Raw genomic sequence first — 110,618 nt, forward strand, 5'->3', positions numbered from 1 at the left:
GACGGATCGATCACCCCGTCCAATTGCTCGCGCATGGCCAGCACGGCGGCGAGCGCCTCCCTGTTCAGCACCGCCTCGAAGCGGTTCTCGTCGGCGGTGACGGATAGGGATGCCTGCAGGTTGCCGCGGCTGAAGCTTTCGCCGGCGAGGCGGCGGACCTCCGCCTCCATGCGTTCGAGGCCGGGCGGCAGGCGCAGGCGCAGATCAAGGCCCTTGCCGTTGACCGAGCGCAGTTCCCATGCCCAGCGCCAGCGGCCGCTCGTTCCCTCGCGCCGCGCAAAACCGGTCATGGACTGCAAAGCCATGCGAACCTCCCGAAGGTATCAGTTGATCTTCTTTTTCTTCGGCGGCACGACGGTCGCGCCACTGTCCGCCGGCTGCTCTTCCGGCTGGCCGTCGACTGCGATGTTCGGATCCGAACCCTTGTCGGCTTCGAGCTTGCGCCAGCGCTTGACGTTGGCGTTGTGCTCCTCGAGCGTGGCGGCAAAGACATGGCCGCCGGTGCCGTCGGCAACGAAATAGAGATCCTGCGTCTTCCAGGGATTGGCGACGGCTTCGAGCGCATCCTTGCCGGGATTGGCGATCGGCGTCGGCGGCAGACCCTTGATGACATAGGTATTGTATGGCGTGTCCCGCTTCAGATCTGACTGGTAGATCGGCCGGTCGGCCGGTTTACCCTCGCCGCCGAAGAGACCGTAGATGATCGTCGGATCGGATTGCAGGCGCATGCCCTTGCCGAGCCGGTTCAGGAAAACGGAGGCGACATGCGCACGCTCGTCGGGAACGCCGGTTTCCTTTTCGACGATCGAGGCGAGCGTCACGAACTCCTCCTTGGATCGCAGCGGCAGCGAGGAGTCGCGCTTGTCCCAGATCTGATCGACGAGCTTCTGCTGCGCAGCCGCCATCTGGTCGATGATTTCCGAGCGTTTGGTGCCGCGCGAGAATTTGTAGGTATCCGGACGCAGGCTGCCCTCGGTCGGCAGGGCGGCCGGCAAGTCGCCTTCCAGCACAGTATCCTGCAGCATGCGGTCAAACATCTGGCGGACCGTCAGGCCCTCCGGGAAGGAAACGGAATAGAGAATGGACTTGCCCGATTTCAGAAGCTCCATGATATCGCTCATGGAAGCCCTCGCCTTGATCTCGTATTCACCCGCTTTCAGGCTCTCACCGGCAGAAAGATGCGTTGCCGTGAGATAGCGGAAGATGCGGGCATCGCTGATGATCGCATTGCGCTCGAGGTTCGAGGCGATTTCGGCCAGACCAGCGCCGTTGCGGACGATGAAATTGGTGTTGGTCTGCAGCGGACCGGGGTTTCGATAGGTCGATGTGGCATAGTAGAAGCCGATGACGGCGACGACGCAGACCAGAACCGCCATGGTCATGATGAAGTTCAGGAAAAGAACCACCTGTCCGCGGGCTTTCTTGGACCGCTTCGGCGGCTCCGGAACGCGCTCCGGACGCAGGGCTTCGCTCGGCGACTTCGGGATGATCGGTCCCTTCTGTGCCTGCCGGTCGTTCTCGCCCTGCGGGGTATCGTTGCTCTGGTTCGTCGTATCGCTCACCGGCAATCCTCTAAAACTTGACCCTCACTTCGCTATTTCGCGAAGCAATGCGGCAAAAGCAGGTTCTGCCGCCGTTCAACGGCGCCGCTGCCGGTCGTTATGCTCCCGCACGTCCCGCTACGCAACGTAGGGAACGGCCGCCCTGCGGCGCAAGGGACACCCGTTACGCCGCGTAGAGGCCCTTATTGTGCGTAGCGGCGCAGCACGAGCGACGCGTTCGTGCCACCGAATCCGAACGAATTGGACAGCGCCACATTGATTTCTCGCTCGCGCGCCTTGTGCGGCACAAGATCGATCGCCGTCTCACGTTCGGGATTGTCGAGATTGAGCGTCGGCGGCGCGATATTGTCGCGGATGGCGAGCGTGGTGAAGATCGCCTCGATGGCGCCGGCAGCACCGAGAAGGTGCCCTGTCGCCGACTTGGTCGAGGACATCGAGATCTTCGACGCCGCATTGCCGACCAGCCGTTCGACGGCGCCGAGTTCGATCGTATCGGCCATGGTGGAAGTACCGTGGGCGTTGATGTAATCGATATCGGCCGGCGTCAGCCCGGCCCTCTTCAGCGCCATCGCCATGCAACGGCCGGCGCCCTCGCCGTCCTCGGACGGCGCGGTGATGTGATAGGCATCGCCCGACAGGCCGTAGCCGACGACTTCGGCGTAGATCCTGGCGCCGCGCGCCTTGGCGTGTTCCAGTTCCTCGAGCACGACGATGCCGGCGCCCTCGCCCATGACGAAGCCGTCGCGGTCGCGGTCGTAGGGGCGCGAAGCCTTTTGCGGGTCGTCATTGTGCTGGGTCGACAGCGCCTTGCAGGCGGCGAAGCCGGCAAGCGAAATGCGGCTGACCGGGGATTCCGTGCCGCCGGCGACCATGACGTCGGCGTCACCCAGCGCGATCAGCCGAGCGGCATCGCCGATCGCATGCGCGCCCGTCGAGCAGGCGGTGACGACCGAATGATTGGGGCCGCGCAGCTTGTGGCGGATCGAGACCTGGCCGGAGACGAGGTTGATCAGGCGGCCGGGAATGAAGAAGGGAGAAATGCGGCGCGGGCCCTTGTCGCGCAGGGTGTAACCCGCCTCGACGATGCCTTCGATGCCGCCGATGCCGGAGCCGATCAGCACGCCGGTGGCGATCTGGTCCTCATCGGTCTCGGGGTGCCAGCCGGCATCGGCAAGCGCCATGTCGGCGGCGGCCATGCCGAAGATGATGAAGGGATCGACCTTGCGCTGTTCTTTCGGCTCCATCCACTGATCGACATTGAATGTGCCGTCGGTGCCGTCACCGACAGGGATACGGCAGGCGATCTTGGCGGGAAGGTCATCGACTTCGAATTCGGTGACGAGGCGGGCGCCGTTCTGGCCGGCAAGCAGCCGGGACCACGTCACCTCTGTTCCGCATCCCAAGGGTGATACCATGCCGGTACCGGTGATGACGACACGTCTCATCGCGTGCTTTCCCCCGTCTCTTATGTTCTATGGAGAAATATGCCGAAAAGAAAAGGGCGGACTCCAGGCCCGCCCTTTCTCAAATGCATAGGATCAGGCCTGGGCCTTCTCAATAAACTTCACGGCATCGCCGACCGTCAGGATCGAGTCGGCAGCGTCGTCAGGAATTTCAACGCCGAATTCTTCTTCGAAAGCCATGACAAGTTCGACCGTGTCGAGCGAGTCAGCGCCCAGATCGTCGATAAAGCTGGCGCTCTCGACGACCTTGTCGGCATCGACGCCAAGATGATCAATAACAATTTTCTTTACGCGTTCTGCGATATCGCTCATGTCGGTTTCCTCGACCTTATGTCCTGATCGGAATGCCGTTGCGGCACCCTTACCCTGTTTCAGCCTGCGATGTTTTCAGACATCCTCGGCAAACTCGTTTACCCGGCTTCAGAGATGTCCCAGGCTTGCAAAAAGCCCGCCGGTCCGTCTGCTTTCTCGGGACGACTGTTCACAGTCATGGCCCGCTTAACATGCTTTATGTCTGCCGCAAAGCCACAAAATCAACGGTTCGTGATTGCTCAACATGCTATTGGCGGAATTCTTCCCACGCCGACAGTTTGTCGTTTCAGATCATCGCCATGCCGCCGTTTACGTGCAGCGTCTGGCCCGTCATGTAAGCAGCCTCGGAGGAGGCGAGATAAGCGACCGCCGAAGCGACCTCGCCGCCCGTACCCATGCGTTTCATCGGGATCGCTCCCATGATCGCTTCCTTCTGCTTGTCGTTCAGCTTGCCGGTCATGGCGCTCTCGATAAAACCGGGCGCCACGCAGTTGACCGTCACGTTGCGGGTGGCAATTTCCTGCGCCAGCGACTTGGTGAAGCCGATCATGCCAGCCTTGGAGGCGCAGTAATTGGCCTGGCCCGGATTGCCGGTGACGCCGACGACCGATGTGATGTTGATGATGCGGCCATAGCGGCGACGCATCATCGGATGTGTCAATTCGCGCGTCAGGCGGAAGGTCGACGTCAGGTTGACTTCGAGCACGCTGTCCCAGTCCTCGTCGCTCATGCGCACGAACAAGCCGTCGCGGGTGATGCCGGCATTGTTGACGAGAATGTCGACGCCTTCGAGGTCGGCCTCGGCCTTCTGGCCGAGCGCCTTGACCTCATCGCGGTCGGAGAGGTTGGCCGGGAAAATCTTGACGCGCTCGCCGAGTTCGGCGGCCAGCGCTTCCAGCTTCTCGACGCGGGTGCCGTGGAGGCCGACGATAGCGCCCTGCTTATGAAGAAGGCGGGCGATTTCCTCGCCGATACCGCCTGATGCGCCGGTGACGAGAGCCTTGCGGCCGGAAAGATCGAACATGGAAACGTTCCTTATATCTGGAGATACCAATCAGGCCATGAGGGCGGCGACGGCCGCGTCGATATCCGCCGGACCGTTGACGGAGATGCCGTTGATCGTCTTGTCGATGCGACGGGCAAGGCCGGTCAGCACCTTGCCGGAACCGAGTTCATAAAGCGTCGTGACGCCATTTCCGGCGAACCATTCCACCGTCTCGCGCCAGCGGACCTGGCCGGTGACCTGCTCGACCAGGAGGCCGGCGATCTCGTCGGCCCCGGTCACGGGGGCGGCACGCACATTGGCAATGAGGGGCACGACCGGATCGGATTTCGAAACCCTTGCCAGTGCTTCGCGCATGGCGTCGGCGGCCGGCGCCATCAGCGTCGAATGGAAGGGAGCGGAGACCGGCAGCAGAATGGCGCGCTTGGCGCCCTTGTCGGTCGCAAGGCCGGCGGCCTTTTCGACGGCGGCCTTCTCACCAGAGATGACGATCTGGCCGCCGCCATTGTCGTTGGCGATCTGGCAGGCGCCGACGGCAGCCGCTGCCTCGCAGACGGCAACGACGTCGGCGTGTTCGAGGCCGATGATCGCGGCCATGGCGCCGACGCCGACGGGGACGGCCGCCTGCATGGCATTGCCGCGGATGCGCAAAAGCCGCGCAGTATCGGCGAGCGAGAAGGTGCCGGCGGCGCAAAGTGCCGAATATTCGCCGAGCGAGTGGCCGGCGACATAGGCGACCTTGGACTTCAGATCCAGCCCCTTGGCTTCAAGAACGCGGACGACGGCGATCGAGACGGCCATCAGCGCCGGCTGGGCGTTCGCCGTCAAGGTCAACGTATCCTCGGGACCATTGAACATGACGTCCGAAAGCTTTTCACCGAGTGCCTCGTCGACCTCGTCGAAGACGGCGCGGGCTTCGGCAAAATTCTCGGCGAGATCCTTGCCCATGCCGACGGCCTGACTGCCCTGGCCGGGAAAAGTGAAAGCGATGGTCATTTTCATGTCCCTGATTGCGCCCCTTGAGGCTGTTTTGCCTCCAATTGACATTCTTTCCGGCAGAGTCAAGTGGCGGCCCCTTCTGCGCAAAGCCTCTCGCACGCGCGCAAAAGCCCGGTTTTTGCTCTTGCGCTCCGCCAAATCCAGCCTAGATTTGCGCGGACCCTCCCAAGGCTTTCACCTCTCTTCCAAGGTTTTTCCATGAAGTACAATTCACTAGGCCGCACCGAGATTTCCGTTTCAGAGATCTGCCTTGGCACGATGACCTGGGGTTCGCAGAACAGCGAAGCCGACGCGCATGCGCAGATGGACTACGCCGTCGAAAAAGGCGTCAATTTCTTCGACACGGCCGAGCTTTATCCGACCACGCCGGTTTCGGCCGAAACGCAGGGCTGGACCGAAGACTATATCGGCAGCTGGTTCGAAAAGACCGGCAAGCGCGGGGATATCGTGCTCGCCACCAAGGTTGCAGGCCGCGGCCGCGACTATATTCGCGGCGGCCAAGGCGCCGATGCAAAGAATATCCGACTGGCGCTCGAGGCCAGCCTGGCGCGGCTGAAGACCGATTACGTCGATCTCTACCAGGTCCACTGGCCGAACCGCGGCCATTTCCATTTCCGCCAGAACTGGAGCTACAATCCCTTCAACCAGGATCGCGACAAGGCCGTCGCCAACATGCTCGACATCCTGGAAACGCTCGGCGCGCTGGTGCAGGAAGGCAAGATCCGCGCGATCGGCCTTTCCAACGAAACCACCTGGGGCATACAGAAATATCTGACGCTTTCCGAACAGAAGAGCTTGCCGCGCGTTGCCAGCGTCCAGAACGAATATAACCTGCTCTACCGTCATTTCGATCTCGACCTCGCCGAACTCTCGCATCACGAGGATGTCGGGCTGCTCGCCTATTCGCCGCTTGCCGGCGGCATCCTGTCCGGCAAATATGTAGATGGCGGCAGGCCGAAGGGTTCGCGCGGTTCGATCAACCCCGATATCGGCGGTCGCCTGCAGCCGTTGCAGGAACCGGCGACCAAAGCCTACCTGCAGATCGCCGCAACCTTCGGCCTCGACCCGGCGGCCATGGCGCTCGCCTTCTGCCGATCAAGGCCGTTCATGGCCTCGGTCATCATCGGCGCAACCTCGATGGAGCAGCTGAAAGTCGATATCGGCGCAGCCGAGCTGACGCTCTCTCACGAAGTCCTGGCGGAGATCGCCAAGGTGCACCGCCAGTATCCGCTGACGCTTTGATCATCTTGCCGTAAGGCCCCCCGACGCCGACCATCGGTTTGCGTCGGGTCCGATTGCACTTGCCTTTGCCCAAAAAATCCGTATAAGCCGCCCTGTTCGTTAACCCGGTCTTCTGGCTGGTGGCTGAACGGAGGGCCGGTTTCCTTTTGGAAATCGTTCGGAACGGAAGCGTTCCAGCCTCCCGTGTCTCCGCTCTCGACCGTCTCGGAAAACGCTTTCTTGCCTGGGCCCGCCCAATCAGGAGCAGTCGTTGAGGCTTAGCCGCCGAATATCGGGTTGAACCAAACGCAAGAAAGGCAAAGCTGTCATGGCTCTTTATGAACATGTATTCCTTGCCCGGCAGGATATTTCCGCTCAGCAGGTCGATGCCCTCGTAGAACAGTACAAGGGCGTGATCGAAGCAAACGGCGGTAAAGTCGGGCGTATCGAGAACTGGGGCCTCAAGTCCCTCACCTACCGCATCAAGAAGAACCGCAAGGCGCACTACGCCCTGATGGACATCGATGCACCGGCTGCTGCCGTCCAGGAAATGGAACGTCAGATGCGCATCAGCGAAGACGTTCTTCGCTACATGACGATCGCCGTCGAGAAGCATGAAGAAGGTCCGTCTGCCATGATGCAGAAGCGCGACCGTGACGACCGTCCGCGTGAAGGCGGCCGTGGCCCGCGTGAAGGCGGCTTCGGTGATCGCGACCGTGGCCCGCGTCCGCCGCGTGAAGGTGGCTTCGGCGACCGTGACGACCGTCCGCGCCGTCCGCGCGAAGACCGTGTATAAGGGAGATCCGAGATATGTCTGAAACTTCCTCCGCTCCGGTCCGCCGCCCGTTCCATCGCCGCCGCAAGACCTGCCCGTTCTCCGGCGCCAACGCGCCGCGGATCGACTACAAGGACGTACGCCTGCTGCAGCGCTACATTTCCGAGCGCGGCAAGATCGTTCCGTCCCGCATCACGGCCGTTTCCCAGAAGAAGCAGCGCGAACTGGCCCAGGCGATCAAGCGCGCCCGTTTCCTCGGCCTGCTGCCCTACGTCGTCGCCTGATCGGCCGACACCAATACCATTGAGGGAAGGCATTCGTGCCTTCCCTTCTCCCTTTCGCGATGGGCGCGGATCGGAACTCTTAAAACCCATGTTGAGACGTTTCTGAATTCGATTCAGCAACATCCTCTAACTGCTTGATGAAGCAGGACAGCGACCTTGAAACGACTAAACATTAGAACGCTGCTGATCGGCGCACTCGCCGGATTGACCGCCGCCCTGCTGGTGCTGGGCGCGAGCATGCAGCCGTCGTTTTTCAGCGCGCTTCTCTACACGGCTTCAGCGCTGCCGATTCTGATCGTCGGGCTCGGATGGGGCAATGCCGCGGCGATCTCGGCCGTCACCACCGCTGCCGCACTCGGCGCGATCTTGATCTCGCCTTCCTTCGCGCTGATCATGACGCTGGTGACGCTTCTGCCGGCCGGCTGGCTGAGCCATCTCGCCAATCTCGCGCGTCCCGCCTCCGAACTCGGTGGCCCCGACCACCTGCTTGCCTGGTATCCGCTCTCCGATATCCTGCTGCATCTCTGCGGCCTGGTGACGCTTGCGGTCATCGTCATCGGCGTGATCATCGGCTACGGGCCTGAGATCACCGATCCGATCGTCGACCTGCTGATCACCTCGCTCAAACAGCAGCAACCGGAATTCATGCCCGATCCGGCCGCGACCGCGCAGACCAAATCGCTGATCCTGCTGATGCTGCCGGCTTTGCAGGGCGGCATGTGGGTCTCCATGCTGTTTGCCGCCTATTATTTTGCGGTGCGCATCGTCTCAGCCTCCGGCCGCGGCCTTCGCCCGCGCGAGGACATTCCCTCGTCGCTGCGCATGAACCGCAACTCGATCTTCATCTTCCTGGCCGGGCTTGCCGCCTGCTTCTTCGGCGGCGTTCCGGCGCTGGTCGGCGCGACCGTGATCGGCACCTTCGGCGCCGGTTTCATGCTCTCCGGTTTCGCCTCGCTGCATTTCCGCACGCGCGGCAAGGACTGGCGCATGCCGGCCCTCATCCTTAGCTACCTGGCTTCGATGCTCATGCTGCTGCCAGCTCTCCTCATCCTCGTCCTTGGTCTCAGCGATACGCGCAAGGCGATCGCGCTGACCCCGACGAAAGATGCTGATGCCCCCAAACAACCCGATACGAAAATCTGAGACACAAGAAAGGAAAAAGAAAATGGAAGTCATTCTTCTTGAACGCATCTCCAAGCTCGGCCAGATGGGCGAAACCGTCAAGGTTCGCGACGGCTTTGCCCGTAACTACCTGCTGCCGCTCGGCAAGGCGCTGCGCGCCAACGCCGCCAACAAGACCCGCTTCGAAGCCGAGCGTGCGACGCTCGAAGCCCGCAACCTCGAGCGCAAGTCGGAAGCCCAGAAGGTCGCCGACGTTCTCGACGGCAAGTCCTTCATCGTCGTGCGTTCCGCCGGCGAAACCGGCCAGCTCTACGGTTCGGTCGCCGCCCGTGACGTCGTCGAGATCCTCGCCGCCGAAGGCTTCAACATCGGCCGCAACCAGGTTCACCTCAACACGCCGATCAAGTCGATCGGCCTGCACAAGGTTGAGCTGCAGCTGCATGCCGAAGTCGAAATCCACGTCGAGCTCAACGTTGCCCGTTCTGCCGAAGAGGCAGAGCGCCAGGCCAAGGGTGAAGAGCTCACCTCGGTCGACGCGATCTACGGTGTCGACGAAGACGCATTGCGTCCGGAAGACTTCTTCGATCCGGAAGCCGACGGCGTCGACGAAGACGAAGCATAATTTTCGTCGGAGCGATCCACGAGAGAGAAAGCCCGGCCATCGCGCCGGGCTTTTTCGTTTACACACCTTCGACAGACCGTTTTCCACCCCTTCGACAGGCGCGGCCGATCGGGGTCGCTTTTTTAAGGGGATTTCCCGGATGTTTTTGCTGCGCGCCTTATCGCGCCACGCTAAAATACCCTTCTCCGAAACGGATGCGCTGAGTCGGCGCCAGACCGTGTCGTGCGGGTGACACTGCCAGTATTTCTCCTTTGTGTCGCCCAGGACTGTGGAGAAGTCGAACAACGTGCACAGCGTTCAGGATTTAGGCGAAGAGAGCCCCCGCTCCTTTCGTAGCCTCTTGATTTTCGCGTCCGGAATTGCAAATCCGGAGCTGGAAAAAGACAGAACGGATGATGATGAACGACGCCGCTCGAAAGATTGCAGCCGTTGCTCCGTCGGAGCAGCATTATCGCGAAGCACCCAACAATATCGAAGCCGAGCAGGCGCTTCTGGGCGCGATCCTGATGAACAACGACGCCTATTACCGGGTGTCGGACTTCCTGAAGCCTATCCATCTCTATGAACCGCTGCATCGGAAGATCTTCGAGGTTGCCGGCGATATCATCCGCATGGGCAAGATCGCCAATCCGGTGACGATCAAGACCTTCCTGAAGGCCGACGAGAAGGTCGGCGACATGACGGTTTCGCAATATCTGGCGAGCCTCGTCAGCAACGCCGTCACCGTCATCAATGCCGAGGATTACGGCCGGGCGATCTACGACCTGGCGCTGCGCCGGGCGCTGATCACCATCGGCGAGGACGTCGTCAACATCGCCTATGACGCGCCGCTCGACATGCCGCCGCAGTCGCAGATCGAAGATACCGAACGCCGCCTCTTCGAACTGGCGGAAAACGGCCGCTACGACGGCGGATTCCAGGCCTTCAACGATGCCGTTGCGCTGGCGATCGACATGGCGGCTGTCGCCAAGGAACGCGATGGCGGGCTTTCCGGCATTTCCACCGGCATCCATTCGCTGGATTCCAAGATGGGTGGCCTGCAGCGTTCGGACTTGATCGTGCTGGCCGGACGTCCCGGCATGGGCAAGACCTCGCTTGCCACCAATATCGCCTATAATATCGCCGCCGCCTACGAAGGCGAAGTCCAGTCGGACGGCAGCATGAAGGCGAAGAACGGCGGCGTCGTCGGCTTCTATTCGCTCGAAATGTCGTCCGAACAGCTCGCCACCCGTATCATCTCCGAGCAGACGGAAGTCTCCTCCTCGAAGATCCGCCGCGGCGACATCAACGATGCCGATTTTGAAAAGCTCGTCGCCTGCTCGATGATGATGCAGAAGGTGCCGCTCTATATCGACCAGACCGGCGGTATCTCGATCGCCCAGCTTTCGGCGCGCGCCCGCCGCCTCAAGCGCCAGCGCGGCCTCGATGTGCTTGTGGTCGACTACATCCAGCTGATGACCGGCTCGGGCAAATCCAGCGACAACCGTGTCCAGGAAATCACCCAGATCACCACCGGCCTGAAGGCGCTCGGCAAGGAACTCAACGTTCCGATCATCGCGCTGTCGCAGCTCTCGCGTCAGGTCGAAAGCCGGGACGACAAGCGCCCGCAGCTTTCCGACCTTCGCGAATCCGGCTCGATCGAGCAGGACGCCGACGTCGTGTTGTTCGTGTTCCGGGAGGAATACTACGTCAAAAATTCGGAGCCGCGCGACATCCACGATCCGAAATATCCGGAATGGGAAGCGCTGTTCGACAAGGTAAAAGGTACGGCCGACGTCATCATCGCCAAGCAGCGCCACGGGCCGACAGGCACGGTGAAGCTCGCCTTCCAGTCGGAATTCACCCGCTTCGCCGATCTCGCCGATCCCTCCTTCACACAGTACGAGGAACATTGACACGGTATTTCCGGGTCAATTTCCCCTAGAAACCTGTGGCCCGCAACAAGGCCACCGTCACAACGCCGCCGACGACGCTGGCAAGCATCGGCAGGCGGCGGGCGGCCAGCGCCGTTGCGGCACATGCCAGTGTCTCCGCCCAGCCGGTCGCAAAGGCGGTCGGAGCGATCACCGCCATCAGGACCGCCGGCGGGATCGCCTCAATCGCCGTTTTCCAGCGCTCGTCCAGCTGCACGTGACGGATGAGGACGAGACCGCTGATGCGCGTGAAAATCGTCGCGAATGCCATCGCGAGGATGGCAAGCAGGGTATTGATATCAAGCGTCATGCGGCCTGCTCCTGGACCCCACCCTTCCAGAAAGCCATCACCAGTCCGGCCAAAGCGCCGGCTGCGATATACCAGACGCCCGGCACGAAATGATGGACGGCGACGGCTGCAATTCCGCTCGCGGCCAGAATTGCGCCCGTTTCCGGTCCCTTCCAGAAGCCCATGACCAGCACGACAAACACGGCCGGAAAAGCGAAATCGAGACCGATGACCGCCGGATCGCCCAGAAAGACGCCGAGCAACGCGCCTGCGAGCGAAGAGCCGACCCAGGCGACATAGAAGGGCGCGACGATGCCGGCATACCAGACGGGCGTCAGCCGTGTGCTGCCGGCGCGGAACTCCGCCATGGCCCAGAGTTCGTCAGCGAGAAACAGCATGGCGGCATAGCGCTTGATGGTGGAGAAGGACTGCATCTTCATACCGAGCGACGCGCTCATCAGCACATGGCGGATATTGACCAGCAGTGTTGCGAAGCCGACGCCGACCCAGCTTGCCGGATGCGCCCATATATCCATTGCCACGAACTGCGAGCCGCCGGCGAAGACCAGCGCACTCATCAGCGTCGTTTCCAACACCGAAAGACCCTTGGTGGCCGAAATCGCGCCGAAAACCAGACCGATCGGAGCAACGGCGACGACAAGCGGAAAGATGGCGCGCATTCCGGCAAGAAATTCGCCGGTAAGAAATTCGCTGGATGGCCGGCTTTGCTGCAACATGGCAACCTCCTGATTGAGATCACGGAGCAGTAGCCCAGCCCGACACAGCCGTATTGAACGAAAGTGATCAGCCAGTACGGAATTGACCGGGTGTTACGCCCGTGCGCGCCTTGAAGTGCCGGGTGAAATGCGCCTGATCGGCAAAACCGCATTCGAGCGCGATATCGGCGGGCATGCGCCCCTGCCGCAGCAGCCTGCGGGCCACCTGCACGCGCCGGTCCGTCAGGAAGGCATGTGGCGTGATGTGGTATTCCTTGCGGAAGGCGCGGATGAGATGCGCGCGGCTCAACCTCGCCACCCCGGCCAGTTCCTCAAGGCCGACGTCGCTGTCGAAATTCTCGATGAGATATTCGCGCGCGCGGGCGACGGCGCTTCGCTCCTGCGTATCGACAGGCACGACGATTGTGCTGCCGTGGCGCGCAAAGATCGCCGCCAGCACCGAGAACATGCTTTCATCGGACTCCAATGCACCTGCGCCCCTTTCGAGCGTGCGGTGGGCGGCGTGAAAAGCATTGGCGAGTTGCGGATCGCGTGGAAGCCCGCCGGAAAAAGACGGCGTCGCGTGAAAGGCCTTGCCCGTCACATCCTCCAGAATATCGATGAATAATTTCATGTCCGGATAAATCATGCGATAACGGTAGCCCTCGCCGCCGGGAGCGCCGTCATGAATGACGCCCGGATCGATAAGATAAAGGTCGCCCGGGCCGGTTTCCTCCCGCCTGCCGCTCAGCGTGGCGATCTGGCTGCCGCTTTCAATCGCGCCGATGCTGAATGTATCGTGCGCATGCGGCGCATATTCATGAGTGAGAAAGGTAGCGCTCAGACACTCCATGTCACGGAAGCGGCTGTCCCGCCAAAAGCGGGCCGATTCCACGTTGGCGAGCGGCATAGCCTCCGCCGCCTCTTTCTGAGATACGTTCTGCATGCGGGTAGATTAGCGCCGAAGCCGCCATGCGTCTTGAACAAAAGTGATCGTACAGGCGGCAAAGGATGGTATGTGACCGCCCGCGCTTTCCCTTGGCCACAATGCTCACTAGACTGGGTGAGGTGATTTTCCCTTCATTTCTTCACGGCGATTCATGACAGATTTTCCCATTCCCTTCGACGACGACGATCTTTTCGCTTCCGCAGGCCTGCGGCTGACCGTCGACTTGACCGCGCTTACGGAGAACTGGCGCGATATGGCGCGCCGCTCCGGTGCAGCGCGCGCCTCGGCCGTCGTCAAGGCGGATGCCTATGGCATGGGCATCGAGGATGCCGGCGAAGCGCTCTATATGGCAGGCGCCCGCGACTTCTTCGTCGCGACCGTCGACGAGGGCGTCACCCTTCGCCTCTATGCGCCGGAGGCGCGCATCTTCGTGCTCTCCGGCATCTGGCCGGGCACCGAGCGACGCTTCTTCGACAATGATCTGGTGCCGGTGATTTCTTCCGACGAGCAACTCGCCTTCTGGATGGCGGTGCTGGCCGATTACGGCGACTACCCCTGCGCGCTGCATGTCGATACCGGTTTCAATCGGCTCGGACTACATATCGACGATGCGATCGCGCTCGTCGACGATGTTTCGCGGCCGGCTAGTTTCGCGCCGGTGCTTGTCATGAGCCATCTCGCCTGCGGCGACGATCCCAGCCATGCGATGAACCGGCGGCAGCTCGAATCATTCCACAGGGTTAGCGCCGCCTATGAAGGCATCGATTCAAGTCTTGCGGCCTCGGCCGGCATCTTTCTCGGCGAGGATTATCACTTCGACCTGACCCGCCCCGGCATTGCGCTCTATGGCGGCGAAGCGGTCTGCGGCATGACGAACCCGATGCGGCCGGTGGCAACCGCGGAAGCGCGCATCATCCAGGTGCGAAATGTCGAGGCCGGCGAGACCGTCAGCTATGGGCGGGCGCTGCAGCTCAACCGCAAAAGCCGGCTGGCGATCGCCTCGGCCGGTTATGCCGACGGCTATATGCGCAGCCAGTCGAGCGGCGGCGTGCCGCTGCGCCAAGCGGTGCCGCAAGGCGGGCAAGGCTTTATCGCCGGACACAAGGTGCCGGTTGCCGGCCGGATCACCATGGACCTGACGATCTTCGATATCACCGACCTGCCTGACAATGCCGTGCGCGCCGGGGATTATGTCGAGCTGTTCGGCAAGAATATGCCAGTCGACGACGTGGCGCGGGCAGCAGGCACGATCGGATACGAGATCCTGACCAGCATGGGGCTCCGCCATGAGCGGCGCTATGTCGCCGAGGAGTAGAGTTCGCCCGTCAACGGCTGCTGAGCGCAAGGCGGACGCCGAGCGCTACGAAAAGCGCGCCGAGGCTGCGATCGAGCCATAGCCCGACTTTCTGATTATGCCTGAGCGCATCGGCAAGGCGCCCGCCGAGAAGGACGAGCGGCGGCTCGATGAAGGCAGCGACGACAATGATAAGCCCGCCATGCAGCAGGAGTTGGGCCCATGCCGGTCCTGCCCCTTCGACGACGAATTGCGGCAGGAAGGCCAGGAAGAAGATCGCCACCTTCGGATTGAGCAACGACACCAGGATTCCCTGCCGGTAGATCCTTGCGCCCGGCATTTCTTCACCGGCAGCCTTTATCAGTCCATTGCCGCCGCCGGCGCGCAACGCCTGGATGCCCAGCCAGACGAGATAGGCGGCGCCGATCCATTTGACCGTCGAGAAGGCGGCGGCGGAAGCGGCAAGCACGGCGGAAAGACCGAGTGCCGCCATCAGCACGTGCAGGCAGGCGCCAGACCAGACGCCGAACAACGCGGAAAAACCGGCACGTTTTCCGCCTCTCATCGTGTGACCGAGGATGAAGGCGATGTCGGGGCCGGGCGAGAGGTTGAGCAAAACCGCAGCCGACAGAAATGCAAGCCAGTGCGCGAGCGAATAATCGAACATCTTCCACCGTTCCGGATAAGCAGAGAACAAAGGATAGGCACGGCGCGCGCTGATGGGGAAATCATTAGTTTTGATCCGTCGCGATAGCCATTATCTCAAGCACGACAATGATTCGATGAAGCGGCGCGTCTGCTTGCCTCGGGAACCCGGACTGAAAGAGTAATTGATGGCGAAGGCCAGGACACAATTCATCTGCCAGAATTGCGGCACGGTTCATAACCGCTGGGCCGGCAAATGCGAAAACTGCGGCGAGTGGAACACCATCGTCGAAGAGGACCCGATGGGCGGGATCGGCTCCGGTCCGGGCAAGACGCCGAAAAAGGGCCGCCCGGTGGCGCTGACGGCGCTATCCGGCGAGATCGAGGAGGCGCCGCGCATCCACACCGCCATGTCGGAGCTCGACCGGGCGCTTGGCGGCGGCTTCGTGCGCGGCTCGGCGGTGCTGATCGGCGGCGATCCCGGCATCGGCAAATCGACGCTGCTGATGCAGGCGGCCGCCGCCCTTGCACGGCGCGGCCACAAGATCATCTACGTCTCCGGCGAAGAAGCCGTAGCGCAGGTCCGGCTGCGGGCGCAACGCCTCGCGGCGGCCGATACCGACGTGATGCTGGCGGCCGAAACCAATGTCGAGGATATTCTGGCGACCCTCGCCGAGGGCAAGCGGCCGGACCTCGTCATCATCGATTCGATCCAGACGCTTTGGAGCGAACTGGCCGAATCCGCGCCGGGAACGGTGACGCAGGTGCGCACCGGTGTGCAGGCGATGATCCGTTTCGCCAAGCAGACGGGGGCCGCCATGGTGCTCGTCGGGCATGTGACCAAGGACGGGCAGATCGCCGGCCCGCGCGTCGTCGAACACATGGTCGATGCCGTGCTCTATTTCGAAGGCGATCGCGGCCATCACTACCGCATCCTGCGCACGGTCAAGAACCGCTTCGGCCCGACCGACGAGATCGGCGTCTTCGAAATGTCCGACAAGGGCTTGCGCGAAGTCGCCAACCCGTCGGAGCTCTTCCTCGGCGAGCGCAACGAAAAATCGCCAGGTGCTGCCGTCTTTGCCGGCATGGAAGGCACGCGTCCGGTGCTCGTCGAGGTGCAGGCGCTGGTGGCGCCGACCTCGCTTGGCACGCCGCGGCGCGCCGTGGTCGGCTGGGATTCGGCCCGGCTATCGATGATCCTGGCCGTGCTCGAAGCCCATTGCGGCGTCCGGCTCGGCCAGCACGACGTCTACCTCAACGTTGCCGGCGGTTACCGCATCACCGAACCGGCGGCCGATCTGGCCGTCGCTTCGGCGCTCGTTTCCTCGCTTGCCGGTATTGCCCTTCCTGCCGATTGCGTCTATTTCGGCGAAGTCAGCCTGTCGGGCGCCATCCGGCCGGTTGCGCACACCGCCCAGCGCCTCAAGGAAGCCGAGAAGCTGGGTTTTTCCGCAGCATTGCTTCCATCCGCCTCCGCCGAATTGCCGAAGGGTTCCGGCGGGCGCTGGAGCGAGGTCGAAAGCCTGCCGGATCTGGTCGCGCGCATCGCCGGGTCGAAGGGGGCGTTGCGTGTGGAAGACGAGGTTTGATCCTTTCATTGCCAAGATTGGTGATGATATAGGAGGCACACGATAAGGCACGACACGGCCGCCAAGCGGCAGTCCTGGAGTTGAATTTACATGCCCATTACGATTTTCGACGGTATTGTCATCGGCGTCGTGCTCTTCTCCGCCGTGCTGGCGATGGTCCGCGGCTTTTCGCGCGAGATCCTCTCGATCGCGAGTTGGGGCGGTTCGGCGGCGGCGGCCTATTACCTCTATCCCTACCTGCTGCCCTATGCGAAGAAATACACCGATGACGACCGCATCGCGATCATCGGTTCGGCAGCGGTCGTCTTCCTGATCGCGCTCATCGTCATCTCCTTCATCACGATGAAGATCGCCGATTTCATCATCGACAGCCGCGTCGGCGCGCTTGATCGCACGCTCGGTTTCCTGTTCGGGGCAGCCCGCGGCGTGCTGCTCCTGGTCGTTGCCGTCGCCTTCTGGAACTGGCTGGTCGATGTCGATCACCGCCCGGCCTGGGTCAACGAAGCCAAATCGAAACCCTTCCTGGATTCGATGGTCGTGAAGCTGAAATCGGCTCTGCCGGAGCAATTTGCCCAGATGATACCGGCGAGCATCCGTGATAAGCTTCAGCCGCAGGCACAGGGCACTGAGGGTACCACGCCGCCGACGGGCGACCAGGCTCCAGCGGAAGACGCACCGAATGCGCCTGCAGACGGCGCACAGCAGCCGGCGAATTGACACAGTGTTCAAGAGCTTGACCCGCCTTAAGGCAATTGCCATTTGAGCGGAATGTGAATGAGGGTCCGGTCGGGCATTCCAGCTCCGCCGGGCTTCCGTTATTTCTGGAAATGCCGATCCATTCTTGTGAGAGCAGAGGCCCGCAGAAATGAACCAGTCCCATGCCATCCCGACCGACGATCCGCTCGACGGAGATACGCTGCATGAAGAATGCGGGGTATTCGGAATTTTGGGACATCCCGATGCCGCAGCGCTCACGGCGCTTGGCCTGCATGCGCTTCAGCATCGCGGACAGGAAGCGGCCGGCATCGTCTCCTTCGACGGCAAGCGCTTTTATCAAGAGCGCCATATGGGCCTCGTCGGCGACCACTATACCAATCCGATGACGCTCGCCCGCCTGCCGGGCAGCATGTCGATCGGCCATACGCGCTACTCGACGACAGGCGAAGTGGCCATGCGCAACGTGCAGCCGCTCTTTGCCGAACTGGAAGAAGGCGGCATCGCCATTGCCCATAACGGCAATTTCACCAATGGCCTGACGCTGCGCCGCCAGATCATCGCCACCGGCGCCATCTGTCAGTCGACCTCCGACACGGAAGTCGTCCTCCACCTCATTGCCCGCTCGCGCCATGCGTCCACATCCGACCGCTTCATCGATGCGATCCGCCAGATGGAAGGCGGCTATTCGATGCTCGCCATGACGCGCACGAAGCTGATTGCCGCCCGTGACCCCACAGGCATCCGCCCGCTCGTGCTGGGCGAACTCGACGGCAAGCCGATCTTCTGCTCGGAAACCTGCGCGCTCGATATCATCGGCGCCAAGTTCATCCGCGACGTGGAAAACGGCGAAGTCGTCATCTGCGAAATCCAGCCCGACGGCTCGATCAGCATCGATGCGCGCAAGCCCAGCAAGCCGCAGCCGGAGCGCCTCTGCCTGTTCGAATATGTCTATTTCGCCCGGCCGGATTCGGTCGTCGGCGGCCGCAACGTCTATACGACGCGCAAGAACATGGGCATGAACCTCGCCAAGGAATCGCCCGTCGATGCCGACGTGATCGTGCCGGTGCCGGATGGCGGCACGCCAGCAGCGCTCGGCTATGCCCAGCAGAGCGGCATTCCCTTCGAATACGGTATCATCCGCAACCATTATGTCGGCCGTACCTTCATCGAGCCGACGCAGCAGATCCGCGCCTTCGGCGTGAAGCTGAAGCATTCGGCCAACCGGGCGATGATCGAAGGCAAGCGAGTGGTGCTGGTGGACGATTCCATCGTGCGCGGCACGACCTCTCTCAAGATCGTCCAGATGATCCGCGAAGCCGGCGCGCGCGAAGTCCATGTCCGCGTCGCAAGCCCGATGATCTTCTTCCCGGATTTCTACGGCATCGACACGCCCGATGCCGAAAAGCTGCTGGCAAACCAGTATGCCGATGTCGAAGCCATGGCCAAATATATCGGTGCGGATTCGCTGGCTTTCCTGTCGATCAACGGGCTTTACCGCGCCGTCGGCGGCGAGGATCGCAATCCGGCCCGGCCGCAATTCACCGATCACTATTTCACCGGTGACTACCCGACCCGCCTACTCGACAAGAACGGCGAGTCGATGGGCAACAAGCTTTCGATGCTTGCCAGCAACGGCTGACAAGCAACGGCTGACCGGGGCCGGCTTTCCTATCATCCATCCCGGAGGGGTTCACCGCACCCCTCTCCCTTCGTCGGGGAATACGACATCATGAACATCAATCTTGAGGGCAAGATCGCACTCGTCACCGGCGCGTCGCGCGGCATCGGCTATTTCACGGCGCTGGAACTGGCCAAAGCCGGCGCCCATGTGATTGCCTGCGCCCGCACGGTCGGCGGGCTCGAGGATCTCGACGATGCGATCAAGGCCGTCGGCGGCACGGCGACGCTCGTGCCCTTCGACCTTGCCGACATGAATGCGATCGATGCGCTCGGCGGCTCGATCTTCGAGCGCTGGGGCAAGCTCGACATCCTCGTCGCCAATGCCGGCGTGCTCGGCGTCATTTCGCCGATCGGCCATATCGAAGCGAAAGTGTTCGAGAAGGTGATGAGCATCAACGTCACCGCGACATGGCGGCTGATCCGCTCGGTCGATCCGCTGCTCGCCCGTTCCGATGCCGGCCGAGCGGTCATCCTGTCTTCAGGCGCTGCCCATAAATGCCGCCCCTTCTGGGGCGCCTATTCTGCCTCCAAGGCCGCCGTCGAGGCGCTGGCGCGCACATGGGCGGGCGAAAGTCAAAGCACACCGCTGCGGATCACCAGCGTCGATCCCGGCGCGACACGCACCGCGATGCGGGCGCAGGCGGTCCCCGGCGAAGATCCGCAGACATTGCCGCATCCATCCGAAGTGGCGAAGGCGATCCTGCCGTTGCTCGGTCCCGGAGTAACGGAGACGGGCAAACTGTTTATGGTGCGGGAAAACAAGCTCGTCGATTACCGGCTGCCGGAATAGAAAGACGCGCGGCGCTATAGACGTCTCACTTCGCAGCAACGGCCGGGAACAGATGCGCCAGGCCCGTTTCCGACGGGCATAGGACGTTGAGATCCACCGGTCCCTGAATGCCGTCCAATGTGCCGTTATCGGCAAATTGCCAGATCGACCAACGGCTGCATTCTTCCTGCCTCGGCTCCCTGAACACGCTTCGCAGCCACAGGTAATGATCGGGGAAGCGGGATTCATTGCCTTTCAGATATTGATCGAAGAATTCCTGCGTGACGTAAAAGATAGGCTTTTCGGGAAAGGTGACTTTCAGTTCGGCGAAGAAGGCGCTCACCTCGGCCGCCATTTCCTCGAGCGTCGGGACTCTGTTGCAATTGCCGACAAACTCCAGATCGACGGCGATGGGCAGGGTTCCCTGCTCCTTCGGCACGGTCGCCAGGACATTCTGCGCCTGATCCCTGCCCGGGCGGCAGAAGGTGAAGAAATGATAAGCGCCCCTGACCACGCCGGCATCTCTGGCGCGCTGCCAGTTGTCGGCGAATTTGGAATCCCGATGATCTCCCCCTTCGGTCGCCTTCATGAAGGCGAAGCGGACATTCGCCTGCGTAGCGACCGCCTTCCAATCGATATCACCCTGGTGATGGCTGACATCGATGCCTTGGATCGGATAGCTGTCGAGAGAGGGATTGTTGAAGCGAAGCATCCCGAAATCGTATGCCAGATATGCCGCGAATGCGACCACCAGAATTGCAGTTGCTCCGATCGTCGATCGAGCCAGTTTCCGCATCCCTTCCCCCCAATTTTCGACAGCTTCTCATCTGGCTATGCGAGATTTGCGCCGCGAAAATGGCAGAATCGGATGGATGGATCCTGTTGCCGCCGATCGCTCTTCGTCCCCCTTGACCGGAAGCGCGAACCGGGCCATAAAACCCGCCATGAAAACGGTTATCTGCATTATCTGCCGGAAGATTATTCGCTAGCGCGAGCGCTGGCCCGGCCGTTTTCGTCTCCCAAATAGTCAAGATGCGAAACGCCCCGGTCCGCCGGTCGCATTATTTTTCTGATCGTGCCTTTGGGAGAGTGGAATGGACGCGACGCCGGAACTGAAGCTGTACAACACGCTGACACGGGAAAAATCGGTGTTTTCGCCGATCGATCCCGACGCTGTCCGCATGTATGTCTGCGGGCCGACCGTCTATGACTTCGCTCATATCGGCAATGCCCGGCCGGTCATCGTCTTCGATGTGCTGTTCCGGCTGCTGCGTCATGTCTACGGCAAAGACCACGTCATTTACGCCCGCAACATCACCGACGTCGATGACAAGATCAATGCGCGCGCACTTCGGGACCACCCGGGCCTGCCACTCAATGAGGCGATCCGCGCGGTCACCGAAAAAACCGAAACGCAATTTCACGCCGATGTCGCCGAACTCGGCTGCCTGGAGCCGGATTTCGAACCGCGCGCCACCGACAACATCGCCGAGATGATCGAGATGATCGAGAAGCTGATCGGTAACGGCCATGCCTATGTCGCATCGGGCGAAGTGCTGTTCGACACCAAATCCATGGCGGATTACGGTCAGCTTTCGAAGCGTCCGCTCGACGAGCAGCAGGCAGGTGCGCGCATCGCCGTCGACGCGCATAAGAAGAACCCGGGCGATTTCGTGCTCTGGAAACTGTCGAGCCACAACGAGCCCGGCTGGGAGAGCCCGTGGGGCCGCGGCCGGCCTGGATGGCACATCGAATGCTCTGCGATGAGCAAGCGTTATCTCGGCGATGTCTTCGACATTCACGGCGGCGGGCTGGACCTGATCTTCCCGCACCATGAAAACGAGATCGCCCAGTCGCGCTGCGCCCATGGTACCCAAGTGATGGCGAATGTCTGGATGCATAACGGGTTCCTGCAGGTCGAAGGCCGCAAGATGTCGAAATCCGAAGGCAATTTCGTCACCATCCACGAATTGCTGCACACGGATACTTTCGGCGGCCGCCAATGGCCGGGCCAGGTGCTGCGCCTTGCCATGCTGATGACGCATTACCGCGAGCCGATCGATTTCTCGATCAAGCGACTGGAAGAGGCCGAACGTCTGCTCGCCAAATGGCCGGCCACAGAAGCCGGCGACGCGGCGCCCGATGAAAGCGTGCTGAATGCGCTGGCGGACGATCTCAACACGGTGGCGGCGGTGCAGGCATTGCATGCACTGGCGCAGGCCGCCCATACGGATCCCGCCGTGGGCGCCACCTTTGCGGCAACGGCCGACCTTCTGGGCCTGCTGCCGAAAAAGATGGAGATCGACGAAGCCGTCGCATCGGCGATCGATGCGCTGGTCGCCATGCGTCTCGAAATGCTGAAGGCGAAGAACTTCACCGAGGCCGACAAGATCCGCGACGAACTGACGGCAAAGGGTATCCAGCTGAAAGACGGCAAGGATCCGGTGACAGGCGAGCGCGTGACGACGTGGGAGGTCAAGAGATGACCACCTACACCGGCGGCTGCCAATGCGGGACGATCCGTTTCCGGGTCAGCGGGGACATCAAGGATTCGTCGATCTGTCATTGCCGCATGTGCCAGAAGGCGTTCGGGGCTTATTATGCGCCGCTGGTCTCGGTGCGCGGTGCCGATTTCGAATGGACCCGCGGAGAGCGGAAAAGATTTCGCTCTTCCAATTTCGTCGAGCGCGGCTTCTGCGGCGATTGCGGCACGCCGCTCACCTACGAAGCGCCGGATGGAATGGCGATTGCCGCGGGCGCCTTCGACGATCCTTCGGCGTTTCCGCCGCTGGTCCAATTCGGCGTCGAGGGCAAGATCGGTTTCGTCGATCATCTGCACGAATTGCCGGGGCACAGGACGGAGGAGGATGTGCAAGCCGCTCCCTTCCTGCTCGAGCTTGTCTCCTACCAGCATCCAGATCATGAGACGCAGGCATGCCCCCCCAAGGAGCTCGAATGACGACGGAAACGGACAAAAGCGGCGGGTGCCAATGCGGGGCGGTGCGTTACCGCGCCAAAGGCGAACTCGGCTATCCCCATCTTTGCCATTGCCGCATGTGTCAGAAGGCGGCCGGCAATTATTTCATGCCGCTGGCCGGCGTGAAGCGCAGCGATTTCACCATGACGCGCGGCGCGCCAAAATGGTTCCAGTCCTCGGATCTGGTGCGGCGCGGTTTCTGCGGCGATTGCGGCACGCCGCTGTTCTACGACATTCCGGGCGAAGACTTCATCAACCTCACGCTCGGCTCGCTCGACGAGCCCGACGCGGTCAGGCCGGTGGCGCAATCGAATACCGGCCAGAAGATGTCCTGGTTTCATGCGCTGGACGGCCTGCCGCTCGAACCGGAGCCTGAGACGCCCGACCGCGAGAATGCGATCGCGGCGAGCAATCATCAGCACCCCGACCACGACACGAAAAGCTGGCCTTTCGGAGAGACCTCATGACGGACACGATCAAGACAGGCGGATGCCAGTGCGGCGCCGTGCGCTTCCGCATCTCAGGCAAGTTGGGGCGTCCCTCGATCTGCCATTGCCGCATGTGCCAGAAGCAGTTCGGCGGCTTTTTCTCGGCGCTCGTCACCGCGCCTGAGGAAGGCATGGAGTGGACGCGCGGCGAGCCGAGCTACTTCCAGTCCTCGGTCAATATCGATCGCGGCTTCTGCAGCAATTGCGGCACCCCGATGACCTATCGTCATCCGGGCGGACTGGAGCTTGCGATCGGCACCTTCGACGACCGCAGCGACCTCGCACCGCTGATCCAGGTCAACTACGAGGCCCGCCTGCCCTGGGTCGAGGAAATCTTCAAGGCGCCGGTGCTGAAGGATCAGGATTTCTACGCCCGGCAGGAGGCGATCATCTCCTTCCAGCATCCCGATCACGACACAGAAGTCTGGCCCGCGAAAGGCGTGAAGATATGACCGAGATCCTGCGCACGCTCTATCCGGAAATCGAACCCTATGCGTCCGGCCATCTCGATGTCGGCGATGGCCATGTGATCTATTGGGAGCGCTCCGGTACGCCTGGCGCCAAGCCCGCCGTCTTCCTCCATGGCGGTCCGGGCGGCGGTTTTTCGCCCGCACACCGCCGGCTTTTCGATCCCGCGCTTTACGACGTCATGCTGTTCGACCAGCGCGGTTGCGGCAGGTCGACGCAGCATGCGGATCTCAATGCCAACACGACCTGGCACCTCGTCGCCGATATCGAGCGGCTGCGCGAAATGGCCGGCGTCGACAGCTGGCAGGTGTTCGGCGGCTCCTGGGGTTCTACGCTGGCGCTCGCCTATGCCGAGACGCATCCGCAGCACGTGTCCGAGCTCATCCTGCGCGGTATCTACACGCTGACCAAGGCCGAGCTCGACTGGTACTATCAATTCGGCGTCTCGGAAATGTTCCCGGATAAGTGGGAGCGCTTCATCGCTCCCATTCCGCCGGAAGAGCGGCATGAGATGATGCATGCCTATCATCGCCGCCTGACGCACGAGGATAGGAAGGTGCGCCTCGAGGCCGCGCAGGCCTGGAGTATCTGGGAAGGCGAAACGATCACGCTGCTGCCCGAACCTTCGACGAGCGGCAAGTTCGAGGAGCCGGAATTCGCCTATGCCTTTGCGCGCATCGAGAACCATTTCTTCGTCAATGCCGGCTGGATGGACGAGGGACAGCTGATCCGCGATGCCGGCAGGCTCAAGGATATTCCCGGCGTCATCGTGCATGGCCGCTACGACATGCCCTGCCCGGCTAGATATGCCTGGCAGTTGCACAAGGCCTGGCCGAAGGCGGAGTTCCATCTGATCGAGGGTGCGGGCCATGCCTATTCGGAGCCCGGGATTCTCGATCGGCTGATCCGGGCGACGGATCAGTTTGCCGGGAAGGCATAAGCCACACCGTGAAGCCCCCCTCACCCTAACCCTCTCCCCGAGGGTAGAGGGGACAAGGCGAACGACGTGGCTACCCTTCTCCCCTCGGAGAGAAGGTGCCCGTAGCGCGGATGAGGGGGCATCCGCACGACAGAAACAACACCCGCTTGGCGGGAGGAAACGACATGAAAGAACGCATCTATCTCTTTGACACGACGCTCCGGGACGGGCAGCAGACGCCCGGCATCGATTTCTCCGTCGAGGATAAGATTGCGATCGCCGCCATGCTGGACGAGTTCGGCCTTGATTATGTCGAGGGCGGATATCCCGGCGCCAATCCGACGGATACTGCCTTCTTCGGCGAGAAGCGCACCAGCCGGGCCAGTTTCGTCGCCTTCGGCATGACGAAACGGGCAGGCATTTCGGTGTCCAACGATCCCGGCATTGCGGGGCTCTTGCAGGCCAAGAGCGACGCCATCTGTTTCGTCGCCAAGAGCTGGGACTATCACGTCGCGGTGGCGCTCGGCTGCACCAATGAGGAAAACCTCGAATGCATCGGCGAAAGCGTCAAAGCGGCGGTCGGCGCCGGCAAGGAGGCGATCGTCGATTGCGAGCATTTCTTCGACGGCTTCAAGGCCAATCCGGCCTATGCGCTCGCCTGCGCCAAGACGGCCTATGAGAGCGGCGCACGCTGGGTCGTGCTCTGCGATACCAATGGCGGCACGCAGCCCCCGGAGGTGCGGGCGATCGTCGAGGCGGTGATCGCCTCGGGTGTTCCCGGCCACTGTCTTGGCATCCATGCACATAACGACACCGGCCAGGCGGTCGCCAATTCGCTTGCCGCAGTCGAAGCCGGCGTCCGGCAGATCCAGGGCACGCTGAACGGCATCGGCGAGCGCTGCGGCAATGCCAATCTGGTGACACTGATCCCGACCTTGGCGCTGAAGAGCGCCTACAATACACGTTTCGAAACGGCGATTGACGAGGAGCGGCTGCTCAACCTCACCCGGCTCTCGCATGCCTTCGACGAGTTGCTCAACCGCTCGCCCGATCACCAGATGCCCTATGTCGGCGCTTCCGCCTTCGCCACCAAGGCCGGCATCCACGCCTCGGCGCTGCTCAAGGATCCGCGCACCTATGAACATGTGCCGCCGGAAAGCGTCGGCAATTTCCGCAAGGTCATGGTGTCGGACCAGGGCGGCAAGGCAAACTTCATCAATGCGTTGAAACGGCGCGGCATCGAGGTCGCCAAGGACGATCCGAAGCTCGACCTGCTGATCTCGATCGTCAAGGAACGCGAGGCGACGGGCTATGCCTATGAGGGCGCGGATGCGAGCTTCGAGCTGCTGGCGCGCCGCACGCTCGGCACGATCCCCGAATTCTTCACCATCGACGGCTTCCGCGTCATGATCGAGCGCCGCTTCGACAGTCTTGGCCGTGTGAAGATCGTCTCGGAAGCGGTGGTCAAGATTACCATCGACGGCCAAACGCTGATGTCGGTTGCCGATGCCGAAGGTCCCGTCAACGCGCTCGACCTCGCGCTGCGCAAGGATTTCGGCAAGTACCAGCACGAGATCGACGATCTGGTGCTCGCCGATTTCAAGGTGCGTATCCTCAATGGCGGCACGGAGGCGATCACCCGCGTGCTGATCGAATCCACCGACAGCGACGGCGTGCGCTGGTGGACGGTCGGCGTCTCGGAGAACATCATCGACGCTTCGTTCCAGGCGCTGATGGATTCAGTCATCTATAAGCTGATGAAGAACCGGCAGCTGGCGGGCAAGATCGCGGCGGAATAAGTCTATTCCGCCGGTTCGGCGACAAGACCCATCCAAATACCGTTCGTCCCCTTCGGGCGTCGCCGCGGCCAATGCCGGCCGGCGTCTTGCGCTTCAGATCTTCTCACCCTTCATTCAACGAAATGAATTGGCCTATTCACGGCGCTTAAGCTAGGCCGGATCAGAAGAAGAACAAAGATGGAAACACCGATGTCGACCGATGCATCCCTTCCGTTGGCCAAGAACGAAGACAGTCCGCGCGGGTTCGCCTTCGCGCTGACGGCCTATCTGCTCTGGGGCTTCCTGCCGATCTACATGAAGGCGGTGGCGCATATTTCGCCGGCCGAGGTGATCGCCCATCGCATCGTCTGGTCGCTGCCGCTGGCAGGCCTAGTGCTGGTCGTGCTCGGACGCACCGGGGATATCCGTGCCGCGCTCCGCTCGCCGCCCATGCTGGCGATGGGGGCGCTGACGGCGTCGCTGATCACCGTCAACTGGGGCACCTATGTCTGGGCGATCGGCGCCGGCCATTCGCTCGATGCGGCGCTTGGCTATTTCATCAATCCGCTGTTCAGCATCTTTCTCGGCGCGGTGATCCTCAAGGAAAAGCTGCAGCCGCTGCAGATGGCGGCGATCGGACTGGCAGCCCTCGCCGTCGCCGTTCTCGCGCTGGATAGCGGCGGCATCCCGTGGGTGGCGCTGACGCTGGCAATCAGCTGGGGTTTTTATGCCCTGCTGCGCAAGACGCTGCCGCTCGGGCCGAACCAGGGCTTCTTCCTCGAAGTGCTGATCCTGAGCGGCCCGGCCCTGCTCTATATCCTCTATCTCGAATTCGGCAGCGGCCAGGGTCATCTCTACCGCACCGGCCTCGCCGACACGACCCTGCTGCTCGGCTGCGGCGTCATCACCGCCGTGCCGCTGATGATCTATGCGAACGGCGCCAAGCTCCTGAAGCTCTCGACGATCGGCATCATGCAGTATATCGCGCCGACAATGATCTTCCTGATCGCGGTTTTCGTCTTCCACGAGCCACTCGGCACGGCGCGCATGATCGCCTTCCCGCTGATCTGGGCGGGGCTGTTCCTCTATAGCTGGTCGATGCTGAAGGGGAGCCGCGGACGCTGAAGCGCCAAATGGCGTCGCGTCAAACCGGAGTCACGCGACGCGCTTCAGGTCTTTGTTCTATGCATGCCGTTGTCCCAAAACCGCTGGGGCGACCTGCATTGAAACCCTACATCTTCGAAATCACGTCCTCCTCGCCGTCACGATCGGCGGCGAGCTGGGCTGCCTGGGCCATGATCGCCGGGATGATGCCGGAGATCTCGTCGACGACGAGCGGCTGAACCCGGTGGGCGGTGTGCAGGAAGCCCTCTTCGGTCATATGGCGCATCAGTTCCATCATCGGATCCCAGAAACCGTTGATGTTGGCGAAGACCATCGGCTTCTCGTGGCGGCCGAGCTGCGCCCAGGTCATGATCTCGACGATCTCCTCCAGCGTACCGATGCCGCCGGGCAGTGCGACGAAAGCATCGGAGCGCTCGAACATGGTGTGTTTGCGCGCGTGCATGTCAGGGGTTACAATGAGTTCGTTGAGCTGACCGAGCGAGTGGCGAGTCGCTTCCATATCGATCAGGAATTCGGGAATGATGCCCGTCACCTGACCGCCGCCTGAAAGAACGCCGCTCGCAACCGCGCCCATGATGCCTTTGGTACCCCCGCCATAGACGAGGCGCAGGCCGTATTCGGCGATCTCTCTTCCGAGAGCACGCCCGGCCGCCATGTGGGAAGGATCGCGTCCCGGCCTTGAGCCGCAGTAAACGCAGATGGATCGAATCGATACAGATTGTTCGGTCATAGAGGCAAACAACTATTCCATTTCAATGCAGTCAAGAAAATTGACTGAAAAGCAGCATGCCTAGCTTGCCTAATTGCTTTGAATGCTTGTGAAAAGCAACGGGAATCGCTAGCAATTTTGGTTACTACGGCAAATTGCCGCCTTGGGAGACATAATGATGAAGAACCGTGCCGGCTTGCTGGCTCTTGCAGTCCTCGTAATCGCAATCCTATTGATGGTGTTTTTCGTCATGCCGCGCATCGGCGGCGATGCAACCAAGGTCGGCGACGCCATCAACCAGGCAAGCACGGAGCTCAAGAACACGGTCAACGAGGCGGCAAAGACATCACGCTCCACCATCGCCGACACGGCTGCGGTCGCCGATAAGGTGGGTCGTCTTTCGGCCGATGCCGGCGTGTCGCTCAGCGAGCTCAAGGCGCTGTTCGCCGATGGCAAAGGCCCCGCCATCGATGCCTTCACCGCCGCCAAGACCAAGGCCGTCAACGCATTGACGGCACTTGCCGATTTTGCCATCCCCGAGGGTCTCGATCCCGCGACCCAGACCCTTGCCGCCAAGGCCAAGGACGGCGGCGCAAAGGCGCTCGCCATCGTTCAGTCGCTGCCCGAGAACATCGCCGATGCGTCTGCCGCGGTCGCCAGGGCCGAGGCCGCGCTGACCGGTGCGCCCGAGCCCGCCCCAACTGCGAATAATGCGGCGGCGAATACCGGACCGAAGCTTCCGGCTTTCGACGTCTTGCGCGTCGAACCCGACGGCTCGACGGTGATTGCCGGCTCCGCCGAACCGAACGGCAAACTCGAGGTGCTCGACGGCGAAAAGGTGGTGACGACGGCTAATGTCGATGCGAGCGGCGATTTTGCCGCCGTCCTCGACGATCCGCTTCCAGCCGGCGACCACCAGCTCGTGCTCAAATTCACGGACAAGGACGGCAAGAGCACGCTTTCCGAAGAGGTCGCGACCATATCAGTGCCGAAGGACGGCAATGGCGCCAACCTGCTCGCCATGGTCTCCAAACCCGGCGCGGCGAGCCGGATCATCACCGCGCCGAAGGCCGGAACCGAAGTCGCCGATGCCTCCAATCCGGCGGCGCCGCCTGCGGACAAGCCGGCGGGCGAAACCGCGGCTGCGCCGACCGGCGAGCTGGCGCTGCAGACGCCTGGTGTCACCGACACCTCCGGCGGCACGGATACGGCACCGGCCACTCCCGGCACGGCCGCACCTGACAAGACGACTGCGCCCGATGTGATGGTCAATGCCGTCGAGATCGAGGGCAACAAGATCTTCATTGCCGGCACGACGCGCTCCAATGCCAAGGTCATCGGCTATGCAGACGACAACCTCATCGGCCAGGACACGGCCGGCACCGACGGTCATTTCGTCATCGACGGCGTGGTGGCGCTTTCGGTCGGCGACCACAAAATCCGCGTCGACGTCGTCGACCCCACAGGGAAAGTGATCGTGCGCGCGGCGGTGAATTTCAATCGCCCGGCCGGCGATCAGGTGAGGGTCGCGGCGCAATCGGTCCCGGCCGATGCGAGTGGCGCCTCCTCGATGGTGCCGCTCGACGAAGGCGAGCTCGGCAAGCTCAAGGCCGAGGCCGGCAAGGCCTTCGGCCTGCTGAAGGGGCTGTTTGCCGACGGCAAGCTGCCTGGCGCCGAACAGCTTGCGGCGGCGCGCTCGGCAACGGAATTCGCGCTGCGCTCCGTCGCCGACTTCCGCCCGGCGGCCGATGCCCCGGACGCCTTCAAACAAGCCTCCGGCTCTTCGTCGCAGGTCGCCGGCAATGCGCTGAAGCTGCTGCAAAGCCTGCCCGGGGATGCGAAGTCCGTCGGCGCCGCACTCGACAGGCTGGGCGGCATGATTGCCGAACTCACCGCTGCACCCGCTCCGGCGGCACCCACTGCAAACGACATCGGCAGCAATGAGCCGAAGACGATCGAACAGGCGCCGCTGACGGCAAACAACGCGGCGGTCATCATTCGCCGCGGCGACACGCTGTGGCAGATCTCACGCCGCACCTATGGCCTCGGCGTGCGCTACACGACGATCTACATCGCCAACGAAGACAAGATCATCAATCCCGATCGCATCCGCCCCGGCCAGATCTTCGGCCTGCCGAAGGATGTGTTGCCGAATGCCGAAGAGCTGCACCGCAAGCGTCTTTCCGGTCAGCGGCTCTAAGCTCCAACAACAACATGACGAGGCCGGGCGGGATAACCCGCCCGGCTTCTCTTTTCCTGAAGCCCGCACGTGTTGTATTCGTCCGCGCGGCACCCTATCTGGCGGCTGCGGGTTGTGGGAAACGCCTTCAGGCACATTCCGATTCCGCGCTTTGCCGGCATCGAAGCGCCGCTACGACGGTACATTTCGTCCGGGCTGGAGATAAGCATGGCAAACGGCAAGACAGTCTCGGAATCCAATCTGCTGCGCACACTTCTCAACCTCTGGCCCTATATGTGGCCGGCCGGCCGAAGCGACCTCAAGATGCGCGTCGTCTGGGCCTCGGTCTACCTGCTGATCTCCAAATTCGTATTGCTGCTGGTTCCCTATTTCTTCAAGTGGTCGACCGATGCGCTGAACGGCAGGATGGATCTTGCCGGCTCCGTGCCGCCGCTCTTTGCCGGCGCCATCGCCCTTGTCATCGCCTACAACATCACCCGGCTGATCCAGCTCGGCCTCAACCAACTGCGCGACGCGCTCTTTGCCAGCGTCGGGCAACATGCGGTGCGCCAACTCGCCTACAGGACCTTCGTGCACATGCACGAACTGTCGCTGCGCTTCCATCTCGAGCGCAAGACCGGCGGGCTTTCGCGCATCATCGAGCGCGGCACCAAGGGCATCGAGACGATCGTACGCTTCACGATCCTCAATTCGGTCCCAACCGTCATCGAATTCCTGCTGACGGCGGTGATCTTCTGGTGGGGTTACGGTTTCTCCTATCTCGCCGTCACCGCCTTCACCGTCTGGGCCTATATCTGGTTCACGATCCGCGCATCCGACTGGCGCATCGCCATCCGCCGGTCGATGAACGACAGCGATACCGACGCCAACACCAAGGCGATCGACTCCCTCCTCAATTTCGAGACCGTCAAATATTTCGGCAATGAGGAAATGGAGGCAAAGCGCTTCGACAAATCGATGGAACGCTACGAAAAGGCGGCGACCGATGTCTGGACCTCGCTCGGCTGGCTGAACTTCGGCCAGGGCGTCATCTTCGGCATCGGCACGACTATCATGCTGGTGCTGTCGGCACTGGCGGTGCAGCGCGGCGAGCAGACGGTCGGCGATTTCGTCTTCGTCAATTCGATGCTGCTGCAGCTTTCCGTGCCGCTCAACTTCATCGGCTTCGTCTACCGCGAAATTCGCCAGGGGCTGACCGACATCGAGCAGATGTTCGACCTGCTCGAGGTGAAGTCCGAGGTCAAAGACGCACCCGATGCGAGCGAGCTCAGGATCGGCCAGGGCGCAATCTCTTTCAAGGACGTGCACTTCGCCTACGATCCGGCCCGTCCGATCCTGAAGGGCATTTCCTTCGAGGTGCCGGCCGGCAAGACGGTCGCCGTCGTCGGTCCGTCGGGTGCCGGCAAATCGACGCTGTCACGGCTGCTCTATCGTTTCTACGATATTCAGAGCGGCGCGATCACCGTCGACGGCCAGGATATCCGCACGGTGACGCAGAAGAGCCTGCGCTCTCATATCGGCATGGTGCCGCAGGATACGGTGCTCTTCAACGACACGGTCGCCTACAACATCCGCTATGGCCGCACATCGGCCAGCGACGGCGAGGTCTTTGCGGCGGCCGAGGTGGCGCAGATCGCGCATTTCATCGAAACGCTGCCCGAGGGGTTCGAAACCAAGGTCGGCGAGCGTGGGCTCAAACTTTCCGGCGGCGAGAAGCAGCGGGTGGCAATCGCCCGCACCATCCTCAAGGCGCCGCCGATCCTGATCCTCGACGAGGCGACGTCGGCGCTCGACACGACGACGGAGCGGGAGATCCAGACGGCGCTCGACGTGGTCTCGAAGAACCGCACGACGCTTGTTATCGCCCACCGGCTTTCGACGGTCATCAGCGCCGATGAAATCATCGTGCTCAAAAGCGGCGAGATCGCCGAGCGCGGCACACATGCCGCCCTGCTCGAAAGGAACGGCCTCTATGCCTCGATGTGGAACCGCCAGCGCGAGGCGACACAGGCGGAGGAACATCTGAAGCAGGTGCGCGAAAGCGACGACATGGGCGTGATCACGCGGCTTGCTCCGGCAAGCTGAACCTGGAAACCGGCGCCGGCCGGCTTTTGTTGTTCAGAACCCCGGCATGGGAACCAGGGCCAGGGCCACAGCATTGCCCCGGAGACGGTTTTTCGCTAACCAGCAAAAAACGACAACGCAAGGAGACCGGCAGCATGAGCCTGTTCAACACGGTTCGCAACACGATCGTCCCCGTGCACAAGGAGGGTTATCCCTTCGTTGCCGCCTTCTTCGTCGCATCGCTGGTCTTGGGCTGGATCTTCAAGCCGCTCTTCTGGATCGGCATGATCTTCACGCTGTGGTGCGCCTATTTCTTCCGCGATCCGGAGCGCGTGACCCCGCAGGACGACGATCTGGTGATCTCTCCTGCCGACGGCAAGGTCTCGGCGATCCAGATGGTGACGCCGCCGGCCGAGCTCGACCTCGGCTCCGAGCCGATGCTGCGCATCTCGGTCTTCATGAACGTCTTCAATTGCCATGTGAACCGGGCGCCAATGCGGGGGCGGATCGTCAGCATCAACTACCGCCCCGGCAGCTTCGTCAACGCCGAACTCGACAAGGCGAGCGAGGACAATGAGCGCAACGGACTGGTGATCGAAACCCGCCACGGCCAGATCGGCGTCGTGCAGATTGCCGGCCTGGTGGCGCGGCGCATCCTCTGCTGGGCGAACCCGAACGAGCCGGTGGATGCCGGCGAGCGCTTCGGGCTGATCCGTTTCGGCTCGCGACTCGACGTGTTCCTGCCCGCCGGTGCGGCACCACGCGTCTCGCTCGGCCAGACGGCGGTTGCCGGCGAAACCGTGATTGCCGAATTCGCCTCCGCCAAGGGTCCTGTCATCAGCCGCCGCAGCTAAAGCGGTTCAGCTTTTCACGGAAGCGACCGCTGGGCAGCCTTGCTGGAATTGCTTTAGGAACGATTGGAACGCGATATGGAAACGCCTTTTCCGCCTTTCGAGCCCAATGGGCCGGATGATTCCGCCCGCGGCCCGCGTCTGCGCGAAATCCCGCTCCGGCTCGTCTTTCCGAACCTCATCACCATTCTGGCGATCTGCGCCGGGTTGACCGGCATCCGGCTGGCTTTCGAGAATCGTTACGAGCTCGCCGTCGCCATGGTGCTGCTCGCCGCCTTCCTCGATGGCATCGACGGGCGCGTGGCGCGGCTGATGAAGGCGACCTCGAAGTTCGGCGCGCAGATGGATTCGCTTGCCGACATCGTCAATTTCGGCGTCGCGCCCGCCCTCGTCGTCTATGTCTTCGCCCTCGACCAGGCGCGTTCGCTCGGCTGGATCGCCGCCCTGATCTATGCGATCGCCGCCGGACTTCGCCTTGCCCGCTTCAACGTCATGTCAGAACGCGAGAACAAGGCGAGCTGGCAATCGGAATATTTCGTCGGCGTGCCGGCGCCGGCCGGCGCCATGCTGGTGCTGCTGCCGGTCTATCTCGGCTTCCTCGGACTGGCAACGGACCGCACCTTCGCCTATCTCTCGTCGATCTACACGGTGCTGATCGCCTTCCTGCTGATCAGCCGGCTGCCGGTCTGGTCGGGCAAATCGGAAGGCAACCGTCTGCGGCGCGATCTCGTGCTGCCGATGATGCTCGGCGTCGTGCTCTATGTGGCGCTGCTGATGAGCTACACCTGGGAGGTAATGGTCTTTACCGTTGCCGCCTACCTCGTTTCGCTTCCCTTCGGCGCACGGAAATGGCAGCGGAAATACGGGACCCTGACGATCGAGGAACCCGGCGTCGGCGACGACGATATCGGCCGGCACATCTGATCTTCGAGCATTTCCGGATTTCTCCAAATGACGGAAATGCTTCTTTTCCTTCATTCTCAGCTATCCCCGGGAAAGCAGGCGCTTTATCCCGGTGAAAACCGTTGCGCGCTTTTCCCCAGAAAACCGCTTTCGCGCTTTTATTGGAACCGCTCCCTTCAGTAAGTATTAACCAACGTAGGCTTCAGTTAAGCCTCGCGAATTATGGTCGGCGTTTACAAATCCTGATAAGCTACGCCCCCGTTTTGTCGCTATTCGTGACCAAACATCAAACCATAAAATACCCAGGGAAGAACCACGTAAGGAGAGTATCGTGACTTCGAAGAAGAGCAGTACCGGCGAACAGCAGGCGTCCAAGCCAGACCTCGCCGCCAACTATCGCCCCGTCGGCCTGAAGGCTGTTGCCGCAGCATCGCTGATGGCAAAGCATAAGCCGACCAGCGTCAAGAAATCCGCTTGAGGCGGAAGACTTCAAATTGGGATTATGCGTGCTTTCGGGTTACATGCGTTAGGCACCGCTGACGAAGTGAATGACGAGGCGATCGCCGGAAATCTCCTAACAACGCTCTGGCGACATAAGCACAACCCGAAAAACCTGATGGACGAAGCGACGTGACGCCGCCGCTGATGTGAGATGTCGGCGCCGATAGGCCGCCGGCGGCCCTGAACATCTTAGGATATCGTTCAGAAGAAGCTGAGTTGGCCGTCTTCCGGCTTTTGCTTCTCGGGCGCCCTCAGCGGCTTTTCGATGACGACCGGCTGCTGCAGGTCCGGCCCCATATTGGCAACCTTGTTGACCTTGTCGGAGACCGGGACGGCTTCAAAAAAATCATCCTGAACGGGCTGCATCAGGTCGGCCACGTCGCGTGGTTCTTGCGTCTTGCAATCGAGCCAGCGCGAGAAATCCTCAGGTCTGATGACGACAGGCATGCGATCGTGGATCGCCGATATGCCTGAATTGGCCGATGTCGTCAGGATCGCGCCGGTATCGACCTCGGAGCCGTCGGCCGAGGACCATGTCTCCATCAGCCCGGCAAAGGCGATGACCCCGCCCTGGCGCGGCCTGATCCAGTAGGCCTGCGGCCGCTCGCCGCTTTCCTTGGACGGGCGATGCCATTCATAGAAGCCGGAGGCCGGAATGAGCACGCGGCGATGGCGCATGGCGGCGCGGAAGGAGGCTTTGCCGATCGCGGTTTCGGAGCGCGCATTGATCAGCAGCGGGAAATCCTTCGGGTCCTTGACCCAGCCCGGCGTGAGACCCCAGCGCACGAGCACGGCGCGCCGGTCGGGCAGATTGCTGCCCTGCTCCCTGCCCTCGCCCGCGATGACGACGAGGATCGGCTGCGTCGGCGCAATATTGTAGCGCGCCGGAAAATCGTCGAGATCGAGACCGGAGAAGAAATCGCGCAGGTCGCCGCGGGAGCTTGTCAGGGAGAAACGTCCACACATCGGCGTGTTTTTGCACCCAGCTCGTGTCCGGTCAAGGCGCCTCAACCTCTCGGCGCGAAGAGGATGAGGCTGGCGCCGGCAAGGCAGATCAGCGCGCCGCCGATGTCGTAACGGTCCGGCACGCGGCTCTCAACCAGCCACAGCCAGAGCAGCGAGGCGAGGATGTAGATGCCGCCATAGGCTGCGAAGGTACGGCCGGCGGCCTCGCTCGGAACCAGCGTCAGAAGCCAGGCGAAAAGCGCCAGGGAGACCATGCCCGGCGCCAGCCACCAAGCGGGCTTTTCGAGCTTCAGCCATGCCCAGAAGGCAAAGCAGCCAGCGATCTCGAAGAGAGCGGCAAACGCAAAGATGATGTAGGTCACGGAAGCACCTTTCGAATCCCCGCCGCACTCTTCATCCGATAAGATGGGCGATCACAGCAAGAGCAGGCCCGATGACATCCACCGCCAAACCCGGCTCCGCCGCCATTCTCGAACGTGACGGACGATTCCTTCTGGTGTTGCGACGCAACCCGCCTTCAGCCGACATGTATGCCTTTCCCGGCGGACGTGCCGAACCCGGCGAAACGCCGGAGGAAACGGCATTGCGGGAATTCCGCGAGGAAACCGGCATTTCCGCTCGCAATCCGCGGCTGTTTTCGACCTATGACCTGAAGACGCATGCGGCCGACGGCAGCATCAACAGCCATTTCCTGCTGTCGGTCTTTCGCGTCGACGCGGATCGCGACGCGGTGGCGGAAGCCGCCGACGATGCGGCCGCCCTCGGTTGGTACACGGTGGAGGAAATCCGGCGGCTGCCGGTTCCGCAGAGCGTGCTCGAATGCGCGGAGCGGCTTTCGCGCGGCGAATAGAAGTGGAAACTTTCAGGCACGCCTTGTTGCCGTCATGCTCAGCGTATCAACTACGAGCATGATTCCCGTTCGACGCGTTTTCCTGGCCCTGCTCGTGCTCGCCGGCCCCACGATGGCGCAGGGCAAGAATACGCCGCCTCCACAGGAGGAGGAAATTGCGCCGCCGCCTGCTGTAGCCGTGCCCTATGATGACAAGCTGGCGCGGCTCGCCGAAGTGCTGGGATCGGTGCATTATCTCAGAACGCTCTGCAAGGCGGCGGGCGGCGACGAGTGGCGAGACGGCATGCAGCAACTGCTCGATTCGGAGACCGGCAACGAACCGCAGCGCCGGGAAAAGCTCACAGCGGCCTTCAATCGCGGCTATCGCACCTTCGCCTCGGTCTATACGGATTGCACCCCGGCGGCCATCGTGGCAGAAGAGCGCTACCGTAACGAAGGTGCAACACTCGCCACAGAAATTACCTCGCGCTTTGGAAATTAACCTTAAATTAACCTGTTTTCGCATGCGGACGTGTCGTTTTGGGAAAAGGCTGTTAGTGTTGTTAACGGTGCAGTAAGACATGAGAAGTTCTGAGGAAAAAACAATGGAAGCAAGCCTCAACGACATCGACGACATGATCGTCCACGAAAAGATGCAGGCGGCTCTGGAGTACCAGAACGAGGCTTGGGCCGACGGCATGGCCGACGGAATCGAGCCTGAAATCATCGCTGATGCAGCCATTGCGCATGCGCTGCGCGAGACGATCAGATTGCATGGGGAAAACAGTGCCGAAGCCCTGCTGGATTCGCTGCGTGAGCGCATGCTTGCCGGCGAATTCTCCGCGAACCGCACCCTGCAATAACGACCAATCAGAGAGATTGATGCGCCCCGGTAAAGAGAAAATTTCGCGAACTCCCCTCGCGCCGGTGCTGCTTGCGTTCAGCCTCGCCGTCGGCAATGTTCTCCTCGCGCCGGCAGCCTATGCGCTTTCCGAACTGCACAAGATCCCGGGCCAGGCGGCCAACGACACTCCGCCCGCGCAGGGAAACGCTCAGGGACAGAGCCAGCCGCAAGGCGGGACCACTCCCGGTGTTCCGATGGCTGATCCGCTGGTCAACAGCCAGAACAATCAGGGTGTCGACAAGACGCCCGGCGCCCAGGATGCTTCCAAGCCCGTCGAGGTGATCTACGATATCGGCAAGGTGCCGGAGCCGGTTCGCAAAATGCGTGAGCAGATCGTCGAGGCGGCCGCCTCCGGCGATCTCGAACGGCTGCGGCCGCTGATGGGCACCGGCGCCGAACAGACGCAGGTGACGGTAGGCGAGCCGACCGACGATCCGATCGGCACGCTGAAGGATCTTTCAGGCGATCCTGACGGAGACGAGATTCTTGCCATCATGCTCGACATCGTCTCGACCGGTTTCGTGCATGTCGGCCAGGGCACAGCAGACGACATGTATGTCTGGCCCTATTTTGCCGAGAAGGATCTGAAGTCGCTGACGCCGCCGGAGCGCGTCGAGCTGCTGCGCATCGTCACCGCCGGCGATCTCTCCGACATGCAGGAGTTCGGCGGATATAATTTCTACCGCCTCGGCATCACACCTGCGGGCAAATGGAAATTCTTCACGGCGGGCGACTGACACCCCGTCTCACTTGCGCCTTTCACATCTCGCATGGCGCTTGCGATCCACCTCATGAAGACATACCTCTGAGCGATGACCAACGCGACAGGTTCCGCCATGCCAGCCGTATTCCTGAAAGACCGCTCATTGCTTCTCGTCAGCGGTGCGGAAGCCCAATCCTTCCTGCAGAACCTGATCACCACCGATATCACCTCGCTCGGCGCCGACGAGGCGCGGCCCGGGGCACTGCTGACACCGCAGGGCAAGATCCTGTTCGACTTCATGATCTGGCAGGACGGCGACGGCTACAGGATCGAAACCGATGCCGGCCAGCGCGACGGCCTGCTGAAGCGGCTGACCATGTACAAGCTGCGCGCCGCCGTCACACTTGCGCCGAGTGCCGAAGAGGGCGTCACCGTTTCCTGGGATGAGGACGCCGACGGCAGCCAAGGCGTCCGAGACAGCCAAGGCGTCCGGGATAGCCGCTTTGCCAAGGCCGGCGTCACGCTGATCCGACGTCCCGGCAAACATGGCGACGGCCAGGAAGCGCTCTACGACGCGCTGCGCATCAGCCACGGCATCGTTACATCGGGATCGGACTTCGCCTTGCAGGACGCCTTCCCGCATGACGTGCTGATGGATTTCAACGGCGGCCTCTCCTTCCGGAAAGGCTGCTATGTCGGCCAGGAGGTCGTCTCGCGGATGCAGCACCGCGGCACCGCGCGCCGGCGCGTCGTCACGGTGTCCGCCGCAACAGCCTTGCCGGAGACCGGGACGGAGATCACCGCCGCCGGCAAGCCCGTGGGAACGCTCGGCTCCGTCGAAGGCGGCCATGGGCTTGCGATCGTGCGCATCGACCGCGCCGGCGCCGCGATGGCGGCAGGCACGCCGCTGCTCGCCGGCGAAACGCCTGTTTCCCTCGTCCTGCCGGCATGGTCCGGCCTTGTCTTTCCCGCCAGCGCCGACGAGGCCAGCGCGTGACAACGGCGAAAACTCCGCGCGCCTGGCAACGCATGCTGTCCGGGCGCAGGCTCGACCTGCTCGACCCCTCGCCGCTCGACGTCGAACTCGCCGACATCGCCCATGGGCTTGCGCGCGTTGCCCGCTGGAACGGCCAGACCTCAGGCGATCATGCTTTTTCGGTGGCCCAGCACAGTCTCGTCGTCGAGGATATTTTCCGCCGCTTCAACGACGCGCGGCCGCAGGAGTGCCTGATGGCGCTGTTGCATGATGCACCCGAATATGTGATCGGCGATATGATATCGCCGTTCAAATCGGTGGTCGGCGGCGGCTACAAGACGGTGGAAAAGCGATTGGAGGCCGCCGTGCACCTGCGCTTCGGCCTGCCACCGCACCCCTCGCGCGACCTCAAGGACCGGATCAAGAAGGCCGACGCGATCGCCGCCTATTTCGAAGCGACGGTGCTTGCCGGCTTCACGCCCGCCGAGGCGCAGAAATTCTTCGGCCAGCCACGCGGCATCAGCAAGGACATGCTGATGATCGAGCCCTTGCCGGCGATCGAAGCGCAGCGGTTGTTCTGCGAGCGTTTCGCGGCGATCGACGCCGAGCGGGAGACGGTATCGTGAGCTTCATCGTCGTCTCGCCGCTGGCCCGCATCGCGGAAATGGCGGTGCGCCACAAGGCGCGCGACATGATCAGCCTGATTGCCAAGGAGCAGGCCTTTCACCGGCCGGGCGTGATCGCGGCCGATCGCCATCTGACGCTCGGTATGAACGACATCGCCTTCAAGGGCACCGGCAATCTCGTAGCGCCTGACGAGACGCATGTGCGCGGGATTATCGACTTTGCCGCCTCGTGGCGGCAGGAGACGCCGCTGCTCATCCATTGCTGGATGGGCGTGTCGCGATCGCCGGCCGCAGCCCTGATCGCCGCCCTGTCGCTGGCACCGGATCAGAGCGAGGGAACGCTTGCCCGCCGGCTGCGGGCCGCCTCGCCTTTCGCAACACCGAATACCCGGCTGGTCGAGATCGGTGACGCGCTGCTTGACCGCGGCGGCCGGTTGGTCGCGGCGGTGCGGGCGATCGGCCGCGGTGCCGATGCCGACGGCAATGCGCCCTTCGTGCTTGATATCCGGGACACCGCCTGCGGTTGACGCTGCCGCCAGCCGCTCCATCTAGCCCCCGACCAAGCACAACGACAGGGCCAGATCATGGAACAACAGGCAGCCGATGTCCTCCTCGCCACGCAAACCGCACTCAGCCAGGCAAGCGCGCTGGCGGTGCAGTATTCCTTCTCCGTCCTCGGCGCGGTGATCCTGCTTGTTCTTGGCTGGGCGCTTGCCGGCTTTACCAGCCGCTGGGCCTATGAAGGCCTGTCGCGTGTCCGTGGCATAGACGAGACGTTGGCGCGATTCTTCACCAACGTGCTGCGCTATGCGCTGCTCATCCTGGTGTTCATCACCGTCCTCGGCCAGTTCGGCGTCCAGACCGCCTCGATCATCGCGGCACTCGGCGCAGCCGGCCTCGCGATCGGACTGGCGCTGCAAGGGACGCTGCAGAATATCGCTGCGGGCATCATGCTGTTGATCCTCAGGCCGTTTCGCGTCGGGGAATATATCGAAACCAGCAGCGTGGCCGGCACGGTGCGCGAAATCGGATTGTTTGCGACCGAACTCAGGACCGGCGACGGGCTCTACCGATTGGCGCCGAATTCGACGCTCTGGAACACGCCGATTACCAATTTCAGCCGCGAGCCCACGCGGCAGAACGATGTGAAGATCAAGGTCGCCTATGAGGATGATATCGATCTGGCGATGGGGACGCTGATGGGCCTCGCCAAAGCCGATTCGCGGGTGCTGCCATCACCGGCTCCCAGCGTCTTTATCGACAGCATCGCTGACGGCGCGATCTTCGTAACGCTGCGCTACTGGGCAAAGACCGGCGACTGGTGGTCGCTCAGCCGTGACATGGTGAAGCGCGTGAAACTCGCCTTCGACGAGAAGGGTCGTCCGGCCACGCTGTCGGATACCTCAGACGCAACACCGACAAAGAAGTCCAACGGCAGGACGGCGGCCGAAAAGCAGGCGGCGACACGGCAATGAAAGGTTACAGCGCGCCTTGTCGTTCAAGACGTGCAAATAACGATGTAACACCTTGAATTTGTGCATAATTTTGCCCTTGAATCGATCCGATCAAGGAGTTGCCCCGTGGATTATTGGATGACGCCGCAGGACAGTCTTTCCCCGGCATCCCCCGAGGGCTGGCTGCGATAATCATCGGAATTGGCATGCACCATCAAGGCGCGGCCGCGAATGCCGTCGGTCTTGTCGTCGAGCGTGACCATGCTGTCGAAGATCTGCGCCCGGAGCACCCCGTCCTGCCCGACATATTGATTGGGCATATCACCGGCGTGCGGCCCCTTGGCGGCAAGGATGCCGTGCTCGGCCTTGCCAGGGTTGAAGTGGCCGCCTGCCGACTCGTGATGGGTCGCGGCGTCGCATCGGCCGGTCTCATGAACATGGAAGGCCACCCATTTGTTCGCCGGCAGCCCCGATATCTCGACTTCGATCAGCACACCGCCAGTGGCGGCGGCCGTCAGCTGGGCGCGGCCGTCTTCCTTGCCGTCCTTGCCGACGAAATTGGCGACCGCCGTCTGCTTGTCCTGAGCCGCCGCCGGCAATGCGACCGCAAGCAGGCTCAGAGCGGCGATGGTGCGCATGGCTTTCATGGAGATCTCCTTCCATTCGGTTGTCCTCCTGAACGTGTCAAACCGGAAGGTGTTCCTGACCGAGGAAGATCGAACGAAGAAGACGGAACGAGAAAAGCCGGCCAAACGGCCGGCTTGCAGATCACCTGGATCGGGATGCCGTTCAGGCGACGGCGTCGAAATCGAACTGGCCGTAGGTCTTGCGGTAGAGATCCTCGGGCTGATCGCCCGTTGTCGGCGCGGTCTGCTGCAACGGATAGGAAACGGCGATGCTGCTTGCCGTGCCACTGTCACGCGTGTCCATCATCAGCGCAATCAGGCTGCCGGAAAACTTCGGCTGCGTCTCGCTGGCCTTGTCCTCTTCGAGGAGCTCCTTGATGATGCCGGGCTTCTTGTCGGCGGCACGTTCGCCGCGGCTGAGTACGCCATCGCCATTGGCATCGAGCCGCGAAAGCGTCGCCAGATATGCATATGAGGTGTCTGAAACGGATGTGGTGCTGGTCATACAAACCTCCATTCACCGCCTTTTGCCGGTGGTGTTTGTACGCAATACGAAGGTGGAAAATCACTGTTGACTCGGTGGTTAAACTGATTTGCGCAGTGCGTCAATAAGTTGTTAACTTCTCATTAACGATGATTGACAAACGTTAACGGAACGCCTCGGTACAGGCTTCCGCCAGCGTCAACGGGCCGATTTTCTCCGTATTTCAGCGATTTTTCACATAAAAAACAAACGTCTATCGCGTCAACGCCGCTGCTGCACTGCAACCGAATATTAATCCGGCCCGTACAAAATGGGCGTCACAAGGCACCACCCAGGCGTTCAGCTTATAAAAAATCAATTTTAGAGGTTTCCCAACGCAATGAGGTACGTTCATCAATGAAGACGACCATGCCGTCGCAGCCGTCTCGCAAGATGTATCGGCATGAAAGCTGAAGCGCTCTTCTGGCAGCAATGTAGCCAGGCCGTCGCCGCCGATGGATCGATCGATGCGCAGCGACTGATGGAACTTGTGATCGCGACCTATCGCGTCCATGAAAGCGATTATGACGAAATCGAAAGAAGCGCGGAGACGCTGCTCAGGGAAAACCATGCGCTGCGAGGCAATATTTCCGCCCTCAGCCAGGCATTCGACGGACAGACAAAGCTCTTCGAAATCATTCTCAACAATCTGCCGCTCGGTCTCAGCGTCTTCGACGCCGACCAGCGGCTGACGCTTTCCAACATCCGCTTCCGTCAACTCTTCGGCCTGACGCAGGAAGATGTCACTGCCGGCGCGGCAATCGCCGATCTCACGGCCAAAATGCGCGGTACAGAGAGCGCCGGGGCCAAGCCCGGCCGGCGGAGCGGGCGACATTCCTCCGCAACCGCAAGAACCGGCAGCATCCGCCGGCGCGAATGGGTGATGGACGATGGCCGCATCATTCAGAGCATGGTGACCATTCTTGCCGACGGCAGCAACATCGCCATACATGCCGATATTACCGAGGATCGAAGGGCGGCCGAGCGCATCACCTATCTCGCCCACCACGACCCGCTGACCGGCCTTCCGAACCGCATCCATTTCCGCGAGCAGGTCGATGCGACGCTCACCGAGCGCAAGCCGGATGAGCAGATAGCCCTCGTCCACCTCAATCTCGACGGGTTCAAATCGATCAACAACACGATGGGCGTTTCGGCCGGCGACACGATCCTGCAGCAGGTCGCCGCGCGTATCCGAATCTCGGCCGGTTCGGAGAACACCCTGGCGCGCCTCGGTTCGGACGAATTTGCCATCCTGCAGACGGGCAAGCAGCAGCCGTGGAACGTGACGGCGCTTGCAGAGCAGATCCGCCAAGAGCTTTCCGCACCATTCTTCCACGGCGAAAAACAGGTGGAACTCAGCGTCTCCATGGGCATCGCAGTCGCCCCTGATGATGGGGAGGAAACCGACATCCTGTTGAGGAACGCCGGCGTGGCGCTGTCACATGCCAAGGCAGATGGGCGCAAGCGCGAGCGCTTCTTTACCGGCGAGATGGAAGCGCAGATGCAGCTGCGCCACGCGCTTGAGGCAGACCTCAAAGCCGCCGTTGAGAACGAGGAATTCGAGCTGCACTACCAGCCGCTCTATGATCTCTCGCAGCGGCGCGTCTGCGGCTTCGAAGCTCTGATCCGCTGGAACCACCCCGTCCGAGGCCGCGTTCCGCCGATGGATTTCATTCCGCTTGCCGAAGAGGTCGGCCTCGTCGTCGATATCGGCCGATGGGTTTTGCGCCAGGCCTGCAGCGATGCGGCGCAATGGCCGGAGGGCATCAAGGTCGCCGTCAATGTCTCGGCGATCCAGTTCAGCAGCAGCGACCTGACGCAGGATGTCAGCGAGGCGCTTGGCGCTGCATCGCTGTCGCCGTCGCGGCTAGAGCTCGAAATCACCGAGAGCGTGCTGATGGAAAATCTGGGCGAGGTGCTGCCGATCCTGCATGCGCTGAAGGAGCGCGGCATCCGCATCTCGATGGACGATTTCGGCACCGGCTATTCCTCACTGAGTTACCTCTCGAGCTTCCCCTTCGATAAGATCAAGATCGACAAATCCTTCGTCAACGACATCGTCGACAACAAGGAAGCGCATGCGATCATGCACGCGATCATCCTGCTCGGCGATGCGCTCGGCATGCGCGTCACGGTCGAAGGTGTCGAGACCGCAGCGCAGTTGGCGCTGCTCGAACGCGAGGAATGCGACGAGATCCAGGGCTATCATATCAGCCCGCCAAGACCTGCAGGTGACGTGGCCCATCTTCTCTCCCTGCCGCCAAATAACGGCGCCGTGGCGCATCGTCCTCAAGCCAAGCACTGAGATCCCAATTCAGGGCGTTGCGGCGCTCTCGTCTTCTCAGACGGGCAGTGCCGTCGATTGCGACTCGCACGGCAAGCCGCTACACAATCGGCTACGATTCCCGGTGTCTTCGTTGTCGCATACTTTACCCGCCGGCATCACTTCCGCCCCGATGCCCTGTTGGCGGAAACGATTTTCCTTATGACAGGTGGCGCAATGTTCGAGGCCGAAGCCTTCTCCCCACACGAAACGCTCGCGGCGGCGCTGATTGCGCATGCGACCGACGGCGACGACGGCTCGCACGACCTTGCGCATATCCTGCGCGTCTTCAGGAATGCCATGCGCATCCATGCGGGCGAAGGCGGCGACGGGCGGGTTCTTGCCGCTTCCGTGCTGCTGCACGACTGTGTCGCCGTCGAGAAGAATTCGCCGTTGCGGGCAAAAGCATCGGCTTTGGCGGCGGAGAAGGCATCGGCAATCCTGGCGGAACTCGGCTGGAGCGAAGCGGATATTGACGCCGCGGCCCATGCAATCACCGCGCACAGCTTCTCGGCCGGGTTGGCGCCGCAGACGCTGGAGGCGAAGATCCTGCAAGATGCCGACCGGCTGGACGCGATCGGCATGATCGGCGCCGCACGCTGCTTCTATATCGCCGGGCGACTAGGATCCGGGCTCTACGATCCGTTCGATCCGGTGGCAGCGGACCGTCCGCTCGATGACAAGCGTTATGCCATTGACCATTTCCAGACGAAGCTGTTCAAACTGGCAGAAGGGTTCCAGACCGAGACCGGCCGCAGGCTGGCGGCCGCGCGCGACAAGAGCTTGCGCGACTTCCTCTCGGCCTTCATGGATGAAATCTAGAGTCTTTCCGGTTAGATTGCAGCATTCTGTTGGCTCAAACGGAGTCGGATGGTCGACCGGCCGGCGCGCGTCGTAGCCCAGTTCTACGGCCAAGCCGGCCGGTCGATCAGACGGCCCGTTTCAGCCAACCCTCCCGCAGATTTGCCTGGCAAATCTGCAAGACTTTAAAATCGCCGGACGCACCTGTTGCTTCGCATGGCGAACCAGTGCGGCCGGTGGGCCGGGCATCTCTACAGGAGCACAACATGCGTGTCAGCGACCTCTTCATCTACCCGCTCAAGAGCGCCCGCGGCATTGCGCTGCCGGCCGCCGACATCGACGCCTACGGGCTTCCCGGCGACCGACGGGCGATGATCACCGATGCGCAGGGGCACTTCATCACCCAGCGCGAGCTGCCAGACCTCGCACGTATCGAGGTGCGACCGGAAGCGAACGCCTTTCGGCTGCTGATGCAGGGAAAGCCTGACATATCGGTTCAGCCGCCTCAGCCTGAAAATCGCATGGATGTGACCGTGTGGAAATCTGCCGTCAGTGCCGCCGTCGCCGATCCGGAGAGCAACCGGCAGCTTTCCGAGTGGCTCGGCCGCGAGGTGCGGCTGGTCTTCTTCGATGGCCAGGCGCGGCGAACGGCGAATGCCGAATGGGCTGGCGAAGGCACGCCCGTCACCTTCACCGACGGCTATCAGATCCTTGTGACGACAACCGGCTCGTTGAAGGCATTGAATGCCGATCTCGCCGCCCATGGCGAAGGCAGTGTCGGCATGGAACGCTTCCGTCCGAACATCGTCATCGATACGGACGAGGCCTGGCCAGAGGACCGCTGGGCGGCAATCGAGATCGCCGGCATCCGCTTCGATCTCGTCAAACCCTGCTCCCGCTGCATCATGACGACGCAAGACCAGCTGACCGGTTCACGCGAGGGGCCAAACCCGATGCCGGCCATGGGCCGCATCCGCATGTCGGCCGACCGGCGCGTGCCCGGCCCACTGTTCGGCTGGAACGTCACGCCGCGCGGCAGCGGCAGGATTACGGTCGGCGACGCCGTCAGCATCGTTGAAGAGAGACCGGAAGGCTGGGCGCTCAAACGTCGCGCCGCAGCCTAGAGCCTTTCCGGGTTAGATTGAAACATTCTGTTGGCTCAAACGGAGTCGGATGGTCGACCGGCCGGCGCGCGTCGTAGCCCAGCTCTACGGCCAAGCCGGCCGGTCGATCAGACGGCCCGTTTCAGCCAACCCGAAGGGCCGGGCATCTTTCCGCCAGGATCAAAGGCGATCGGCTCGAACGTACCAGGAGGTACGCCCTTCGCCAATCGCCTCTGCCCTGACGAAAACCTGCTCCGGCAGAATGCTGCAATCTAACCCGGAAAGGCTCTAGCCTTTTCAGACGCGATCAAGCGCGGCATCGATTCCCGCCATGACATCGGCCGGCAGCGGTCCCTTTTCCAGTGCGCCGGCATTTTCCTCCACCTGGGCGACGGTGCGGAAACCCGGAATGGGGAGCGTGCGCGGCGAGCGTGCCCAAAGCCAGGCAAGCGCGCCCTGCGTCAGCGTGCGGCCACCTGAGGTCAGGAGATCACGGACGGCATCGAGCCTTGCGGCGAATTCGGGGGCGATGCGCCCGTCCTTGAAATAGACCATCCAGTCGAGGGCGGCACCGCGGACATCCTTCGCGCCCACCGCCTTGTCGGCGGTGAACTTGCCAGTGAGGAGACCCATGGCCAGCGGGCCGCGATTGATGGAGATCAACCCCTTCCCCTCGATCACCGCAATCATCTCCGGCACCGGCTCGAAGACGTTCATCGTATGCTGGATCGAGACATAGCCCCGGCGGCCGGCATGACGGGCGGCGCGATCGGGAGAATCGGTGCTCCAGCCGAACGCATCGATCTTGCCTTCGGCCCGCAGCGCCTCCAGCGTATCGAAGACGGCATCCGACTGTTCCAGCGGAAAATCATTGATGTGGAACTGCAGCAGATCGAGGCGGTCGCGCTTCAGGCGGCACAACGAGGTCTCGACCGAACGGCGAATGAAGGCCTCATCGGCAAAGGCACCGGTTGCCTGCTTGGTTTCCGGATCGGTGGCAAAGCCGAATTTGGTGGCGATGACGATATCGTCGCGATTGCCGATCGCCCGGCCGAGCATGTCCTCCGAGTGGCCGGCGCCGTAATTCGACGCCGTGTCGAAGAAGCGGATGCCGAGTTCGATGGCGCGATGGATCGCTTCGACGGATTCATCGTCGTCGACATCGCCCCAGCCGAGTGGCGTGTCGCCGGCGAAGAAGGGACCGCCGATCGCCCAGCATCCCATGCCGAGGCGCGGAATTTCGCGGCCGTTCCAGAGCGTGATCGTCGTCGGTGATGCGGTCTTGGTCAGCATGAGGTCCTCCTTGATTGGCAATCCTGTGAAGACATAGGAAGCACTCTTCGGCAGGTAAACCGCCAAATCCGGAGGATGTTTTGCACCCGTAAAAAACGAGGTCAGGCGGAAATACCAGTCGGAGGGGAAAGCGTCCGCAAGGCTGGATTGAGCGCCTTGAGCGCGGCCTGAACGAAACCGTCGCGGGCCGCCGCCGCCTCGATGCCACGCGGCTCATAGACGTGGCGATGCAGAAAGAACCCCGTCAGCCGGAATGCTGCTGCGAGACTATCGAAGTCGGCCGCATGATTGCCTTCGGCACTGAGGAACGGCGGCAGGAGCAGCATCTTGTCCGCCCAGGGGGCACCGGCCGTGCGGCTGACGGCACGCCCGGATTTCGGCGAGACATAGACAAGATCGGAACGGGCGCCGGTTGCGGCGCATTCGGCAAGATCGAGTCCAAAGCCGAGATCATTCAGCACCGCAAGCTCGAAACGCACGAAGAGTTCGCCGGCATCGGCCGGGTTGTGCAGGTGATCGAGGATTACTTCAAGCGCATCGAAGAGATGCGGATGCGGGTCACGCTCCGGCAGCAGCCGCAGCAGCGCGCCCATGGCCTGGACGCCGTAGACGGCGGTCGCCGTTTCCATCAGGCGGGCGGCGCGCAGCGTCACCGGCTCGACGCGGAAATCTCCGAGATGCTCGTCAAGCCGAGCGCGCCAGGTGACTTCGACGGCATTGCCCGCCTGCAGCACAGGCTGCATGGCGCGCGAGCGGCCGGAACGCACCAGGCCGAGATGGCGGCCGCGATCACGCGTCATCACCTCGGCGATGACGCTCGTCTCACCGTGGCGCTTGACGCCCAGAATGATCGCATGGTCTTGCCACTGCATCGAAAGAGTCCTTGCGGATGACGAATCCATCCTAATCCAAGGACCGGTTTCTGTCATGGACCGCGTCAGGCGACAGCCGGGAAAAGCCTCAGCAGGAAGTCACGCATCGCCGTTTCGTCGAAAGGCTTGACCAAAAGCGGGATGTGCTGCAGGTCGGGTGGGAAATCGCCCGTATCGGAATAGCCACTGACGAAGCCGAAGGGGATGCCGATATCGAAAAGATGGCGGGCAAATCCGAAGCTCATGCCGTCACCGAGATTGACGTCGAGAAGGGCGAAATCATATGTCTCCGCCGCGATGGCAGCCCTCGCCTGCTCGACGCTGCCGACGATATCGATGCTCTCGACGCCGGCCAGGCGCAGAATATCCTCCGCCTCCATCGCGATGATCAGACTGTCCTCAAGAACCAGAACACGGATTGCGCTCATGATTCGATGCCCCTCGTCGAGCGCCTGTCGCAGCGCCCCGGCCGTTTCGCCAACATCATTGCCCTCCGGTGCCCCGCATGGCACGCTATCGGTGAATTCCGCCACCTTGTCTGAATAAACCATTTTTCTGCCCGGTCGATAAGAATCAAAATCGGAGGAAAGATGATGCCCGACCTTATTTTCCCTGATGCTAATCTGCATTTAAAAAAGACATAACCAAGCTGGTTGGCCAGGAGTCTGTCGACAAATAATCGTGTCCTCAGACGGATGACTGTGATTTGCGCGAAGCCAAGACGGCTACCGGCAGTTTTGTCGTCGCAGGCGGACCGATCTCACAGAAATGCGAGAGTTTGCCCATCAAATGTGGATGGTAGCAAGCGATCGAAATCGATCGCAATAACGCCAAAACAAAGCGATAGAGCATGCCCGGGACGCGGAGAATGGAATTTAGATGAACGGGCGTTTGCCCTCTCCGAGCCCTTCCCAACCGGCGATCGCCATCAACTCTTCGCCGTTCAGCACCTCGCAGCCGCGCTCCTGCCAGCGAATCAACCCACGTTCGGCGAGCTTTTTCAGAGTCTTGTTGGTGTGGACGATGGAAAGACCAAGCGTGTCGGCAATGTGCTGCTGGGTGATGGGGATGAATTTGCGGCCGTTGAAGATATTGAGCTTCCGGCCGCGCTCGAACAGGAAAGCGATCAGGTAGGCGGCTCTTTCCAGCGCCGTGCGGCGGCCGATGCTCAGGAGATGCTCATCCAGGATGCGTTCCTCGCGCGCGGCGATCCAGGTGATGTCGAAGGCGAGCGAGGCATGTTTGTTGTAGAGCGTCATCAACCGGTCACGCTCGAAGACACACAGGGAAACGGGCGAAAGCGCTTCGACGGAGTGCTGCATCTCGCCGGCGATCGTTCCCTGCAGGCCGATCAGGTCGCCCGGCATGATATAATTCAGAATCTGGCGGCGCCCGTCCTCCAACATCTTGTAGCGGAAGCCCCAGCCGGAAAGCACCGTGAAGAGATGAGCGCTGTGTGCGCCCTCGACGAGGATGGTGGAGCCGGCATCGACGGCAAGCTCGCCCCTCTTGAAACGCGAGACGAATTCCAACTCGTCGCGGCTGAACTCCCTGAAATGCGGCAAGGGGCGCAAAGGACATTGCTCGCAAGGGGTCTTGAAAGAATGGATGGGTCTCGACGTCGCCATATTTGCCCTTGCCGTCGCAAAACCGGCGCGCCAACGTTGGCGCGCCGCTCATCAAAGAATGCGCAGGCCACGGATTTGTTCCACGAGCGAGGCAGATTTTTTATGCGAAAACAAAGGGCTGGCGCGTGCCCGATGAAATCTTTGCCATGCTTTATTTCGGGAAATCGAGGCCCATTTCGCGGAACCGCTCGGGATCATCGCCCCAATTCTCACGAACCTTGACGAACAGGAAGAGATGGACCGGCTGTTCGAGGATTTCCGACAGTTCCTTGCGGGAGGCAGTCGAGATCGCCTTGATGGTTTCACCACCCTTGCCGAGGGCGATCTTCTTCTGGCTGTCGCGCTCGAGATAGATCACCTGCTCGATCCGCACCGAGCCGTCCTTGCGCTCTTCCCACTTCTCCGTTTCGACGTGCGAGGCATAGGGAAGCTCCTGATGGAGGCGCAGAAACAGTTTTTCGCGGGTGATCTCGGCGGCGAGCTGACGCATCGGCAAATCGGAGATCTGGTCTTCCGGATAGTACCACGGCCCCTCCGGGAGGGTCTTCGCCAGATAGTCCATGACGTCGTCGCAACCGGAGCCGTTTTCGGCCGATATCATGAAGGTGCGCTCGAAGGCGATCTTCTCGTTGGCGGCAGCGGCCAGCGCCAGCAGATCCTCGCGATTGACGCGGTCGATCTTGTTGAGCAACAGGATCTTCGGCTGCCGGACCTCCTTGAGGCCTTCGAGGATGGCTTCGGCATCGCCGCGCAGACCGCGCTCGCTGTCGATCAAGAGCACGATCAGATCGGCATCCTTGGCACCGCCCCAGGCCGAGGTCACCATGGCGCGGTCAAGCCGGCGACGCGGCTTGAAGATACCAGGCGTGTCCATGAAGACGATCTGGGCATTGTCGTGGATGGCGATGCCGCGCACGATCGCCCGCGTCGTCTGCACCTTATGGCTGACGATCGAGACCTTGGCGCCGACGAGGCGGTTTACCAACGTCGACTTGCCGGCATTGGTCGGCCCGATCAGCGCGACGAAGCCCGAATGCGTCGGACCACTGGTTTCTGCGGCAGCTTCGGCCGCGATATCTTCTTCTTGTGTCATTGTCCCGTCAGTTTCCGGCAGGCGATTGCTGCCAAATGCCTTCGCGCTCAAGCATCTTCGTCGCCGCAACCTGTTCGGCGGCACGCTTCGACCGCTCTACGCCGGTTTCGGGCTTAATGCCAGCAACTTCCACCGTCACCTTGAAACGCGGATCATGATCCGGTCCGCTGCGTTCATCAACCCGGTAGATCGGAGTGACGCCGAATTTCGCGTGCGACCATTCCTGCAGCTCGGTCTTGGCGTCGCGCTTGGCGCCATCGGCCCGCGCCGCCCTGCCCTGCCAATAGCGCAGAATGAACCGGCGGGCGACCTCAAGGCCGCCGTCGAGATAGATCGCGGCGATCAGGCTTTCGACGACATCGGCGCGCACGTTCATCATGCGCTTGCCGGTCAATTTCTTCACATCGGCGCCGGTGCGGATATAGAGGTGAAGATTGAGTTCGTCGGCGACCGCTGCGCAGGTTTCGGCGCTGACGAGCTGGTTGAGGCGAACCGAGAGCTCGCCTTCGCCTGCCGTGCCGAAGGTGCGGAACAGAAGCTCGGCGATGCAGAGCCCGAGGACCCTGTCGCCGAGGAATTCCAGCCGTTCGTAATTGCCGCCCTTTTCCGTGCGGGCGCTGGCATGAGTCAGCGCCCGATCGAGGCGTTCCTTTTCGGCGAAGTCGTGACCGATCAGGCCTTCAAGCTTTGCGCGGTCCGCCGCAGAAAGCGTCTGCGCCTTGCTCATTCAACAACCTTGAAGAGGCGGTCCCAACGCATGTTCGTCGGCCACTTCCAGATTTCTCGGAAGGAGGTGTCGTTGCCGAGCGAGAAGAAGATGACGCTGGCGCGGCCGACAAGATTTTCGGCAGGCACGAAGCCGACGTCGAACCGGCTGTCGAGCGAGTTGTCGCGGTTGTCGCCCATCATGAAATAATGGCCTTCCGGCACGATGAATTCACGGGTGTTGTCACCCCGCGACACCGGAGACTGATCGAGCGTATCGTAGGTCTTGCCGCTGTCGAGCGTTTCGCGGAACACCGGCACATCGGCGCCCGGATCGAGCTTGTAATCCGACGTGAAGGTCCCGTCCGCCACCTTCGGAACCGGCTTACCGTTGACGTAGAGCACGCCGTCGGTCACCTGGATGTGATCGCCCGGCAGGCCGATGCAGCGCTTGATGTAATCAACCTCGGGATTTGGCGGGAAGCGGAAGACGACGATGTCGCCACGCTTCGGATCGGCGCCGAACAGGCGGCCGCTGAAGATGTCGGGCGAGAAGGGCAGCGAATATTTCGAATAGCCGTAGGCGAACTTGTTGACGAAGATATAATCGCCGACGAGCAGCGTCGGCATCATCGAACCGGACGGAATGGTAAAGGGCTGGAACAGCACCGTTCGGATCACCATCGCCAAAATCAGCGCCTGGATGATGACTTTGATATTTTCCCAGAGGGCGTTCGGCTTGGCTTCGACTTTTTCGGACACGCAGTCTTATTCCTTCAAGACGCCGCGGAGGCGCAATTCTTTCTGTCGTTCTCTCTAGCGGCTTCGGCCGATTGCGGCAATGGCGACAACGTCAAAAGCGACGAGAGGTCGCGACTACAGGCTTACGGGGGTCGCGATAACACTCCGGATCAAAGGTTCTCGGGCAACGCCTCGATAATGACGAAGGCCTGCGCCAAGGGATAATCATCGGTTATTGTCAAATGAATGGCGGGCTTGTGGCCCGCGGGCAGCAGCGATTCGAGGATCAGGGCGGCGGCGCCTGACAAAACCATGGTCGGCTTGCCGCTCGGCAGGTTGACGACGCCCATGTCCTTCCAGAAAACGCCCTGGGCGATACCGGTGCCGAGTGCTTTGGAACAGGCCTCCTTGGCGGCGAAACGCTTGGCATAGGATTCGGCGCGATTTGCCCGACGGTCGGAACGCGCGCGTTCGACCTCGGTGAAGCAGCGTTGGGTGAAGCGCTCGCCGAAGCGCTCGATGGATTTCTCGATGCGGCGAATGTCGATCAGATCGCTGCCAATGCCGATGATCATGCCGGAACCTTCCGTCGCTTGAGAATTCTCGATCGGGTTCAAACGCTCGGCATGTCGCCGGCCGGGCTGGCAAGGCGCAGGCGCGCCCGCTCGATCAGCCGTATGTGGCGGCGCGTCTGAAAACCCTTCACGGTGTAGAACGTCAGCGCATAGAGCGCAACGGAGGTGACGATCGCCGGCGGGATGGCGCCTACCAGCATCGGTTCCAGCACCGGCTTCCACAGCTCGGTGAAATTCAGCTTATGGAAAAGCGCGGCCAGATCCACCGTCTGACCGGCCAGATGATCCTCGCGGCTGAGCAGCAGATGTCCGATCTCCCAGGTGATGCCCCAGATGAAGGGATAGGTCAGCGGATTGCCGAAGGCCGCGCAGCCAAGGGCGGCGGCCACCATGCTGCCAGAGAGGAAATAGGTGATGACGAAGGCCATGACGAAATGCACGCCGATGAACGGCGTCCACGAGACGAAGACACCCGCGGCGACGCCAGCCGCAACCGCGTGCGGCGAGGCGCTCAGGCGCAGGATGCGCATTGTCAGGTAACGGATCGGGCGAAGGAAACCTTTGCGGGGCCATAAAAGCTCTCGCATCTTTTCCTTGAATCCCGCAGGCTTGCGACGGCGAAACAACATGGCCGGTATTTAGTGCAGCGCACATGACCATGACAAGAGCGGCAAATGATACCGCCCGAAAAACAGCTCAGCTCTCTCAGCGGAGAGGAACTTCTTCAGCCGAGGGGCGTCCGTTATGCAAAACGTCCCTCACTCGCCTCAAGTATAAAGCTCACTATTAGCGATTGCGGAATAGACCGCGGTCGACCTGGCGCTGACGAAATTCGAGATCGATACGATCGAGCGAGCCATTGAGATATGCCATTTCACGTTCCTGCGTGGTCTGAGCGCGGAAGGCACGAGCGATTTTCCTGATAGGGTCAAACATTATCTTGTCTCATCTTCTGTTTGCGTTTCGATGATCAGAAGATAGGCCCGGCGCAGGTTAATTACTACAGCCGCAACATGGAGACAGCCATGCGCCTAATGCATTGCTTGCCTTTTTGATGCTCCACATTGCGCACAAAACGATCATAAAATATGCAATCTCTCGCCCAGCCCACTGACAGGCTTAACAAAAGCTTACTCGTAAAGCCGCCGAACGGTGGCGATGCAATCCAGTTCCTTCATCTGGGCGAGCAGCTGATTGAGCTGGCGCAAGTCCCAGACCTCGACCTCGAGCATCATTTCGGTGAAATCGGCCGCCACCCGCACCGTGTTCAGAAGGCGAATATTGACGTCGAGGCCTGCGACCGTCTGGGCGACCTTGGCGAGCGTGCCGGGCTCATTCAACCCATTGACCATGATGCGCGCCATGAAACGCGACTTGTTGGCTTCGTCGAGATCCCAGCGGACGTCGATCCAGCGGTCGGGCTGATCGTCGAAGCGCTGCAGGCTCGGCGACTGGATCGGATAGATGGTGATGCCGTTGCCCTGGTCCATGATGCCGACGATGCGATCGCCAGGCACGGCACCAGTCGGCGCGAACTTGACGTCGACATTGCCGGACAGACCGCGGATCGGACCGATATCGGCATGCGTGTCGACTTCCGAATGGCCGCCGTCGGGCCCGGCCTTGGTCTTGCCGGGGATCTTGAAGATCATGCCGGCCGCACTGCGCACGTTGAACCAGCCGTCGTCGCCTGATGGTTTCACGGTGACGCGCTCGTCCTGATGATCGGGATAGACGGCGCGCAGCACATCGAGCGAGGACATCTCGCCACGGCCGACGGCGGCAATCGCATCCTCGACATCCTTCTGGCCGAGACGGTGTAGCGCCGGCTTCATCGCCTCGCGCGAGAAGATCTTGCCGGCCCTGTCGAAGGTACGCTCGAGAATGCGGTGACCGAGGCCGGCATATTGCTTGCGGATCGCCATGCGGGTGGCGCGGCGGATGGCGGCGCGCGCCTTGCCGGTCACGACGATCTCTTCCCAGGCGGCGGGCGGAACCTGCACGCCGGAGCGGATGATCTCGACCTCGTCGCCATTGGCAAGCCGCGTCACCAGCGGCATGATACGGCCGTTGATCTTGGCGCCCACCGTGGTGTCGCCGATATTGGTGTGCACCGCATAGGCGAAATCGATCGGGGTGGCGCCACGCGGCAGGGCAATCAGCTTGCCCTTCGGCGTGAAGCAGAAGACCTGGTCCTGGAAGAGCTCAAGCTTGGTGTGTTCGAGGAATTCTTCCGGGCTGTCGCCCTCGGCGAGCGCCTCGATCGTATGGCGCAGCCAGGAATAGGCGTTGGATTCGCGCGAAAGGATGTCGCCGTCGGCATTGGTGGCGCCGTCCTTGTAAAGCGCGTGGGCGGCGATGCCGAATTCGGCGATTTCGTGCATGCGCTTGGTGCGGATCTGCAGTTCGATGCGCTGGCTGGACGGACCGACGATGGTGGTGTGCAGCGACCGGTAATCATTCTGCTTTGGCGTCGAAATATAGTCCTTGAAGCGGCCGGGCACGACGCGCCAGCGCGTGTGGACGATGCCGAGCGCCCGATAGCAGGACGGGATGTCCTCGACGATCAGGCGGAAGCCGTAGACATCGGAAAGCTGCTCGAAGGAAAGAGACTTCGACTGCATCTTGCGAAAGACCGAATAGGGCTTCTTCTGTCGGCCCTTGACATAGGCGCTCGTCAACCCGCTTGCGACCAGCAGGTCGCGCAGTTCGGCCTCGATCTTCTTGACGATGCCCTCGTTGCGCTTCGAAAGCTCTTCCAGCCTTTTGGTGACGGTCTCGTAGGCTTCCGGGTTCATATGCCGGAAGGAGAGTTCCTCGAGTTCCTCACGCATGTCCTGCATGCCCATGCGGCCGGCCAGCGGCGCATAGATTTCCATCGTCTCCTCGGAGATGCGGGCGCGCTTGTCGGCCGACATGTGATCGAGGGTGCGCATATTGTGCAGGCGATCGGCAAGCTTGACGAGCAGCACACGCACATCATCGGATATGGCGAGCAGCAGCTTACGCAGGTTTTCCGCCTGCTTGGCCTTCTTGGTGACGAGATCGAGCTTCTTGATCTTCGTCAGCCCCTCGACCAGGCGGCCGATATCCTCGCCGAACAGTTCGTCGATCTCGGCGCGCGTCGCCGTCGTATCCTCGATCGTGTCGTGCAGAAGGGCAACCGCGATCGTCGATTCATCGAGGTGCATGTCGGTGAGGATGGCGGCGACTTCGAGCGGATGAGAAATATAGGGATCGCCGCTCGCGCGCTTTTGCTGGCCATGCTTCTGCATGGCGTAGACATAGGCTTTGTTCAGCAGTGCTTCATTGGCATCGGGCTTGTATTGCTGAACCCGCTCCACGAGCTCGTACTGCCGCATCATTCCAAAGCCACTCCGATAAAAATAAAAGCGCGCCAATCAACGATTGGCGCACACATGGGCAATAATATGCCTAAGCAATAAAGGCGCAAGATTGACGATTGGTAATCATCGCTCTTTTGCATCGCATGAAGCTGTTTCGGTATCACATCTGACCGATGTGACCGGGATCCGGCCTATGCGCTTAGTAGTCGTCGCTCTTTTCCGGCGGCACCAGGCCTTCGATGCCGGCAAGCAGCTCTTCTTCCGACATCTGGTCGAAAGTGATCGTCTCCGGCAGGTCGTCCTGCTCCTCGCTGTCGGCTGCGGCGACGCCGCCGGCGGCGATCATGCTTGCCGGATCGGGCTCGGGCTCGTCGACTTCGACATGCTTCTGCAGCGAATGGATCAGATCTTCCTTGAGGTCATCGGGCGAAAGCGTCTCGTCGGCGATTTCGCGCAGGGCCACGACAGGATTCTTGTCATTGTCGCGATCGATGGTGATCGAGGCACCCTGGGAAATCAGCCGGGCGCGGTGGCTGGCGAGCAGAACCAGCTCGAAGCGGTTCTCCACCTTGTCGATGCAATCTTCAACTGTGACACGGGCCATTGCCTGTCCTTTGCGGTCGTCATTTCGGGATTAGCACGCCCGATACAATTAAAACCGGGCAAATACAAGTTTTTCATTCCGGCGCCCCTCGTCTTTATCCGCGACTGAGCTAAATTTCCATGGAGAATGTCATAATTCCACCGAAGGTTGCTTGGAATATGCCGAATCGTGCCCTAAATCTTTCATATATGAATAATTCATAAAGTAAGGATCAAAGCGAAATAGAAACGCAAGATATTGTTTTTATTGAAGTTTGTCACCTGCGGATTTCGATTGCTCTCATTGGATTGGTAAGCGATGTTTGACCCACGCGAAAAAATTGCACTCTTCATTGACGGCGCCAACCTCTACGCTGCATCCAAGAGCCTCGGCTTCGACATAGATTACCGCAAGCTGTTGAAAGCATTCCAGAAACGCGGTTATCTGCTGCGCGCTTATTATTATACCGCTCTGATCGAGGATCAGGAATATTCATCGATCCGGCCGCTGATCGACTGGCTCGACTACAACGGCTACAAAGTCGTCACCAAGCCCGCCAAGGAATTCACAGATTCCATGGGTCGCCGGAAGATCAAGGGCAACATGGACATCGAGCTTGCGATCGACGCCATGGAACAGTCCGAGACGGTCGATCATCTTGTCATCTTCTCCGGCGACGGCGATTTCACCAATCTGGTCGAGGCGCTGCAGCGCAGAGGCCGCAAGGTCTCGGTGATCTCAACCATGGCGACGCAGCCGCCGATGATCGCCGACGACCTGCGTCGGCAGGCCGATCATTTCATCGATCTCTTGTCTTTGAAGGCTGAAATCGGTCGTGATCCTTCCGAGCGGGCGCCACGTCCGGTCGAAGTCGTCCCGGCCAGCGATTTCGAGGAGTGATCTCTCCACCATCTCGAAGCGGAGCTGCGAAGCTCCGCGGCACGGCAGCCGCGTTCCCGCATCGCCATGCTTTGGCATGCGCGCTTAACGACAGCGGCCGATCTTAGATCAGCCATTGTCCTTCAACAGGCGGCTCTTCTGCCGGTTCCAATCGCGTTCTTTCTCCGACTCGCGCTTGTCATGCAATTTTTTACCCTTGGCGAGCGCCAGTTCCATCTTCGCCCGACCGCGATCGTTGAAATAGATCTTCAGCGGGATCAGCGTCATGCCTTCACGGTTGACGGCAGAACGCAGGCGATGAATTTCACGGCCCGACAGCAGCAGCTTGCGGCGTCGGCGCGGTTCGTGATTGAAGCGGTTGGCCTGCAGATATTCCGGCAGATAGGAATTGATCAGCCAGATCTCGCCCCCCTCATCCGAGGCATAGGATTCGGCGATATTGGCCTTGCCCTCGCGCAGCGATTTGACCTCCGTGCCCATCAGCACGAGGCCGGCCTCGTAGGTATCGATGATCTCGTAGTTGAAGCGGGCCTTGCGGTTTTCGGCCACGACCTTGTTCACCACGCGCTGGCTGCCTTTGGGGGCCATGACGACATTCCATTCATTTAGAGCGCGAAAAGCCGCGCCCTCATTCCCGACCTCTATGTGAGGGCTTGCCCTTTATGTAAGGGAGCGACCCGGCCTTGTGAAGATGGCCGGTCTTTTCAGTTCAGCAGGCCGGCATGGCGCAGCGCGGCGTCGATTGCCGTTTCCGTGGCCGGCTCCAGCGTCGAAAGCAGCGGCGAGCGGACGTTGCGGCTCATGCGGCCAAGCCTGGAGAGCCCGTATTTGGCGCCGCAAAGACCCGGCTCGAGGAAGATCGCCTTGTGCAGCGGCATCAGCCGATCCTGATATTCCAGGGCGCGGGCATAATCGCCTGCGAGCGTCGCCGCCTGGAACTCGGCGCAGAGCCGCGGGGCGACATTGGCCGTTACCGAAATACAGCCGACACCGCCATGGGCGTTGAAGCCGAGCGCCGTCGCATCCTCGCCGGACAGCTGCCGGAAATCCGTGCCGCAGGTGATGCGCTGTTCGGAGACGCGCTCGATCTTACCCGTTGCATCCTTGACGCCGACGATATTGCTGTGCGCCTTGGCCAGCGCCCCCATCGTTTCCGGCGTCATGTCGACCACCGAGCGGCCGGGGATGTTATAGATATAGATCGGCAGATCGACGGCCTCGGCGATCGCCGAAAAATGCGCGATCAAACCCTTCTGCGTCGGCTTGTTGTAATAGGGAGTGACGACCAGAACGGCGTTCGCACCGACCTTTTCGGCATGCTGGGCAAGCTCGATCGCCTCACGCGTATTGTTCGAGCCGGCGCCGGCCATGACGGGGACGCGTTTTGCAGCAACCTCGATGCAGAGTTCCACGACCCGCTTGTGTTCGGCATGCGACAGCGTCGGGGATTCGCCCGTCGTGCCGACCGGAACGAGACCGGCGCTGCCTTCCTTGATCTGCCAGTCGACATGAGCGGCGAAACTATCTTCGTCGATCAGTCCGGCGTCGGTGAAGGGGGTGACGAGGGCGGGAATGGACCCATTGAACATGCAAAGCTCCTCACGACCAAATCCTTGCTTCGGCCGCATTCCATGAATAAGAGTTGCGCACCATAGAGCGCCGAAATCATCGCGACAAGCGCGGAGAGTTCGGTTTAGGGCAAATTCCGATAGCAGATGTGAATGAATTTTACCTGGTACGGTAAGGTTTCGTTAAGATGCCTCTAGCCTAATGGCAGGGCGTGTTTTCGGTGCGAGATCCCGGATGAAGAAAGCTGTCCTGATTCTGTCCGCCTTCGGCTTCATTGCCGCCGCGTGGGGCAGCGTTGCGTCGCCGCTTCCCGGCGAGAGCGCTGCCATGCCTGATGTCAAGCCGCTCGGCTTCATCCCCGAGACATCCATACCGGAAGCGATCACAACAGGCGCCATCCCGCGCAATCCGGCAGTGGCGCCTGTCAACAGCGACCTGAAAACCGGCCTCGACGCGCTTTCCGACAAGGACCCGCAGCTGGCGCTTTCGATCCGCGACAGCATGCGCGACGATACGCTTGACCGCCATATCCTCACCTGGGCGATCGCCGTTTCTGGATTGAAGGGCGTTCCCTCCTATGAAATCGCCAGCGCCGCGCAGGAGCTCAAGGGCTGGCCGGGTCTTTCGCGGCTGCGCGCCTATTCCGAGCGCGCGCTCTATGACGAAAATCCCGCCCCTTCCGCCGTGCTCGCCGCCTTCGGCGATACTGCGCCTGAGACGATGCAGGGCGCCGTCATCCTCGGCCGGGCGCTGGTTGCGACAGGCAAGCAGGCGCAGGCAGCAAAATATATCCGCAAGGTCTGGCGCGGAGAGGCTCTCGACAAGGCGACGGAAGACAAGATCCTCATCGAGTTTTCCGCGCTGCTGACGCCTGCCGACCATAAGGCGCGGATGGACTATCTGATGTATCGCGGCCGGGTGGCGCAGGCCAAGCGCTTCGGCGACATGGGCCAGGCGCAGTCGCTCTACAAGGCCTGGGCTGCCGTCGACGCCAAGGCCGGCAATGCCGGCGCCCTGCTTAACGCCGTCGATGCGAGATGGCGCGGCGATGCCGGCCTGCTGTTTGCCCGGATCGAATATCTGCGCAAGCAGGACAAATATGCCGAAGCGGCGGCGCTGCTGGAGCAGATGCCGCCCGAGCGCAGCGAACTCGTCAATTCCGGCGAGTGGTGGAACGAGCAGCGGATCATCAGCCGCGGCCTCGTCGACCAGGGGCAATTCAAGCCCGCCTATCGCATCGTCGCAAACTACGCCGCAACAAGCCCGACGGATATCGTCGAGGCCGAGTTCCATGCCGGATGGTACGCGCTTCGCGGCCTGCAGGACCCGACAACGGCGGAAAGACACTTCCGCAAGATCCTCCAGACATCAAACGGGCCGATCTCGGTTTCACGCGCCTGGTATTGGCTGGGCCGGGCAGCGGAGGCCGGCGGCCCCGGCCAATCCAGTGAATTCTATACGAAAGCCGCGAATTTTCCTGGCACCTTCTACGGTCAGCTCGCGGCCGAACGGCTGGGGCGAAAGACGCTGAACGTCGCCTATCCCTCTCCGAGCACGGCCGACCGGCAACGCTTCCAGGCGCGCGAAGCCGTGCAGGCGATCGCCCGGCTGGAAGCCGCAGGCCATGGATGGCGGGCCGATATTCTCTATCTCGCGCTCGCCGATCAGCTGCAGAGCCCCGGTGAATTGGCCGTCCTTGCAGCAAAGGCCGAGCAATCCGGCGATCATCATCTCTCGTTGCAGATCGGCAAGATCGCTTACGGGCGCGGCATCGATGTCGCAGCGCTGGCCTTTCCGGTCGGCGTGATCCCAGCGAACGCCAATATATCAGGCTCCGGCAAGGCACTCGCCTATGCCATCGCCCGGCAGGAAAGCGCCTTCAACCCGGCCGCCGTTTCGGCGGCGAATGCGCGCGGCCTGCTGCAGCTTCTGCCGGGAACAGCCCAGGCGGTGGCCAAGCGCCACAATATTACCTATTCCAAAGACAAACTGACCGCCGATGCCGGCTATAACGCGACGCTCGGCGCGCATTATCTCGGCGAGCAGATCGACGCCTTTGGCGGCTCCTATATCCTCACCTTCATTGCCTACAATGCCGGGCCGAAGCGGGTGCCGGAATGGATCGGCCGCTACGGCGATCCGCGCGGCAGGCCGATCGACGAGATCGTCGACTGGATCGAGCGCATCCCCTTCCCCGAAACGCGCAACTACGTGCAGCGGGTGATGGAGAATTACGAAGTCTACAAGGCCCGCCTTGGCCAGCCGACCGATATCGAACGCGACCTGATCGGCGGACGCAGCGCCTCCTGAAGCCGTTTGGTGCGGCTCGCAAAGCAGGCTACATCTTCGGGATCAACAGATCTCGAGGGGATGCGATGCCGGATACTTACGCAGGCGATTTCCAGGAACGGTTTTACACATCTTCCGACGGGCTGAGGCTCTATGCCCGCGACTACCGGCCCGACGAGGCCCTAACAGGCGGACGGCTGCCAGTGATCTGCCTGCCCGGCCTGACCCGCAATACGCGGGATTTTCATCGGCTGGCGCTGCTTCTCTCCCGGGACAGAACAGCGCCGCGCAGGGTGATCGCGCTCGATTCGCGCGGGCGGGGAAACTCGGCATGGGACGAGAATAAGGCGAACTACAATCTCGCCGTCGAAGCCGGCGACGTCATAGCCGCCTGCGCGGCGCTCGGCTTCGAGCGGGCGATCTTCATCGGCACATCGCGCGGCGGGCTGATCCTGCATCTGATCGCAGCGACGCGTCCGGCTCTCCTCGAAGCCGTCATCCTCAACGATATCGGGCCTGTGATCGAAGCTGAGGGGCTGGCACGAATCCGAGATTACCTCAACAACGGCAGGCAGCCGGCGGAGTGGAGCGAGGCGGCCGATATATTGAAGGAAAATCATGGGGCGTCGTTTACCGCACTTGCGGGGGAAGACTGGCGCGAGATGGCGCTTGCGCTTTATCGCGACGTCGGCGGAAGGCCGGTCGCCGATTTCGATCCGGCGATCGCAGAGGCACTCAAATCGGTCGATTTCAGCCAGCCGCTACCCGATCTGTGGGAGCAATTCGAAAGCCTGAGCCGGTTGCCGCTCATGTTGATCCGCGGCGAGAATACGTCGCTGCTCTCAAAGCAGACGGCCGACGAAATGGCACGCCGCCATTCCGGACTGGTTCTGCACACCGCGGCGAAGCAAGGGCATGCACCGCTCCTCCATCTCGGCAGAATCCCCGCAATGATTCAGGCTTTTCTCGCCAATTGCCGATAAGCGCTTTGATCTCCATCTATCGAGACAGTGACCAAAAGCAGAAAGCCCGGCTCAAGAGCCGGGCTTTCCGTATTGCCTAATCTGGTCAGATTAGAACGCACGCTGCAGGCGGAAGTAGCCCGTCGTGGAGTCGTCAGCATCTTCCGGATCGAGGTACTGAACCGAAGCCTTGGCGTAGAAGTTGTCGACGATCTGGTAATCAACCGTCAGACCGGCCTTCCAGGCATCGCCGTTGCCGAAGTCGTCGCCAGAAACGTAGTAGTCGCTGTAGTACTGGACGCCAGGGGTGATCTTGAGCTTGTCGGTTGCCTTGATTGCGTATTCGGCAGCAACAGCCCATTCAGCCTTGGTGTAGTAGGAGCTCGGGCCGGTAGCGTATACGGCAGCGAGGCCGAGCGTGCCGGGACCGATGTCAACCGTACCCATTGCACGGACAGCACCTTCTTCGTTGTCGACGTCGTAGCCGGCAGTGATCTGGTAGCTGAACGCGCCAGCCTTGCCGCCGAGACCGACTGCAACACCAACGTTGTTGGCTTCTTCGTCCGTCTTGTAGAAGCCGTCTTCGAGTTCATCGACGCTGATGCCAGCGTAGAAGTCAGAGGTTTCGTACTGATAACGGATGGAGTTATGCAGGGTGACCGGAGAGCCGATATCATCGGTTTCGCCAGAGAGGCCATCGTCCCACCAGCTGTAGAACAGACCAGCGCGGAAGCCGGCGATGTCGAGGTAAGCGGAGTCGAGCTTGGCACCCTGAGAGGAGGCATTGTCAGCATTGAACTGCATGACGATGACGCCGGTCAGCGGACCGTATTCGGTGTCGCTCTTGGCCGTGAACTGAACCTGACCGCGGCTGAAGGCATCCCAGTCAGAGTCGCCGCCGACATCTTCGCCGACGTTAACCTGGAAACGGATGTAGCCGTTGATCTTGAGGCAGGTTTCGGTGCCCGGGATGTAGAAATAGCCGGTGCCGTAAGCGTCGCAAACGCGGACGTATTCAACCGGTTCCGGCTCGGCAGCAACGATAGCGTCAGCAGCCTGAGCACCGGAAACTACTGCGAGAGCAGCAGCGGAGCCGAGAAGAAGGCTCTTGATGTTCATAAATGACCTCCAATTCAAAGTTTCGATCGGGTTTGGGATCTTTCGCTGAGCAGCGTTCCCTGCCCCATCCCCGTGTTTCAAGAAGTGGACGATCAGTCGCCCTTGCTTCCGACGCTGAAAATACAAGACGGAAGCCGTCACGCAATCACCAACTTACTCGGATGGGGGGTTTGCGGGAGCCTTCCCGACATTCTGTTGCTGAAAGGACACAAGTCGGGCAACCAGCCCCGATTTCCTTTATGCTTTGTTAAGAAAACCCTGATTTTGCGGCTGCTTAGCTCTGATCGACAAAGAATTGGACATGCGCTTTGTGACACATTCGCGACACTTTTTTGACAAAATCCGGTTCTTTCTGGGATACCGTAGCGCTGGGAAGCGTAACCGGAGGTGCACCAATCCGCTTTCGTCACCTGCCGATGCAGGGCGCGGGAAGTGATTCCCGCAAAGCGATTCTCTCGCTCGAGGCGGAGAGACCTTCCCGTCGCGTGGCCGCAAAGCCCCGCTGCATCATTCAATAAAACCGGGAACCGATTTAAGGAATTACGCAGCGACTCAAAGTCGCTTCAGCGTCCATTGTCCGCCTGAAAAGACGCGCGGCGCTGTAATCGACCAAGCGAATATGATTCCTGGCAGGAACTAAGAAGCGGCAGACTCTTGGAAAATCGGAATGGCGGAGAAGATGGGATTCGAACCCACGATACGCTTTTGACGTATACTCCCTTAGCAGGGGAGCGCCTTCGACCACTCGGCCACCTCTCCGGTGCGGCCTAACTATGGTGACCGGCCTGTGAATGCAAGAGTTTTTTGAATTTTCACCAGAAGAAATACAGCAGGCAGCCTTTCGGCTGGCTGCGCAAACAGAACGGCATTTCCTGCCGTGATCAGAAGAAATTAATCGCGCTTCGTTGTCTTGGCGAAAGACGCCGAGCCTTGCCGCCCGGCCTCCGGCAGGATCAGCGAATCCAGGACGGCGTTACCGCCGGCGCCAATCCCCTGCGACAACAGGTGCTGATTTAGCCGAGCAGCCTCTTGAGGTCGGCAGAGGGGTCGGCGAGAATCGATCTGTCGGGATTGATCCCGGATTCCAGCAGTTTCTTTCCGGTCACATAGGCTTTCGCGTCGTTTATCGCATCGACGGCAATCAGCAGGCCATCCCTGAAGTACCAGACGGAGTGGGCGCCTTCGCGGGCGCCGGGGCGCAGCAGCGTCTCATCATAACCGAGATTGAAGCCGGCGATCTGCAGCTTGACGTCATACTGATCGGACCAGAACCATGGCTTCGGCTCATAGGGCTCGCTGCCACCGGCGATGACGGCAGCCGCCGCTTCGGCCTGGTCGACGGCGTTCTGCACCGATTCGAGCCTGATGCGGCCGCCCTGCCAGGGAAGGGCGGCGCAATCACCGGCGGCAAAGATCGACGGATCGGAGGTGCGGGCGAATTCGTCGACGACAATGCCGTTGGCGACTTCGAGTCCGGCTTCCTTGGCGAGCTGGTCGTTCGGCGCAACGCCGATGCCGACGACGGCGAAGTCGATATCGATGACCGAACCGTCGGAAAGTGCGGCGCCGGTGACGCGGCCATCCGTGCCGATCAGATGCTTGAGCCCCGTCTTTTCCCGAATCATCACGTCATGGCTTTCATGGATCCCGCGCATGATGTCGGCGGTCTCCTTCGCCGCGACGCGCTGCAGGATACGGTCGGCCATCTCGATGACGGTCACCTCAAGGCCGCGATGGCGGGCGACGGCTGCCGCCTCGAGACCGATATAACCGCCGCCGATGATGAGGACGCGGCGACCGGGACGCATCTCTTCGGCGAGCAGATCGGCATCGCGCTTGTCGCGGGCGACATAGACGCCTTCGAGATCACCGCCGATTGCGGCCGGCAGCCGGCGCGGCGTCGAGCCGGTGGCCAGCGCCAGCGTGCCGTAATCGAGAACGGAGCCGTCCTGCAGGAGAACCTGCTTGGTGTCAGGCTTGATCTGCTCGGCCCAGGTCGAAACGCGAAGGTCGACATCGTTGTCGGCATACCAGTGCTCGGCGCGGAACAGCAGACGGTCGAATGCCATTTCGCCGAGCAGGTATTTCTTCGAAAGCGGCGGGCGCTGATAGGGCGCCACGTCCTCCGCGCCGATAAGGGTGATCGGGCGCGCGTCCTTCAACGCACGCAGCTTGGCCGCCAATGCGAAACCGGCCTGTCCCGCGCCGATGATCACCAGTCTATCCGTCACGATCTCACTCCTGAAGCTGCGCCCGACACTCGCGCCGAGGCTATCCCCTCCAACGCCGCACGTTTTTCAGACGCGCAAAGGACGCTGTAGCACTTTCAATTTGCCGCATACTCTTCAAATCGATTCCGATTTAAGGATTATGCAGCGGCCTGATACGCCGTCAACGGAAAGCGGCCTCTTACATTCAGCCGATCTCGATCCAGCGGCGCTCATGGAAGGACTGTGCCATGGCATGCACCGACTTCTCTATCCTGAGACCGTCTTCGAATGTCACGATCGACGACGGCTCGCCTGAAATTGCCCGGATCAGCTCGCGGCATTCGATGATCTTCAGATCGTTGAAGCCGAGGCCATGGCCGGGCGCCGGGATGAAGCGATCATAGGGCCGATGGGCGGGCGCCGCCAGTATCTTGCGGAAGCCCTGTTCGGAGCCGCGGCCCTCGGCCTGATAGAGTTCGAATTCGTTCATGCGCTCCTGGTCGTAGACGATCGAGCCTTTCGAGCCGAAAATCTGCAGGGCGATGCGGCCCTTGCGGCCCCAGGCGGCGCGATTCGCCATCAACACGGCGGAGATGCCGCCGCCAAGCCGCATCAGCACGTTGGCGCCATCGTGGTTTTCGACGGCACGGCGACCACCTTCGCTCAGCGGGCGATCGGCATAGGGTTTCACCATATCCGTTATGACGGCCTCGACATGGCCGAAGAGGTACCAAAGCAGCGATAGCGGATGCACGGCGAAATCGTCGAGGGCGCCGTAGCCGGCGGAAAGCTCGCTCTTCCAATAAAAGAAGACATCGGGATCGGCCATGAAGTCCTCGTCCATCTCGACGCGGATGTGGTTGACCGTACCGATGGCGCCCTCCCCAATCAGCGTCCTGATATGCCGCATGACGGGATTCTGGATGTAATTGTAACCAAGGGCGGCGACCTTGCCGGACCGCTTTGCGGTTTCCAGCATGCGCTCGGCATCGGCATAGACCGGCGCCATCGGCTTTTCGCACCAGACATGCTTGCCGGCTTCGAGGGCTGCAATCGCCATCTCGGGGTGGAACTGATTGGGCGTCGTGACGGAGACGACGTCGACCTCGGGGTCGGCGATCAGCGCCCGCCAGTCCGCCGTCGCCTTCTCGAAGCCGAATTCACCGGCACGGGCCTCAGCAAGCCCGGCATTGGCTTCGGCCAGATGCACGAGACGCGGACGCTCGACATCGCCGAACACAGTCTTCACCGCATTCCACGCCAGCGCATGGCATTTGCCCATATAACCGGTGCCGATCAAACCGATGCCGAGTGGCTTCATTTCCGTCTCCTCCAGAGCTGCGCGCGGATTTTTGGAATATTTGGATCATTTTGACAAGAGACCTACGCATGGCATTTCTCGCGCCCTTCCCCGCACAACTGTCCAAAAGCCTTCAATTACAGGCGATTAAAAACAATTAGGCGTGTCGTTTGAAATCGTCTATGTTCGACAATATGGAATATTTGTTTCATCTCGTGAGCCGCAAGCATGGATAACGATCCCAAGAGGCACGCGCGTGTGCCGCGCGATTTTGAAAGCCTGCGCAGCACCATCATCGAGCGCAAGGCGAACATGCCGAAGCGGCTGGCGCAGGTCGCAGCCTTCGCGCTCGGCAATCCCGACGAAATCGCCTTCGGCACGACGGCGAGCATCGCGGCCGCCTCGGACGTCCAGCCCTCGACGCTGGTGCGCCTGGCGCATCATCTGGGGTATGGAGGCTTTTCCGACCTGCAGAGCATCTTTCGCGAAAGATTGCGCGACCGGACGCTGAGTTACGAAGAGCGGCTCGTCACGCTGGAGCAATCGAGCGGCGACGATGAGGACGCCAATCTGCTTTCCGGCTTCATTGCCGCGGCCAACCAGTCGGTCAACCGGTTGGCGGCGACAGTGCAGAGCGATACTTTCACGAAAGCGGTGAATATCCTTGCCGGCGCCGAGACGATCTATCTGATCGCCAAACGGCGCTCCTACCCGCTGACGGCGCACATGACCTACGCTTTTTCCAAGCTCAACATCCGCCACCAGATCGTCGCCTCGCCGAACGGCGTCGATCCGGAGATGGTGCAGTTTGCAACACCCAAGGATGCGGCGATCGCGGCGAGCTTCTCGCCCTATGCGGCCGACAGCCTCAGCCAGAGCCAGGAACTTGCCGACCGCGGCGTGCCCGTTATCGCGATCACCGATTCGGCTTTCTCGCCGCTTGCCGCCTGTGCCACGCACTGGTTCGAGGTGGCGGAGGCCGATTTCGCCGGCTTCCGCTCGCTTTCGGCCTCAATGGCGCTCACCATGGCACTGCCGGTTGCAATTGCCGAGCGGCGGCGCAAGCGGCAGCAGTCAAAACCTGTAAAAGGCAAAATGGAATAAACATTCCGAATTGACAAAATATCGGAACCAATGTTTCATTATTGAAAATTCGCAGGCACTGGAAGCCGCGCAAAATCTAGCGGGAGGACATCATGGTACAATCGAATCCGGGTTCGCAGCCGGAGCCGGCGCTTGATGTGATCACCATCGGCCGCTCCTCGGTCGATCTTTACGGTCAGCAGATCGGTTCACGGCTGGAGGATATCGCCTCCTTCGCCAAGTCCGTCGGCGGCTGCCCGGCCAATATTGCTATCGGCACGGCGCGGCTCGGCCTCAAATCCGGCCTCATCACCCGCGTCGGCGATGAGCAGATGGGACGCTTCATCCGCGAGCAGTCGGCGCGCGAAGGTGTCGCCACAGACGGTATCATCACCGACAAGGAGCGGCTGACGGCGCTGGTGCTGCTTGCGGTCGAGGCCGAGGGCGTCTCGCCGATGATCTTCTATCGATCGGACTGCGCCGATATGGCGCTCGATGAAGGCGATATCGACGAAAATTTCATCAGATCGTCGCGCGCCGTTCTCGTTTCCGGCACGCATTTCTCGCGGCCGAATACCGAGGCCGCGCAGCGCAAGGCGATCCGTATCGCCAAGGCGAACGGCCGCAAGGTGATCTTCGACATCGATTACCGGCCGAACCTGTGGGGACTTGCCGGCCATGCGGAAGGCTTCGAGCGCTACGTGAAATCCGACCGGGTCTCCTCGAAGATGAAGGAGACGCTGCCGGACTGCGACCTCATCGTCGGGACAGAAGAGGAAATCCTGATCGCTTCCGGCGCCGACGACGTGCTCGGTGCGCTGAAGGAGATTCGCCGCCTGTCACCGGCAACGATCGTACTGAAGCGCGGCGCGATGGGCTGCATCGTCTATGACGGGCCGATCGCCGACGATCTCGAGGCCGGCATCGTCGGCCAGGGTTTCCCGATCGAAGTCTTCAACGTGCTCGGTGCCGGCGATGCCTTCATGTCCGGCTTCCTGCGCGGCTTCCTGCGCGACGAGCCGCTGAAGACCTGCGCCACCTGGGCCAATGCCTGCGGCGCCCTCGCCGTTTCCCGCCTGCTCTGCTCGCCGGAATATCCGACCTGGGCGGAACTCGACTTCTTCCTGACGAACGGCAGCAAACACCGGGCACTGCGCAAGGACGAGGCGATCAACCATATCCACTGGGCCTCGACCCGGCGCGGCGAAGTCCCGCTTCTGATGGCGCTGGCGATCGACCACCGCTCGCAGCTCGTCAGCGTCGCCGATGAGCTCGGCGTCGGCCATGAGAAGATCGGCGCCTTCAAGCGGCTGGCGGTCGCGGCGGCGGCACGGGTGTCGAACGGCCGCGACGGCTACGGCATGCTGATCGACGAACGTTTCGGCCGCGACGCCTTCTTCGACGCGGCAACGAAGAATTTCTCCTGGATCGGCCGACCGGTGGAATTGCCGGGCTCGAAGCCGCTGCGCTTCGAATTCAGCCAGGATATCGGCTCGCAGCTTGTGGAATGGCCGCTCGGTCATTGCATCAAGTGCCTGTGCTTCTATCATCCCGATGATCCGGCTGACCTGAAGACGGAGCAGCAGGAGAAACTGCGCACGCTGTTCGAGGCCGCCCGCAAGGTCGGCCGCGAGTTGCTGGTGGAGATCATCGCCGGCAAGAACGGGCCGCTCACCGACGATACGATCGCGACCGCGCTGGAAGAGCTTTATGCGCTCGGCATCAAGCCGGACTGGTGGAAACTCGAGCCGCAGGCATCGAGCCAAGCCTGGAAGAAAATCGATGCGGTGATCGCCAAAAATGATCCATGGTGCCGCGGTATCGTGCTCTTGGGCCTCGAGGCGCCCGCCGACGAGCTGATCTCCTGCTTCGAGGCGACGCTGGCGGCTCCCTCCGTCAAGGGCTTCGCCGTTGGCCGGACGATCTTTGCCGATCCGGCGCGCGCCTGGCTTTCGGGCGAAATAAACGACGAGGAGGCGATCGCCGACATGGCCGGCCGCTTCCGGCAACTGACCGAAGCGTGGCTGAAGACGCGTGGGCGTCACTGAGAATTAAGACCCTCCCCAACCCCTCCCCGCAAGGGGGAGGGACTTAACTTGAGGCTCGCCTCACGCCATGAGCGAACGTTCTTTTGGACGAGATCCTGCGGCGAGAATGGTGAGAGCCCGCCAGGTTAACCCCTCCCCTTGTGGGGAGGGTTGGGGAAGGAAAAAACGTGAAAGAAAGATTGCGGGAGGACCCGATGGGCAAGACGATACGGTTGACGATGGCGCAGGCCGTCGCGCATTTCCTCAAGAAGCAGATGACGATCGTCGACGGCAAGAAGGTGCAGATCTTCGGCGGCGTCTGGGCGATCTTCGGTCACGGCAACGTCGCCGGCATCGGCGAGGCGCTCTATCAGGTGCGCGGCGAATTGACGACCTATCGCGCCCACAACGAACAGGGCATGGCGCATGCCGCGATCGCCTATGCCAAGGCGAATTTCCGCACGCGCTTCATGGCCTGCACGACCTCGATCGGCCCCGGCGCACTGAACATGGTGACGGCCGCGGGCGTCGCGCATGTCAATCGTATTCCCGTTCTCTTCCTGCCGGGCGACGTCTTTGCCAACCGTGCGCCGGATCCGGTGCTGCAGCAGATCGAGGATTTCGGCGATGGCACGGTTTCGGCCAATGATGCGTTCCGTCCAGTTTCGCGCTATTTCGACCGCATCACCCGGCCCGAGCAGATCATCACGGCGCTGAAGCGCGCCATGCAGGTCCTGACCGACCCCCTGGATTGCGGCCCGGTGACATTGTCGCTCTGCCAGGACGTTCAGGCGGAAGCCTATGATTATCCGGAAAGCCTGTTCGATGAAAAGGTCTGGACAACCCGCCGGCCGCAGCCGGATGCGGACGAGCTGGCAAATGCCATTGCGCTGATCAAGGCGTCGCGGAAGCCGGTGATCGTTGCCGGCGGCGGCGTGCTTTATTCGCAGGCGACGCAGGAGCTTGCCGCTTTTGCCGAAGCCCACGGCCTTCCCGTCGTCGTCACCCAGGCCGGCAAGTCATCGATCAACGAGACCCATCCGCTGGCGCTCGGCTCGGTCGGCGTCACCGGCACCTCGGCAGCAAATGCGATCGCGGAAGAGACGGACCTCGTCATCGCCGTTGGCACCCGCTGCCAGGATTTCACCACCGGCTCCTGGGCGCTGTTCAAGAACGACAGCCTCAAGATGGTCGGCCTCAATATCGCCGCCTATGACGCGGTGAAGCACGATAGCCATCCGCTGGTGGCCGATGCCCGCGAAGGGCTGAAGGCGCTTTCGGCAGGGCTTTCCGGCTGGAAGGCGCCGGCAGCACTCGCGGAGAAGGCGGCCGCGGAGAAGAAGGTCTGGATGGAGGCTGCGGCCAGGGCGATGGCCACGAGCAATGCCGCCCTGCCCTCCGATGCGCAGGTGATCGGCGCGGTGGCACGCACGATCGGCGGCGAGAATACGACGGTTCTTTGCGCTGCAGGCGGCCTTCCCGGCGAATTGCACAAGCTCTGGCCGGCGACCGCGCCTGGCAGCTATCATATGGAATACGGCTTCTCCTGCATGGGCTATGAGATTGCCGGCGGTCTCGGCGCCAAGATGGCGCATCCCGAACGGGATGTCGTCGTCATGGTCGGCGACGGCTCCTACATGATGATGAATTCCGAGATCGCGACGTCGGTCATGCTCGGCCTCAAGCTCAACATCGTCGTGCTCGACAATCGCGGTTATGGCTGCATCAACCGATTGCAGATGGGAACAGGCGGCGCCAACTTCAACAATCTGCTGAAGGACTCCTATCACGAGGTGATGCCGGAGATCGATTTCCGCGCGCATGCCGAAAGCATGGGCGCCATCGCCGTCAAGGTCGGTTCCATCGCGGAACTCGAGCAGGCGATCATCGATTCGAAGACGAACGACCGCACCTCGGTCTTCCTAATCGACACCGATCCGCTCATTACCACGGAAGCCGGCGGCCATTGGTGGGATGTCGTGGTGCCTGAGGTCAGTCCTCGCGAACAGGTCAACGAAGCGCGCAAGGGCTATGTCGAAGCACGCGCCGCCCAACGCATCGGCTGACCGACTGCTGTCATTTTTTCGGAAGAGCGTCCCGGCTCTTCCGCAATACTTTTAAGGAGAATGTTGATGAAGGCCAAACTCGGCATGTCGCCCATCGCGTGGTGGAACGACGATCTTCCTGAGCTCAGCGACGATGTGTCCCTCGAGGAATGCCTGCGGCAATCGCGCAGCGCCGGTTTCACGGGCATGGAGCAAGGCCGCCGTTTCCCCAGCAATCCGGAAGAGATGCTCCCGATTCTGCGCGCCGCCGACGTGACGCTGTGCGGCGGCTGGTTCTCCGGCACGCTTGTCAATGAGGAGCTTGCCGCCAACAAGGACCGCATCGCGCCGATGATCGCGCTGTTCAAGGCGGTCAATGCGCCTTGCATCGTTTATGGCGAAGTCGGCCGCTCCATCCAGGGCGATCGCTCGAAGCCGCTCGCCACCAAGCCGCGCCTCTCCGATGACGAGATGAAGGCCTATGCGCGACGCGTCACGGAATTCGGGGAATGGTGCGCCGAGCAGGGCATGCCGCTTTCCTATCATCACCACATGGCTGCCGTGGTCGAAACCGAGCCGGAACTCGACGCCTTCATGCGCTCTTCGGGTGAAGGCATTCCGCTGCTGCTCGATGCCGGGCATCTCGCCTTTGCCGGCGGCGACGTGCTGCGCGCCATCGACAATCACCACGCCCGCATCAACCATGTTCACGTCAAGGACATCCGCAAGCCCGTGGTCGATGGGCTGGACCGCAGCCGGCAGTCCTTCCTCGATGCGGTGGCGCTCGGCGCTTTCACGGTGCCCGGCGACGGTTCGCTCGATTTCGGCGCCATCGTCCAGCGGCTGGCCGATCACGGCTATGAAGGCTGGTTCGTCGTCGAGGCCGAACAGGATCCGCGCAAGGCGCCGCCGCAGAAAATGGCCGAGATCGGCCATGCCGAACTTATGCGCGTCATGACGGCCGCGGGTTATACCGTGGAAACGGAAGGTTTTCCAAAGGGATAACAGAACGAAATACCCCTCCCCTCCGGGCACCTTCTCCCCACCGGGGAGAAGGGGGAATGGAAACGGCGAGGCATGTCCCTTCTCCTCTCGGGAAGAAGGTGGCGGCAGCCGGATGAGGGAGGCCGCATCCGCCAATTTACGAGGAGAAACACCAATGCCAAACCTCAAGGTGAAACCGTCCGGCACGCATGGCCGCGTCACGCACGTCACCCCGGAAAATGCCGGCTGGACCTATGTTGGCTTCGATCTGCATCGGCTGAAGCCGGGCGAGACCGTTTCGGGAGAGACGGGCGATCGCGAAGTCTGCCTCGTCTGGGTGACCGGCAAGGGCAAGGCATCGGCCGGCACCAGGGATTTCGGCACGCTCGGCGGCCGCATGAGCCCGTTCGAAGGCGCCCCGCATGCGCTCTATATCCCGATGGAATCGACATGGTCGGTGACGGCGGAGACCGATCTGGAGCTTGCCGTCTGCTCGGCGCCCGGCGGCGGCACCTATCAGGCAAAGGCCATCCCGCCCGGCACGCATCCGCAGGTAACGCGCGGCAAGGGCACGAATGTGCGCTACGTCAACAATATCATGCCGGAGGACGACAGCTCGGCCCATTCGCTGCTGGTCGTCGAGGTGATCACGCCGGGCGGCCACACCTCCTCCTATCCGCCGCACAAGCACGACCAGGACGACCTGCCAAACGAGAGCTTCCTGGAAGAGACCTATTACCATCGCCTCAATCCGCCGCAGGGCTTCGGCTTCCAGCGCGTCTACACCGACGATCGCTCGCTCGACGAGGCAATGGCGATCGAGGACGGTGACGTGACGCTGGTGCCGAAGGGCTATCACCCCTGTGCCGCCTGCCATGGCTATGATCTCTATTATCTCAACGTCATGGCCGGACCGAAGCGGATCTGGAAATTCCACAATGCCGCCGAACATGAGTGGCTGATGAAGGCGTGAGGGCTGTCTCAGATCGCTAAATAATCTGACAGCGCAAAATCGCCGCTGATGGTTCACTGCTCCATCCAAACACGGATGGAGGATCACCATGCATAGCTCGAATTCCACAATCTCGGCCCGCAATATGCGGCCCGGCCTGTTCCTTGCCATCATCAACGCAGCACACTGGCTGGCGCGCAAGATGAACGAACGGCGCAACTGCAATGCGCTGATGGAGCTGTCCGACGAGCAGCTGAAGGATATCGGCCTTTCCAGGGGGCAGACCGAAAGCGACGTCCATGTCTACAGTCGCACCTGAAACTTGAGCGTGATATTGTGCCGGCAGGTCGCCTCACCGGGCGACCTGCCTGACCCGGAACATGCCATGTCTCAGTTTTCAACAGCACCGCTCCTGAAAACGAAGACGGTCACCATTCGTGACATTGTCTGCAATGGCGAATGCCGCCACAAGAGCGACGAGGAATGCGCCCACAGGACGAGCCTCGTCTATCCCTATCGCGGCGTATTCATGCGGCATGTCGGCCGCAACGACACGGTGGCCGAAGCCAATCAGGTCGTGTTCTTCAATGCCGGCCAGGGATATCGGATCAGCCACCCCATCGAGGGCGGCGATGCTTGCATCGATCTGGCGATCGACGAATCCATGCTCGAAGAACTCACGCCGAAGGATCAGGTGCAGCCCGGCCAGGCCTTTTCCTTCCGCCGTCAGCGCCGGCGGATCGATCCGCGGGCCCAGGCGCTGGTCGCGCTCCTGCGTCATGGTCTGCGCCGCAACGTCGCCGAAACGCTGGAGGCGGAGATACTGGCGCTGACGCTGGTGCGCCGCTCGCTCGGCGAGCGCACATCGCACGCAGCGGGCGCCAGCGCCGGCCGGCAGAAACTTGTCGACCGGGCCAAGCTGGTGCTCTCCTCCGATCTCGCACGACGCTGGACGCTTGCGGAAATCGCCTCGGAAGTCGGCGTGTCGCCGGTTTATCTCACCCAGGTCTTCCAGCAGGTCGAGGCCACACCGCTTTATCGCTACCAGTTGCGGCTGCGGCTTGCCCGGGCGCTCGATCTGCTCGGCCAGTATGAGGATCTGACGGCGCTCGGTCTCGATCTCGGCTTTTCCAGCCACAGCCATTTCAGCGCGTCCTTCAAGCAGTCCTTCGGGCAGACTCCGGCCGAATTCCAGCGCTCGGCGCAACTACGGCTGAGGTAAAAGCCTCCGTAAATCGCTAAAGATTTCGACAGCGGCGATGCGGTCTTCGATGATCTTATGAGCCTGTCCCGATCTGGGGACGATAACCGGAGGATCACCAGATGAAGAAGACCACATGCGCTGCCTGCGACTGCGAACTCGGTCCGGAAACCATCACCGTCAAGCTCGGGGGCAAGACTGTCGAGGTCTGCTGCCAGGAATGCGCCGAGGCGTTGAACGAGGCGGAAGCTGCGACATCGGCCGCTTCGAGCGCCAATGAATGACGGTATCAGATAGAGCCGCCAGTGAACTGACCTCGAGGGTTGATGTTAACCTTCGAGGGTCAATTCACGAGGCGGCACGGCTTTGCCGTATCAGGCGGGCAGAAGCCCATAGCGCCAGCCGCGGCGTTTGGCGTTCTGCGACAGCACCAGGACGGCAAGGATGACCATGCCTGCCTCGGCAAAGACCGGCACCATCCAGATTCCCTGCTCGCCGAAGATGAAGGGAAGCAGGAAGGTGAGCGGCAGGGTCAGCAGATAGGGCCGCGACAGGCCGAAGATCGCGGCGCGCGGCGCATCGCCGATCGATTGGAAATAGGACGACAGGATCAGCATCTGCCCAAAGAGAAAATAGGCGGCGATCGTCCAGGGCAGAATTCGCCTGACCTCGGCTGTTATGGCGGGATCGGCGACGAAGACGGCGCCAAGGCGGCCAGCCAGCAACTCGACGGTAACCTCCACCAAAGTGCAATAGACGAGTGCTGCGAGCATGGCGATCTGCAGGCTGCGGCCGACGCGAAGCCCGAGGCCGGCACCGTGATTGTTGCCGGCGATCGTCTGCAGGGCGATGCTGAGGCCAAGCAGCGGCAGATAGGTGAAGGTCATGATCCGGGTGATGATGCCGTAGGCGGCAATCGTGGCGACATGATCTGCCACGCTCCAGAGCGAGACATTGATCAGAATGGCGGCCGAGGCCAGCGATATGCCGATGAAGCCGAGGCTCATCGGCGCGCCGAAGGCGACGATGCCACGCCATTCGGCAAGTGCTGCTCCAGAGGACGGCCTGAGTGCCGTGGGCCGACGCCAGCGGTAGGCGAGCACGGCCGCTAGGCAGACGAATTGCGAGGCGATGGAGCCGGCTGCCGAACCGAGCACGCCCCAATGCATCACCGCCATGAACAGCCAGTTGGCGAAGATGTTGAGCAGCGAGGCCGACAGCGTCACCAGCGTCATGAAGCCGATCTTGCCTTCGCAGCGCAATCCGTCGAGATGCAGTGACAGAAAGAAGCTGACCGGCGCACAGGCGATCATCGCGCCCATGAACAGCGTTGCGCCATCGGTTACGGCGGAATTGCCGGCAGCACCGACACCGATGATCTGCCGGCCCACCGTCCAGTAGACCAGATTGAGGATAAGGGTAACGGCGAGCGCCAGCGCATGCGCGCCGGCAAAGACCCGACGCGCACCATCGCGATTGCCGGCACCCAGCCGGCGGGCGAGGATGCTTGCCATGCCGTTCGAGACGAGCGATTGCAGGGCGATCAGCAGCATCAGCCCCGGGAAAATCAGGCTGACGGCAGAGAGCGCGTCGGGGCCGACATAGGCATCGAGGAAATAGGCGTCGACGACGGTGAACAGGCCGTTGACGGTGGTGATCGCGACGATCGGCGCCGCCGTCTTGATGAAGACGCCCGGCAGCCAGCCGGTGAGGAAGGCATTGCCTTGGGAAAGATCGGTCATGGAGAAATCCGTGTCATATCGGCGAGTCCCGAGCCCGGCTTGTAACCATGCGGATTCGGGCCGCCTCAAAAGAAAGAGAGAAGCAACTTACAGGTCGAGCACCAGATGCGGCAGACCGTTCGAGGTCTTTCTCGGCGACACGCCGTCGGCATCGATCTGCGCGTTCACGCGCCTGCGAAAGGCCGAGAAGCTCTCGAAGGTGACGACATCCACCGGCTCGTCGAAATGGATGGTGATCCTGTGGAGATCGCCGCCCGGCAGGGCCGAAAGCGCCAGAACCTCGCCGGTGAACGGCTGGTTGAGATAACGGCCGCGAATATGCGCGCCGACGAAAAGCGGCGCCTTTGGAGCGGCATTAGGCTTTGCCGCAAGGGCTGCGAGCGTGTTCCAGTCGCGCACGCCGTGCTGGCGGGCGATCATTTCCAGCGCCGCACTGTGGGTCAGCGGAGTGCCGCGATCGTTCATCGCCTGGCGCAGACGCTTGGCCTGAGCCTTCAATTCTTCAATGGCAGGATAGGTCGTCATGGAGTGAGCCTTCACAAGGCATGCTCTTCGACTGCGGATGGGAGCTCGCATTGCCGCCAGTCAGCATGCACAAGGGGCCGTGACCATGATCGCGAGGGCTTCACCATGGATTTTCATCCGCGAGCGGCCGGTGCCTCGAACCGACCCTTGTATGCGGCAAGGACGCAGGCATGTCAAGAATGGCGCATATGCGCTGGGAAATGAGCAAATTTGGAGCAAACCTGCCCGAAATCGGTGCGATTTTCCCGCAGATTTCGCGGACGCATTCAATTCTAACGATGTTCTTCAGCAAGCGTCAGCATTCCTAAGCTAATATCCTGTCCTATACCAGCGGAGGCTAAAAGGGCCTTTCAGATGCACCTCGACACAGAACACTCCAAGCCGGAACGTGCTTACAGGGAATTCAATCTCGACAGGCCGGGCAACATCATCTTCGTCGGCCATCATCTCAGCACCGGAACGCAGGTGCGCTGCCTGATCCGCACGATCACGCTCGCCGGCGCCCTGCTCGAAGTCAGCCCCAACCTGGAAATGCCGAGCCATTTCTTCCTCGAGATCCTCGGCATCCATGACGAGATCGGCTCGACCGTCGTCAAGCGCGAAGGCGAATTGGTGACGATCAGCTTCAACATGCTGCTCAATCCGGAATTCCTGCACCACGTGCTGCGGCTGAGTTTCGAAAGCTGAGGCCTTTGGCGATCCGCGAAGCATCGCGGCGCATCGCCTTTGTTTCGGCGCCCCGCCGCGCAGCGAGACGCGCGATGATCGGAACGACCCAGAGAAATCCGCGCCATTCCGGCCTATCAAGCGGATCGGCAAAGCGATCGCGGCGGATCCGGCGATTGCGGGTTTCGACTTCCTTAAAGAGAGTAACCCAGTTGAGATCCATTGCTTCGTCCTCCATCTATTGGCTCGTGCACTTGAGCTAAGCCTTCGCGCCCATCCGATGTAGAGGCGTGGGGGAAAGGGGGTTTTCATCCATGAAAGATGCCAGCTGGGACGACCTGCAGCTTTTCTTCCATGTCGCGACCGGCGGCGGGCTTTCGGCGGCGGCTCAGCGCACCGGGCTCAGCGCCCCGACCATCGGCCGGCGCATGCTGGCGCTCGAACGGGTGACGGGCCGCTCGCTGTTCAGCCGCGGCCCCACCGGTTATCTGCTCGCCAAGGATGGGCAGGAACTGCTCGATCGCGTCCGGCTGATGCAGGATGCCGCGCGTGCGATCTCGGACTGGCGCGGTGAGGTGCTGACACTACCGATCGTCTCGACGGCCGCCGACAGCTGGACCTTGCGCTTCATCGCCGATCATCTGGCCAGCGTCTGGACGCCGAAGGACAGCTTCCGCATGTGCTACAAAACCTCAGATGCGAGTGTCGATTTCACCTATCGGCAAGCGCATATCGCCGTTGGCCACAGCCGGCCGGAGAGCGGCAACGTCGCGATCCGCCGTTCGGTCAAGGTGGCACATGCGGCCTATCAGGCGGCAGATTATGACGAGGCCAATTGCAACTGGATCTCGCTCGGCACCGATACCGCCATCACGCCGGCCGACAAATGGACTTTCGAACAGCCGGATTACTGGATCACCAGCTGGACGAACACGCCGCATATGCTGTTTCACCTGATCCGCGGCGGTGCCGGCCGTGGCGTGCTTCCCTGTTTTATCGGCGATCAGGAGCGCAGGCTCGTCCGCGCCGGGCCTGTGATCGACGAGCTGACGTATGAGATGTGGATTGTTGCGCATGATGACGAGCGGCAACGGCCGGAGGTCAGGATCGTCATCGACCGCCTGGCGGCGCTCTTTGCCGATCGTGAAGAGCTGTTTGTTGGGCGGATGCCGTTGGTATGACGCGAAAACGCGGGCCTCTCGACCCGCGTTTCCTCAAGTTACTGCGAACGGACTCAGGCCGCGAGATGCCGCTCGATCTCGTCGACCGGCATATTGGTATAGTCCTTCGCCAATTCCGCGGAGATCGCTGCCTGCGTATCGGCGCTGAGGGCCGGCCGCAACGCGCCGAGCGCCTTCGGCGGCGCAACGAGGATGATGCGGCGGGCATCCTTTTCCTGCGCCAATTCGTCCAGCCTTTCGGCCAGTTGTTTCAGAAACTGGGCTTCGGCCTGATCCTGCCAGTTGGTCTCCTCGACGGCGCTGCCGCTGAAGCCGTTGGCGGCATGGCTGCGGCCGGGCTTATCGGCGCCAATCTCGCGATCGGGCGCGCTCGGCTGCGTCAGGGTTTCCAGCACCTTCAGGTTCATCAGTTGGGCATCGCCGGCATTCTGCATGATCAGAGCCTTGGCTCCATTGCAGACCACGACCCATGATTTCCAAGGGACTTTGACATCAGTCATCTTCAATTCCTCACTGTCGTCATTCGAAGCGCGCCATGCTTCATCGATCAAGGCAGAACGCCTGGCTATTGAAAGAGTTCGGGAAAATTGCACCGAAATCGAACGGGCAGCGATCCGGCCGGCCTTTGCTGCGTAAAAAGGGCCAAGTTCGGGAGACTGACGATGAAGACATCACTGCTCGCCTATGCCGGCGCCGTTCTCACCCTTCTCGCCTGCGACGGAATCTGGCTCGGCCTCATCGCTCGCAATTTTTATCGCGACCAGCTGGGCGCGCTGATGCTGCCCTCGCCCAATCTTGCGATCGCCGCCCTGTTCTACCTGCTCTTTGCCGCGGCAGTGGTCGTGCTCGCCGTGCTGCCGGCGCTGTCGACAGGCTCGATCGTCACCGCATTTCTCCACGGTGCCATTCTGGGACTGGCGGCCTATGGCACCTATGACATCACCAATCTTGCCACGCTTCGCAACTGGCCAGTCGTCATGAGCCTGGTCGACATGGCCTGGGGCACGGCTCTGACGGCGCTGACCGCCGCCGGCGGATATCTTGCCGTCAGATTTCTGGGCTGAAACCGGAAAACCGCGTCCCGATAATGAACATGAAGGCGTCCCGCTTGGGAACAAAGTTTGAACTCGTTAAAATTGTAATTTTATATTTGACGAATGTGCAAAACATTCATGTGACGTTGGTTGGGATCAAGACCAGTTGCTCGATCAAGCCAGCCTGAATGAGATCAAGGTCAGCTTGATTGAAATTAACCCCAATGCGTCCTGACTGACGGAGAATGTGAATGACTATGCTCCGCGCTACACACCTTGCCACGGTCAAGTCCGCCGTCTACGACCAGCGCTGGGAAGAATTCATCGTCAAACGGCCAGCCCGCATCGTCGCCGTCCGGCCGTGCCTGACGGGCGTCTCGATGCGAAGCGCCGAGATCATCGATATATCCCAAGGCGGCGCCACCTTCATCGTCTCGACCACGGCCGGCCTGCCGAAGCATTATTATCTCAACATTCTCGGCCTCGCCTATCGCATCGGCTGCGCCGAGGTCTATCGCCACAAGGAACGCATCGGCGTCCGGTTCATCAACATCATGGACCCCGAGGTTCTGCGCCGCGTCGTGCGCACCGATTTCCTCGTCGGCAACATGGAAGCGATCGCCGCCCGACGTGCGCCGATCTTCAGGGCGTGAACCGTCCCATAACAGGCTTGTTGCAGAAATAATCTTGCTTGCGTTGGCCGTGCCCGGGCCTATTGTTTCGTCAATTGTCAATATGCTCGGGAACCCGCTTTCGCATGTCCGCCTTTTCGCGCTTCACCCCCCTTGCCAGCGCCCTGCCCTCCACAGTTCCCTTTGTCGGCCCCGAGGCGATCGAACGCCAGCGCGGACTTGCCGTTTCGGCACGCATCGGCGCCAATGAGAACGGCTTCGGCCCAGCCGCTTCCGTGTTTGCCGCGATGCGCGAAGAGGCCGGCAATATCTGGAAATACAATGATCCGGAGAATTTCGCGCTCAGGGAAGCGCTTGCCGCCCATCTCGGCGTCTCGGCCGCCAACATCGCCATCGGCAGCGGCATCGACGAATTGCTCGGCCAGATCGTCCGGCTGGTGATCGAACCGGGCGCGCCCGTCGTCACCTCGCTCGGCGCCTATCCGACCTTCAATTTCCACGTCGCCGGTTTCGGCGGCCGGCTGGTGACCGTTCCCTACGCCAACGACCGCGAGGACCTCGACGGCCTGCTCGATGCCGTGAAGCGGGAGAATGCGCCGCTCGTCTATTTTGCCAATCCCGACAATCCGATGGGAAGCTGGTGGGATGCCAAGAGCATCGTCGCTTTCGCCCGGGCGCTGCCCGAGACGACGCTGATGGTGCTCGACGAGGCCTATAGCGAGACGGGGCCGGCAGGGTCGCTGCCGTCGATCTCCTCGCTGATCGAGCTGCCGAACGTCGTTCGCACCCGCACCTTCTCCAAGGCCTACGGACTTGCCGGCGCACGGATCGGCTATGTGATCTCGACGCCAGGCACGGCGCAGGCCTTCGACAAAATCCGCAATCATTTCGGCATGAACCGGCTGGCGACGGCAGCAGCGCTGGCCGCCCTCAAGGACCAGGCCTATCTCGTCGAGGTGGTCGGGAAAATCCATGCGGCGCGGGAGCGGATCGGCGCTATCGCCCGGGCGAACGGTCTCGAGCCCCTGCCCTCGGCGACCAATTTCGTGGCGATCGACGCCGGACGCGACGGCGTTTATGCCCGCGCGATCGTCGACGGGCTGATGGAGCATGGCGTCTTCATCCGCATGCCTGGCGTGGCGCCGCTCAATCGCTGCATTCGCATCAGCGTCGGGCCGGAGGCGGATATGGCGCTCCTCGAAAACGCGCTGCCGCAGGTGCTGAAAAAGATCGGCCGATAAGGGCAAGAACCGCGGCCGGTGGAGGATCCGGTCGCGGTTCCCTTCTCCCGGCGTCGGCCCCGTCCAAAGCGCCCCGCCAGCTCCCTCTTTCCGAGGTTGTTATATCGTTCCTACCGAATTGCCGGCAGGTGGGTGTCAGTGAACCGTCATCCACTCGCGGGCGGCGCGCAGCGCTGCCACGAGCTGCATCTTGTCCATGGCGGCGGCCACGTCGGCACGAAGCTCGGCGGCGCGATCGTTGCCCTTGATGGCAGCGATGTTCAGCCATTTGTGGGCGGCGACGAGATCGACTTCACAGCCGCGGCCGGTCGCATACATCAGACCCATTTCGCAGAAGACATCGGCGTTGTTGTCGCCACCCATGGTGGCCGTTTCAGCATTGTGCATTTCAAAGCGTGCCATCGGTTTTATCCCTGTTAGCCTGTTTATGACTTACCCTGTTTTACCTCCGGGCCTTGCCGTCTATCGCGGCTTGGCGGCCCTTCCGGTCCGGCGGGTTTGCCCCGCTCGTTTGATGGCTTCACTATGCCGAACGGCCTTCAAAAAACGCCTAAAATGCATGATTAATTCTAGACAAACAAAGTGCAAATGCTTGGTAAATTTGGGTTTTTGTTAAACATCAGATTCCTTGCGAATTAAGGATTTTCGCGCCAATTTTACGAAAGATTCAGATTTGAAAATAAAGGGATCGTTCATCATGAAATCAGCAGGCGATATCTTTGCAAGCTCGCCGCATGGCTTTTTTCTCCGGTTTTTCACTCGATCCGCAGAACAACGATCGGGCTTATTTACCTTTACGTTCGCGTCAGTTATTTTCGCGGCCGATCAAGGGACATCATGGAGGAAAAGATGATCCGCAGCTTCGTTCTCGCCGGCACTATTGCAATGATCGCGGGTATCGCGCATGCCGAGGAGCCGATCGTCGGCAGCTGGAAGACGGCCGCCGGCGATACGGCGGTGATCGCATCCTGCGGCGGCAGTTATTGCGTGACGCTGAAGACCGGCAAATATGCCGGCCGGAAGATCGGCACGCTTGCGGGAACCGGCGGCAGCTATGCCGGCGAGATCACCGACCCGGCGGCCGAAAAGACCTATAGCGGTTCGGGCAAGATTTCCGGCAATTCGCTGAGGATGCAGGGCTGCGTGATGAAGATCCTTTGCAAGTCGCAGACCTGGACGCGGCTCTGAACCATAGACAACTCATCCCAATTATAGAAGCATGCCGGCACACCGGCATGCTTCTATGCTCTTTACCGCCCCATTTGGTAAGCCGTCCGGCGATGGCCGAAGGGGGCGATCCGCCCGACGAACCCTTATAAATCCTCTCCGCACCCCTCCCGAGCCTGCCCGGCAAGCTGAACGGTGGATGAACCGGCATCTCAGCACTCGTTCAGCCGCGGCATGGCAAAACTCTTGTCACGATAGAGTTGCGATCGGGGGCAAGGCAATGGACCTCTATATTCTGGCAAGACGCTTTAGCATCATCACGCTGTTTGCGGCGATCTTCGCGGTCACATTTTCGGCGGTCGTGGTGCACGAAGGCGGTGGCGGTGCCCAGTCGCATTTCGGGGCGAGCTATACCTGCCTGGAGAGAAACGGCACCTTCTGCGCGCCTGCGGTGCGCTGACCAATGCGCATCGTACGACGCGCTTTAAATCTTTGATTTACGCATGTCGTTGTCCCAATACCGCTGCGCAGTTTTGGGCGACAGGCATCCGCACCAGACGCGGAAGAGGATAAAAAATCGGAATCCGCCGGCGCGTCGTTTGCTTGTCAAAAACAACTCTCTATAATGCGTCATGAACAAACGAATCTCCCCTTTGTCGCCCCTCGACACATCCTCTCCACCCCCTTTCCAGCCTGAGAGTTTCGATGATCCCGCCAAGGCGGTCGAGGCGCTGACGGCGCTTTACGAGCGCAATACGGCGTTTCTGATCCAGAACTTCAGCGAACTCGCACAGGGCGCACCGATTTCCTCGCGCTACCGCGCTTTTTATCCGCAGGTCAGCATCGAGACGACAAGCTTCGGCCATGTCGATTCGCGGCTTTCCTATGGTCATGTCACGGCGCCCGGCATCTATACGACGACAGTCACCCGGCCGAAGCTCTTCAAGCATTACCTGAAGGAGCAGCTGACGTTGCTGATGAAGAGCCACAATGTTCCTGTCATCGTCTCGGAATCGACGACGCCGATCCCCTTGCACTTCGCCTTCGGCGAGGGTGCGCATGTGGAAGCATCGACCAACGCCTTCATCGACGTTCCGATGCGCGATATCTTCGACACGCCCGATCTCAACACCACCGACGACGAGATCGCCAACGGCGAATATATCCCGCCGCCGGGAGAGCCCTCGCCGCTTGCGCCGTTTACCGCGCAACGCATCGACTATTCGCTCGCCCGGCTGTCGCATTATACGGCGACGCATGCCGAGCATTTCCAGAATTTCGTGCTGTTTACGAACTACCAGTTCTATATCGACGAATTCTGCGGCTGGGCGCGCAAGCTGATGGCCGAGGGCGGCGGCGATGGCTATACCGCCTTCGTCGAGCCCGGCAATGTCGTCACCCTGCCCGGCTCGAACGCGCCGGAAACGGATGCGGCGCTTACCCGCCTGCCGCAGATGCCGGCCTACCATCTGAAGAAGAAGGGCCATGCCGGGATTACCATGATCAATATCGGCGTCGGCCCCTCCAACGCCAAGACGATCACTGACCACGTCGCCGTGCTGCGCCCGCATGCCTGGCTGATGCTCGGCCACTGCGCCGGTCTTCGCAACAGCCAGCGGCTCGGCGATTATGTTCTCGCCCATGCCTATATGCGCGAGGACCATGTTCTCGACGACGACCTGCCGGTCTGGGTGCCGATCCCGGCGCTGGCCGAAGTCCAGGTGGCGCTGGAAGCGGCCGTTGCCGAAATCACCGGCTATGAAGGTTTCGAGCTGAAGCGCATTATGCGCACCGGCACGGTCGGCACGATCGATAACCGCAACTGGGAACTGCGTGACCAGCGCGGGCCGGTGAAGCGGCTCTCCCAGGCGCGCGCCATCGCGCTCGATATGGAATCGGCGACGATCGCCGCCAACGGCTTCCGCTTCCGCGTGCCCTATGGCACGCTGCTCTGCGTCTCCGACAAGCCGCTGCACGGCGAATTGAAGCTGCCAGGCATGGCGACGGCCTTCTACCGGACGCAGGTCAACCAGCATCTGCAGATCGGCATCCGCGCCGTCCAGAAGCTGGCCGCCATGCCGAAGGAAGCGCTGCATTCACGTAAGCTGCGCAGCTTCTTCGAAACGGCCTTCCAATAGGCCGTCACCTGCCTGTCACAACAGACGCCGAGCCGTCCGCTAGCATCTGCGGCCTGCCCGCGGCAAGGTTCAGCCCTGAAATCAGCAGGGTGAAGGCGGCGATGACGAAAGCGATGCGCAGAAGAGCCTTCAGCGCGTCGGCATCGTCCAGCCCCAATTGACGCTTCTCGCGGCGGCGTGCCCAGATCTGGCTTGCCAGGGCGATTTCAAGAATGCTCATTGTCGTTCTCCTCGACAGGTTTCGATGAAGCCTTGTCGAGCGCTGCCTTGCGATTTCGACAGCCGGCCGGAACAAAGATTTTTTCCGCCGCTGTCGAATTGCGTGGAGCTCGGTCGTCCAGGGTTATTGAATACTCACAAGGAGGCTGCCTGCGATGAAATATCTCTGTCAGGTCTGGTTCGATGGCGGTGTGCTCGACGCCATGACGAAAGAGGAGAAGGCCGAACTCGACACCAATTCCCTGGCCTATGACAAGGACCTTGCCGAAAGCGGGCATATGATTGTCGCGCAGGCGCTGCAGCCGCCGACATCGGCGGTGACCGTGCGGGTGCGGGGCGGCGAGATGTCGGTGACGGACGGTCCCTTCGCCGAGACGAAGGAGGCGCTCGGCGGCTTTATCCTGATCGAGGCAAAGGATCTCAACGAGGCGATCCGCATCGCCGCCGGCATTCCGCTCGCCAGGCTCGGTGCGATCGAAGTGCGGCCAATCCACGAATTCGGAGCTAAATGAGGAGAGACCGATGAAATTTCTATGCCAGATCTGGTTCGACACGGAAAAAAGCAAGCTGGTCCCTCAGACCGAATGGGATGCGCTCACACAGGAGTGCATCACCAGCGACAATCGCTGGCGCGAGAGCGGTCATCTGCAGGTGGCGCTCGCCTTGCATGAACCGTCAACGGCGATCACGGTCCGCCTGCGCAATGGCGAGGCCTTTGCGACCGATGGCCCATTTGCCGAAATCAAAGAGCACCTCGGCGGTTTTGTGCTGATCGAAGCCGAGAACATCGAGGAGGCGAAGACGATCGTGTCGAGTTTTCCGATCCTCAAATATTGCTCAATCGAAGTGCGCCCGACTTACTCCATCCAGGATGGGAAATAGCCATGCGCTACATCTGCCTGATTTATAACAGTGCCGACACCGACGGCAGGCTGACCGCGGCGGAAACCGATGAACTCGTCAAAGCGCATTTCGCCTTCGACGAGGAGCTGCGCCGCGACGGCATCATGATCCATGCCGATGCGCTTGAGATGCCTGATAAGGCGACCGTGCTGCGTGTTCGAAACAACAGCCTGTCAGCTACCGACGGCCCCTATGTCGAAACCAAGGAGCATCTGGCCGGCTTCTACGTCATCGAGGCGCCTGACATGGTGAAAGCCAGGGAGATTGCCGGGCGGATCCCATCGGCACGTTTCGGCGCGGTCGAACTGAGGCCCGTGCGAATGCTGACCCTGCCGGACTGAGGTGGCCCGTTGGAACGCGTGATCGAGGAGATCTATCGAACGCAGTCGCGCCGGGTGCTGGCGACGCTGATCCGCCTGCTCGGCGATTTCGACCGGGCGGAGGAAGCGCTGCACGACGCCTTCGCTGCGGCCGCCCGGACATGGCCGACGGACGGCATTCCCGGCAATCCCTTCGCCTGGCTCGTTTCGACGGGACGCTTCAAGGCGATCGACACGATCCGGCGGCGGGCGCGTTTCGATGCTTCGCAGCATCACATCGAAGACAGCCTCTACTCCCCCGACGCAACGGAGATCGGCGACATGGAACCGATCGAGGACGACATGCTGCGGCTGATCTTCACCTGCTGCCATCCGCTAATTCCGGCCGATGCGCAGATGGCGATGGCACTCAGAGAAATCTGCGGACTGACCACCGAAGAGATCGCCCATGCCTTCCTCATTCCGGCGCCGACGGTGGCGCAGCGGATCGTGCGCGCCAAGGGCAAGATCCGGGCGGCGAAGATCCCCTACGAGGTGCCGGGCCGCGAAGCGCTGCCGCCGCGGCTCGACCGGGTGTTACACGTCATCTACCTCGTCTTCAACGAGGGCTATTCCGCCTCTTCGGGCGAAGACGTGGTCCGCGCCGACCTGACCGCAGAGGCGATACGTCTGGCGCGGCTGCTTCTGGCGCTGCTGCCGCATCCCGACGTCTCCGGCCTGCTGGCTTTGATGCTGCTGCAGGACTCCCGCCGCGCCGCCCGCCGCGGCGAAGAGGGATCGCTGGTGCTGCTTGCCGATCAGGACCGCTCGCTCTGGGATCATGCGAAGATTAGGGAAGGCCTGGCGCTACTCAAGGAGGCGATGCGGGCGGGAGAGATCGGCACCTATACGCTGCAGGCGGCGATCGCCGCCGAGCATGCCAGGGCGCCGGCTGCCGAAGAGACCGACTGGCGGCGGATCGCCTTTTATTACGATCTGCTTCTGGCAGCCCAGCCCTCCCCGATCGTCGAGCTGAACCGCGCCGTGGCGATCGCGATGGCGGACGGGCCGGCAAAGGGGCTGGAACTGATCGATGCCATTCTGGCCCGCCGGGAGCTGCAGGCCTATCACCTCGCCCATTCGGCGCGCGCCGATTTCCTGCGCCGTCTCGGCCGGAGACAAGAGGCGATCGCCGCCTATGAAACGGCGCTGTCGCTCTGCCGGCAGGAGCCGGAGCAGGCGTTTCTGAGAAAACGGATTTCAGAGCTTGCCGCGGCGTCCGAGCGGCAGTGAGATCGCCGTGCCGGTGAGCGCCGAGACGATGATCAGCAGGTGGGCATTGATGCTCGCCTGCGCCAGCGCGGCCAGAGCCATCCGCTCGCTCGAGGCACCGAGAGCGATGGCGCCGGCGGTGATGCCGGCCGGATAGGTGCCGACGCCGCCCGGCGCATGCATCGGCAACACGGAGGAGAGCTCGCCGCCGAGCGCGCCGCCGAAGCTTGCCGCCATCGGCGACACGCCCATCAGGCCGAGCGCCCAGGCAAGCACCATCACCTTCACCAGCCAGTTGACGATGGTCATCGCCCAGGCGCGCGCAAAGGCCACGGCATCGAGCGGCAAACCGTTTTCGATCTCGGCGACGAATTTCTGCGCCTTATTAGGCAGCAGCCGGGCGGCGAGGCGCAGCAGCGGCTTGCGGGCGGCAAAGGCTGCGACCGGCAACAGCAGAAAGGCGGTCCAGAGCGACCAGGCAACAGCCGCATTGGCGGCGGCGACGGCAAAGCCGATGCCAGCGGCGGCCAGAAGCGCGTGCAGGTCGAGCAGCCGCATGACGAAGAGCGCCGAGGTTCCGCGCGTCAGCGGAATGCCGAATTCGGTGCGCATCAGCAGCGGAAAGCTGGTCTCGCCGGTGCGGAAGGGCAGCATGATGTTCAAGAGGTTGTGGATCTGCGTGACGCGGAAGAGGACGGCGAACCGGCCGGCCGTTTCCTTTGGAAAATAATCATAGATGCGCCAGGTGCGCAGGAAATAGGTGCTCGTCAAAAGCACGAGCGCGCCGATCACCGGACCGGCGCCGACATCGGCCCATTGCCTGATGATGACGGGCCACCCCCAGAACCATTGGATGAAGAGCGCATAGGCTGCGACGATGACGACCGTCAGAATGGTCATGCGATTGCGCATAAACCAGGATTGCCGGCTTTCAACGATCGAGCTCTTCATGTAGTAGGCATTCCTCGCTTGGGTCGGCATGGGACCGGTCCCGTCGCCAGGCCTTTTAAGAGAAATGCAGGTTGCGCACAACGGCGGAGTTGATGGCGATGGAGGCGAAGGCGCCTTCCCGCCGACGATCCGGGCGCTGACCGGTATATGACACGCCTTGCCGGCTTGACGTGGAGATCGATGTTGGAGCGAATTACCAGAAGCATTACGAGCGCCAGCATGTTTCTGGCAGTCTATTTCCTGCTGAACATCGCGCTGCGCATCGCCTTGCCTCATACGCTCGATCTCGACGAGGCGGAGCAATCCTTCTACTCACAATATCTGCTTGCCGGCTATGGCCCGCAGCCGCCTTTCTATAACTGGATACAATATGCCATCGTTTCGGTGACCGGCATATCGATGTGGGTGCTGTCGGTGCCGAAGAATATCATTCTCTTCGGCTGCTATCTGTTCTACGGGCTTGCCGCCCGCGAGGTGCTGAAGGGCCGCTCGCTCGCCGCCATCGCCATGCTGAGCCTGATCACTCTGCCGCAAGTGGGTTTGATGGCGCAGCGCGAATTGACGCATACCGTCGCGCTGCTGTTTGCAACCTCGCTTTTCCTCTTCGGTTTTTTCCGCACGCTGCGCCAGCCGACGATCGGGAGCTACCTGATCATCGGCATCGCCACCGGCATCGGGCTGATCTCGAAATACAATTTCGCCATCCTGCCGGCTGCCGCCCTGATCGCCGTGCTGCCGGACCGGAAATGGCGCGGCCGTCTGATCGACTGGCGTTTGCTGCCGGCGGTCGTCCTCGCCATTCTGATCGTGCTGCCGCATGCGCTCTGGCTGCCTGACAACCTCGCCAGCGCCTCTGCGCCGACACTGGAGCGGATGACCGCCGAAGACCTGGCCCCCGCCGGCCTGCCGCGCATCGGACAGGGGCTGCTGTCTCTCGTCGTCGCCGTCCTCGGCTTCGTCGCATTGCCGATCGTTCTCCTCGCGGCCGCCTTCCGGCGCGATTTCTTTCGCGCGCTCTCCTCGTCCAGCCCGATGATCCGGGTGATCGAGCGGATGATGGTCATCAGCCTGGTCGCCTTCGTCGGCGTGGTCCTCTTTGCCGGCGCCAGCGATATCCACGAGCGCTGGCTCGACCCGTGCCTGCTCGTCCTGCCGCTTTATCTGTTCCTGAAACTGGAAACCGCCGATCTCGATCTTTCTGCCGGCCTCGCCCGCTTCCGGCCCGTGGTGCCGGTCTTCATGGTCGTCATCCTGTCGATCCTTCTTTTCCGGATCGTCGGCATTCAATACATCGGCACCTATACGAGAACGAACGTGCCCTTCTCCGGTTACGTCGCTGAATTGACCGCGACCCGCAAGCCGGTTCTGATCGTGGCGGGGACGAAGTTCGTGGCCGGCAATCTGAGGCTGGCCTTTCCCGATGTTCCCGTCGTGATACCGTTCTTCCCGGGTGCCGGGGTTCCCGAATATGCGGCGGCGAAGGGGCCGGTGCTGGTAATCTGGCGCGGCGAGACCGCAGACGACCCGACAATTGCTCCCGGTTTCGCCAGCGATCTCATCAAATCGGGCATTCATCTGCAAGAGTTGAACACGCTGACGCTGCCCTATCTCTTCGGTGACGGCAAACGTAGCTTCTCCATCGGTTACTCCTGGGTGGAGGGAGGCGCGAAATAGCGCCCCGGCAGCGCAGCCGATTGCTGGGAAACCGCCATTGCCGCTGGCAACCGGCGGACACTTCATGTAGTAGCCTTCCGCAAGCGCGGCGGCAGCAGTAACGAATACTCGGCCGCCCGGCCTTTTGGAGATGAAAGTTGCAGACAACGGTAGAGCCCATTCGCGATACGAATGATCCGGTACAATCGCTCGAACTGTCGCTGGTCGTGCCCATTTTCAACGAAGAGGAAAGCGTCGGTCCGCTTGTCGAGCGTGTCGCGGCCGCGATGGCCGGCTACCCGCATCGCTGGGAGCTGATCCTCGTCGATGACGGCAGCACCGATGCGACGCTCGTCAACGCGCGCAAGTTTGTCGGACGCGAGGGGCTGGCGCTCAGAATCGTCGAGCTGCAGCGCAACTTCGGCCAGACCGCCGCCATGCAGGCCGGTATCGACACCGCGCGAGGCCGGCTGATCGCGACAATGGACGGCGACCTCCAGAACGATCCGAAGGACATTCCTTCGATGGTTGGCGAACTGGAACGGCGCGAACTCGACCTTTTGGTCGGCTGGCGCAAGAACCGTAAGGACGGTCTGTTCTTGCGCAAGATCCCGTCGTGGTGCGCCAATTACCTGATCGGCCGTATCACCGGCGTCAAGTTGCACGATTACGGCTGCAGCCTGAAGATCTACCGTGCCTCGATCATCAAGCAGGTGAAGCTGATGGGCGAAATGCACCGCTTCATCCCGGCCTGGGTCGCCGGTGTCGTCCCGAGCTCACGCATCGGCGAGATGGCCGTCACCCATCATGCCCGCGAGCACGGTGTTTCGAAATACGGCATTTCGCGCACCTTCCGCGTCATCCTCGACCTGCTGTCGGTGATGTTCTTCATGCGCTACAAGGCACGGCCCGGGCATTTCTTCGGCTCTCTGGGTCTTGGCCTCGGCGCGGTCGCCATGCTGATCCTGCTCTATCTCGGCTTCGACAAGTTCATCCTGGGCAACGATATCGGCACGCGACCGATGCTGATGGTCGGCGTCGTGCTGCTGCTGTCGTCGGTGCAGATGATCACCACCGGCATTCTGGCTGAGATGATTGCGCGCACCTATTATCGCGACGACGCCTCTCCGAACTACATCGTGCGACAGATCTTCGACGATCACAGCCAAGCCTAAGCCGGCAGCCCGATGCTGGAGCGCGCAACGAGGACGATCAAGACCGCGGGCCTGCTGCTTGCAGCCTATTTCGTGCTCAACATCGTGCTTCGCATCGTGCTTCCGCATTCGCTGGAGCTCGACGAGGCCGAGCAATCCTTCTTCTCGCAATATCTGCTGGCCGGCTACGGCCCGCAGCCGCCCTTCTACAACTGGATGCAATATGCCGTCGTTTCGGTGACGGGCATGTCGATCGGCGCGCTTATTGTCCCGAAGAACATCCTCTTGTTCCTATCCTATCTCTTCTATGGCCTTGCCGGGCGGCGCGTGCTGAAGGACCAGGCGCTTGCCGCCGTCGCCATGCTGGCGCTGATCACCCTGCCCCAGGTCTCCTACATGGCCCAGCAGGATCTCACCCACACGACGGCGCTGCTCTTTGCCAGTTCGCTGTTTCTCTACGGCTTCATCCGCACGCTCGACCGACCCGATATCGGCAGCTATCTCGTGCTCGGGCTGGCGACCGGCATCGGACTGATCTCGAAGTATAATTTCGCGCTGATGCCCGTCGCCGCCTTGATCGCCATCCTGCCCGATGCCGAATGGCGGCGCAGGGCGCTCGACTGGCGCATGCTGGCCGCAGTCGCCGTTGCGCTCGTCATCGTCCTGCCGCACGCGATCTGGCTGCAGGGCAATCTGGCATTCGCCTCCTCCGACACTCTGGTCAAGATGGCCGCCGGCAGCGAACCGGCCGGCATTGTACGGATCGGCAAAGGCCTTCTCGCCTTTCTCGTCGCCATCATCGCCTTTGCGGCGCTGCCGGTCGCAATCTTCGCCGTCACCTTCCGCCGGGATTTCGTCTGGGCGCTTTCGGCCGGAAACCGCTGGACCGGGATGATGGAGCGGATGATGCTCGCAAGTCTTGCCGGCATCGCTTTGATCGTGCTGTTCACCGGCTCAACCACCGTGCGCGAACGCTGGCTCGACCCGTTCCTGCTGGTGCTGCCGCTCTATTTCCTGGCGAAGATGCAGGCTGCCGACCTCGACCTTTCCGCCGGGCTGCGCCGCTTCCGGCCGGTGCTGCCGGTGCTGATGGCCTGCGTGCTGATCGCGCTCGGTTTCCGTGTCGTCGGCGCCGGGCTGATCGGCATCTACAGCAGGCCGAATGTGCCGATGGCGGGTTTTTCGCGCGATATGACGCGACAGGCTGAACCGGCGCTGGTGATCGCTTCCGATCCCTATATCGGCGGCAACATGCGGCTGCAGCTTCCCGACGTCCCGGTGGTGATCCCGGATTTTCCGGCACCGGGCATTCCGGCCTATGCCGAGGCCAAGGGGCCGGTGCTGATCGTCTGGCGCGGCAAGAAGACGGCGACGGCTGCGGATGCCGTCATGCCGGAGCGGTTTTCATCGGCGCTGATGGCGGCGGGCATCGCACCGCAGGAGATCGGCTCGCTGTCGCTTCCCTATTATTTCGGCCGACCGGGCGACAATTTCGCGCTCGGTTATGGCTGGGTTCGGCCGGAGACCAGATAGGATGACCGAAACCAATCGTCGCGACATCAGTTGGATTTTCGCCCTGCTGGCCGCCTATTTCATGCTTCAGGTCGGCGTACGGCTCGCAACCTCGCATTCGCTCGATCTCGACGAGGCCGAACAGGTCTTCCGGTCGCAATGGCTTGCCGCCGGCTACGGCCCGCAGCCGCCCTTCTACAATTGGCTGCAATACACCGTCTTCCAATTGACAGGCGTCTCGCTTGCCGCCCTTTCGGTGGTCAAGAATCTTCTGCTGTTCATTTCCTACCTGCTCTACGGCCTGACAGCGCGGCTTGTCCTGCGCGACAAGGCGCTGGTGGCGGTCGCCACGCTCGGCCTGCTCACCATCCCGCAGATGGTTTTCGAGATGCAGCGCGACCTGACGCATACGGTTGCCGTGTTCTTCTCGGCCAGCATCTTCTTCTACGGCTTCATCCGCAGCCTGAAACAGCCTAGTCTTGCCTCCTATCTGATAGCAGGCGTCGGCATCGGTTTCGGCCTGCTTGCCAAATATAATTTTGCGATCCTGCCGGCGGCAGCCCTCATCGCCGCACTGGCGGATGCGCGTCTGCGGCCACGGATCTTCGATAGGCGACTGGTGCTGACGGCAGTGGTGGCGCTCATCATCATCCTGCCGCATCTGTTCTGGCTGAAGGACAATCTCGATTTCGCCACCGCACGCACCCTGGAGAAGATGACCGCCAGCGGCCATGCGAGCTATCTTGCGCAGGTGGCGATGGGCGTCAGCTCGCTCGCCCTCGCCGTCATCAGCTTTGCCGGATTGACCGTGGCGATATTCGCCATCATCTTCGGCAAAAGCCTTCGTCCGGCGCTCGGCTCCGGCTCGCAATGGACGCAGTTGCTCGAGCGGATGATGCTGGTCTTCCTCATCGGCATTCTGCTTCTGATCGTCTTCGGGGGTGCTGCCGGCATCAAGGATCGCTGGCTGGTGCCAATGCTCTTCATCTTGCCGCTCTATGTCTGCCTGAAGATCGAGGCCGCAGGTGTCACGACCGCCAAGGCATTCCGGCGTTTCATGGCTGTCGTCGCCATCATCATGATCGGCGTACCGGCGGCCCTTTACGGCAGCGTCGCGGCCGCACGCTTCACCGGCCATTACGAGCGGCTGAACAGGCCTTATGCCCCGATGCTGGAAACCCTGCGCCAGCAGGCCGAACCGGCGGCGATCCTTGCCGGCGACAGTCTGCTCGCCGGCAATCTCAGGCAGGATATTCCCGGCGTGCCGGTCCTCTCGGTGGATTATCCCGGTTTCAGCCCGGATCTCTCCGGCCGGCGACCGCTTCTCCTGGTGTGGCTCCTCCCCAAGGACGGCAGCGAAGCACTGCCGCCTGATATGGCGCAATGGCTACAGACCAATCTTGGCGCATCCACGCCTGAGGCATTGGTGATCGACAAGCCCTATTTCTATCAGCGCGGCGACGACCGCTATCGTTTTGGTTATGCCTGGGTCAACCAGCCGGGCTGAACGAAATCAGGATCTTGACCCTTTTCTATCACGCCGATATTGCACGCTTGATCACTGTCAAATGGCAGCAAATGCAAGCCAAAAACACGGATATGAAAAGGAAGGTCCCAAGCGGTTGGGATAGCGGCAGGAACGACCAGTCGCCTCGTTGAAATTGAGGCAGCGCAAACTCGGAAAGGCCGGCTTGCGCAACGGCTCCCCGCCCCATAGGCAGACCGGTCGCGATCAGCGCGATATGGGCATGGATGAAGCCTGAACGGGGGTGCCTTTGTGGCTGCATGGCCACTCTGACCCCGAAAATCGATGCAAGCATCAACAGGACCGTGGCGCTCCAAATTCCAATGCCGGGTACCGCCAAAAGCAGATAGATGGGCTCGCGCATGACCGGAAGTATTGTCATGTAAAGCCACCAGGCGGAGGCACTTGAGGGGTGGCTTTCCAGGAGCGGTATGCTGAGTACGAAGATTGATGCTATCGCGTAAGCCAGCGATGGCCCAAGTCGCATCAGCGTGAAAATCGCGATCCACATGCGGCGTTCCATCCGTTGACCTGACGAGCAGGATAGGCGACGTCGATTTGATTTCTACTCAGGAGTCACGAGGCAGATGATGCCTACCTTGGATAGTAGGCATTTTTATCACACTGTCGCATTCCGGCGAAGACCGCCTCTCTCGCTTTTTTGTGAGTATATGCTTAAATTCTTGAGTTGTTAGCTTTTTTTCACGATGATCTCGGGTGAACACATCCGAGTCTTAGGTAAGAATGTCTGATGGGGATCAAATTGCCAATGTTGCAGATCAGAGTTGGAACGAAATGCATCGCGCTTTTGATAGCGACCGGAGCGATTTTAGCTGGTTGCCAGTCATCCAGCGATGGTCTGGCTGCTTATGGCGATAGTGCAAAGACCCTCGAGGATGACTCAGCCGTCGCCTTCTATAAGAACGACGAGTTGATAACCACCGGCAAACTGCAGTTTCAGGAAAAGAACTACGGAAAATCTTACGCCATTTACAAGCGAGCAGTTGACGTTTTTCCGCAGGATCCGGCCGCTTGGCTAGGCTTGGCAGCCTCCGCCGACATGGTTGCCCGCTTCGACACCTCCGACCGCGCCTACCAGCAACTCTCGCGCATGATCGGCAACACCCCGGTCTACTACAACAATATTGGATATTCCCACCTGTTGCGCGGTGACTTGCGCACTGCCAGACGGTATTTCCTGAAAGCCTATGAGCTTGATCCCGGAAACGAAGTCACTGCCCGTAATCTCGAATTGATGAAGAACAGCGTGAATTACGCACAGCGGGGATAGGCCCTTCGGCGATCGGCAATCTGCGTCGAGATTGGAGCGCCCTTGCCGCATTGCGCGCATCGGCGCCGTCCCCTGGCAGCGTCCGGCGATTGCTTTGGAGATTTCGGTGGCGTCGTTGTTTACCGCGCCTTGCGAAGTATGAGTTGGCCTTCCGGCGAGAGTGTCCGTTCGTAGCGTGGCAGGTCACTCACGGAAATGCCTCCGGCTTCGATGGATGCAAGAGTGCTATTCGGAGTTTGAGTTTCCGCCGGCATGGCACGGGGTGCGAATAATTGTGCTGGTTCCTTGCCGGGTGCACTGAGGACCAAAGCTGACCCCATGCGTGTGAGGCTGGTGTCGCCGCGCATTCGTTCGTTCATCGACAAAACAGCCTTTTGCAGGCTATCCATCCCCTGGCGGATCAGCGCGACGTCGTCGGCCTTGGCATTGTCGTCGATCTTGCGCGACTGCTTTTCCATCTGTCCTTTCAGGCCGTCGATGGACCTTTTCAGCGCGGCGATGGTCTCGCGGCTCTCGCGAACATCCGCCGAGTTTTTGGCGGTATAGATGAGAACGCCGGCATTCACCGGCAGGAGCATCAGGAGCAAACCGATGAGCAGCGGGCTTTTTGAGCCCCTCTGCTCTACTGTTCGCAAATTGCCTGGTTTTGGGCGTTCTGCTTCGACCTCGATACTCGGAATGCTGGTCATTCGTTTACTCCCCCGTAAGTCATCAAATCTACCTGGCCGCGATCGGCGGCAAGTGCGCAATCATTCCGATGTAAACACGCCTTCCCATGCCCGTTCGAGCATTTCGAGCGATGCATTTCTATCTATGCCATTGAAATCACAGTAAGAACCGACGAAATCCAGAAGATATTTCGGATGATAGCAAGACGCCGGCACATCGCCTTTGTACTTGCGATCGTAGAACAGGTTCAGGTCTGGATCACAGACAGCCAATCCGGTGCTGCTGGCATAGGATTTGAAAATTCTGATATATTCGTCGCGCGACGGCGTGTTCACAAAGATCTTGTACTTGAGTCGCCGCAAGCCCGCCTCGTCGGAAAGGTCCTTCGGTGCGATATTCGTCGAAAACACCACCAGCTCGTCAAAGGGAACCCTGAACTTCTTGCCGGTGTGCAGCGTCAGGAAGTCATATCCGCGCTCGAGCGGCACAATCCAGCGATTGATGAGCGCCTGCGGCGCCACTTGTTGGCGTCCGAAGTCGTCGATGATGAAAACACCTCCGGACGCCTTTAAGTGTATGGGCGCTTCATAGACATTCGGTCCTTCGTTGAAGGTAAGATCGAGCTGATCGAGGGTCAATTCCCCGCCCGTCTTGATCACCGGACGGCGGCATTCGATCCATCGTTGATCCGCTTTCGGATGAGATTCCGTGTCAGCCTGCGATACGGGGTGATGCACCGCTTCGTCATAGAAACTGATGACATGGCCGCCGACCTCGATGGCATAGGGCACCCAGATCGTTTGGCGAAACAGTTGCGACGTCCGCTCGGCGATGCTCGTCTTTCCGTTGCCGGGGGGGCCGTAAAGCAGGATAGAGCGACCGGAGTTGATGGCCGGGCCGAGCTTTTCGACCAGGGTGTGCGAGAGCACCAGCCCGTCAAGGCTGTCGTTCAGCCGCTCCGGGGTCACGCGCTCGTAATGGATGGACTGCAAACCGACTTGCCGGCAGAACGCGTCGAGCGACACCGGCGCCGGCCCGACATATTGGCTTTGACGCGACGCCGCGTGGGCATATTCGAGCCCCTTCATGGAAAGAGCATATCGAATATCGGATCGCACATCCTCACCAGCCAAGCCGCGAGCTTCAAGGTATGCGAGTTTCACGAGCTCCTTGATCAGGATATTGACGATCACTTTCGGCAATTTCATGCGGTCAGCCAGATGAGATACCGTGGTCGTATCCTGCTCGGCCGCGCATTTTGCCGCCAGCCGAAGCAGGAACGACGGATCCAGTCCGGCTTGTTCTATGCTTGCCGGTGCCATGGGCATACGCGGATCGAGGGTAATGATGGCCTCGTTACGATTCTGTTCGAGCGAATACTGCATACGACCTCGCTTGGCTCAACCGCCGGGTTTCATGCCGATGAGAAGACTGACGACACGCATAACAACGGGTACAAGAACGATGACCAGGCTTACCGGAAAAAGGAATGCGCCGAGCGGCAGCAGCATTTTGACCGGCAGGGCGTTTGCCTTTTCCTCCGCGCGAACAACACGGAGGTCGCGCATTTCCTTGCAGTAGACCCGCAATGTCTGCGTTACGCTGGTCCCGAGTTCCTCCGATTGGCGGAACAGAACGGAAAGGGCCCGGGCCTCGTCGATCCTCAGGCGGACGGCAAGGTTGGCGAGCGCCTCACGCAATCGCCGGCCGCCTCGCACTTCCAGCATCATGATCGAGAGATGCAGGCCGAAGTCCTGCTGCTTGGCAACGAATTCCCGGGCAACGCGGTTCGCCGCCGCCTCGATGCTCATCCCCGCATCAAGGCAGACGATCAGCATATCCATGAAATCGGGAAAGAGGCGCCGGTACTCCCTCTCTTTGGCGGCACCACGCCGGTCAATATAGATGTTGACCAGAATAAAGGTCGCGCCCGCAGCAAACATGCCAAGGATGAGCATCACTATCTGCGACATATCAGGCGCGAACCGGTTTAGGGCCCAGACCGCTGCGACGAGCATGCTGATACAGACCACCGCGCGAACCACCTGGAAGGTGGTCACGGCACCGGCAGCGAAATACCCCGCCCGGATCAGCCGGTTCTGGGTGGAGTTCACATTGGTGTCACGTCGCGTAATCTCGAAATAGCGACGGATCAGACGGTTTTCCGCCTCGCCGAGATCGGCAATCGTCGTATCGCCAAGGTGGAACTCGTCGCCTGATGCCACCGAGCTCTTCGACACCCGGACCGAGACCTCGCGCTGTCGAAAAAACAATTCCGATGCTGCTGCGGAAAAGATCAGCACTGCAAAGAAGACGATGAGATAAATTCCATACTCACTCGACATGACTCAGTACTCGAAGTTGACCATCTTGTAGAGAATGACATTCCCGATCGCCATGACGGCCAGCAGCACGCTCACCACCATGGTTCCGTGGCCGCTATCCCAGAGGGGATCGAAGTAGGTCGGCGACAACGCCTTGATCATCGCGTAGAGCAGAAACGGATAGGCCGACATGAAGATCGCCGTGATGCGTCCTTCCGACGAAATCGCCTTGACCTTTGCCTTCAGCATCATCCGGTCACGCAGCGTCTTCGAAAGGTTCTGCAGGATCTCCACGAGGTTTCCACCGGTTCCGGCCTGCACGCTCAGCGATATCGCAAGCAGGTTCAGATCCTCGACGCCGACCCGGTTCGCCAAGTTGACAAGGGCATCGTCCAACGTCACGCCGTAGGTGAGCTCATCCGAGAGGAGGCCGAACTCGGTGCCGATCGGATCAGGCATCTCGCGTGCCACCAAAGAAATCGCCGCCGGCAGCGGGTGGCCGGCGGCCAAGCTGCGATTGGCGACATCGAGCGCTTCAGGAAGCTTCAGTTCGAATTTCCGCATGCGGCGCGCCCGGGTGCGCCAGACGACGAGTACAGGGATGAGGAGGCAGATCAGGAGAAAGACGGGGATCCGAAACAGAGGGTTCGGCACGAGGAATCCCACGGCCAACCACGTCAAAAGGGCGCCCGCGATCGCGAAGAGAGCAAATCGCCTGGCATCGAACTTGATACCGGATTGGGCGTAGAACTGCAGCAGCCGCTGCGTGATGGGGGTTTGCCGCCAACCGCCTCCGGCACCGCGCTCCTTCAGCATATCGCTATAGGTCTTGCGATGATCATCGCTGACCTCGAGCAAGCTCAGCCGATGGTTCACGGCCCGGTGTCGTTCGGAGCTCTTGAAGTAGCTGCGCATGATCGCTTCGACAGCAACAAGGGCGGCGGTGAAAACGGCGGCGTAAAGGAGCGTCAGGGTCATTGAACAGGTCCTGTCTGCAGCGGTTTGCCGGGATCAAAAATCGTCAAAGGGATCTCGATCCCGAGTTCGGCAAATTCCTCGACGAACCGCGGCCGGATGCCGGTGGCGCGGAATTCTCCATGGATCCGTCCGCCTTCGTCGGTGCCGATTTTCTTGAATTTCATGATCTCCTGCATCTGCACGACTTCGCCCTCCATGCCGGTGATCTCGGAAATCGAGACGATCTTGCGGCTGCCGTCGCTCAGGCGCTGGACCTGCACGATCATGGTGATCGCGGACGAGATCTGCGAGCGAATGCTCAACTGCGACATCGGCATCCCTGCCATGCCGACCATCTGCTCAAGCCGACCGACGGCGTCGCGCGGCGTGTTGGCGTGAATGGTCGTCATCGACCCCTCGTGACCGGTATTCATCGCCTGCAGCATGTCGAACGCCTCGTCGCCGCGTACTTCGCCGACGATGATGCGGTCGGGACGCATGCGCAGGGCGTTTTTCAAAAGCTCGCGTTGCCGGATCTCGTTGCGCCCGTCGAGCGTCGGCGGCCGGGTTTCCAGACGCCCGACATGTGGCTGCTGCAGTTGAAGCTCGGCCGCATCCTCGATGGTGATCAGGCGCTCCTTTGGAGAAATCTGCGACGAGAGCGCGTTCAGCAAGGTGGTCTTGCCAGAACCGGTGCCGCCTGAAATGACCATGGACACCTTGCCCTTGACCGCGGCGCTGAGCAGGACGCGCATCGCATCGGCCATGGCGCCATATTGCACCAGGCGCTCCATTGTCAGCGGCTTGCGCGTGAATTTGCGAATGGAAACGAGCGGTCCATCGACAGAGATCGGCCGGATGGCGACGTTGACACGCGAGCCATCCTTGAGGCGGGCGTCAACCATCGGCGTTGACTCGTCGACACGGCGGCCGACCGCCGAGACGATCTTGTTGATCACCCGAAGCAGGTGGTCCTCGTCTTTGAAACGCACGGCGGTGCCTTCCAGCTTGCCGCTCCGCTCGACATAGACGCTGTTGTAGCCGTTGATGAGAATATCTGCGATTGTATCATCGGCCAGCAGCGGCTCGATCGGTCCCAGCCCCAGCATCTCGTCGGTGATATCGCGGATCAGATCATTGATTTCCTTGGCATTCAGCGGAAAGTTGTTGTTCCGGATATAGTCCTTGACCAACGGCCGGATCTCGGTCGCGATCTCCTCGTTGTCGAGCGTGTCGAGGATCCCGAGGTTGATGCGATCGAGCAGGTAGCGGTGCAGATTGACCCGCTCGGAAACCATGTCCGGCCCCAGCGAAGCCTCTTCGCCGCTCGCAGTGGCGCTGTTGGAGGCCGGTTGGGCAGGCATGTTCTCAACGGCGCCGACCAAAGACAGTTCGGCCGCCTCCAGATCTTCGCGGCTTTCCGGCTCCCGCTGCTTATAGAAACGCCCGATGATACCGTTCGCCATGTTTCCCATCCCCGAACTCTTATTTTACAATGACCGTGGAACCGACTTTCACCCTCGCATAGAGATCGATGACGTCGGCATTGCTCATGCGAAAACAGCCCGATGACGCGAAACCGCCGACCGTCGACTGCTCGTTCGTTCCATGAATGCGATAGAGCGTGTCGGTCCCGCCCTTGTAGAGATAGATCCCGCGGGCACCCAATGGATTGAGCGGCCCAGCCGGCACAAGGTCCGGAAGTCCGGCCGCGCGCGCCTTCATCTCGGCAGGCGGGCGCCAGTCAGGCCACTCTGCCTTGCGTCCAACCTTGACGGTACCGCTCCAGCGAAATCCGTCTCGTCCGACTCCGATTTTGTAACGGATCGCGCGTCCTTCGGAGATGACGAGATCCAGCGTACGATTGCCGCTGACGATGACGATCGTCCCAGCCGCGTAGCTTTTTTCGATCGTCACCACGGCGCTTGTCGTCGGCCCAAGGCTTCGCGGCACAAGCCCGCCTGCCGCGGCGTCGCCGACAGCGGCCAGAATTGCCAAAACTGCAAGGCCGACGATCGCCTTCATCGCACCAGTGCTCCAAGCTTACCGACCGCGCCGCAGAAGCGCGCCCGGGAATTCACTTGAAATGGCAGCACGCCGCGGTTGACTGCCTCGCTCAGAGTATCCCAGTCATCCGCAATGACATGCGTCGGGATCTCCTTGAAGATCTTCTCCGTTTGTTGTCGGCGCAGGCCGAGGCCGAAAAGCTTGCTGCGGTATTTGTTGATGACGATGAATATCTGATCCGAACTACCGCGCAGCCGTACCAGATTGGCAAACAAATCCTTGGCTTGAGAAAGCGCAGGGACCGTCATTTCAGTGACGATGCAGATGCTGTTGACCGACGTGAGCACCTCGTATTTCCACGGCGTGTCGTAATAGGGAACGTCGATGATCGTGTGGTCGCTCTCGAAGGCGGCCACGTCGAGCATACGCAGCACGAGTTCACGGCCCTTTGGCGCCAGAAGGACTGATGGCTGCTTGAAGGACAGCAGTGAAAAGCCGCCCGAATGACGCTTTCGGACCAGATCGATGAATTCCAGATCGACCCGGGAAGGATTGGCGATGACCGGCTTCAAGTCGTAGTCGTTGACAAGGTTGAGATAATAGCCAAGCGCCCCGGAGCAAAAATCCGTGTCGAACAAGTCGATCCGCGGCGTGGAATTCTTGGTCGGCTGGGCCAGCACATGCGCAAGCGACGAAGCAATCATGCTGGCGCCCGCGCCACCGACGGCCGAGACCACGGCATGCACCCGGCTGTCGCTGGCCCCGGTGCCCGGCGCGTGGGTCGAAATCATGTCGATCAGTGCGCGGCGATCGAGCGGCTTCTTCAGCCAGTCATTGCCGTTTAGGCGGAAGAGCAGCCGCAGCATGTCGTCCGCCAGGTCTTCGGAAACGACGACGAGCGGAATGTCCCGATAGCTGGTGCGAAACGCGAAAAGCTCCGGCTGGTGCAGCAATGTCCCGTTGTCGACGTCGAGAACGATCAGGTCGAATTGCGCCGGATCGAAGCGGCCCTTTTCTCCGAGCGCCTTCAGCGAGAGATGGCGGACATCGTAACGCGAAAGCGACCCGAACGTATCGAGCATGAAGCTCGCAGCAGCCGCGTCGTCGGACAGAACCAGGATCTTGGTGGATGCGGCAATGTTCATGTGAGCTGTCATTTCGCTTTCCTACGCATAATTTAAGGAGTCAGCAGGTTGAGCACGTCTTTAGATCTTCCGTCGTGATCGTCACCGGGTGGGCCGGGACGGTGATGTCGTTCAGTCCCAGCAGCCCGCCGAGGATCGGCAGATCGAAGGTGATATCGCGCACCTCCAGCCGCATCGTCAGCACGGGCCCGTCCGGCCGGCCCCAATAGCCGAGCCCCGATCGCTGGTAGGTGACCATCAGCTTATCCGGCGTGATGCGCCAATTGAGGTCGCAAATGCCGGGGTGAGGATCAGTTCCCGCGTTGCAAACGCCGTCGCTTCCCAGGACGATCCGGTTCAATGCCGCCGTGCAGTTCGCCAGAGCCGGCCCGCAGGTCGAGGATATCGTGGCATCGTTCGGCGCCGCTTTGCCGTTGTTGAGTGGATCGGCAGCTTCAATCGGGAAAACGGCATTGAAATTCGTCGTCACCGGATCGGATACGGCCGCCAGACGGGCACCATATTGCAGTGCCTTGACGGTCTGGTTCCACTGCGACATGGCATAGCCGAACTCGATGAAGGCGGCGAATACCAGCATAACGATCGGAAAAGTCAGCAATGCTTCGACAAGGCTGGCGCCGCTGCTATCCTGCCAGAAGGTCTTGATCGCCCTAGAGGTCACCATCCGATGTACCTCTCTTCATGGAAGGAAGTGATCGTGATGGCGTCGATTCCGAGAAAGCCGAACACCGGCGAGGTCTCGTAGAGATGAGCAGTGGAAATGGTGATGTTCCCGTCTGCATCGGGTGCAGTGATGGTGATGTCGGCAGCATCCTTCCAGCCGGGGACACGGGGTATGGCGCCTGCCGCAGGTGTTTGCGTTCCGTAAAAGGCGATCGTCTTCGCAGTCGCCTGATTGCATGTCGGCACATAGGTTCCCGACACCGGCCGGCATCGCGAAAGGTAACGCCCCGCATCGCGCAAGCCTGCGTCGATCTGCATCCGCTCCCAGAAGATGCTGCCAAACTCCAGTATCCCCGCCGCAAAGAGCGTCACAAAGGGAATGGCGAGTAGCGCTTCGGCAAGCACCGCGCCTTCCTCCCGCCGCCAGAAGCCGAGGCAAAGCCGATGCCGGATAAAGTTGCGGAGCGCCATCATCTGACCAGCTCCGCTTCTTCCCGCAGGAATTCGTCGAGCGTACCGCGACCACCCTTGCCGGTGATGTCGATCATCTCCAGGGAAAGGTATCGTTCGCCGCCATCCTTTATCGCCGGCTTGGTCAGGAACATGCGCGCGAAGGCCACGGCGCGCGTGGCCTTGTGGCCGTTCAAATGGCCGACCGAGGCTTCATAGCCGCAATTGACGATGGCTGAGAAGATCTCGCGGCGATCACCGTATTCGGCCGCCGTATAGTTCGAAAGGTCCGGGCCGGTATAGCACTGGCCGCCGGTTGCCGGTGTCCCGGTCTCACCATTGGCCGAGGCATGGCTGATGAGAGACGGGTTTGCCAGCTCGTAACGATAAACATCGTAAGCGGAGGGTTGACTTGGCGTTCCGGTCGGCGCCGGATAACTGGAGTGGCTGCCGAGGACCGTGCTCACCGAGGGCGCGGCCGTTCCCTGCGCGACATTCCAATATGTCATGTACTGCCAATTGTTGCTGCTGCTGATCTTGCCGCCGGCAAGCGAGGTCATGGACGCTCCGTAGCCGAGCGGCAAAGCCTTGGTGGCATCGCCGACAACGGCTCCGACCGTGACCGGATCATAAGTATCGCAGTCGTTCTTTCCCTTGCCGCTGATCGACTGAGCGGAGCGTATGTTTTGGGCGGGTCGGTAACGATAGTCGCCGTTCGCCTTGTTGAACGACGAGGAGTAAAAACCGAAGCGCGTATTGACGCCGTCCTCGACTGGCCCCGCCTTTGCGCCGGTCTCCGTATCGAGGCTGTCCTGCGTGTAGCAGGTACCGGGGTTGCCGGTGGCGAGAGCCTCCGCCAGCACGGACGCACCATTGCCCAAGGGGGTCCGCAGGAACCCGAAATTGCCGGGACCGGGATTGGACGCCGAGGTGCTGTGAAGCTCGATCTGTCGCCCGTAGAGATTGCCGGCCGCAAAATTGGTGTGCAGGGCCGCGGCTGCAACTTCGCTGGCGCTTTCACTCGTGTTGCCCGCCGGCTCGAACGGATTGCAGATAAAGATCGGCGTCACGTCGCAGGCGCTGGCGTGGTATACCGCCACGGCGTCGGCAGCGATATTGATCGTACTGCGGGTGAAGCCAACCGGGATCGGAAAGATCGTCTGCATCGCCTGCGGCTTGGCAATGACCCAGGCGTAGGACGCTTCGCTGGCCGTTGTCGTTTCCATCGAAGACGGGATGGGCGTATCGTCATTGGCCGGGATGCTCTTCAGAAAAAGCACGGTGACCGTGCTCCCGGCATCGTTGCCGGCGTCATAGGCCACGGTAATATGCGAGCCAAGCGACATGCCGGCCCCGCCCCCGGAAAAAGCCGCGCTATTGGCGATTTTCTCGATCGCCGTCTGCGCCCTCGAAATGGCATCATCGCGGCCATCGAGTTCGCGGGCTCCGGCCAGCGCCATCGCATCGACCGCGTTCTGGAGATCGGTGTGCAGGTTGCTGCTGCGGCCGACATCGATGATCAGCAGCGAAAAGCCGAGAAGCATCGGCATGGCGATGAGCGTCAAGGCGATGACATAGCCACGATGATCGTTCCAGAACCGTCTGATAACCCTGCTCAGCATTGGCATACCCCCATCGCGGCGCTATCGCCGTGACGACCCTGTTTCGTGCATTTCCCCTTCCGGCGCGCTGCCGCCGTTCATGCCTTTCGAACAGCTACTGGCTGACGGTGGCCCCACTGGACGCCCCGTTGGCCTCCATGGCCGGCGACGGCTGAATAACGCCCACCCCGCCGTTCTGATACTGAGTGACCGCCCTGCGGATTACCTTGCCGTCGCTTGCGATGCGGGTTCGCTGAGCTTCCGGCGGGAACGGGTCCTCGGTATGGATGGCCTTGTTTGCTTCCATGGCGTTGCCGGCCCCGAAGGTGATCGTATCGCGATGGTTCATGTAGTCGGCACAGCCGGAAGCGAGGCCGGCGGCTGCAAGGACGAGAAGGACGCGTTTAGCGTTTTGTAGCAACGGCTTGGACTCCCTGATTCAGGTCGAGACGATGGCCATAGGGCCCAGTCACGCCTACGCCATTGCGAAAGCGTCGGAGCATGTCCTTGTCGACTTCCAGGACACCGAGCGCAAAAAGCTCGACGTCGTTGGACGAACGCGTCTGGTCGAGCGGACTGTAGAGGTCCTCGCCCGGGCGAGCCGGTCGCACTATGTGCGGGGTGACGACGATGACGAGGTCGGATTCCTTCTTCTGGAAACTCGTCGAACGGAACAGTGCGCCGAGGATCGGTATCTTCCCGAGGCCCGGCAGTTGCTGGATGTCTTTGGCATTGATCGACTGCAGCAGGCCCGCCATGGCAAAGCTCTGGCCGTCGCGAAGCGCTACCGTGGTGCTCGCAGCACGCGAGATGAAACCTGGATTGCCGTTGACGTTGATCGACGGATCAAGCTCGGAAACCTCCGGCTCGATCTCCAGATTGATGACGCCGTCGTCAAGCACCACCGGCTTGAAGGTCAGCCGCACACCGAAGGGGCGATAGTCCGTCTCGGTGGCGACTGTCGTGCCGTTGTTCGTCGTCTTCAGGATCGGCACTTCACCGCCGGCATGGAAGCTGGCGGTCGAGCCGCTCATGGCGATCAGGTTCGGCTGAGCCAGGCGACGCACCAATCCCTTCTGCTCGAGCGCATTGATGACCACGTCGATGCGGCCGCCGGAGATTTCCAGCACCTTGGCGATCAACTGGCCGAAGGGCAGCATACCCGTTGCCGCACCCTTGGGATCAAGGAGGCTACGGGCCAGGTTGCCGTTATCGTCCACGGTGATACCCTGGCTGGTCGTTGCCTTGCCGATGCCGTTGTTGCCATGCCCGGACCAACCGATCCCGAGATCACGACCCGTCTGACGCGAGGCTTCGATGACACGGACCTCCAGCATCACCTGCTGGCTGTCGCTGACGCGCAACTGGTTCAGCACCGGCTGCTCGGAATAGGACTGGGCGATTTCCATCACCCGCTGCAATTCGATGCCGTCGCGGACGATGCCTGTCAGGCGAATACGATCGTTGGAGTTGACCACTCTGACCCGGGCCGAGGGTGCGGCAGAGCGAATGGCGGCGGCGACTTCGGTGAAATCGCTGGCAACGCGGATGTCGATGACGCCGAGAAGCGATTTGTCGTCGCCATAGACCGAGATATTGGTGGCGCCGGTCTTTTTGCCGCGAATGAACAGCGATCGATCGGAAAGCGGCACCACGTCGATCATATCGGCGCTACCGATGACGAGATCACCGAAGGGCTGGCCGGTATTGAGCGTCAGCGTCTCGTTCGGAGGCAACGTCACATGCTGGACCGATTTGCCGAGGGTGACCGACTTTTCCTGTGCGTTGGCGCAGCCGGCAAATCCGGGCCCCAAACACACACAGGCCGAAAACACTGCCGCAAGTGCCGCAAGGCTTTTGGTCCTTGCGATTCGTCTCTTGTCGTTCGCCATGCCTGCTTTAGCCCCCCTCATTCGGCTGGCCGCGCCGCGGCAGGCCGCATAAACATCACTGGATCAGGCCGACTCGATGCTCCTCGCGCTTCGTCGTGTTCCAGACCCCCACTGTCACCCACTTCGGCTCGACCGGCAACACCGGCTCGACCTTTGGCTCCACAATCTGCACTTGTTTTTCAGCTTCTGGCAACTTATTCTTTTCCAGATCATGGCCGAGCTCCGTCGCCATCGCCCCGCCACCCAGGTCGGCGACGGTGATCGGTCGGGTTTGCTCGACAGAGGAAGAGGCAATATTGCGAAGCGCCAGCGAGAGCGTGCCGATACTGGAGCCGAGGGTAAGGCGCTGCGCCTCATCGGTCGTGACCTCAAAGGTCACGGTTTTAACGACGGATGGCTCGTCCTTGCGCTCGTCTGCCGTCTGGTCCACCGCCAGCACCTTGACGCCTTGGAGCAACACGTCGACGAAGGTCTGATCGTTGCCGGCCGGCCCGCGCACGACCCGCGTCAGAAGCACGTCGACGCGATCGGAAGGCCTGACGAAGCCGGCAACGCCGAGCACGTCGTTGACGCGGATGGAAACCGCCTTCATACCCTGGTCGAGCGCCGCCGACAGCGTGGCGCGTTCGCCGGTACCAGTGATTTTCGACGATAGCACCGGCTCGCCGGGGTCGATCGCCGCCATGGCATAGCGGGGCTGGGCATCGCTGCCGACGACCGTCTCGATGCTGACGAACGAGCCTGTAGGTGTTTCATTCGAGGGCCACGGAATGGCTCTGAGATTTTCGGATCGGATCCGATCGCCGAAGCGCATCGCCTTGGCGGCGACAACGAGTGTCCGTTCCTCGGCCTTCATGCCGTTCATCGCCAGCAGCCGGGCCTTCTGATCGGAGAGATACTCGCGCATGCCGAAAACTGCTGCTGCTGCGAGGACAAACGCAATAACGAGACTTAAAATCGTTGAAGAACGCATCGCGGTTACTCGCTACACTGGACGGAACGCATCCATTCATTGATGCTAATTTAGGAGGGAGGGGTTAACAAAAACCCCTCGCCTCTTCGAACGCCAATATCAGGCTGCTGGGACAGCCAGCTTGGCCGTAAACCAGCCTGCCCAGCCGTTCCAAACGGTAGACAGATTGGTGCCGGCCAATGTCACCGCCCCGATCACGCCGCCAACCAGCAAGGCGAGCAGAATGAGGTATTCCGTGAGTGCGACGCCGTCTTCTTCCCGCGCGAAAGCGCGTACGCTATTTACAAAGGCTTTCATCGAGAATTTCCTCCCAGATAAGTTGTGCGCCGTAACTTCCCCCGGCCACCTTGTCGTCGAGACCGCCCCTTCGACTGGGAATATTAATAATCTCTTAAGACTAATTTAGTCAATTGTTTTATACGTGAGCGTTCGGCATCTATACTTTATGGTTAAGACCAAAGTCCGGCCGTCATTCGCAAAAACTGACACACTCGTCTGGATTTATTGGAACGGAACTTAAAGATCCGACTATAGTAGCCCAAAAGGTTGAATACCATGCTGCAAGTAATCGATGTCATTAGTTCGCTTTCGGTATTTCTTTTTCTCTACG

General features: G+C 61.3%; 118 protein-coding genes and 1 tRNA gene (2 of these 119 running past the window's edge). 63 read left to right on the top strand and 56 right to left on the bottom strand.

Translation table 11 applies throughout. The features are described from left to right. From EEQ99_RS14640 to fabD, 6 genes are all read right to left on the bottom strand, one after another. Positions 1–305, bottom strand: partial view of a YicC/YloC family endoribonuclease gene (locus EEQ99_RS14640; protein ID WP_028756975.1) — the 5' end (the start) only. The gene continues 583 nt to the left of window position 1, outside the view; the window shows 305 of its 888 coding nt (coding positions 1–305); it begins with the start codon at positions 303–305; its stop codon lies beyond the left edge, outside the window. 18 nt (positions 306–323) lie between these two features. Further along, positions 324–1,562 carry an endolytic transglycosylase MltG gene (gene mltG, locus EEQ99_RS14645; RefSeq protein ID WP_028756974.1) on the bottom strand — a complete coding sequence of 413 codons (1,239 nt, stop codon included), beginning with the start codon at positions 1,560–1,562 and terminating at the stop codon, positions 324–326. Positions 1,563–1,744: 182 nt separating this feature from the next. Further along, complete coding sequence (fabF, locus tag EEQ99_RS14650) at positions 1,745–3,007, bottom strand: beta-ketoacyl-ACP synthase II (protein WP_028756973.1); 1,263 nt, start codon at positions 3,005–3,007, stop codon at positions 1,745–1,747. 93 nt (positions 3,008–3,100) lie between these two features. After that, a complete protein-coding gene (locus EEQ99_RS14655) occupies positions 3,101–3,337 on the bottom strand; it encodes an acyl carrier protein (protein WP_003547058.1) in 237 nt (78 codons plus the stop codon). A gap of 286 nt (positions 3,338–3,623) precedes the next feature. Further along, positions 3,624–4,361 (bottom strand): 3-oxoacyl-[acyl-carrier-protein] reductase, encoded by a 738-nt coding sequence (gene fabG / locus EEQ99_RS14660; protein ID WP_028756972.1) that lies wholly within the window; start codon positions 4,359–4,361, stop codon positions 3,624–3,626. Positions 4,362–4,391: 30 nt separating this feature from the next. Then, complete coding sequence (gene fabD, locus EEQ99_RS14665) at positions 4,392–5,336, bottom strand: ACP S-malonyltransferase (protein ID WP_127430664.1); 945 nt, start codon at positions 5,334–5,336, stop codon at positions 4,392–4,394. A 201-nt stretch (positions 5,337–5,537) separates the two neighbouring features. On the opposite strand from fabD, the gene EEQ99_RS14675 reads away from it, so the two are divergent. The 6 genes from EEQ99_RS14675 to EEQ99_RS14700 all read left to right on the top strand — a co-directional run bounded on the left by EEQ99_RS14675 (position 5,538) and on the right by EEQ99_RS14700 (position 11,258). Next, positions 5,538–6,581, top strand: a complete 1,044-nt coding sequence (locus EEQ99_RS14675; RefSeq protein WP_028756969.1) for an aldo/keto reductase — start codon at positions 5,538–5,540, stop codon at positions 6,579–6,581. A gap of 307 nt (positions 6,582–6,888) precedes the next feature. After that, on the top strand, positions 6,889–7,356 hold the full coding sequence (gene rpsF / locus EEQ99_RS14680) for a 30S ribosomal protein S6 (RefSeq protein ID WP_003547040.1): 468 nt from the start codon (positions 6,889–6,891) through the stop codon (positions 7,354–7,356). Positions 7,357–7,370: 14 nt separating this feature from the next. Beyond that, positions 7,371–7,619 carry a 30S ribosomal protein S18 gene (rpsR, locus tag EEQ99_RS14685; RefSeq protein ID WP_003547038.1) on the top strand — a complete coding sequence of 83 codons (249 nt, stop codon included), beginning with the start codon at positions 7,371–7,373 and terminating at the stop codon, positions 7,617–7,619. Between the two features lie 156 nt (positions 7,620–7,775). Beyond that, on the top strand, positions 7,776–8,762 hold the full coding sequence (locus tag EEQ99_RS14690; protein ID WP_047616315.1) for a DUF2232 domain-containing protein: 987 nt from the start codon (positions 7,776–7,778) through the stop codon (positions 8,760–8,762). A 22-nt stretch (positions 8,763–8,784) separates the two neighbouring features. Next, positions 8,785–9,363 (top strand): 50S ribosomal protein L9, encoded by a 579-nt coding sequence (rplI, locus tag EEQ99_RS14695; protein ID WP_028756952.1) that lies wholly within the window; start codon positions 8,785–8,787, stop codon positions 9,361–9,363. A gap of 398 nt (positions 9,364–9,761) precedes the next feature. Then, entirely contained in the window at positions 9,762–11,258 is a 1,497-nt protein-coding gene (locus EEQ99_RS14700; RefSeq protein WP_025393962.1) for a replicative DNA helicase, read from the top strand. A gap of 25 nt (positions 11,259–11,283) precedes the next feature. On the opposite strand, the gene EEQ99_RS14705 is transcribed toward EEQ99_RS14700, so the two are convergent. From EEQ99_RS14705 to EEQ99_RS14715, 3 genes are all read right to left on the bottom strand, one after another. After that, entirely contained in the window at positions 11,284–11,586 is a 303-nt protein-coding gene (locus EEQ99_RS14705) for an AzlD family protein (protein ID WP_028756953.1), read from the bottom strand. Then, positions 11,583–12,302 (bottom strand): AzlC family ABC transporter permease, encoded by a 720-nt coding sequence (locus EEQ99_RS14710; RefSeq protein ID WP_028756954.1) that lies wholly within the window; start codon positions 12,300–12,302, stop codon positions 11,583–11,585. Before EEQ99_RS14710 ends, EEQ99_RS14705 begins: the two co-directional genes overlap by 4 nt. 67 nt (positions 12,303–12,369) lie before the next feature. After that, positions 12,370–13,191 carry an AraC family transcriptional regulator gene (locus EEQ99_RS14715; RefSeq protein WP_097631073.1) on the bottom strand — a complete coding sequence of 274 codons (822 nt, stop codon included), beginning with the start codon at positions 13,189–13,191 and terminating at the stop codon, positions 12,370–12,372. 190 nt (positions 13,192–13,381) lie between these two features. Between EEQ99_RS14715 and alr the strand changes: the two genes are divergently transcribed. Beyond that, positions 13,382–14,545 carry an alanine racemase gene (gene alr, locus EEQ99_RS14720; RefSeq protein WP_018241436.1) on the top strand — a complete coding sequence of 388 codons (1,164 nt, stop codon included), beginning with the start codon at positions 13,382–13,384 and terminating at the stop codon, positions 14,543–14,545. Positions 14,546–14,555: 10 nt separating this feature from the next. Here alr and EEQ99_RS14725 read toward each other — a convergent pair whose 3' ends face one another. Continuing rightward, entirely contained in the window at positions 14,556–15,191 is a 636-nt protein-coding gene (locus EEQ99_RS14725; RefSeq protein ID WP_097631074.1) for a LysE family translocator, read from the bottom strand. Positions 15,192–15,357: 166 nt separating this feature from the next. Between EEQ99_RS14725 and radA the strand changes: the two genes are divergently transcribed. The 4 genes from radA (at position 15,358) to EEQ99_RS14745 (ending at position 19,945) form a co-directional block, all read left to right on the top strand. Further along, positions 15,358–16,758, top strand: coding sequence for a DNA repair protein RadA (gene radA / locus EEQ99_RS14730; RefSeq protein WP_028756957.1), 1,401 nt, complete (start codon positions 15,358–15,360; stop codon positions 16,756–16,758). Positions 16,759–16,848: 90 nt separating this feature from the next. Continuing rightward, positions 16,849–17,475 carry a CvpA family protein gene (locus EEQ99_RS14735; RefSeq protein ID WP_028756958.1) on the top strand — a complete coding sequence of 209 codons (627 nt, stop codon included), beginning with the start codon at positions 16,849–16,851 and terminating at the stop codon, positions 17,473–17,475. Between the two features lie 148 nt (positions 17,476–17,623). Further along, positions 17,624–19,114, top strand: a complete 1,491-nt coding sequence (gene purF, locus EEQ99_RS14740; RefSeq protein WP_028756959.1) for an amidophosphoribosyltransferase — start codon at positions 17,624–17,626, stop codon at positions 19,112–19,114. Positions 19,115–19,204: 90 nt separating this feature from the next. Next, on the top strand, positions 19,205–19,945 hold the full coding sequence (locus EEQ99_RS14745) for an SDR family NAD(P)-dependent oxidoreductase (RefSeq protein ID WP_028756960.1): 741 nt from the start codon (positions 19,205–19,207) through the stop codon (positions 19,943–19,945). 25 nt (positions 19,946–19,970) lie between these two features. On the opposite strand, the gene EEQ99_RS14750 is transcribed toward EEQ99_RS14745, so the two are convergent. Then, on the bottom strand, positions 19,971–20,720 hold the full coding sequence (locus EEQ99_RS14750; protein ID WP_028756961.1) for a glycoside hydrolase family 25 protein: 750 nt from the start codon (positions 20,718–20,720) through the stop codon (positions 19,971–19,973). A 298-nt stretch (positions 20,721–21,018) separates the two neighbouring features. On the opposite strand from EEQ99_RS14750, the gene cysS reads away from it, so the two are divergent. From cysS to rarD, 7 genes are all read left to right on the top strand, one after another. Continuing rightward, positions 21,019–22,410 carry a cysteine--tRNA ligase gene (gene cysS, locus EEQ99_RS14755; RefSeq protein ID WP_127430666.1) on the top strand — a complete coding sequence of 464 codons (1,392 nt, stop codon included), beginning with the start codon at positions 21,019–21,021 and terminating at the stop codon, positions 22,408–22,410. After that, on the top strand, positions 22,407–22,883 hold the full coding sequence (locus EEQ99_RS14760) for a GFA family protein (protein WP_063474253.1): 477 nt from the start codon (positions 22,407–22,409) through the stop codon (positions 22,881–22,883). Before cysS ends, EEQ99_RS14760 begins: the two co-directional genes overlap by 4 nt. Beyond that, positions 22,880–23,368 (top strand): GFA family protein, encoded by a 489-nt coding sequence (locus tag EEQ99_RS14765; RefSeq protein WP_063474252.1) that lies wholly within the window; start codon positions 22,880–22,882, stop codon positions 23,366–23,368. Before EEQ99_RS14760 ends, EEQ99_RS14765 begins: the two co-directional genes overlap by 4 nt. Beyond that, positions 23,365–23,841 (top strand): GFA family protein, encoded by a 477-nt coding sequence (locus EEQ99_RS14770; protein WP_028756965.1) that lies wholly within the window; start codon positions 23,365–23,367, stop codon positions 23,839–23,841. The genes EEQ99_RS14765 and EEQ99_RS14770 overlap by 4 nt, the downstream gene beginning before the upstream one ends. Continuing rightward, positions 23,838–24,797, top strand: coding sequence for a prolyl aminopeptidase (gene pip / locus EEQ99_RS14775; protein ID WP_127430667.1), 960 nt, complete (start codon positions 23,838–23,840; stop codon positions 24,795–24,797). The genes EEQ99_RS14770 and pip overlap by 4 nt, the downstream gene beginning before the upstream one ends. Before the next feature lie 164 nt (positions 24,798–24,961). Further along, on the top strand, positions 24,962–26,575 hold the full coding sequence (gene cimA, locus EEQ99_RS14780) for a citramalate synthase (RefSeq protein WP_047616297.1): 1,614 nt from the start codon (positions 24,962–24,964) through the stop codon (positions 26,573–26,575). 189 nt (positions 26,576–26,764) lie between these two features. After that, on the top strand, positions 26,765–27,679 hold the full coding sequence (gene rarD, locus EEQ99_RS14785) for an EamA family transporter RarD (RefSeq protein WP_127430690.1): 915 nt from the start codon (positions 26,765–26,767) through the stop codon (positions 27,677–27,679). 106 nt (positions 27,680–27,785) lie between these two features. On the opposite strand, the gene EEQ99_RS14790 is transcribed toward rarD, so the two are convergent. Further along, positions 27,786–28,409 (bottom strand): LOG family protein, encoded by a 624-nt coding sequence (locus EEQ99_RS14790; RefSeq protein WP_080759971.1) that lies wholly within the window; start codon positions 28,407–28,409, stop codon positions 27,786–27,788. A 154-nt stretch (positions 28,410–28,563) separates the two neighbouring features. On the opposite strand from EEQ99_RS14790, the gene EEQ99_RS14795 reads away from it, so the two are divergent. From EEQ99_RS14795 to EEQ99_RS34620, 5 genes are all read left to right on the top strand, one after another. Further along, positions 28,564–30,588: a LysM peptidoglycan-binding domain-containing protein gene (locus tag EEQ99_RS14795; RefSeq protein ID WP_047616293.1), complete on the top strand. Its 2,025-nt coding sequence runs from the start codon at positions 28,564–28,566 to the stop codon at positions 30,586–30,588. Positions 30,589–30,795: 207 nt separating this feature from the next. Further along, positions 30,796–32,673 (top strand): ABCB family ABC transporter ATP-binding protein/permease, encoded by a 1,878-nt coding sequence (locus EEQ99_RS14800; protein WP_047616292.1) that lies wholly within the window; start codon positions 30,796–30,798, stop codon positions 32,671–32,673. Next, positions 32,571–33,506 carry a phosphatidylserine decarboxylase gene (locus EEQ99_RS14805; protein ID WP_280178078.1) on the top strand — a complete coding sequence of 312 codons (936 nt, stop codon included), beginning with the start codon at positions 32,571–32,573 and terminating at the stop codon, positions 33,504–33,506. Before EEQ99_RS14800 ends, EEQ99_RS14805 begins: the two co-directional genes overlap by 103 nt. A 75-nt stretch (positions 33,507–33,581) precedes the next feature. Further along, on the top strand, positions 33,582–34,427 hold the full coding sequence (gene pssA, locus EEQ99_RS14810; protein WP_048338675.1) for a CDP-diacylglycerol--serine O-phosphatidyltransferase: 846 nt from the start codon (positions 33,582–33,584) through the stop codon (positions 34,425–34,427). Positions 34,428–34,737: 310 nt separating this feature from the next. Further along, the gene (locus EEQ99_RS34620) at positions 34,738–34,884 is read left to right on the top strand and encodes a hypothetical protein (protein WP_164735938.1); all 147 of its coding nucleotides are present in this window, start codon (positions 34,738–34,740) and stop codon (positions 34,882–34,884) included. A 224-nt stretch (positions 34,885–35,108) separates the two neighbouring features. On the opposite strand, the gene EEQ99_RS14815 is transcribed toward EEQ99_RS34620, so the two are convergent. Together EEQ99_RS14815 and EEQ99_RS14820 are read right to left on the bottom strand one after the other, a co-directional pair. Further along, positions 35,109–35,873 (bottom strand): SOS response-associated peptidase, encoded by a 765-nt coding sequence (locus tag EEQ99_RS14815; RefSeq protein WP_097542971.1) that lies wholly within the window; start codon positions 35,871–35,873, stop codon positions 35,109–35,111. A 41-nt stretch (positions 35,874–35,914) separates the two neighbouring features. Next, positions 35,915–36,235, bottom strand: coding sequence for a YnfA family protein (locus tag EEQ99_RS14820; RefSeq protein WP_047616284.1), 321 nt, complete (start codon positions 36,233–36,235; stop codon positions 35,915–35,917). Between the two features lie 71 nt (positions 36,236–36,306). Here EEQ99_RS14820 and EEQ99_RS14825 point away from each other — a divergent pair, with 71 nt between their 5' ends. The 8 genes from EEQ99_RS14825 (at position 36,307) to EEQ99_RS14860 (ending at position 41,386) form a co-directional block, all read left to right on the top strand. After that, complete coding sequence (locus EEQ99_RS14825; protein ID WP_127430668.1) at positions 36,307–36,723, top strand: NUDIX hydrolase; 417 nt, start codon at positions 36,307–36,309, stop codon at positions 36,721–36,723. A 34-nt stretch (positions 36,724–36,757) separates the two neighbouring features. Next, a complete protein-coding gene (locus EEQ99_RS14830; RefSeq protein WP_063474246.1) occupies positions 36,758–37,204 on the top strand; it encodes a TIGR02301 family protein in 447 nt (148 codons plus the stop codon). 103 nt (positions 37,205–37,307) lie between these two features. Further along, positions 37,308–37,565: a hypothetical protein gene (locus EEQ99_RS14835; protein WP_047616277.1), complete on the top strand. Its 258-nt coding sequence runs from the start codon at positions 37,308–37,310 to the stop codon at positions 37,563–37,565. Positions 37,566–37,584: 19 nt separating this feature from the next. Next, positions 37,585–38,343 (top strand): hypothetical protein, encoded by a 759-nt coding sequence (locus EEQ99_RS14840; protein WP_047616275.1) that lies wholly within the window; start codon positions 37,585–37,587, stop codon positions 38,341–38,343. Positions 38,344–38,442: 99 nt separating this feature from the next. Further along, a complete protein-coding gene (ygfZ, locus tag EEQ99_RS14845) occupies positions 38,443–39,306 on the top strand; it encodes a CAF17-like 4Fe-4S cluster assembly/insertion protein YgfZ (RefSeq protein WP_097631121.1) in 864 nt (287 codons plus the stop codon). Further along, on the top strand, positions 39,303–39,911 hold the full coding sequence (locus EEQ99_RS14850) for an HD domain-containing protein (protein ID WP_047616273.1): 609 nt from the start codon (positions 39,303–39,305) through the stop codon (positions 39,909–39,911). The genes ygfZ and EEQ99_RS14850 overlap by 4 nt, the downstream gene beginning before the upstream one ends. Further along, positions 39,908–40,438 carry a tyrosine phosphatase family protein gene (locus tag EEQ99_RS14855; protein WP_063474244.1) on the top strand — a complete coding sequence of 177 codons (531 nt, stop codon included), beginning with the start codon at positions 39,908–39,910 and terminating at the stop codon, positions 40,436–40,438. The genes EEQ99_RS14850 and EEQ99_RS14855 overlap by 4 nt, the downstream gene beginning before the upstream one ends. A gap of 57 nt (positions 40,439–40,495) precedes the next feature. Then, positions 40,496–41,386, top strand: a complete 891-nt coding sequence (locus EEQ99_RS14860) for a mechanosensitive ion channel family protein (RefSeq protein ID WP_063474243.1) — start codon at positions 40,496–40,498, stop codon at positions 41,384–41,386. 110 nt (positions 41,387–41,496) lie between these two features. Here EEQ99_RS14860 and EEQ99_RS14865 read toward each other — a convergent pair whose 3' ends face one another. Together EEQ99_RS14865 and EEQ99_RS14870 are read right to left on the bottom strand one after the other, a co-directional pair. Further along, complete coding sequence (locus EEQ99_RS14865; protein ID WP_063474242.1) at positions 41,497–42,012, bottom strand: superoxide dismutase family protein; 516 nt, start codon at positions 42,010–42,012, stop codon at positions 41,497–41,499. Between the two features lie 142 nt (positions 42,013–42,154). Beyond that, positions 42,155–42,508, bottom strand: a complete 354-nt coding sequence (locus EEQ99_RS14870) for a hypothetical protein (RefSeq protein WP_174824458.1) — start codon at positions 42,506–42,508, stop codon at positions 42,155–42,157. Between the two features lie 409 nt (positions 42,509–42,917). Between EEQ99_RS14870 and EEQ99_RS14875 the strand changes: the two genes are divergently transcribed. From EEQ99_RS14875 to EEQ99_RS14890, 3 genes are all read left to right on the top strand, one after another. Then, complete coding sequence (locus EEQ99_RS14875; RefSeq protein ID WP_063474241.1) at positions 42,918–44,822, top strand: putative bifunctional diguanylate cyclase/phosphodiesterase; 1,905 nt, start codon at positions 42,918–42,920, stop codon at positions 44,820–44,822. Positions 44,823–45,002: 180 nt separating this feature from the next. Beyond that, a complete protein-coding gene (locus EEQ99_RS14880; protein WP_174824459.1) occupies positions 45,003–45,662 on the top strand; it encodes an HD domain-containing protein in 660 nt (219 codons plus the stop codon). 245 nt (positions 45,663–45,907) lie between these two features. Then, positions 45,908–46,765 carry an MOSC domain-containing protein gene (locus EEQ99_RS14890; RefSeq protein WP_048338678.1) on the top strand — a complete coding sequence of 286 codons (858 nt, stop codon included), beginning with the start codon at positions 45,908–45,910 and terminating at the stop codon, positions 46,763–46,765. Positions 46,766–47,041: 276 nt separating this feature from the next. On the opposite strand, the gene EEQ99_RS14900 is transcribed toward EEQ99_RS14890, so the two are convergent. The 12 genes from EEQ99_RS14900 to rpoZ form a co-directional block, all read right to left on the bottom strand. After that, positions 47,042–48,037 (bottom strand): aldo/keto reductase, encoded by a 996-nt coding sequence (locus tag EEQ99_RS14900; protein WP_127430669.1) that lies wholly within the window; start codon positions 48,035–48,037, stop codon positions 47,042–47,044. Positions 48,038–48,138: 101 nt separating this feature from the next. Then, positions 48,139–48,909 (bottom strand): DNA repair protein RecO, encoded by a 771-nt coding sequence (recO, locus tag EEQ99_RS14905; RefSeq protein ID WP_127430670.1) that lies wholly within the window; start codon positions 48,907–48,909, stop codon positions 48,139–48,141. Between the two features lie 65 nt (positions 48,910–48,974). Further along, positions 48,975–49,460: a response regulator gene (locus EEQ99_RS14910; protein ID WP_063474238.1), complete on the bottom strand. Its 486-nt coding sequence runs from the start codon at positions 49,458–49,460 to the stop codon at positions 48,975–48,977. Between the two features lie 324 nt (positions 49,461–49,784). Then, positions 49,785–50,537 carry a Crp/Fnr family transcriptional regulator gene (locus EEQ99_RS14915; RefSeq protein WP_047616257.1) on the bottom strand — a complete coding sequence of 251 codons (753 nt, stop codon included), beginning with the start codon at positions 50,535–50,537 and terminating at the stop codon, positions 49,785–49,787. Positions 50,538–50,688: 151 nt separating this feature from the next. Beyond that, positions 50,689–51,630 (bottom strand): GTPase Era, encoded by a 942-nt coding sequence (gene era / locus EEQ99_RS14920; RefSeq protein ID WP_047616255.1) that lies wholly within the window; start codon positions 51,628–51,630, stop codon positions 50,689–50,691. A 7-nt stretch (positions 51,631–51,637) separates the two neighbouring features. Beyond that, complete coding sequence (gene rnc / locus EEQ99_RS14925) at positions 51,638–52,357, bottom strand: ribonuclease III (protein WP_047616253.1); 720 nt, start codon at positions 52,355–52,357, stop codon at positions 51,638–51,640. Next, positions 52,354–53,097, bottom strand: a complete 744-nt coding sequence (gene lepB, locus EEQ99_RS14930; protein WP_028759159.1) for a signal peptidase I — start codon at positions 53,095–53,097, stop codon at positions 52,354–52,356. The genes rnc and lepB overlap by 4 nt, the downstream gene beginning before the upstream one ends. Before the next feature lie 149 nt (positions 53,098–53,246). Further along, entirely contained in the window at positions 53,247–53,651 is a 405-nt protein-coding gene (acpS, locus tag EEQ99_RS14935) for a holo-ACP synthase (protein ID WP_063474237.1), read from the bottom strand. A 38-nt stretch (positions 53,652–53,689) separates the two neighbouring features. Continuing rightward, a complete protein-coding gene (locus EEQ99_RS14940) occupies positions 53,690–54,280 on the bottom strand; it encodes a DUF2062 domain-containing protein (RefSeq protein WP_028759157.1) in 591 nt (196 codons plus the stop codon). Between the two features lie 157 nt (positions 54,281–54,437). Next, positions 54,438–54,587, bottom strand: a complete 150-nt coding sequence (locus EEQ99_RS14945) for a DUF3563 family protein (protein WP_080759973.1) — start codon at positions 54,585–54,587, stop codon at positions 54,438–54,440. 194 nt (positions 54,588–54,781) lie between these two features. Next, positions 54,782–57,016 carry a RelA/SpoT family protein gene (locus tag EEQ99_RS14950; protein ID WP_047616251.1) on the bottom strand — a complete coding sequence of 745 codons (2,235 nt, stop codon included), beginning with the start codon at positions 57,014–57,016 and terminating at the stop codon, positions 54,782–54,784. 181 nt (positions 57,017–57,197) lie between these two features. Continuing rightward, the gene (rpoZ, locus tag EEQ99_RS14955) at positions 57,198–57,602 is read right to left on the bottom strand and encodes a DNA-directed RNA polymerase subunit omega (protein WP_003574261.1); all 405 of its coding nucleotides are present in this window, start codon (positions 57,600–57,602) and stop codon (positions 57,198–57,200) included. Between the two features lie 297 nt (positions 57,603–57,899). Between rpoZ and EEQ99_RS14960 the strand changes: the two genes are divergently transcribed. Next, positions 57,900–58,481, top strand: a complete 582-nt coding sequence (locus EEQ99_RS14960) for a LabA-like NYN domain-containing protein (RefSeq protein ID WP_028758247.1) — start codon at positions 57,900–57,902, stop codon at positions 58,479–58,481. A gap of 108 nt (positions 58,482–58,589) precedes the next feature. Here EEQ99_RS14960 and smpB read toward each other — a convergent pair whose 3' ends face one another. Beyond that, positions 58,590–59,069 (bottom strand): SsrA-binding protein SmpB, encoded by a 480-nt coding sequence (gene smpB, locus EEQ99_RS14965; protein ID WP_012557117.1) that lies wholly within the window; start codon positions 59,067–59,069, stop codon positions 58,590–58,592. Positions 59,070–59,185: 116 nt separating this feature from the next. Beyond that, the gene (gene dapA / locus EEQ99_RS14970) at positions 59,186–60,070 is read right to left on the bottom strand and encodes a 4-hydroxy-tetrahydrodipicolinate synthase (protein ID WP_028758248.1); all 885 of its coding nucleotides are present in this window, start codon (positions 60,068–60,070) and stop codon (positions 59,186–59,188) included. A gap of 214 nt (positions 60,071–60,284) precedes the next feature. Between dapA and EEQ99_RS14975 the strand changes: the two genes are divergently transcribed. Both EEQ99_RS14975 and EEQ99_RS14980 read left to right on the top strand, forming a co-directional pair. After that, positions 60,285–62,360 carry a lytic transglycosylase domain-containing protein gene (locus EEQ99_RS14975; protein ID WP_127430671.1) on the top strand — a complete coding sequence of 692 codons (2,076 nt, stop codon included), beginning with the start codon at positions 60,285–60,287 and terminating at the stop codon, positions 62,358–62,360. A gap of 65 nt (positions 62,361–62,425) precedes the next feature. Continuing rightward, positions 62,426–63,322 (top strand): alpha/beta fold hydrolase, encoded by an 897-nt coding sequence (locus EEQ99_RS14980; RefSeq protein WP_127430672.1) that lies wholly within the window; start codon positions 62,426–62,428, stop codon positions 63,320–63,322. 90 nt (positions 63,323–63,412) lie between these two features. Here EEQ99_RS14980 and EEQ99_RS14985 read toward each other — a convergent pair whose 3' ends face one another. From EEQ99_RS14985 to EEQ99_RS15000, 4 genes are all read right to left on the bottom strand, one after another. Further along, positions 63,413–64,420, bottom strand: coding sequence for a porin (locus tag EEQ99_RS14985; protein WP_047616236.1), 1,008 nt, complete (start codon positions 64,418–64,420; stop codon positions 63,413–63,415). 668 nt (positions 64,421–65,088) lie between these two features. Continuing rightward, positions 65,089–65,179: transfer RNA gene (locus tag EEQ99_RS14990), tRNA-Ser, on the bottom strand. Between the two features lie 254 nt (positions 65,180–65,433). After that, positions 65,434–66,651: an NAD(P)/FAD-dependent oxidoreductase gene (locus EEQ99_RS14995; RefSeq protein WP_127430673.1), complete on the bottom strand. Its 1,218-nt coding sequence runs from the start codon at positions 66,649–66,651 to the stop codon at positions 65,434–65,436. Positions 66,652–66,835: 184 nt separating this feature from the next. Further along, entirely contained in the window at positions 66,836–67,951 is a 1,116-nt protein-coding gene (locus EEQ99_RS15000) for a Gfo/Idh/MocA family protein (RefSeq protein ID WP_127430674.1), read from the bottom strand. Between the two features lie 207 nt (positions 67,952–68,158). On the opposite strand from EEQ99_RS15000, the gene EEQ99_RS15005 reads away from it, so the two are divergent. The 8 genes from EEQ99_RS15005 (at position 68,159) to EEQ99_RS34625 (ending at position 76,506) form a co-directional block, all read left to right on the top strand. After that, positions 68,159–69,034, top strand: a complete 876-nt coding sequence (locus EEQ99_RS15005) for a MurR/RpiR family transcriptional regulator (RefSeq protein WP_097623044.1) — start codon at positions 68,159–68,161, stop codon at positions 69,032–69,034. A 92-nt stretch (positions 69,035–69,126) separates the two neighbouring features. Then, positions 69,127–71,061 (top strand): bifunctional 5-dehydro-2-deoxygluconokinase/5-dehydro-2-deoxyphosphogluconate aldolase, encoded by a 1,935-nt coding sequence (locus tag EEQ99_RS15010; RefSeq protein ID WP_127430675.1) that lies wholly within the window; start codon positions 69,127–69,129, stop codon positions 71,059–71,061. Positions 71,062–71,255: 194 nt separating this feature from the next. After that, the gene (gene iolD / locus EEQ99_RS15015) at positions 71,256–73,106 is read left to right on the top strand and encodes a 3D-(3,5/4)-trihydroxycyclohexane-1,2-dione acylhydrolase (decyclizing) (protein WP_063474231.1); all 1,851 of its coding nucleotides are present in this window, start codon (positions 71,256–71,258) and stop codon (positions 73,104–73,106) included. A 66-nt stretch (positions 73,107–73,172) separates the two neighbouring features. Further along, complete coding sequence (gene iolE, locus EEQ99_RS15020) at positions 73,173–74,090, top strand: myo-inosose-2 dehydratase (protein ID WP_063474230.1); 918 nt, start codon at positions 73,173–73,175, stop codon at positions 74,088–74,090. A gap of 154 nt (positions 74,091–74,244) precedes the next feature. Next, complete coding sequence (gene iolB, locus EEQ99_RS15025; protein ID WP_063474229.1) at positions 74,245–75,042, top strand: 5-deoxy-glucuronate isomerase; 798 nt, start codon at positions 74,245–74,247, stop codon at positions 75,040–75,042. 88 nt (positions 75,043–75,130) lie between these two features. After that, positions 75,131–75,340 carry a DUF1127 domain-containing protein gene (locus EEQ99_RS15030; protein ID WP_127430676.1) on the top strand — a complete coding sequence of 70 codons (210 nt, stop codon included), beginning with the start codon at positions 75,131–75,133 and terminating at the stop codon, positions 75,338–75,340. A gap of 66 nt (positions 75,341–75,406) precedes the next feature. Beyond that, positions 75,407–76,243 carry a helix-turn-helix transcriptional regulator gene (locus tag EEQ99_RS15035; protein WP_028755931.1) on the top strand — a complete coding sequence of 279 codons (837 nt, stop codon included), beginning with the start codon at positions 75,407–75,409 and terminating at the stop codon, positions 76,241–76,243. A gap of 101 nt (positions 76,244–76,344) precedes the next feature. Next, positions 76,345–76,506 (top strand): hypothetical protein, encoded by a 162-nt coding sequence (locus tag EEQ99_RS34625; RefSeq protein WP_164735939.1) that lies wholly within the window; start codon positions 76,345–76,347, stop codon positions 76,504–76,506. A 90-nt stretch (positions 76,507–76,596) separates the two neighbouring features. Here the strand turns inward: EEQ99_RS34625 and EEQ99_RS15040 are convergent, their stop codons facing one another. Both EEQ99_RS15040 and EEQ99_RS15045 read right to left on the bottom strand, forming a co-directional pair. Further along, a complete protein-coding gene (locus EEQ99_RS15040) occupies positions 76,597–77,964 on the bottom strand; it encodes an MATE family efflux transporter (RefSeq protein WP_127430677.1) in 1,368 nt (455 codons plus the stop codon). 87 nt (positions 77,965–78,051) lie between these two features. Next, positions 78,052–78,489 (bottom strand): glyoxalase superfamily protein, encoded by a 438-nt coding sequence (locus EEQ99_RS15045; RefSeq protein WP_047616216.1) that lies wholly within the window; start codon positions 78,487–78,489, stop codon positions 78,052–78,054. 354 nt (positions 78,490–78,843) lie between these two features. On the opposite strand from EEQ99_RS15045, the gene EEQ99_RS15050 reads away from it, so the two are divergent. Beyond that, positions 78,844–79,176 carry a hypothetical protein gene (locus tag EEQ99_RS15050; protein ID WP_127430678.1) on the top strand — a complete coding sequence of 111 codons (333 nt, stop codon included), beginning with the start codon at positions 78,844–78,846 and terminating at the stop codon, positions 79,174–79,176. Here EEQ99_RS15050 and EEQ99_RS35140 read toward each other — a convergent pair. After that, positions 79,127–79,378 carry a hypothetical protein gene (locus EEQ99_RS35140; RefSeq protein ID WP_080759974.1) on the bottom strand — a complete coding sequence of 84 codons (252 nt, stop codon included), beginning with the start codon at positions 79,376–79,378 and terminating at the stop codon, positions 79,127–79,129. The two genes, EEQ99_RS15050 and EEQ99_RS35140, sit on opposite strands and share 50 nt — an antisense overlap. Before the next feature lie 91 nt (positions 79,379–79,469). On the opposite strand from EEQ99_RS35140, the gene EEQ99_RS15060 reads away from it, so the two are divergent. Then, on the top strand, positions 79,470–80,336 hold the full coding sequence (locus EEQ99_RS15060; RefSeq protein WP_127430679.1) for a LysR family transcriptional regulator: 867 nt from the start codon (positions 79,470–79,472) through the stop codon (positions 80,334–80,336). A gap of 53 nt (positions 80,337–80,389) precedes the next feature. On the opposite strand, the gene EEQ99_RS15065 is transcribed toward EEQ99_RS15060, so the two are convergent. Continuing rightward, entirely contained in the window at positions 80,390–80,836 is a 447-nt protein-coding gene (locus tag EEQ99_RS15065; RefSeq protein ID WP_028755926.1) for a baeRF12 domain-containing protein, read from the bottom strand. 162 nt (positions 80,837–80,998) lie between these two features. Between EEQ99_RS15065 and EEQ99_RS15070 the strand changes: the two genes are divergently transcribed. The 3 genes from EEQ99_RS15070 (at position 80,999) to EEQ99_RS15080 (ending at position 83,243) form a co-directional block, all read left to right on the top strand. Then, positions 80,999–81,400: a DUF2177 family protein gene (locus EEQ99_RS15070; protein ID WP_047616207.1), complete on the top strand. Its 402-nt coding sequence runs from the start codon at positions 80,999–81,001 to the stop codon at positions 81,398–81,400. A 221-nt stretch (positions 81,401–81,621) separates the two neighbouring features. Then, on the top strand, positions 81,622–82,023 hold the full coding sequence (locus EEQ99_RS15075; protein ID WP_028755924.1) for a pilus assembly protein PilZ: 402 nt from the start codon (positions 81,622–81,624) through the stop codon (positions 82,021–82,023). A 104-nt stretch (positions 82,024–82,127) separates the two neighbouring features. Beyond that, positions 82,128–83,243, top strand: a complete 1,116-nt coding sequence (locus tag EEQ99_RS15080) for a pyridoxal phosphate-dependent aminotransferase (protein WP_047616205.1) — start codon at positions 82,128–82,130, stop codon at positions 83,241–83,243. A 135-nt stretch (positions 83,244–83,378) separates the two neighbouring features. On the opposite strand, the gene EEQ99_RS15085 is transcribed toward EEQ99_RS15080, so the two are convergent. Further along, positions 83,379–83,645 carry an SEL1-like repeat protein gene (locus EEQ99_RS15085; RefSeq protein ID WP_028755922.1) on the bottom strand — a complete coding sequence of 89 codons (267 nt, stop codon included), beginning with the start codon at positions 83,643–83,645 and terminating at the stop codon, positions 83,379–83,381. A 447-nt stretch (positions 83,646–84,092) separates the two neighbouring features. Between EEQ99_RS15085 and EEQ99_RS15090 the strand changes: the two genes are divergently transcribed. From EEQ99_RS15090 to EEQ99_RS15100, 3 genes are all read left to right on the top strand, one after another. After that, the gene (locus tag EEQ99_RS15090; RefSeq protein ID WP_028755921.1) at positions 84,093–84,431 is read left to right on the top strand and encodes a DUF2147 domain-containing protein; all 339 of its coding nucleotides are present in this window, start codon (positions 84,093–84,095) and stop codon (positions 84,429–84,431) included. A 259-nt stretch (positions 84,432–84,690) separates the two neighbouring features. Next, positions 84,691–84,870, top strand: a complete 180-nt coding sequence (locus EEQ99_RS15095) for a hypothetical protein (protein WP_028755920.1) — start codon at positions 84,691–84,693, stop codon at positions 84,868–84,870. 172 nt (positions 84,871–85,042) lie between these two features. After that, on the top strand, positions 85,043–86,548 hold the full coding sequence (locus tag EEQ99_RS15100; protein WP_127430680.1) for an AMP nucleosidase: 1,506 nt from the start codon (positions 85,043–85,045) through the stop codon (positions 86,546–86,548). Between the two features lie 4 nt (positions 86,549–86,552). Here the strand turns inward: EEQ99_RS15100 and EEQ99_RS15105 are convergent, their stop codons facing one another. Further along, positions 86,553–86,768 (bottom strand): hypothetical protein, encoded by a 216-nt coding sequence (locus tag EEQ99_RS15105; protein ID WP_244604802.1) that lies wholly within the window; start codon positions 86,766–86,768, stop codon positions 86,553–86,555. Between the two features lie 154 nt (positions 86,769–86,922). On the opposite strand from EEQ99_RS15105, the gene EEQ99_RS15110 reads away from it, so the two are divergent. The 4 genes from EEQ99_RS15110 to EEQ99_RS15125 are packed head-to-tail and all read left to right on the top strand — an operon-like array spanning position 86,923 to position 89,262. After that, positions 86,923–87,279 carry a YciI family protein gene (locus EEQ99_RS15110; RefSeq protein ID WP_028755917.1) on the top strand — a complete coding sequence of 119 codons (357 nt, stop codon included), beginning with the start codon at positions 86,923–86,925 and terminating at the stop codon, positions 87,277–87,279. Between the two features lie 10 nt (positions 87,280–87,289). Then, the gene (locus EEQ99_RS15115) at positions 87,290–87,649 is read left to right on the top strand and encodes a YciI family protein (RefSeq protein WP_028755916.1); all 360 of its coding nucleotides are present in this window, start codon (positions 87,290–87,292) and stop codon (positions 87,647–87,649) included. Positions 87,650–87,651: 2 nt separating this feature from the next. Then, positions 87,652–88,011: a YciI family protein gene (locus EEQ99_RS15120; protein ID WP_028755915.1), complete on the top strand. Its 360-nt coding sequence runs from the start codon at positions 87,652–87,654 to the stop codon at positions 88,009–88,011. Positions 88,012–88,020: 9 nt separating this feature from the next. Next, entirely contained in the window at positions 88,021–89,262 is a 1,242-nt protein-coding gene (locus EEQ99_RS15125; RefSeq protein WP_127430681.1) for an RNA polymerase sigma factor, read from the top strand. Here the strand turns inward: EEQ99_RS15125 and EEQ99_RS15130 are convergent. Continuing rightward, positions 89,230–90,192 carry a lysylphosphatidylglycerol synthase domain-containing protein gene (locus tag EEQ99_RS15130; protein ID WP_063474218.1) on the bottom strand — a complete coding sequence of 321 codons (963 nt, stop codon included), beginning with the start codon at positions 90,190–90,192 and terminating at the stop codon, positions 89,230–89,232. The genes EEQ99_RS15125 and EEQ99_RS15130 overlap by 33 nt on opposite strands. Positions 90,193–90,372: 180 nt before the next feature. Here EEQ99_RS15130 and EEQ99_RS15135 point away from each other — a divergent pair, with 180 nt between their 5' ends. The 4 genes from EEQ99_RS15135 to EEQ99_RS15150 all read left to right on the top strand — a co-directional run bounded on the left by EEQ99_RS15135 (position 90,373) and on the right by EEQ99_RS15150 (position 96,018). Further along, the gene (locus EEQ99_RS15135; protein ID WP_127430682.1) at positions 90,373–91,866 is read left to right on the top strand and encodes an ArnT family glycosyltransferase; all 1,494 of its coding nucleotides are present in this window, start codon (positions 90,373–90,375) and stop codon (positions 91,864–91,866) included. Positions 91,867–92,003: 137 nt separating this feature from the next. Beyond that, entirely contained in the window at positions 92,004–93,020 is a 1,017-nt protein-coding gene (locus EEQ99_RS15140; RefSeq protein WP_127430683.1) for a glycosyltransferase family 2 protein, read from the top strand. Between the two features lie 12 nt (positions 93,021–93,032). Beyond that, positions 93,033–94,532, top strand: a complete 1,500-nt coding sequence (locus tag EEQ99_RS15145) for a glycosyltransferase family 39 protein (RefSeq protein WP_127430684.1) — start codon at positions 93,033–93,035, stop codon at positions 94,530–94,532. 1 nt (position 94,533) lies between these two features. After that, positions 94,534–96,018, top strand: a complete 1,485-nt coding sequence (locus EEQ99_RS15150) for an ArnT family glycosyltransferase (RefSeq protein WP_127430685.1) — start codon at positions 94,534–94,536, stop codon at positions 96,016–96,018. Positions 96,019–96,046: 28 nt separating this feature from the next. Here the strand turns inward: EEQ99_RS15150 and EEQ99_RS15155 are convergent, their stop codons facing one another. Next, positions 96,047–96,547 (bottom strand): hypothetical protein, encoded by a 501-nt coding sequence (locus tag EEQ99_RS15155; RefSeq protein WP_047616602.1) that lies wholly within the window; start codon positions 96,545–96,547, stop codon positions 96,047–96,049. A 258-nt stretch (positions 96,548–96,805) separates the two neighbouring features. Between EEQ99_RS15155 and EEQ99_RS15160 the strand changes: the two genes are divergently transcribed. After that, positions 96,806–97,327, top strand: coding sequence for a tetratricopeptide repeat protein (locus tag EEQ99_RS15160; RefSeq protein WP_127430692.1), 522 nt, complete (start codon positions 96,806–96,808; stop codon positions 97,325–97,327). Between the two features lie 119 nt (positions 97,328–97,446). On the opposite strand, the gene EEQ99_RS15165 is transcribed toward EEQ99_RS15160, so the two are convergent. The 14 genes from EEQ99_RS15165 to EEQ99_RS15230 all read right to left on the bottom strand — a co-directional run bounded on the left by EEQ99_RS15165 (position 97,447) and on the right by EEQ99_RS15230 (position 110,305). Next, positions 97,447–98,016, bottom strand: a complete 570-nt coding sequence (locus EEQ99_RS15165; protein WP_127430686.1) for a hypothetical protein — start codon at positions 98,014–98,016, stop codon at positions 97,447–97,449. Between the two features lie 60 nt (positions 98,017–98,076). Next, on the bottom strand, positions 98,077–99,381 hold the full coding sequence (locus EEQ99_RS15170; protein ID WP_127430687.1) for an ATP-binding protein: 1,305 nt from the start codon (positions 99,379–99,381) through the stop codon (positions 98,077–98,079). A gap of 15 nt (positions 99,382–99,396) precedes the next feature. Beyond that, positions 99,397–100,341, bottom strand: coding sequence for a type II secretion system F family protein (locus EEQ99_RS15175; protein ID WP_047616187.1), 945 nt, complete (start codon positions 100,339–100,341; stop codon positions 99,397–99,399). Positions 100,342–100,344: 3 nt separating this feature from the next. Then, positions 100,345–101,298: a type II secretion system F family protein gene (locus tag EEQ99_RS15180; RefSeq protein WP_063474214.1), complete on the bottom strand. Its 954-nt coding sequence runs from the start codon at positions 101,296–101,298 to the stop codon at positions 100,345–100,347. Beyond that, a complete protein-coding gene (locus tag EEQ99_RS15185; protein ID WP_063474213.1) occupies positions 101,295–102,743 on the bottom strand; it encodes a TadA family conjugal transfer-associated ATPase in 1,449 nt (482 codons plus the stop codon). Before EEQ99_RS15185 ends, EEQ99_RS15180 begins: the two co-directional genes overlap by 4 nt. A 19-nt stretch (positions 102,744–102,762) precedes the next feature. Continuing rightward, positions 102,763–103,302, bottom strand: a complete 540-nt coding sequence (locus EEQ99_RS15190; protein WP_063474212.1) for a L,D-transpeptidase — start codon at positions 103,300–103,302, stop codon at positions 102,763–102,765. Then, positions 103,299–104,441, bottom strand: a complete 1,143-nt coding sequence (locus EEQ99_RS15195) for a response regulator/pilus assembly protein (RefSeq protein ID WP_097631107.1) — start codon at positions 104,439–104,441, stop codon at positions 103,299–103,301. The genes EEQ99_RS15190 and EEQ99_RS15195 overlap by 4 nt, the downstream gene beginning before the upstream one ends. A gap of 28 nt (positions 104,442–104,469) precedes the next feature. Beyond that, the gene (locus EEQ99_RS15200) at positions 104,470–105,093 is read right to left on the bottom strand and encodes a TadE/TadG family type IV pilus assembly protein (protein ID WP_063474210.1); all 624 of its coding nucleotides are present in this window, start codon (positions 105,091–105,093) and stop codon (positions 104,470–104,472) included. After that, complete coding sequence (locus EEQ99_RS15205; RefSeq protein WP_047616175.1) at positions 105,087–105,566, bottom strand: TadE/TadG family type IV pilus assembly protein; 480 nt, start codon at positions 105,564–105,566, stop codon at positions 105,087–105,089. Before EEQ99_RS15205 ends, EEQ99_RS15200 begins: the two co-directional genes overlap by 7 nt. After that, the gene (locus EEQ99_RS15210; RefSeq protein WP_047616173.1) at positions 105,563–107,164 is read right to left on the bottom strand and encodes a TadE/TadG family type IV pilus assembly protein; all 1,602 of its coding nucleotides are present in this window, start codon (positions 107,162–107,164) and stop codon (positions 105,563–105,565) included. The genes EEQ99_RS15205 and EEQ99_RS15210 overlap by 4 nt, the downstream gene beginning before the upstream one ends. Positions 107,165–107,258: 94 nt before the next feature. Continuing rightward, positions 107,259–107,564, bottom strand: a complete 306-nt coding sequence (locus EEQ99_RS15215) for a hypothetical protein (protein ID WP_047616171.1) — start codon at positions 107,562–107,564, stop codon at positions 107,259–107,261. Further along, positions 107,548–109,035 carry a type II and III secretion system protein family protein gene (locus EEQ99_RS15220; protein WP_047616169.1) on the bottom strand — a complete coding sequence of 496 codons (1,488 nt, stop codon included), beginning with the start codon at positions 109,033–109,035 and terminating at the stop codon, positions 107,548–107,550. Before EEQ99_RS15220 ends, EEQ99_RS15215 begins: the two co-directional genes overlap by 17 nt. 55 nt (positions 109,036–109,090) lie before the next feature. Next, a complete protein-coding gene (gene cpaB, locus EEQ99_RS15225) occupies positions 109,091–110,008 on the bottom strand; it encodes a Flp pilus assembly protein CpaB (protein WP_097631109.1) in 918 nt (305 codons plus the stop codon). Positions 110,009–110,107: 99 nt separating this feature from the next. Further along, complete coding sequence (locus tag EEQ99_RS15230) at positions 110,108–110,305, bottom strand: Flp family type IVb pilin (protein ID WP_097542943.1); 198 nt, start codon at positions 110,303–110,305, stop codon at positions 110,108–110,110. A gap of 258 nt (positions 110,306–110,563) precedes the next feature. On the opposite strand from EEQ99_RS15230, the gene EEQ99_RS15235 reads away from it, so the two are divergent. Further along, on the top strand, positions 110,564–110,618 hold the beginning of the coding sequence (locus EEQ99_RS15235) for an A24 family peptidase (RefSeq protein WP_097542942.1). Its footprint extends 476 nt past the window's final position; only the first 55 of its 531 coding nucleotides appear in the window; its start codon is at positions 110,564–110,566; its stop codon lies off the right edge, out of view.

The sequence above is a fragment of the Rhizobium anhuiense genome (assembly GCF_003985145.1).
In the GTDB taxonomy this organism is placed as follows: Bacteria; Pseudomonadota; Alphaproteobacteria; order Rhizobiales; family Rhizobiaceae; genus Rhizobium; species Rhizobium anhuiense.

What these genes read in the sequence shown, in the direction of transcription:
- EEQ99_RS14940 (WP_028759157.1), bottom strand. Translation starts at nt 54,280, where the DNA reads ATGTTGTTTCGCCGTCGCAAGCCTGCGGGATTCAAGGAAAAGATGCGA.
- fabD (WP_127430664.1), bottom strand. Translation starts at nt 5,336, where the DNA reads ATGACCATCGCTTTCACTTTTCCCGGCCAGGGCAGTCAGGCCGTCGGC.
- EEQ99_RS15190 (WP_063474212.1), bottom strand. Translation starts at nt 103,302, where the DNA reads ATGAAGGCGATCGTCGGCCTTGCAGTTTTGGCAATTCTGGCCGCTGTC.
- EEQ99_RS15050 (WP_127430678.1), top strand. Translation starts at nt 78,844, where the DNA reads ATGCACCTCGACACAGAACACTCCAAGCCGGAACGTGCTTACAGGGAA.
- EEQ99_RS14770 (WP_028756965.1), top strand. Translation starts at nt 23,365, where the DNA reads ATGACGGACACGATCAAGACAGGCGGATGCCAGTGCGGCGCCGTGCGC.
- EEQ99_RS14705 (WP_028756953.1), bottom strand. Translation starts at nt 11,586, where the DNA reads ATGACGCTTGATATCAATACCCTGCTTGCCATCCTCGCGATGGCATTC.
- EEQ99_RS14760 (WP_063474253.1), top strand. Translation starts at nt 22,407, where the DNA reads ATGACCACCTACACCGGCGGCTGCCAATGCGGGACGATCCGTTTCCGG.
- EEQ99_RS14765 (WP_063474252.1), top strand. Translation starts at nt 22,880, where the DNA reads ATGACGACGGAAACGGACAAAAGCGGCGGGTGCCAATGCGGGGCGGTG.
- EEQ99_RS15045 (WP_047616216.1), bottom strand. Translation starts at nt 78,489, where the DNA reads ATGACGACCTATCCTGCCATTGAAGAATTGAAGGCTCAGGCCAAGCGT.
- EEQ99_RS15120 (WP_028755915.1), top strand. Translation starts at nt 87,652, where the DNA reads ATGCGCTACATCTGCCTGATTTATAACAGTGCCGACACCGACGGCAGG.
- EEQ99_RS14870 (WP_174824458.1), bottom strand. Translation starts at nt 42,508, where the DNA reads ATGGAGGTTTGTATGACCAGCACCACATCCGTTTCAGACACCTCATAT.
- EEQ99_RS14830 (WP_063474246.1), top strand. Translation starts at nt 36,758, where the DNA reads ATGCTCAGCGTATCAACTACGAGCATGATTCCCGTTCGACGCGTTTTC.
- radA (WP_028756957.1), top strand. Translation starts at nt 15,358, where the DNA reads ATGGCGAAGGCCAGGACACAATTCATCTGCCAGAATTGCGGCACGGTT.
- alr (WP_018241436.1), top strand. Translation starts at nt 13,382, where the DNA reads ATGACAGATTTTCCCATTCCCTTCGACGACGACGATCTTTTCGCTTCC.
- EEQ99_RS15000 (WP_127430674.1), bottom strand. Translation starts at nt 67,951, where the DNA reads ATGAAGCCACTCGGCATCGGTTTGATCGGCACCGGTTATATGGGCAAA.
- EEQ99_RS14795 (WP_047616293.1), top strand. Translation starts at nt 28,564, where the DNA reads ATGATGAAGAACCGTGCCGGCTTGCTGGCTCTTGCAGTCCTCGTAATC.
- EEQ99_RS14700 (WP_025393962.1), top strand. Translation starts at nt 9,762, where the DNA reads ATGAACGACGCCGCTCGAAAGATTGCAGCCGTTGCTCCGTCGGAGCAG.
- fabF (WP_028756973.1), bottom strand. Translation starts at nt 3,007, where the DNA reads ATGAGACGTGTCGTCATCACCGGTACCGGCATGGTATCACCCTTGGGA.
- EEQ99_RS34625 (WP_164735939.1), top strand. Translation starts at nt 76,345, where the DNA reads ATGAAGAAGACCACATGCGCTGCCTGCGACTGCGAACTCGGTCCGGAA.
- EEQ99_RS15105 (WP_244604802.1), bottom strand. Translation starts at nt 86,768, where the DNA reads ATGAGCATTCTTGAAATCGCCCTGGCAAGCCAGATCTGGGCACGCCGC.
- EEQ99_RS14980 (WP_127430672.1), top strand. Translation starts at nt 62,426, where the DNA reads ATGCCGGATACTTACGCAGGCGATTTCCAGGAACGGTTTTACACATCT.
- rplI (WP_028756952.1), top strand. Translation starts at nt 8,785, where the DNA reads ATGGAAGTCATTCTTCTTGAACGCATCTCCAAGCTCGGCCAGATGGGC.
- EEQ99_RS15095 (WP_028755920.1), top strand. Translation starts at nt 84,691, where the DNA reads ATGGACCTCTATATTCTGGCAAGACGCTTTAGCATCATCACGCTGTTT.
- era (WP_047616255.1), bottom strand. Translation starts at nt 51,630, where the DNA reads ATGACACAAGAAGAAGATATCGCGGCCGAAGCTGCCGCAGAAACCAGT.
- EEQ99_RS14735 (WP_028756958.1), top strand. Translation starts at nt 16,849, where the DNA reads ATGCCCATTACGATTTTCGACGGTATTGTCATCGGCGTCGTGCTCTTC.
- cpaB (WP_097631109.1), bottom strand. Translation starts at nt 110,008, where the DNA reads ATGCGTTCTTCAACGATTTTAAGTCTCGTTATTGCGTTTGTCCTCGCA.
- EEQ99_RS15165 (WP_127430686.1), bottom strand. Translation starts at nt 98,016, where the DNA reads ATGACCAGCATTCCGAGTATCGAGGTCGAAGCAGAACGCCCAAAACCA.
- ygfZ (WP_097631121.1), top strand. Translation starts at nt 38,443, where the DNA reads ATGCCAGCCGTATTCCTGAAAGACCGCTCATTGCTTCTCGTCAGCGGT.
- EEQ99_RS14715 (WP_097631073.1), bottom strand. Translation starts at nt 13,191, where the DNA reads ATGCCGCTCGCCAACGTGGAATCGGCCCGCTTTTGGCGGGACAGCCGC.
- EEQ99_RS14790 (WP_080759971.1), bottom strand. Translation starts at nt 28,409, where the DNA reads ATGACCGAACAATCTGTATCGATTCGATCCATCTGCGTTTACTGCGGC.
- EEQ99_RS15205 (WP_047616175.1), bottom strand. Translation starts at nt 105,566, where the DNA reads ATGATGGCGCTCCGCAACTTTATCCGGCATCGGCTTTGCCTCGGCTTC.
- EEQ99_RS15180 (WP_063474214.1), bottom strand. Translation starts at nt 101,298, where the DNA reads ATGACCCTGACGCTCCTTTACGCCGCCGTTTTCACCGCCGCCCTTGTT.
- EEQ99_RS14840 (WP_047616275.1), top strand. Translation starts at nt 37,585, where the DNA reads ATGCGCCCCGGTAAAGAGAAAATTTCGCGAACTCCCCTCGCGCCGGTG.
- EEQ99_RS14985 (WP_047616236.1), bottom strand. Translation starts at nt 64,420, where the DNA reads ATGAACATCAAGAGCCTTCTTCTCGGCTCCGCTGCTGCTCTCGCAGTA.
- EEQ99_RS15080 (WP_047616205.1), top strand. Translation starts at nt 82,128, where the DNA reads ATGTCCGCCTTTTCGCGCTTCACCCCCCTTGCCAGCGCCCTGCCCTCC.
- EEQ99_RS15220 (WP_047616169.1), bottom strand. Translation starts at nt 109,035, where the DNA reads ATGGCGAACGACAAGAGACGAATCGCAAGGACCAAAAGCCTTGCGGCA.
- EEQ99_RS15170 (WP_127430687.1), bottom strand. Translation starts at nt 99,381, where the DNA reads ATGCAGTATTCGCTCGAACAGAATCGTAACGAGGCCATCATTACCCTC.
- EEQ99_RS14865 (WP_063474242.1), bottom strand. Translation starts at nt 42,012, where the DNA reads ATGAAAGCCATGCGCACCATCGCCGCTCTGAGCCTGCTTGCGGTCGCA.
- rpoZ (WP_003574261.1), bottom strand. Translation starts at nt 57,602, where the DNA reads ATGGCCCGTGTCACAGTTGAAGATTGCATCGACAAGGTGGAGAACCGC.
- iolD (WP_063474231.1), top strand. Translation starts at nt 71,256, where the DNA reads ATGGGCAAGACGATACGGTTGACGATGGCGCAGGCCGTCGCGCATTTC.
- EEQ99_RS15100 (WP_127430680.1), top strand. Translation starts at nt 85,043, where the DNA reads ATGAACAAACGAATCTCCCCTTTGTCGCCCCTCGACACATCCTCTCCA.
- EEQ99_RS15065 (WP_028755926.1), bottom strand. Translation starts at nt 80,836, where the DNA reads ATGACTGATGTCAAAGTCCCTTGGAAATCATGGGTCGTGGTCTGCAAT.
- EEQ99_RS15090 (WP_028755921.1), top strand. Translation starts at nt 84,093, where the DNA reads ATGATCCGCAGCTTCGTTCTCGCCGGCACTATTGCAATGATCGCGGGT.
- EEQ99_RS14860 (WP_063474243.1), top strand. Translation starts at nt 40,496, where the DNA reads ATGGAACAACAGGCAGCCGATGTCCTCCTCGCCACGCAAACCGCACTC.
- EEQ99_RS15030 (WP_127430676.1), top strand. Translation starts at nt 75,131, where the DNA reads ATGCATAGCTCGAATTCCACAATCTCGGCCCGCAATATGCGGCCCGGC.
- purF (WP_028756959.1), top strand. Translation starts at nt 17,624, where the DNA reads ATGAACCAGTCCCATGCCATCCCGACCGACGATCCGCTCGACGGAGAT.
- EEQ99_RS15150 (WP_127430685.1), top strand. Translation starts at nt 94,534, where the DNA reads ATGACCGAAACCAATCGTCGCGACATCAGTTGGATTTTCGCCCTGCTG.
- EEQ99_RS15155 (WP_047616602.1), bottom strand. Translation starts at nt 96,547, where the DNA reads ATGTGGATCGCGATTTTCACGCTGATGCGACTTGGGCCATCGCTGGCT.
- EEQ99_RS14880 (WP_174824459.1), top strand. Translation starts at nt 45,003, where the DNA reads ATGACAGGTGGCGCAATGTTCGAGGCCGAAGCCTTCTCCCCACACGAA.
- EEQ99_RS14890 (WP_048338678.1), top strand. Translation starts at nt 45,908, where the DNA reads ATGCGTGTCAGCGACCTCTTCATCTACCCGCTCAAGAGCGCCCGCGGC.
- rpsF (WP_003547040.1), top strand. Translation starts at nt 6,889, where the DNA reads ATGGCTCTTTATGAACATGTATTCCTTGCCCGGCAGGATATTTCCGCT.
- EEQ99_RS15175 (WP_047616187.1), bottom strand. Translation starts at nt 100,341, where the DNA reads ATGTCGAGTGAGTATGGAATTTATCTCATCGTCTTCTTTGCAGTGCTG.
- EEQ99_RS15110 (WP_028755917.1), top strand. Translation starts at nt 86,923, where the DNA reads ATGAAATATCTCTGTCAGGTCTGGTTCGATGGCGGTGTGCTCGACGCC.
- EEQ99_RS14725 (WP_097631074.1), bottom strand. Translation starts at nt 15,191, where the DNA reads ATGTTCGATTATTCGCTCGCGCACTGGCTTGCATTTCTGTCGGCTGCG.
- EEQ99_RS14875 (WP_063474241.1), top strand. Translation starts at nt 42,918, where the DNA reads ATGAAAGCTGAAGCGCTCTTCTGGCAGCAATGTAGCCAGGCCGTCGCC.
- acpS (WP_063474237.1), bottom strand. Translation starts at nt 53,651, where the DNA reads ATGATCATCGGCATTGGCAGCGATCTGATCGACATTCGCCGCATCGAG.
- EEQ99_RS15005 (WP_097623044.1), top strand. Translation starts at nt 68,159, where the DNA reads ATGGATAACGATCCCAAGAGGCACGCGCGTGTGCCGCGCGATTTTGAA.
- EEQ99_RS15210 (WP_047616173.1), bottom strand. Translation starts at nt 107,164, where the DNA reads ATGCTGAGCAGGGTTATCAGACGGTTCTGGAACGATCATCGTGGCTAT.
- EEQ99_RS14710 (WP_028756954.1), bottom strand. Translation starts at nt 12,302, where the DNA reads ATGTTGCAGCAAAGCCGGCCATCCAGCGAATTTCTTACCGGCGAATTT.
- rnc (WP_047616253.1), bottom strand. Translation starts at nt 52,357, where the DNA reads ATGAGCAAGGCGCAGACGCTTTCTGCGGCGGACCGCGCAAAGCTTGAA.
- EEQ99_RS14835 (WP_047616277.1), top strand. Translation starts at nt 37,308, where the DNA reads ATGGAAGCAAGCCTCAACGACATCGACGACATGATCGTCCACGAAAAG.
- EEQ99_RS14950 (WP_047616251.1), bottom strand. Translation starts at nt 57,016, where the DNA reads ATGATGCGGCAGTACGAGCTCGTGGAGCGGGTTCAGCAATACAAGCCC.
- EEQ99_RS14675 (WP_028756969.1), top strand. Translation starts at nt 5,538, where the DNA reads ATGAAGTACAATTCACTAGGCCGCACCGAGATTTCCGTTTCAGAGATC.
- EEQ99_RS15070 (WP_047616207.1), top strand. Translation starts at nt 80,999, where the DNA reads ATGAAGACATCACTGCTCGCCTATGCCGGCGCCGTTCTCACCCTTCTC.
- EEQ99_RS35140 (WP_080759974.1), bottom strand. Translation starts at nt 79,378, where the DNA reads ATGGATCTCAACTGGGTTACTCTCTTTAAGGAAGTCGAAACCCGCAAT.
- cimA (WP_047616297.1), top strand. Translation starts at nt 24,962, where the DNA reads ATGAAAGAACGCATCTATCTCTTTGACACGACGCTCCGGGACGGGCAG.
- EEQ99_RS15200 (WP_063474210.1), bottom strand. Translation starts at nt 105,093, where the DNA reads ATGGTGACCTCTAGGGCGATCAAGACCTTCTGGCAGGATAGCAGCGGC.
- EEQ99_RS15160 (WP_127430692.1), top strand. Translation starts at nt 96,806, where the DNA reads ATGTTGCAGATCAGAGTTGGAACGAAATGCATCGCGCTTTTGATAGCG.
- EEQ99_RS14815 (WP_097542971.1), bottom strand. Translation starts at nt 35,873, where the DNA reads ATGTGTGGACGTTTCTCCCTGACAAGCTCCCGCGGCGACCTGCGCGAT.
- fabG (WP_028756972.1), bottom strand. Translation starts at nt 4,361, where the DNA reads ATGTTCGATCTTTCCGGCCGCAAGGCTCTCGTCACCGGCGCATCAGGC.
- EEQ99_RS15040 (WP_127430677.1), bottom strand. Translation starts at nt 77,964, where the DNA reads ATGACCGATCTTTCCCAAGGCAATGCCTTCCTCACCGGCTGGCTGCCG.
- EEQ99_RS14825 (WP_127430668.1), top strand. Translation starts at nt 36,307, where the DNA reads ATGACATCCACCGCCAAACCCGGCTCCGCCGCCATTCTCGAACGTGAC.
- cysS (WP_127430666.1), top strand. Translation starts at nt 21,019, where the DNA reads ATGGACGCGACGCCGGAACTGAAGCTGTACAACACGCTGACACGGGAA.
- EEQ99_RS14900 (WP_127430669.1), bottom strand. Translation starts at nt 48,037, where the DNA reads ATGCTGACCAAGACCGCATCACCGACGACGATCACGCTCTGGAACGGC.
- EEQ99_RS15010 (WP_127430675.1), top strand. Translation starts at nt 69,127, where the DNA reads ATGGTACAATCGAATCCGGGTTCGCAGCCGGAGCCGGCGCTTGATGTG.
- EEQ99_RS14915 (WP_047616257.1), bottom strand. Translation starts at nt 50,537, where the DNA reads ATGGCGACGTCGAGACCCATCCATTCTTTCAAGACCCCTTGCGAGCAA.
- EEQ99_RS15195 (WP_097631107.1), bottom strand. Translation starts at nt 104,441, where the DNA reads ATGACAGCTCACATGAACATTGCCGCATCCACCAAGATCCTGGTTCTG.
- EEQ99_RS15230 (WP_097542943.1), bottom strand. Translation starts at nt 110,305, where the DNA reads ATGAAAGCCTTTGTAAATAGCGTACGCGCTTTCGCGCGGGAAGAAGAC.
- iolB (WP_063474229.1), top strand. Translation starts at nt 74,245, where the DNA reads ATGCCAAACCTCAAGGTGAAACCGTCCGGCACGCATGGCCGCGTCACG.
- smpB (WP_012557117.1), bottom strand. Translation starts at nt 59,069, where the DNA reads ATGGCCCCCAAAGGCAGCCAGCGCGTGGTGAACAAGGTCGTGGCCGAA.
- EEQ99_RS15035 (WP_028755931.1), top strand. Translation starts at nt 75,407, where the DNA reads ATGTCTCAGTTTTCAACAGCACCGCTCCTGAAAACGAAGACGGTCACC.
- EEQ99_RS14800 (WP_047616292.1), top strand. Translation starts at nt 30,796, where the DNA reads ATGGCAAACGGCAAGACAGTCTCGGAATCCAATCTGCTGCGCACACTT.
- rpsR (WP_003547038.1), top strand. Translation starts at nt 7,371, where the DNA reads ATGTCTGAAACTTCCTCCGCTCCGGTCCGCCGCCCGTTCCATCGCCGC.
- recO (WP_127430670.1), bottom strand. Translation starts at nt 48,909, where the DNA reads ATGCAGTGGCAAGACCATGCGATCATTCTGGGCGTCAAGCGCCACGGT.
- EEQ99_RS14655 (WP_003547058.1), bottom strand. Translation starts at nt 3,337, where the DNA reads ATGAGCGATATCGCAGAACGCGTAAAGAAAATTGTTATTGATCATCTT.
- EEQ99_RS14975 (WP_127430671.1), top strand. Translation starts at nt 60,285, where the DNA reads ATGAAGAAAGCTGTCCTGATTCTGTCCGCCTTCGGCTTCATTGCCGCC.
- EEQ99_RS15115 (WP_028755916.1), top strand. Translation starts at nt 87,290, where the DNA reads ATGAAATTTCTATGCCAGATCTGGTTCGACACGGAAAAAAGCAAGCTG.
- EEQ99_RS15085 (WP_028755922.1), bottom strand. Translation starts at nt 83,645, where the DNA reads ATGGCACGCTTTGAAATGCACAATGCTGAAACGGCCACCATGGGTGGC.
- dapA (WP_028758248.1), bottom strand. Translation starts at nt 60,070, where the DNA reads ATGTTCAATGGGTCCATTCCCGCCCTCGTCACCCCCTTCACCGACGCC.
- pip (WP_127430667.1), top strand. Translation starts at nt 23,838, where the DNA reads ATGACCGAGATCCTGCGCACGCTCTATCCGGAAATCGAACCCTATGCG.
- EEQ99_RS15060 (WP_127430679.1), top strand. Translation starts at nt 79,470, where the DNA reads ATGAAAGATGCCAGCTGGGACGACCTGCAGCTTTTCTTCCATGTCGCG.
- EEQ99_RS14750 (WP_028756961.1), bottom strand. Translation starts at nt 20,720, where the DNA reads ATGCGGAAACTGGCTCGATCGACGATCGGAGCAACTGCAATTCTGGTG.
- EEQ99_RS15185 (WP_063474213.1), bottom strand. Translation starts at nt 102,743, where the DNA reads ATGGCGAACGGTATCATCGGGCGTTTCTATAAGCAGCGGGAGCCGGAA.
- EEQ99_RS14910 (WP_063474238.1), bottom strand. Translation starts at nt 49,460, where the DNA reads ATGGTTTATTCAGACAAGGTGGCGGAATTCACCGATAGCGTGCCATGC.
- EEQ99_RS15145 (WP_127430684.1), top strand. Translation starts at nt 93,033, where the DNA reads ATGCTGGAGCGCGCAACGAGGACGATCAAGACCGCGGGCCTGCTGCTT.
- EEQ99_RS14945 (WP_080759973.1), bottom strand. Translation starts at nt 54,587, where the DNA reads ATGTTTGACCCTATCAGGAAAATCGCTCGTGCCTTCCGCGCTCAGACC.
- EEQ99_RS15130 (WP_063474218.1), bottom strand. Translation starts at nt 90,192, where the DNA reads ATGAAGAGCTCGATCGTTGAAAGCCGGCAATCCTGGTTTATGCGCAAT.
- EEQ99_RS14745 (WP_028756960.1), top strand. Translation starts at nt 19,205, where the DNA reads ATGAACATCAATCTTGAGGGCAAGATCGCACTCGTCACCGGCGCGTCG.
- EEQ99_RS15075 (WP_028755924.1), top strand. Translation starts at nt 81,622, where the DNA reads ATGACTATGCTCCGCGCTACACACCTTGCCACGGTCAAGTCCGCCGTC.
- pssA (WP_048338675.1), top strand. Translation starts at nt 33,582, where the DNA reads ATGGAAACGCCTTTTCCGCCTTTCGAGCCCAATGGGCCGGATGATTCC.
- iolE (WP_063474230.1), top strand. Translation starts at nt 73,173, where the DNA reads ATGAAGGCCAAACTCGGCATGTCGCCCATCGCGTGGTGGAACGACGAT.
- rarD (WP_127430690.1), top strand. Translation starts at nt 26,765, where the DNA reads ATGTCGACCGATGCATCCCTTCCGTTGGCCAAGAACGAAGACAGTCCG.
- EEQ99_RS15135 (WP_127430682.1), top strand. Translation starts at nt 90,373, where the DNA reads ATGTTGGAGCGAATTACCAGAAGCATTACGAGCGCCAGCATGTTTCTG.
- EEQ99_RS14960 (WP_028758247.1), top strand. Translation starts at nt 57,900, where the DNA reads ATGTTTGACCCACGCGAAAAAATTGCACTCTTCATTGACGGCGCCAAC.